Annotated in this window: 121 protein-coding genes and 4 pseudogenes (2 of these 125 running past the window's edge); 36 read left to right on the forward strand and 89 right to left on the reverse strand. The window is 35.0% G+C overall.

Annotation, left to right across the window (positions count from 1 at the left end):
• A protein-coding gene (locus ABNX05_RS03720) for a MazG nucleotide pyrophosphohydrolase domain-containing protein (protein ID WP_349658849.1) crosses the window boundary here: on the reverse strand, positions 1-30 show its 5' portion. The gene continues 288 nt to the left of window position 1, outside the view; 30 of the gene's 318 nt are visible here — the first part of the coding sequence; its start codon is at positions 28-30; its stop codon lies off the left edge, out of view.
• A gap of 123 nt (positions 31-153) precedes the next feature.
• On the opposite strand from ABNX05_RS03720, the pseudogene ABNX05_RS03725 reads away from it, so the two are divergent.
• Positions 154-728 (forward strand): annotated as a pseudogene (locus ABNX05_RS03725) (LOG family protein).
• A 78-nt stretch (positions 729-806) separates the two neighbouring features.
• On the opposite strand, the gene ABNX05_RS03730 reads toward ABNX05_RS03725, so the two are convergent.
• From ABNX05_RS03730 to ABNX05_RS03745, 4 genes and pseudogenes are all read right to left on the reverse strand, one after another.
• Positions 807-1,394: a hypothetical protein gene (locus ABNX05_RS03730; protein ID WP_349658481.1), complete on the reverse strand. Its 588-nt coding sequence runs from the start codon at positions 1,392-1,394 to the stop codon at positions 807-809.
• A gap of 280 nt (positions 1,395-1,674) precedes the next feature.
• Positions 1,675-2,415 carry an alpha/beta hydrolase gene (locus ABNX05_RS03735; protein ID WP_349658482.1) on the reverse strand — a complete coding sequence of 247 codons (741 nt, stop codon included), beginning with the start codon at positions 2,413-2,415 and terminating at the stop codon, positions 1,675-1,677.
• Between the two features lie 291 nt (positions 2,416-2,706).
• Positions 2,707-3,003 (reverse strand): annotated as a pseudogene (locus ABNX05_RS03740) (HAD family hydrolase); the annotation flags it as partial.
• A gap of 15 nt (positions 3,004-3,018) precedes the next feature.
• Positions 3,019-3,213: a transmembrane Fragile-X-F protein gene (locus ABNX05_RS03745; protein WP_349658483.1), complete on the reverse strand. Its 195-nt coding sequence runs from the start codon at positions 3,211-3,213 to the stop codon at positions 3,019-3,021.
• Positions 3,214-3,378: 165 nt separating this feature from the next.
• On the opposite strand from ABNX05_RS03745, the gene ABNX05_RS03750 reads away from it, so the two are divergent.
• The 7 genes from ABNX05_RS03750 to ABNX05_RS03780 all read left to right on the forward strand — a co-directional run bounded on the left by ABNX05_RS03750 (position 3,379) and on the right by ABNX05_RS03780 (position 11,910).
• A complete protein-coding gene (locus ABNX05_RS03750; RefSeq protein WP_349658484.1) occupies positions 3,379-4,590 on the forward strand; it encodes a hypothetical protein in 1,212 nt (403 codons plus the stop codon).
• 285 nt (positions 4,591-4,875) lie between these two features.
• On the forward strand, positions 4,876-6,021 hold the full coding sequence (locus tag ABNX05_RS03755; protein WP_349658485.1) for a hypothetical protein: 1,146 nt from the start codon (positions 4,876-4,878) through the stop codon (positions 6,019-6,021).
• Positions 6,022-6,434: 413 nt separating this feature from the next.
• Positions 6,435-7,586 (forward strand): hypothetical protein, encoded by a 1,152-nt coding sequence (locus tag ABNX05_RS03760; RefSeq protein ID WP_349658486.1) that lies wholly within the window; start codon positions 6,435-6,437, stop codon positions 7,584-7,586.
• Between the two features lie 359 nt (positions 7,587-7,945).
• Positions 7,946-9,094 (forward strand): hypothetical protein, encoded by a 1,149-nt coding sequence (locus ABNX05_RS03765; protein WP_349658487.1) that lies wholly within the window; start codon positions 7,946-7,948, stop codon positions 9,092-9,094.
• 353 nt (positions 9,095-9,447) lie between these two features.
• Positions 9,448-10,596, forward strand: coding sequence for a hypothetical protein (locus tag ABNX05_RS03770; RefSeq protein WP_349658488.1), 1,149 nt, complete (start codon positions 9,448-9,450; stop codon positions 10,594-10,596).
• Between the two features lie 423 nt (positions 10,597-11,019).
• Entirely contained in the window at positions 11,020-11,331 is a 312-nt protein-coding gene (locus ABNX05_RS03775) for an RNHCP domain-containing protein (protein WP_349658489.1), read from the forward strand.
• Between the two features lie 333 nt (positions 11,332-11,664).
• Positions 11,665-11,910, forward strand: coding sequence for a YkuS family protein (locus ABNX05_RS03780; protein ID WP_197143042.1), 246 nt, complete (start codon positions 11,665-11,667; stop codon positions 11,908-11,910).
• Between the two features lie 219 nt (positions 11,911-12,129).
• Here the strand turns inward: ABNX05_RS03780 and ABNX05_RS03785 are convergent, their stop codons facing one another.
• Positions 12,130-12,432 carry a YfzA family protein gene (locus ABNX05_RS03785; protein WP_349658490.1) on the reverse strand — a complete coding sequence of 101 codons (303 nt, stop codon included), beginning with the start codon at positions 12,430-12,432 and terminating at the stop codon, positions 12,130-12,132.
• 529 nt (positions 12,433-12,961) lie between these two features.
• Here ABNX05_RS03785 and ABNX05_RS03790 point away from each other — a divergent pair.
• A complete protein-coding gene (locus tag ABNX05_RS03790; RefSeq protein ID WP_349658491.1) occupies positions 12,962-13,885 on the forward strand; it encodes a VanZ family protein in 924 nt (307 codons plus the stop codon).
• Between the two features lie 492 nt (positions 13,886-14,377).
• On the opposite strand, the gene ABNX05_RS03795 is transcribed toward ABNX05_RS03790, so the two are convergent.
• A complete protein-coding gene (locus tag ABNX05_RS03795) occupies positions 14,378-14,605 on the reverse strand; it encodes a hypothetical protein (RefSeq protein ID WP_349658492.1) in 228 nt (75 codons plus the stop codon).
• A 184-nt stretch (positions 14,606-14,789) separates the two neighbouring features.
• Between ABNX05_RS03795 and ABNX05_RS03800 the strand changes: the two genes are divergently transcribed.
• The 4 genes from ABNX05_RS03800 to ABNX05_RS03815 all read left to right on the forward strand — a co-directional run bounded on the left by ABNX05_RS03800 (position 14,790) and on the right by ABNX05_RS03815 (position 16,637).
• A complete protein-coding gene (locus tag ABNX05_RS03800) occupies positions 14,790-14,915 on the forward strand; it encodes a hypothetical protein (RefSeq protein WP_349658493.1) in 126 nt (41 codons plus the stop codon).
• A gap of 6 nt (positions 14,916-14,921) precedes the next feature.
• On the forward strand, positions 14,922-15,065 hold the full coding sequence (locus ABNX05_RS03805) for a hypothetical protein (RefSeq protein WP_349658494.1): 144 nt from the start codon (positions 14,922-14,924) through the stop codon (positions 15,063-15,065).
• Between the two features lie 156 nt (positions 15,066-15,221).
• The gene (locus ABNX05_RS03810; protein WP_349658495.1) at positions 15,222-15,404 is read left to right on the forward strand and encodes an Ltp family lipoprotein; all 183 of its coding nucleotides are present in this window, start codon (positions 15,222-15,224) and stop codon (positions 15,402-15,404) included.
• Between the two features lie 189 nt (positions 15,405-15,593).
• Positions 15,594-16,637, forward strand: a complete 1,044-nt coding sequence (locus ABNX05_RS03815; protein ID WP_349658496.1) for an Ig-like domain-containing protein — start codon at positions 15,594-15,596, stop codon at positions 16,635-16,637.
• A gap of 40 nt (positions 16,638-16,677) precedes the next feature.
• On the opposite strand, the gene ABNX05_RS03820 is transcribed toward ABNX05_RS03815, so the two are convergent.
• Together ABNX05_RS03820 and ABNX05_RS03825 are read right to left on the reverse strand one after the other, a co-directional pair.
• On the reverse strand, positions 16,678-17,019 hold the full coding sequence (locus tag ABNX05_RS03820) for a YhjD family protein (protein ID WP_349658497.1): 342 nt from the start codon (positions 17,017-17,019) through the stop codon (positions 16,678-16,680).
• On the reverse strand, positions 17,016-17,186 hold the full coding sequence (locus ABNX05_RS03825) for a transcriptional regulator (RefSeq protein WP_349658850.1): 171 nt from the start codon (positions 17,184-17,186) through the stop codon (positions 17,016-17,018). The genes ABNX05_RS03820 and ABNX05_RS03825 overlap by 4 nt, the downstream gene beginning before the upstream one ends.
• A gap of 65 nt (positions 17,187-17,251) precedes the next feature.
• On the opposite strand from ABNX05_RS03825, the pseudogene ABNX05_RS26350 reads away from it, so the two are divergent.
• Positions 17,252-17,425: pseudogene (locus tag ABNX05_RS26350) on the forward strand (tyrosine-type recombinase/integrase); the annotation flags it as partial.
• Between the two features lie 25 nt (positions 17,426-17,450).
• Here ABNX05_RS26350 and ABNX05_RS03830 read toward each other — a convergent pair.
• Positions 17,451-18,389: a PD-(D/E)XK nuclease family protein gene (locus tag ABNX05_RS03830; protein WP_349658498.1), complete on the reverse strand. Its 939-nt coding sequence runs from the start codon at positions 18,387-18,389 to the stop codon at positions 17,451-17,453.
• A 259-nt stretch (positions 18,390-18,648) separates the two neighbouring features.
• A complete protein-coding gene (locus tag ABNX05_RS03835; RefSeq protein WP_349658499.1) occupies positions 18,649-19,389 on the reverse strand; it encodes a sulfite exporter TauE/SafE family protein in 741 nt (246 codons plus the stop codon).
• Between the two features lie 90 nt (positions 19,390-19,479).
• Between ABNX05_RS03835 and ABNX05_RS03840 the strand changes: the two genes are divergently transcribed.
• Both ABNX05_RS03840 and ABNX05_RS03845 read left to right on the forward strand, forming a co-directional pair.
• Positions 19,480-19,977, forward strand: a complete 498-nt coding sequence (locus ABNX05_RS03840; RefSeq protein WP_349658500.1) for a DUF1648 domain-containing protein — start codon at positions 19,480-19,482, stop codon at positions 19,975-19,977.
• Positions 19,978-20,080: 103 nt separating this feature from the next.
• Positions 20,081-20,263: a hypothetical protein gene (locus ABNX05_RS03845; RefSeq protein WP_349658501.1), complete on the forward strand. Its 183-nt coding sequence runs from the start codon at positions 20,081-20,083 to the stop codon at positions 20,261-20,263.
• Positions 20,264-20,349: 86 nt separating this feature from the next.
• On the opposite strand, the gene ABNX05_RS03850 is transcribed toward ABNX05_RS03845, so the two are convergent.
• The 8 genes from ABNX05_RS03850 to ABNX05_RS03885 all read right to left on the reverse strand — a co-directional run bounded on the left by ABNX05_RS03850 (position 20,350) and on the right by ABNX05_RS03885 (position 23,801).
• Complete coding sequence (locus tag ABNX05_RS03850; protein WP_349658502.1) at positions 20,350-20,673, reverse strand: hypothetical protein; 324 nt, start codon at positions 20,671-20,673, stop codon at positions 20,350-20,352.
• Positions 20,674-21,140: 467 nt separating this feature from the next.
• Positions 21,141-21,326, reverse strand: coding sequence for a helix-hairpin-helix domain-containing protein (locus tag ABNX05_RS03855; protein ID WP_349658503.1), 186 nt, complete (start codon positions 21,324-21,326; stop codon positions 21,141-21,143).
• The gene (locus ABNX05_RS03860; protein ID WP_349658504.1) at positions 21,327-21,536 is read right to left on the reverse strand and encodes a hypothetical protein; all 210 of its coding nucleotides are present in this window, start codon (positions 21,534-21,536) and stop codon (positions 21,327-21,329) included.
• Between the two features lie 63 nt (positions 21,537-21,599).
• Complete coding sequence (locus tag ABNX05_RS03865) at positions 21,600-22,208, reverse strand: CPBP family intramembrane glutamic endopeptidase (protein ID WP_349658505.1); 609 nt, start codon at positions 22,206-22,208, stop codon at positions 21,600-21,602.
• Between the two features lie 246 nt (positions 22,209-22,454).
• Positions 22,455-22,856, reverse strand: a complete 402-nt coding sequence (locus tag ABNX05_RS03870; RefSeq protein WP_349658506.1) for a hypothetical protein — start codon at positions 22,854-22,856, stop codon at positions 22,455-22,457.
• 60 nt (positions 22,857-22,916) lie between these two features.
• Positions 22,917-23,210 carry a GNAT family N-acetyltransferase gene (locus tag ABNX05_RS03875; protein ID WP_349658507.1) on the reverse strand — a complete coding sequence of 98 codons (294 nt, stop codon included), beginning with the start codon at positions 23,208-23,210 and terminating at the stop codon, positions 22,917-22,919.
• Entirely contained in the window at positions 23,211-23,345 is a 135-nt protein-coding gene (locus ABNX05_RS03880) for a hypothetical protein (RefSeq protein ID WP_349658508.1), read from the reverse strand. It abuts the gene before it with no gap.
• Between the two features lie 15 nt (positions 23,346-23,360).
• Entirely contained in the window at positions 23,361-23,801 is a 441-nt protein-coding gene (locus ABNX05_RS03885; protein ID WP_349658509.1) for a GNAT family N-acetyltransferase, read from the reverse strand.
• 113 nt (positions 23,802-23,914) lie between these two features.
• Between ABNX05_RS03885 and pdxR (ABNX05_RS03890) the strand changes: the two genes are divergently transcribed.
• The gene (gene pdxR / locus ABNX05_RS03890) at positions 23,915-25,300 is read left to right on the forward strand and encodes a MocR-like pyridoxine biosynthesis transcription factor PdxR (RefSeq protein ID WP_349658510.1); all 1,386 of its coding nucleotides are present in this window, start codon (positions 23,915-23,917) and stop codon (positions 25,298-25,300) included.
• Between the two features lie 25 nt (positions 25,301-25,325).
• Here the strand turns inward: pdxR (ABNX05_RS03890) and ABNX05_RS03895 are convergent, their stop codons facing one another.
• From ABNX05_RS03895 to ABNX05_RS03910, 4 genes are all read right to left on the reverse strand, one after another.
• Complete coding sequence (locus ABNX05_RS03895; RefSeq protein WP_349658511.1) at positions 25,326-25,724, reverse strand: DUF5412 domain-containing protein; 399 nt, start codon at positions 25,722-25,724, stop codon at positions 25,326-25,328.
• 744 nt (positions 25,725-26,468) lie between these two features.
• Positions 26,469-27,692, reverse strand: coding sequence for a GNAT family N-acetyltransferase (locus ABNX05_RS03900; RefSeq protein WP_349658512.1), 1,224 nt, complete (start codon positions 27,690-27,692; stop codon positions 26,469-26,471).
• Positions 27,689-28,417: an AAA family ATPase gene (locus ABNX05_RS03905; protein ID WP_349658513.1), complete on the reverse strand. Its 729-nt coding sequence runs from the start codon at positions 28,415-28,417 to the stop codon at positions 27,689-27,691. The genes ABNX05_RS03900 and ABNX05_RS03905 overlap by 4 nt, the downstream gene beginning before the upstream one ends.
• 673 nt (positions 28,418-29,090) lie before the next feature.
• Positions 29,091-30,059 carry a trypsin-like serine peptidase gene (locus ABNX05_RS03910; RefSeq protein WP_349658514.1) on the reverse strand — a complete coding sequence of 323 codons (969 nt, stop codon included), beginning with the start codon at positions 30,057-30,059 and terminating at the stop codon, positions 29,091-29,093.
• Positions 30,060-30,714: 655 nt separating this feature from the next.
• Here ABNX05_RS03910 and ABNX05_RS03915 point away from each other — a divergent pair.
• The 3 genes from ABNX05_RS03915 (at position 30,715) to ABNX05_RS03925 (ending at position 33,644) form a co-directional block, all read left to right on the forward strand.
• Positions 30,715-30,930: a hypothetical protein gene (locus ABNX05_RS03915; protein ID WP_349658515.1), complete on the forward strand. Its 216-nt coding sequence runs from the start codon at positions 30,715-30,717 to the stop codon at positions 30,928-30,930.
• A gap of 380 nt (positions 30,931-31,310) precedes the next feature.
• Entirely contained in the window at positions 31,311-32,702 is a 1,392-nt protein-coding gene (fumC, locus tag ABNX05_RS03920; protein WP_349658516.1) for a class II fumarate hydratase, read from the forward strand.
• A gap of 348 nt (positions 32,703-33,050) precedes the next feature.
• The gene (locus ABNX05_RS03925; RefSeq protein ID WP_349658517.1) at positions 33,051-33,644 is read left to right on the forward strand and encodes a YdeI/OmpD-associated family protein; all 594 of its coding nucleotides are present in this window, start codon (positions 33,051-33,053) and stop codon (positions 33,642-33,644) included.
• Positions 33,645-33,771: 127 nt separating this feature from the next.
• On the opposite strand, the gene ABNX05_RS03930 is transcribed toward ABNX05_RS03925, so the two are convergent.
• The 4 genes from ABNX05_RS03930 to ABNX05_RS03945 form a co-directional block, all read right to left on the reverse strand.
• Positions 33,772-34,389 (reverse strand): NUDIX hydrolase, encoded by a 618-nt coding sequence (locus tag ABNX05_RS03930; protein WP_349658518.1) that lies wholly within the window; start codon positions 34,387-34,389, stop codon positions 33,772-33,774.
• Positions 34,390-34,458: 69 nt separating this feature from the next.
• Entirely contained in the window at positions 34,459-35,115 is a 657-nt protein-coding gene (locus ABNX05_RS03935) for a GAP family protein (RefSeq protein WP_349658519.1), read from the reverse strand.
• A gap of 24 nt (positions 35,116-35,139) precedes the next feature.
• Positions 35,140-35,880: a MerR family transcriptional regulator gene (locus tag ABNX05_RS03940; protein WP_349658520.1), complete on the reverse strand. Its 741-nt coding sequence runs from the start codon at positions 35,878-35,880 to the stop codon at positions 35,140-35,142.
• 18 nt (positions 35,881-35,898) lie between these two features.
• On the reverse strand, positions 35,899-36,045 hold the full coding sequence (locus tag ABNX05_RS03945; RefSeq protein WP_349658521.1) for a hypothetical protein: 147 nt from the start codon (positions 36,043-36,045) through the stop codon (positions 35,899-35,901).
• A 158-nt stretch (positions 36,046-36,203) separates the two neighbouring features.
• On the opposite strand from ABNX05_RS03945, the gene ABNX05_RS03950 reads away from it, so the two are divergent.
• Both ABNX05_RS03950 and ABNX05_RS03955 read left to right on the forward strand, forming a co-directional pair.
• Positions 36,204-36,869 (forward strand): DUF4097 family beta strand repeat-containing protein, encoded by a 666-nt coding sequence (locus ABNX05_RS03950; RefSeq protein ID WP_349658522.1) that lies wholly within the window; start codon positions 36,204-36,206, stop codon positions 36,867-36,869.
• Between the two features lie 422 nt (positions 36,870-37,291).
• A complete protein-coding gene (locus tag ABNX05_RS03955) occupies positions 37,292-38,467 on the forward strand; it encodes a hypothetical protein (RefSeq protein WP_349658523.1) in 1,176 nt (391 codons plus the stop codon).
• 32 nt (positions 38,468-38,499) lie between these two features.
• Here the strand turns inward: ABNX05_RS03955 and ABNX05_RS03960 are convergent, their stop codons facing one another.
• Entirely contained in the window at positions 38,500-38,706 is a 207-nt protein-coding gene (locus ABNX05_RS03960) for a hypothetical protein (RefSeq protein ID WP_349658524.1), read from the reverse strand.
• A 639-nt stretch (positions 38,707-39,345) separates the two neighbouring features.
• Between ABNX05_RS03960 and ABNX05_RS03965 the strand changes: the two genes are divergently transcribed.
• The gene (locus ABNX05_RS03965) at positions 39,346-40,341 is read left to right on the forward strand and encodes a hypothetical protein (RefSeq protein WP_349658525.1); all 996 of its coding nucleotides are present in this window, start codon (positions 39,346-39,348) and stop codon (positions 40,339-40,341) included.
• A gap of 177 nt (positions 40,342-40,518) precedes the next feature.
• On the opposite strand, the gene lepB is transcribed toward ABNX05_RS03965, so the two are convergent.
• From lepB to ABNX05_RS04025, 12 genes are all read right to left on the reverse strand, one after another.
• Positions 40,519-41,112, reverse strand: coding sequence for a signal peptidase I (gene lepB / locus ABNX05_RS03970; protein WP_349658526.1), 594 nt, complete (start codon positions 41,110-41,112; stop codon positions 40,519-40,521).
• Between the two features lie 247 nt (positions 41,113-41,359).
• Positions 41,360-41,593: a hypothetical protein gene (locus tag ABNX05_RS03975; protein ID WP_349658527.1), complete on the reverse strand. Its 234-nt coding sequence runs from the start codon at positions 41,591-41,593 to the stop codon at positions 41,360-41,362.
• Between the two features lie 15 nt (positions 41,594-41,608).
• Positions 41,609-41,812: a hypothetical protein gene (locus ABNX05_RS03980; RefSeq protein WP_349658528.1), complete on the reverse strand. Its 204-nt coding sequence runs from the start codon at positions 41,810-41,812 to the stop codon at positions 41,609-41,611.
• Between the two features lie 52 nt (positions 41,813-41,864).
• Complete coding sequence (locus ABNX05_RS03985) at positions 41,865-42,503, reverse strand: TetR/AcrR family transcriptional regulator (protein WP_349658529.1); 639 nt, start codon at positions 42,501-42,503, stop codon at positions 41,865-41,867.
• 710 nt (positions 42,504-43,213) lie between these two features.
• Positions 43,214-44,026, reverse strand: coding sequence for an AraC family transcriptional regulator (locus ABNX05_RS03990; RefSeq protein ID WP_349658530.1), 813 nt, complete (start codon positions 44,024-44,026; stop codon positions 43,214-43,216).
• Positions 44,027-44,059: 33 nt separating this feature from the next.
• Positions 44,060-45,580: an aldehyde dehydrogenase family protein gene (locus ABNX05_RS03995; RefSeq protein WP_349658531.1), complete on the reverse strand. Its 1,521-nt coding sequence runs from the start codon at positions 45,578-45,580 to the stop codon at positions 44,060-44,062.
• 14 nt (positions 45,581-45,594) lie between these two features.
• Positions 45,595-46,140, reverse strand: a complete 546-nt coding sequence (locus tag ABNX05_RS04000) for a hypothetical protein (protein WP_349658532.1) — start codon at positions 46,138-46,140, stop codon at positions 45,595-45,597.
• 22 nt (positions 46,141-46,162) lie between these two features.
• A complete protein-coding gene (locus ABNX05_RS04005) occupies positions 46,163-48,109 on the reverse strand; it encodes a primary-amine oxidase (protein WP_349658533.1) in 1,947 nt (648 codons plus the stop codon).
• A 260-nt stretch (positions 48,110-48,369) separates the two neighbouring features.
• Positions 48,370-48,915 carry a GNAT family N-acetyltransferase gene (locus ABNX05_RS04010; protein ID WP_349658534.1) on the reverse strand — a complete coding sequence of 182 codons (546 nt, stop codon included), beginning with the start codon at positions 48,913-48,915 and terminating at the stop codon, positions 48,370-48,372.
• A gap of 14 nt (positions 48,916-48,929) precedes the next feature.
• Positions 48,930-49,463 carry a cysteine hydrolase family protein gene (locus tag ABNX05_RS04015; RefSeq protein WP_349658535.1) on the reverse strand — a complete coding sequence of 178 codons (534 nt, stop codon included), beginning with the start codon at positions 49,461-49,463 and terminating at the stop codon, positions 48,930-48,932.
• 240 nt (positions 49,464-49,703) lie between these two features.
• Entirely contained in the window at positions 49,704-50,636 is a 933-nt protein-coding gene (locus ABNX05_RS04020) for a stalk domain-containing protein (protein WP_349658536.1), read from the reverse strand.
• Between the two features lie 282 nt (positions 50,637-50,918).
• Positions 50,919-52,691: a glycerophosphoryl diester phosphodiesterase membrane domain-containing protein gene (locus tag ABNX05_RS04025; protein ID WP_349658537.1), complete on the reverse strand. Its 1,773-nt coding sequence runs from the start codon at positions 52,689-52,691 to the stop codon at positions 50,919-50,921.
• A 247-nt stretch (positions 52,692-52,938) separates the two neighbouring features.
• Here ABNX05_RS04025 and ABNX05_RS04030 point away from each other — a divergent pair, with 247 nt between their 5' ends.
• On the forward strand, positions 52,939-53,157 hold the full coding sequence (locus tag ABNX05_RS04030) for a hypothetical protein (RefSeq protein WP_349658538.1): 219 nt from the start codon (positions 52,939-52,941) through the stop codon (positions 53,155-53,157).
• A 495-nt stretch (positions 53,158-53,652) separates the two neighbouring features.
• Here ABNX05_RS04030 and ABNX05_RS04035 read toward each other — a convergent pair whose 3' ends face one another.
• Together ABNX05_RS04035 and ABNX05_RS04040 are read right to left on the reverse strand one after the other, a co-directional pair.
• The gene (locus tag ABNX05_RS04035) at positions 53,653-55,227 is read right to left on the reverse strand and encodes an amidohydrolase (protein WP_349658539.1); all 1,575 of its coding nucleotides are present in this window, start codon (positions 55,225-55,227) and stop codon (positions 53,653-53,655) included.
• An 11-nt stretch (positions 55,228-55,238) separates the two neighbouring features.
• A complete protein-coding gene (locus tag ABNX05_RS04040) occupies positions 55,239-55,790 on the reverse strand; it encodes a biotin transporter BioY (protein WP_349658540.1) in 552 nt (183 codons plus the stop codon).
• 514 nt (positions 55,791-56,304) lie between these two features.
• Here ABNX05_RS04040 and ABNX05_RS04045 point away from each other — a divergent pair.
• Together ABNX05_RS04045 and ABNX05_RS04050 are read left to right on the forward strand one after the other, a co-directional pair.
• Positions 56,305-56,514 (forward strand): hypothetical protein, encoded by a 210-nt coding sequence (locus ABNX05_RS04045; RefSeq protein WP_349658541.1) that lies wholly within the window; start codon positions 56,305-56,307, stop codon positions 56,512-56,514.
• A gap of 29 nt (positions 56,515-56,543) precedes the next feature.
• Positions 56,544-57,512, forward strand: coding sequence for a DUF2167 domain-containing protein (locus ABNX05_RS04050; RefSeq protein WP_349658542.1), 969 nt, complete (start codon positions 56,544-56,546; stop codon positions 57,510-57,512).
• Between the two features lie 220 nt (positions 57,513-57,732).
• On the opposite strand, the gene ABNX05_RS04055 is transcribed toward ABNX05_RS04050, so the two are convergent.
• The 3 genes from ABNX05_RS04055 to ABNX05_RS04065 all read right to left on the reverse strand — a co-directional run bounded on the left by ABNX05_RS04055 (position 57,733) and on the right by ABNX05_RS04065 (position 60,533).
• On the reverse strand, positions 57,733-58,395 hold the full coding sequence (locus tag ABNX05_RS04055; protein ID WP_349658543.1) for a TIGR04104 family putative zinc finger protein: 663 nt from the start codon (positions 58,393-58,395) through the stop codon (positions 57,733-57,735).
• Positions 58,382-58,897 carry a sigma-70 family RNA polymerase sigma factor gene (locus ABNX05_RS04060; RefSeq protein ID WP_079560250.1) on the reverse strand — a complete coding sequence of 172 codons (516 nt, stop codon included), beginning with the start codon at positions 58,895-58,897 and terminating at the stop codon, positions 58,382-58,384. The genes ABNX05_RS04055 and ABNX05_RS04060 overlap by 14 nt, the downstream gene beginning before the upstream one ends.
• 187 nt (positions 58,898-59,084) lie before the next feature.
• On the reverse strand, positions 59,085-60,533 hold the full coding sequence (locus ABNX05_RS04065) for a tetratricopeptide repeat-containing diguanylate cyclase (RefSeq protein ID WP_349658544.1): 1,449 nt from the start codon (positions 60,531-60,533) through the stop codon (positions 59,085-59,087).
• A gap of 686 nt (positions 60,534-61,219) precedes the next feature.
• On the opposite strand from ABNX05_RS04065, the gene ABNX05_RS04070 reads away from it, so the two are divergent.
• From ABNX05_RS04070 to ABNX05_RS04080, 3 genes are all read left to right on the forward strand, one after another.
• Complete coding sequence (locus ABNX05_RS04070) at positions 61,220-61,660, forward strand: MerR family transcriptional regulator (RefSeq protein ID WP_349658545.1); 441 nt, start codon at positions 61,220-61,222, stop codon at positions 61,658-61,660.
• Positions 61,647-62,000, forward strand: coding sequence for a DUF4260 family protein (locus ABNX05_RS04075; RefSeq protein ID WP_349658546.1), 354 nt, complete (start codon positions 61,647-61,649; stop codon positions 61,998-62,000). The genes ABNX05_RS04070 and ABNX05_RS04075 overlap by 14 nt, the downstream gene beginning before the upstream one ends.
• A gap of 125 nt (positions 62,001-62,125) precedes the next feature.
• Positions 62,126-62,455, forward strand: coding sequence for a YrdB family protein (locus tag ABNX05_RS04080; RefSeq protein WP_349658547.1), 330 nt, complete (start codon positions 62,126-62,128; stop codon positions 62,453-62,455).
• A gap of 27 nt (positions 62,456-62,482) precedes the next feature.
• On the opposite strand, the gene ABNX05_RS04085 is transcribed toward ABNX05_RS04080, so the two are convergent.
• From ABNX05_RS04085 to ABNX05_RS04115, 7 genes are all read right to left on the reverse strand, one after another.
• A complete protein-coding gene (locus ABNX05_RS04085) occupies positions 62,483-63,430 on the reverse strand; it encodes an MBL fold metallo-hydrolase (RefSeq protein WP_349658548.1) in 948 nt (315 codons plus the stop codon).
• Between the two features lie 99 nt (positions 63,431-63,529).
• On the reverse strand, positions 63,530-63,751 hold the full coding sequence (locus ABNX05_RS04090) for a hypothetical protein (RefSeq protein WP_349658549.1): 222 nt from the start codon (positions 63,749-63,751) through the stop codon (positions 63,530-63,532).
• A gap of 11 nt (positions 63,752-63,762) precedes the next feature.
• The gene (locus ABNX05_RS04095) at positions 63,763-64,833 is read right to left on the reverse strand and encodes a LolA family protein (protein WP_349658550.1); all 1,071 of its coding nucleotides are present in this window, start codon (positions 64,831-64,833) and stop codon (positions 63,763-63,765) included.
• On the reverse strand, positions 64,833-66,278 hold the full coding sequence (locus tag ABNX05_RS04100) for a HAMP domain-containing sensor histidine kinase (protein ID WP_349658551.1): 1,446 nt from the start codon (positions 66,276-66,278) through the stop codon (positions 64,833-64,835). Before ABNX05_RS04100 ends, ABNX05_RS04095 begins: the two co-directional genes overlap by 1 nt.
• Complete coding sequence (locus tag ABNX05_RS04105; protein ID WP_349658552.1) at positions 66,275-66,973, reverse strand: response regulator transcription factor; 699 nt, start codon at positions 66,971-66,973, stop codon at positions 66,275-66,277. The genes ABNX05_RS04100 and ABNX05_RS04105 overlap by 4 nt, the downstream gene beginning before the upstream one ends.
• A 445-nt stretch (positions 66,974-67,418) precedes the next feature.
• Positions 67,419-68,435: an inorganic phosphate transporter gene (locus tag ABNX05_RS04110; RefSeq protein WP_349658553.1), complete on the reverse strand. Its 1,017-nt coding sequence runs from the start codon at positions 68,433-68,435 to the stop codon at positions 67,419-67,421.
• A 15-nt stretch (positions 68,436-68,450) separates the two neighbouring features.
• Positions 68,451-69,071 carry a DUF47 domain-containing protein gene (locus tag ABNX05_RS04115; RefSeq protein ID WP_349658851.1) on the reverse strand — a complete coding sequence of 207 codons (621 nt, stop codon included), beginning with the start codon at positions 69,069-69,071 and terminating at the stop codon, positions 68,451-68,453.
• A gap of 412 nt (positions 69,072-69,483) precedes the next feature.
• Here ABNX05_RS04115 and ABNX05_RS04120 point away from each other — a divergent pair, with 412 nt between their 5' ends.
• The 3 genes from ABNX05_RS04120 (at position 69,484) to ABNX05_RS04130 (ending at position 72,899) form a co-directional block, all read left to right on the forward strand.
• Positions 69,484-70,251 carry a sulfite exporter TauE/SafE family protein gene (locus ABNX05_RS04120; RefSeq protein WP_349658554.1) on the forward strand — a complete coding sequence of 256 codons (768 nt, stop codon included), beginning with the start codon at positions 69,484-69,486 and terminating at the stop codon, positions 70,249-70,251.
• Between the two features lie 122 nt (positions 70,252-70,373).
• Positions 70,374-71,756 (forward strand): Na+/H+ antiporter NhaC, encoded by a 1,383-nt coding sequence (gene nhaC / locus ABNX05_RS04125; protein WP_349658555.1) that lies wholly within the window; start codon positions 70,374-70,376, stop codon positions 71,754-71,756.
• Positions 71,757-72,083: 327 nt separating this feature from the next.
• Positions 72,084-72,899 carry a stalk domain-containing protein gene (locus tag ABNX05_RS04130; RefSeq protein WP_349658556.1) on the forward strand — a complete coding sequence of 272 codons (816 nt, stop codon included), beginning with the start codon at positions 72,084-72,086 and terminating at the stop codon, positions 72,897-72,899.
• Between the two features lie 500 nt (positions 72,900-73,399).
• On the opposite strand, the gene ABNX05_RS04135 is transcribed toward ABNX05_RS04130, so the two are convergent.
• Positions 73,400-74,356: an LCP family protein gene (locus tag ABNX05_RS04135; RefSeq protein ID WP_349658557.1), complete on the reverse strand. Its 957-nt coding sequence runs from the start codon at positions 74,354-74,356 to the stop codon at positions 73,400-73,402.
• 27 nt (positions 74,357-74,383) lie between these two features.
• On the reverse strand, positions 74,384-75,028 hold the full coding sequence (locus tag ABNX05_RS04140) for a helix-turn-helix domain-containing protein (RefSeq protein ID WP_349658558.1): 645 nt from the start codon (positions 75,026-75,028) through the stop codon (positions 74,384-74,386).
• A 918-nt stretch (positions 75,029-75,946) separates the two neighbouring features.
• Here ABNX05_RS04140 and ABNX05_RS04145 point away from each other — a divergent pair.
• On the forward strand, positions 75,947-77,410 hold the full coding sequence (locus tag ABNX05_RS04145) for a copper amine oxidase N-terminal domain-containing protein (RefSeq protein WP_349658559.1): 1,464 nt from the start codon (positions 75,947-75,949) through the stop codon (positions 77,408-77,410).
• A gap of 166 nt (positions 77,411-77,576) precedes the next feature.
• Here the strand turns inward: ABNX05_RS04145 and ABNX05_RS04150 are convergent, their stop codons facing one another.
• The 27 genes and pseudogenes from ABNX05_RS04150 to ABNX05_RS04280 form a co-directional block, all read right to left on the reverse strand.
• The gene (locus ABNX05_RS04150) at positions 77,577-77,918 is read right to left on the reverse strand and encodes a nitrite reductase (RefSeq protein WP_349658560.1); all 342 of its coding nucleotides are present in this window, start codon (positions 77,916-77,918) and stop codon (positions 77,577-77,579) included.
• Positions 77,919-78,087: 169 nt separating this feature from the next.
• On the reverse strand, positions 78,088-79,653 hold the full coding sequence (locus ABNX05_RS04155; protein ID WP_349658561.1) for a leucine-rich repeat domain-containing protein: 1,566 nt from the start codon (positions 79,651-79,653) through the stop codon (positions 78,088-78,090).
• 378 nt (positions 79,654-80,031) lie between these two features.
• The gene (locus ABNX05_RS04160; protein WP_349658562.1) at positions 80,032-80,982 is read right to left on the reverse strand and encodes a sensor domain-containing diguanylate cyclase; all 951 of its coding nucleotides are present in this window, start codon (positions 80,980-80,982) and stop codon (positions 80,032-80,034) included.
• 524 nt (positions 80,983-81,506) lie between these two features.
• Complete coding sequence (locus ABNX05_RS04165; protein ID WP_349658563.1) at positions 81,507-81,791, reverse strand: hypothetical protein; 285 nt, start codon at positions 81,789-81,791, stop codon at positions 81,507-81,509.
• Positions 81,792-82,819: 1,028 nt separating this feature from the next.
• A complete protein-coding gene (locus ABNX05_RS04170; RefSeq protein ID WP_349658852.1) occupies positions 82,820-83,233 on the reverse strand; it encodes a GNAT family N-acetyltransferase in 414 nt (137 codons plus the stop codon).
• A gap of 213 nt (positions 83,234-83,446) precedes the next feature.
• Positions 83,447-83,770: a YnfA family protein gene (locus tag ABNX05_RS04175; RefSeq protein WP_349658853.1), complete on the reverse strand. Its 324-nt coding sequence runs from the start codon at positions 83,768-83,770 to the stop codon at positions 83,447-83,449.
• A 207-nt stretch (positions 83,771-83,977) separates the two neighbouring features.
• Positions 83,978-84,715, reverse strand: coding sequence for an urease accessory protein UreH domain-containing protein (locus tag ABNX05_RS04180; protein WP_349658564.1), 738 nt, complete (start codon positions 84,713-84,715; stop codon positions 83,978-83,980).
• 347 nt (positions 84,716-85,062) lie between these two features.
• On the reverse strand, positions 85,063-86,772 hold the full coding sequence (gene ptsP, locus ABNX05_RS04185; protein ID WP_349658565.1) for a phosphoenolpyruvate--protein phosphotransferase: 1,710 nt from the start codon (positions 86,770-86,772) through the stop codon (positions 85,063-85,065).
• The gene (locus ABNX05_RS04190; RefSeq protein ID WP_349658566.1) at positions 86,769-87,035 is read right to left on the reverse strand and encodes an HPr family phosphocarrier protein; all 267 of its coding nucleotides are present in this window, start codon (positions 87,033-87,035) and stop codon (positions 86,769-86,771) included. The genes ptsP and ABNX05_RS04190 overlap by 4 nt, the downstream gene beginning before the upstream one ends.
• Positions 87,032-87,736, reverse strand: a complete 705-nt coding sequence (locus ABNX05_RS04195) for a glucosamine-6-phosphate deaminase (RefSeq protein ID WP_349658567.1) — start codon at positions 87,734-87,736, stop codon at positions 87,032-87,034. The genes ABNX05_RS04190 and ABNX05_RS04195 overlap by 4 nt, the downstream gene beginning before the upstream one ends.
• A 45-nt stretch (positions 87,737-87,781) precedes the next feature.
• Positions 87,782-88,927, reverse strand: coding sequence for an N-acetylglucosamine-6-phosphate deacetylase (nagA, locus tag ABNX05_RS04200; RefSeq protein ID WP_349658568.1), 1,146 nt, complete (start codon positions 88,925-88,927; stop codon positions 87,782-87,784).
• A gap of 206 nt (positions 88,928-89,133) precedes the next feature.
• Positions 89,134-91,080 (reverse strand): N-acetylglucosamine-specific PTS transporter subunit IIBC, encoded by a 1,947-nt coding sequence (gene nagE, locus ABNX05_RS04205; RefSeq protein WP_349658569.1) that lies wholly within the window; start codon positions 91,078-91,080, stop codon positions 89,134-89,136.
• Between the two features lie 240 nt (positions 91,081-91,320).
• On the reverse strand, positions 91,321-92,244 hold the full coding sequence (locus ABNX05_RS04210; protein WP_349658570.1) for an ABC transporter permease: 924 nt from the start codon (positions 92,242-92,244) through the stop codon (positions 91,321-91,323).
• Positions 92,222-93,145: an ABC transporter ATP-binding protein gene (locus ABNX05_RS04215; RefSeq protein ID WP_349658571.1), complete on the reverse strand. Its 924-nt coding sequence runs from the start codon at positions 93,143-93,145 to the stop codon at positions 92,222-92,224. Before ABNX05_RS04215 ends, ABNX05_RS04210 begins: the two co-directional genes overlap by 23 nt.
• Before the next feature lie 5 nt (positions 93,146-93,150).
• A complete protein-coding gene (locus ABNX05_RS04220) occupies positions 93,151-93,846 on the reverse strand; it encodes an ABC transporter ATP-binding protein (protein ID WP_349658572.1) in 696 nt (231 codons plus the stop codon).
• Between the two features lie 10 nt (positions 93,847-93,856).
• Entirely contained in the window at positions 93,857-94,213 is a 357-nt protein-coding gene (locus tag ABNX05_RS04225; protein ID WP_349658573.1) for a GntR family transcriptional regulator, read from the reverse strand.
• A complete protein-coding gene (locus ABNX05_RS04230; protein ID WP_349658574.1) occupies positions 94,210-94,983 on the reverse strand; it encodes a hypothetical protein in 774 nt (257 codons plus the stop codon). The genes ABNX05_RS04225 and ABNX05_RS04230 overlap by 4 nt, the downstream gene beginning before the upstream one ends.
• A gap of 236 nt (positions 94,984-95,219) precedes the next feature.
• A pseudogene (locus ABNX05_RS04235) lies at positions 95,220-95,436 on the reverse strand (transposase); the annotation flags it as partial.
• A gap of 424 nt (positions 95,437-95,860) precedes the next feature.
• Positions 95,861-97,411: a hydantoinase/oxoprolinase N-terminal domain-containing protein gene (locus ABNX05_RS04240; protein ID WP_349658575.1), complete on the reverse strand. Its 1,551-nt coding sequence runs from the start codon at positions 97,409-97,411 to the stop codon at positions 95,861-95,863.
• Positions 97,404-98,507 carry an S-methyl thiohydantoin desulfurase family protein gene (locus tag ABNX05_RS04245; RefSeq protein WP_349658576.1) on the reverse strand — a complete coding sequence of 368 codons (1,104 nt, stop codon included), beginning with the start codon at positions 98,505-98,507 and terminating at the stop codon, positions 97,404-97,406. Before ABNX05_RS04245 ends, ABNX05_RS04240 begins: the two co-directional genes overlap by 8 nt.
• On the reverse strand, positions 98,504-99,772 hold the full coding sequence (locus tag ABNX05_RS04250; protein ID WP_349658577.1) for a cytosine permease: 1,269 nt from the start codon (positions 99,770-99,772) through the stop codon (positions 98,504-98,506). The genes ABNX05_RS04245 and ABNX05_RS04250 overlap by 4 nt, the downstream gene beginning before the upstream one ends.
• Positions 99,773-99,896: 124 nt before the next feature.
• On the reverse strand, positions 99,897-101,501 hold the full coding sequence (locus ABNX05_RS04255; protein WP_349658578.1) for a PucR family transcriptional regulator: 1,605 nt from the start codon (positions 101,499-101,501) through the stop codon (positions 99,897-99,899).
• 504 nt (positions 101,502-102,005) lie between these two features.
• Positions 102,006-102,875 carry a gluzincin family metallopeptidase gene (locus ABNX05_RS04260; RefSeq protein WP_349658579.1) on the reverse strand — a complete coding sequence of 290 codons (870 nt, stop codon included), beginning with the start codon at positions 102,873-102,875 and terminating at the stop codon, positions 102,006-102,008.
• A 240-nt stretch (positions 102,876-103,115) separates the two neighbouring features.
• On the reverse strand, positions 103,116-103,874 hold the full coding sequence (locus ABNX05_RS04265) for an ABC transporter ATP-binding protein (protein ID WP_349658580.1): 759 nt from the start codon (positions 103,872-103,874) through the stop codon (positions 103,116-103,118).
• A gap of 3 nt (positions 103,875-103,877) precedes the next feature.
• Complete coding sequence (locus ABNX05_RS04270; RefSeq protein WP_349658581.1) at positions 103,878-106,196, reverse strand: ABC transporter permease; 2,319 nt, start codon at positions 106,194-106,196, stop codon at positions 103,878-103,880.
• On the reverse strand, positions 106,181-106,342 hold the full coding sequence (locus tag ABNX05_RS04275) for a hypothetical protein (RefSeq protein WP_349658582.1): 162 nt from the start codon (positions 106,340-106,342) through the stop codon (positions 106,181-106,183). Before ABNX05_RS04275 ends, ABNX05_RS04270 begins: the two co-directional genes overlap by 16 nt.
• Positions 106,323-106,973: a TetR/AcrR family transcriptional regulator gene (locus tag ABNX05_RS04280; RefSeq protein ID WP_349658583.1), complete on the reverse strand. Its 651-nt coding sequence runs from the start codon at positions 106,971-106,973 to the stop codon at positions 106,323-106,325. The genes ABNX05_RS04275 and ABNX05_RS04280 overlap by 20 nt, the downstream gene beginning before the upstream one ends.
• 245 nt (positions 106,974-107,218) lie before the next feature.
• Between ABNX05_RS04280 and ABNX05_RS04285 the strand changes: the two genes are divergently transcribed.
• Positions 107,219-108,082: a pentapeptide repeat-containing protein gene (locus ABNX05_RS04285; protein WP_349658584.1), complete on the forward strand. Its 864-nt coding sequence runs from the start codon at positions 107,219-107,221 to the stop codon at positions 108,080-108,082.
• A gap of 194 nt (positions 108,083-108,276) precedes the next feature.
• On the opposite strand, the gene ABNX05_RS04290 is transcribed toward ABNX05_RS04285, so the two are convergent.
• Together ABNX05_RS04290 and ABNX05_RS04295 are read right to left on the reverse strand one after the other, a co-directional pair.
• Positions 108,277-108,792: a DUF4304 domain-containing protein gene (locus ABNX05_RS04290; protein WP_349658585.1), complete on the reverse strand. Its 516-nt coding sequence runs from the start codon at positions 108,790-108,792 to the stop codon at positions 108,277-108,279.
• 258 nt (positions 108,793-109,050) lie between these two features.
• Positions 109,051-109,437 (reverse strand): hypothetical protein, encoded by a 387-nt coding sequence (locus tag ABNX05_RS04295; protein WP_349658586.1) that lies wholly within the window; start codon positions 109,435-109,437, stop codon positions 109,051-109,053.
• A 263-nt stretch (positions 109,438-109,700) separates the two neighbouring features.
• Between ABNX05_RS04295 and ABNX05_RS04300 the strand changes: the two genes are divergently transcribed.
• Positions 109,701-110,234 (forward strand): sigma-70 family RNA polymerase sigma factor, encoded by a 534-nt coding sequence (locus tag ABNX05_RS04300; protein ID WP_349658587.1) that lies wholly within the window; start codon positions 109,701-109,703, stop codon positions 110,232-110,234.
• Positions 110,227-111,252 (forward strand): DUF4179 domain-containing protein, encoded by a 1,026-nt coding sequence (locus ABNX05_RS04305; protein WP_349658588.1) that lies wholly within the window; start codon positions 110,227-110,229, stop codon positions 111,250-111,252. The genes ABNX05_RS04300 and ABNX05_RS04305 overlap by 8 nt, the downstream gene beginning before the upstream one ends.
• A 388-nt stretch (positions 111,253-111,640) precedes the next feature.
• On the opposite strand, the gene ABNX05_RS04310 is transcribed toward ABNX05_RS04305, so the two are convergent.
• From ABNX05_RS04310 to pdxR (ABNX05_RS04335), 6 genes are all read right to left on the reverse strand, one after another.
• Positions 111,641-111,856, reverse strand: coding sequence for a hypothetical protein (locus tag ABNX05_RS04310; RefSeq protein WP_349658589.1), 216 nt, complete (start codon positions 111,854-111,856; stop codon positions 111,641-111,643).
• Positions 111,857-112,423: 567 nt separating this feature from the next.
• Positions 112,424-112,624, reverse strand: a complete 201-nt coding sequence (locus ABNX05_RS04315; protein ID WP_490390920.1) for a DUF3997 domain-containing protein — start codon at positions 112,622-112,624, stop codon at positions 112,424-112,426.
• A gap of 259 nt (positions 112,625-112,883) precedes the next feature.
• Positions 112,884-113,264 carry a hypothetical protein gene (locus ABNX05_RS04320; protein WP_349658591.1) on the reverse strand — a complete coding sequence of 127 codons (381 nt, stop codon included), beginning with the start codon at positions 113,262-113,264 and terminating at the stop codon, positions 112,884-112,886.
• 473 nt (positions 113,265-113,737) lie between these two features.
• Positions 113,738-113,911, reverse strand: a complete 174-nt coding sequence (locus ABNX05_RS04325) for a hypothetical protein (RefSeq protein WP_197141129.1) — start codon at positions 113,909-113,911, stop codon at positions 113,738-113,740.
• A gap of 342 nt (positions 113,912-114,253) precedes the next feature.
• Positions 114,254-115,174 carry an aminoglycoside phosphotransferase family protein gene (locus ABNX05_RS04330; RefSeq protein WP_349658592.1) on the reverse strand — a complete coding sequence of 307 codons (921 nt, stop codon included), beginning with the start codon at positions 115,172-115,174 and terminating at the stop codon, positions 114,254-114,256.
• A 96-nt stretch (positions 115,175-115,270) separates the two neighbouring features.
• Positions 115,271-115,343, reverse strand: the end of a protein-coding gene (gene pdxR / locus ABNX05_RS04335; protein ID WP_349658593.1) for a MocR-like pyridoxine biosynthesis transcription factor PdxR. It continues 1,319 nt past the right edge of the window; the window shows 73 of its 1,392 coding nt (coding positions 1,320-1,392); its start codon lies off the right edge, out of view — the gene reads right to left on this strand; its stop codon occupies positions 115,271-115,273.

Below are 115,343 nucleotides of genomic sequence, written 5' to 3' on the forward strand. Positions count from 1 at the left end.
CACGAATTTTTGAAACTGATTTAATCCCATTTCCATTTCCTCCATTTCATTCCTCTTATAATTAAATTATACTATAAAAGTGAATCGGTGAAGTTTTTAATCCCCACTTCACTAACCGTTATTGCGGAAAAACTCAGATATGGAGGAACCATTATGAATAGTATTGCAGTATTTTGCGGATCGAGCATCGGCGCTTCTGAAGCATATAAAGAAGGGGCTATTCTTCTAGGAAAAGAACTAGTAAAACGGAATATTACGTTAATTTATGGCGGAGCGAGTGTTGGTGTGATGGGTACAGTAGCTGACACGGTTCTTCGTGAAGGGGGCAAGGTCATTGGGGTTATTCCGACGTTGTTAGAGGAGCGTGAAATTTCTCATAAGCATTTAACAGAGCTAATTGTCGTCAATTCAATGCATGAACGTAAAAGCAAAATGATGGAACTAGCTGACGGCTTTATTGCTTTACCTGGAGGACCTGGTACGCTAGAAGAATTATTCGAAGTATTCACTTGGAATCAAATCGGTCTTCTGCAAAAGCCTTGTGGTATTTTAAATATCAATCATTATTATGATTTACTCATTGGGTTATTTGACCATATGCAAAACGAACAATTTTTCAAGCCCAATCTAGAAATGCCCTACTTGTAGATGAAGAAGTTGCGGCTCTACTAGATAAATGTGCAGCCTATGTTCCTCCTGCAGTCAAAACATATCAAACAAATAAATGAGCTAAGAGGATATTGTATGAATTCTATTAAAAATTCATTACTACCTTACATACTCAAAAAACAGCTGAACATATGCATTCAGCTGTTTTTCATGTTGTTGACTCTAAATTCAACTTGTGCTTTTAGTTTATATTCTTTCTTCTGTTTCGTTTCCTCGTTAGCGATAACATTAAAGTCAGCAATACCATTTACAACATATTGTCCCTCTGGAAATTCCTGATTCATAATTCGCTTCATAAATTCGATATATTCTTTTTTGTCCTGCGAACCGTAACCGCCACTCCCCCTATATTCTGTACGAAGTGGTTCTCCTTTAAAAATAACTGTACTTAATGCCGGTTCCTCCATACGGTAACTAATTTCATAATTTCGTGTCGTCTCCACCATCGGAAAATAAAATGGCGAAGCAGCATGAGATATTTTAACCTCTTCCTTATCACCTATATATTCTAGTTCTGCATATATTTTTAAAGGTTCATTCTCACCATACTCAGCTTTTTCTGTTACAAGTCGGTAAACAAAGTCTCCCTCAGTGACTTCCGCATTCATTCCCAAGTTTTCGGTATTAAGCGTTGCATTATCAACCTTTTTGTCATTGTTTTGTTGGCAGCCAAATAAACCCATTGAAAAAAACATTAAGGACAAAATCAAACTAATTTTTTTCATTTTCATCACTTTCCCTTATTGAATCAAGATGCGTTTTATTGCACATGTGTCCTTCTATCTTAAACTGCAACGTTAGTTTAAGTACATTTCTTAACAATCGTCAAATCAATTTTAACATACATATCCAACATAAAAATCACCTCTAAGAATAACTAGCGAGGTGATTTCAATCAAACTGTGATCAATCTTTTTTACAAAGCTTAATAGGCACATACATACACAAATATTAAAAAGGAACAGCGTTACTCCTTCTTAACTGTTAGTTAAAGTTTCATTAAAACTACCAAGTTAAATCATTTAAGAATGTAAGAATATCTTTGTTCACGTCGTTAATGTCCGTACCTATTGTCATTAAATGTTTAGAGTTCGGATACCCCTTTATTGTTTTATGATTCGTTGCAACGTTTTGAAAAATCACCTCTGCACTCTCTTTATACAACAGCTCATCTAATTCACCATATAATATACGAATTGGTGAGGTTACAAGTGCTAATTTATCCATCGTTGTACTAATTAGCTGTTGGAACTCAACTAATGAATCGATCGACATATTTTGAAGAAGTTTCATTTCTAAATTTATTTGCTCTTCATTTTTCCCTTCAAGTTGTTTGTATCCTTTTGCATAATGAAAGACACGCTTCTGTAGAAAAGCAGCTTCCCTGTTTGTTGGCACTGACATTGTCACAACACCATTAATCTCCAACTCTTGACCAACTTTTAATGCAAACACACCACCGAGAGAAAGACCAATCACAGCTATTTTTTCAAAACCTTCATTCTTCAACAACTGGTAACCGTTTAGGACATCTTGCCACCAATCTGATGGTCTAAATGTGAGAAGTTCTTCTGCTGTTAAACCATGCCCAGTATATAATGGTGCGTAGCAAGAATAATTGTTCTTTTGTAAATACTTCCCTAACTTTTTCATATCAATAGTATTGCTAGTAAAAGAATGTAAAAGTAAAACGGCCTTCTCTTCACCTTTATAGAAAAAAGGCTTAGGGGGTACTATTTTCATCATTATTTTAATACCTCACTAACTTATTCTTTGGCTTTAATTAAAAAGCTGAACATCGAATTTTTAAAATTCCATGAAAGTATAACATCCAATCGTTTTGTTTTTAGCACTTACTTTTCATGGCAGTAGCTCTTCTGTGAAATAATCTAATACTTTACAGCCAGCACCTTAAGCAACGATATTGTATGCTGTAGTTGATTTTATAATCTGGACATTACTAGTAGGATAGTGCATTAGTCGATTTCCATTCGTTATCATACCAAGTTTTAGGCCCTGCTTTTTCAAATTGCGCTACATACTATTCAAATGTTCAAATGGAACACAATGATTTTTAAATTCCTGTAAGTAATCCTCTAACATCTCTTCCGAAGACAACATGATAGAATATTCTTTGATTAATTGCTGATAGACTTTATCTTTCCATACATATCCATGATTATCGAACTCAATAAAGCGATGAACATAATTTTCTTTTAAAATATGAGATAGATGTGGTATTAAACGCTCGTATTGCTGATCTATAAATGAGCGAACAGAACTATCTCGATTTAGCAATGTTCCATCTAAATCAAAAATCACAGCTTTAATCATTAGTATCCATCTCCTTTATTTAATTCCTCGACTACGTTTTTTCACTGCCACTACGGCTATTAACACCATTACTAACTTCATCACCAAAATCAATGCATACACGCTAAAAGATATAATCGCTGGCAAAAGAACTAACCACCATGACCATGCAATCACACCCGAAAGTTTTAATACTACAAAGACAATTGTTAAAACTTCAGCAATTCCCAAGTTCGCACCACCTATCAAATTGGAATATAAAATAATAGATATCTAAATTTCGCCATTCAATTTAATTGTTATACAACCATTTAAGCACTTATATGGAACGTTTTAAACTTTTAAACTTCTTTCAAAACATGACGAAACTTTTTCATTTGGAAATTCGTCTAAATATTGGAAATTTCAATTTCCAAATTAAAAAAGGGAGATATAATCATGAAAAAACCAATTAAAAAATCTTGGATGATTGCTTCAGCACTAACAATAGGAATGGCTGTTCTAACGCCTCTACAAGCAGGAGCTACTTCAGTAAAACCAACAAATGGTGTTACTGTTCAAATCGAACAACAAATTACAGGAACGATTACAGGCTTTAACATTGACGGATCCGGGGTTTACTTAAAAGGTAGAGACGGTAAAAACTACTATATCAGTTTTTATAAATTCTCTAAAGAACAACGAGAAAAAATGAACTTAGTAGAAGGACAGGAAATTACAGTTGAAGGCGGTGTAGTAGAGAGTCATACAGACTTTTACACTTTCGAAGTGTATAAAAATGAGAAATTGCCTAAAGAAGTAACCAATGAAGATCTAACAAAATTAGAGAAAATGTTTAATGAAGTTGCAAAGTTGGAAAAAAATCTGGAGGCTGAAATGGGTGAATTAACACGAGAAGAGTTTGACAAAAAATTTGAAGAAATCACAAAAATTTATGAAGCTATGTATAAAATCGAAAGGCCATATACGATAGCTAGTTGGCAGCCTCAACCATTTGAAGAGTATCTAGAAATTTACGGACTTAGTAAAAAAAATATAATTATTGCAGAAAATGATAAAAAAGAGCTCAAAGCTATTTATGAAGAGTGGGTAGAACTTGAAAAAGATGTTCAAATAGATGAGGCTAATAAAAAAATGGAAAAATTCCACAAAATCCTCAAACCATATTATGACCAACTATATCCACTTCCAACATTTGAAGAATACATTGGAGGCATTAAATTAGATATCTCTGCTGAAGATTTAGCGAAACTAAAAACTATTTATGAGGATATCCGAAAAGCAAAAGGAGATGACAATGACAATTACAAATTAACTAGAAAACTTTGGGATGAATTCTATAACATCATTGATCAGTTTAGTATACTTCCAACGTTTGAAAAATACATGGCTGTTTATCAATTCAAAGTTAATAAAGCGGATAGAAAGCATTTAAAACAGCTTTATGAAGAAATCTTAAAGCTTGATAAAAAAGAAGAACAAGCGAAAATAAAAGAGAAATGGGAAGCATTCAATACTATTTTAGAGCCATATATTAAAGCAAATAAAGATATTCTAATCTCAGCTTCTAAACTAACAATTAATGGCCAAGAATTCCTACCACATTAAGCAAAAGAATCGGGAGTCCCAGCAATCATTAACATGACTGTTGGGATCCCCTTTTTTGTTGATGCCACAATGAAAGAACTTCCTTTAAACCTTCCTTCCATAAATATGATAGATTCCCCCTTCTCCTTCGATGCATCCATAGGCAGGTGGTGAAAATTATTAACACACTCATTATTTATATGGAATTTTTAAAACTTTTTCAAAAAACGACGAACCTTTCTATTTGGTAATTCGTCTAAATATTGTAAACTTTATTTTATAGAGTAAAAAAAGGGAGATATAATCATGAAAAAACCGATTAAAAAATCTTGGATGATTGCTTCAGCACTCACAATAGGAATGGCTGTTCTAACGCCCCTTCAAGCAGGAGCTACTTCAGTAGAACCAGTAAATGGTGTTACTGTTCAAATCGAACAACAAATAACAGGAACGATTACAAGCATTAACTATGACGAGATTCATCTAGAAGGTAGAGATGGTAAAAACTATCATATCAGTTTATTTAAATTTGATGAACAACTAGAACAAATGAAATTAGTAGAAGGACAGGAAATCACAGTTGAAGGTGGCGTAGTAGAAGAATATTCAGACTTTTACACTTTCGAAGTATATAAAAAGGCCTTGCCTAAAGGTGTTACAACTGAAGATTTAACAAAATTAGAAAAAATGTTTAATGAAATGAAAAAGCTGATAAAAGAATTGTCGGGTGAAATGACAGAAGAAGAGCTTGACAAGAAATCTGAAGAACTCGGAAGAATTTATGAAGATATGGATAAAATTAGAAGACCATATGTATTAGCTAATTGGCAACCTCAAACGTTTGAAGAATATATAGAAGATTTTGAATTTATCGAAAAAAATATAATTATTGCAGAAAATGATAAAAAAGAGCTTAAAGCTATTTATGAAGAATGGGTAAAACTTGAAAAAGATGGTCAAGAGGAAAAAGCTAACGAAAAAATGGAGAAATTTGATAAAATCCTCAAACCATATTTTGCTGAACTTAACCCACCACTGACATTTGAAGAATATATGGAAGACTTCGACTTAGTAGATATCCCTGCTGAAGCTTTAGCAAAACTAAAAACTATTTATGAGGATATCCGAAAAGCAGATAAAGATGATAATTATGACTTACAAGAAAAACTATACGGGGAATTCTATGACATCATTGATCAGTTCATAAAGCCTCTAACATTTGAAGAATATATGGAGGAATTGGAATTCAAAGTTAATGAAGCGGAAAGCAAGCAATTAAAACAGCTTTATGAAGAAATCTTAAAGCTAGATAAAAAAGAAGAACAAGCAAAAATTGAAGAGAAATGGGAAGCATTTTACTCTATTTTAGAGCCATATTTTGAAGCATCTAAAGAAATCCTAATCTCTGCTTCTAAACTAATACTTAACGGTCAAAAATACCTACCACAATAAATAAAAGAATTGGGGTGTCTCAACAATCATTAAAATGATTATTGGGATTCCCCTTTTGTTGATTCCACAATATTTTTGGGGATTTATTCAAAGCCCATCCCACAGTGTACTCATTTAACTTCTATAATAAAAGTTAAGAAAAACTTCCTTTAGCCTACCTTCCATACTTATGATAAATATAAATCCCCTTCTCTTTTGGCTTGAAAAAACACTACCTTCCATTTTTTATTGGTTCAATCGCACCTCCATTATCTACCTTGTCCAATTGTTACTGCTCAAACTTTAATGTCAAACACTATCATGAAATGTTTAAAACTTTTCAACTTTTTCAAAAAATGACGAACTTTTCCATTTGGTAATTCGTCTAAATATTGGAAATAGTAATTTCCAAATTAAAAAAGGGAGATATGATCATGAAAAAACCGATTAAAAAATCTTGGATGATTGCTTCAGCACTAACAATAGGAATGGCTGTTCTAACGCCCCTTCAAGCAGGAGCTACTTCAGTAGAACCAGCAAATGGTGTTACTGTTCAAATCGAACAACAAATTACAGGAACGATTAAAAGCATTGGCGAATCCGGGGTTGACTTAAAAGGTAGAGACGGTAAAAACTACTATATCAGTTTCTATAAATTTTCTGAAGAACAACTAGAACAAATGAAGTTAGTAGAGGGACAGGAAATCACAGTTGAAGGCGGTGTAGTCGAGAGTTATACAGACTTCTACACTTTCGAGATTTATAAAAAGTCATTGCCTAAAGAAGTAACAAATGAAGAGCTAACAAAATTAGAAAAAATGTTTAATGAAGTGAAGAAGTTGCAAAAAGAATTTTCAGATGACATGACAGAAGAAGAGTTTGACAAGAAATTTGAGGAAATCGGAAAAGTTTATGAAGAGATGTATAAAATTACAAGACCTTATACAGTAGCTAATTGGCAGCCTCCAACGTTTGAAGAATATATGGATGAATTTGGATTCGCAGAAAAAAATATAATTATTGCAGAGGATGATAAAAAAGAGCTTAAAGCTATTTATGATGAATGGTTAAAACTTGAAAAAGATGACCAAGAAGAAAAGGCTAATGAAAAAATGGAAAAATTTTACGAAATCCTAAATCCATATCTTGAAGAGCTTCATCCACCTCAAACATTTGAAGAATATCTAGAAAACATCGAGTTAGTAGAAATCCCTGCTGAAACTTTAGCAAAACTAAAAAGTATTTATGAGGATATACCAAAAGCAGAAAAAGATTACAATACTGACTTAGTAGATAAACTATACGAGGAATTTTATGACATCATTAGTCAGTTCATAAAACCTCAAACATTTGATGAATACATGGCTGACAACTATGAATTCAAAGTTAGCGAAGCGGATAACAAGCAATTAAAACAGCTTTATGAAGAAATCTTAAAGCTAGATTACAAAGAAGAACAAGCGAAAATTGAAGAAAAATGGGAAGCATTCGATACTATTTTAGAGCCATATTTTAAGGCAAATAAAGAAATTCTAATCTCTGCTTCTAAACTAATCATTAACGGCCAAGAATACCTACCACAATAAATAAAAGAATCGGGTGTCTCAACAATCATTAAAATGATTGTTGGGATTCCCCTTTTTGTTGATTCCACAACAATTTTTGGGGATTTATTCAAAGTCTATCGGCATTGTAAGTATAAGAAGAACCTTCTTTAGCCAGTGTGGAAAAAACACTACTTTCAATTTTTATGGGAAATCTCATCTCCATTTATCTCCACTGACCAATAGTTACTGCTCAAACTTTAATGTTAACTATTTAAACACTTAACATGGAATGTTTGAAACTTTTCAACTTTTTCAAAAAACGACGAACCTTTTCATTTGGTAATTCGTCTAAATATTGGAAACAACAAGTTCCAAAGTAAATTAAGGGAGATATGATCATGAAAAAACCAATTAAAAAATCTTGGATGATTGCTTCAGCACTAACAATAGGAATGGCTGTTCTAACGCCCCTTCAAGCAGGAGCTACTTCAGTAGAGCCAGCAAATGGTGTTACTGTTCAAATCGAACAACAAATTACAGGAACGATTAAAAGCGTCAACGGAGACGGGATTAACTTAAAAGGTAGAGATGGTAAAAATTACTATATTAGTTTCTATAAATTTTCTGAACAACAACTAGAACAAATGAACTTAGTAGAAGGACAGGAAATCACGGTTGAAGGCGGTGTAGTAGAGAATTATTCAGACTTCTTCACTTTCGACGTTTATAAAAAGTACTTGCCTAAAGAAGTAACAAAAGAAGATCTAACAAAATTAGAAAAAATGTTTAATGAAGTGAAGAAGTTGGAAAAAGAATTGTCGGGTGAAATGACAGAAGAAGAGTTTGACAAGAAATTTGAAGAAATCAATAAAGTTCATGAAGCTATGTATAAAATTACAAAGCCGTATATGTTAGCTAATTGGCAGCCTCAACCATTTGAAGAATATATAGAAGAATTTCCGTTTAGTGAAAAAAATATAGTTATTGCAGAAAATGATAAAAAACAGCTTAAAGCTATTTATGAAGAATGGGTAAAACTTCAAAAAGACGGTCAAGACGAAAAGGCTACAGAAAAAATGAATGAATTTTACGAAATTCTCGATCCATATTTTGAACAACTTAATCCACCTCAAACATTTGAAGAATATATGAAAGAATTCAATTTAGTAGATATCCCTGCTGAAACTTTAGCAAAACTAAAAACTATTTATGAGGATATCCAAAAAGCAGATAAAGATCACAATTATGACTTACAAGATAAACTTTACGGGGAATTCTATGACATCATTGAACAGTTTATAAAGCCTCAAACATTTGAAGAATACATGGCAGACTATGAATTCAAAGTTAATGAAGCGGATAGCAAGCAATTAAAACAGATTTATGAAGAAATCTTAAAGCTAGATAAAAAAGCAGAACAAGCAAAAATTGAAGAGAAATGGGATGCATTTCACACTATTTTAGAGCCATATTTTGAAGCAAATAGAGAAATTTTAATCTCTGCTTCTAAACTAACAATTAACGGTCAAGAATACCTACCACAATAAATAAAACAATCGGGGTGTCTCAACAATCATGAATAAGACTGTTGGGATTCCCCTTTTTGCTGGTTCTACAATAATTTAGCCCCCCTTCCTGAAATACGATAAATATACCTCCCCTTTCTACTCCGATGTCATTCATAAGCTGGTGGTGGAATTGATTAACACCTTCATTTCCAACAATATGTACCTTGTACTATTGCTACTGCTCAAGCTTTATTGTTATACCCCATTTAAACATTCAACATGAAATCTTGGAAAATTGTATCTTTCCCAAAAAATAACGAACCTTTATATTTGGTAATTCGTCTAAATATTGGAAACAATGTGTTCCAAAGTAAAAAAAGGGAGATACGTTCATGAAAAAACCGATTAAAAAAACTTGGATGATTGCATCAGCACTAACAATAGGAATGGCTGTTCTGACGCCACTTCAAGCAGGGGCCACTGCAGTAGAACCAACAAATGGTGTTACTGTTCAAATCGAACAACAAGTTACTGGAACGATTAAAAGCGTCCACGGAGACGGGATTAACTTAAAAGCCAGAGATGGTAAAAACTACTTCATCAGTTTCTTTAAATTTTCTGACGAGCAACTAGAACAAATGAACTTAGTAGAAGGACAGGAAATCACAGTTGAAGGCGGAGTAGTAGAGGATTATTTAGACTTCTACACTTTCGAAGTTTATAAAAAAGACTTGCCTAAAAATGTACCTAATGATGAGCTAACAAAATTAGAAAAAATGTTTAGTGAAGTGAAGAAGCTAGAAAAAGAAGCTTCAAATGCGAAAAATATGGATGAGGCTGAAAAGAAATATGAAGAAATGAATAAAATTTATGAAGAAATGAATAAAATCACGAAGCCATATTATTTAGCTAGTTGGCAGCCCCAACCTTTTGAAGAGTTTCTAGAAGACTACGGATTTAATGAGAACAATATAGTTATTGCAGAAAATGATAAAAAAGAACTTAAAGCTATTTATGAAGAATGGGTAAAGCTTGAAAAAGATGGTCAAGATGAAAAGGCTAAGGAAAAAATGAAAGGATTCAATAAAATACTCCACCCATATCTTGATGAGCTTTATCCAACTCCAACGTTTGAAGAATATATCGGACGCTTGGACTTAATAGATATCCCTGCTGAAACTATAACAAAACTTAAAAATATTTATGCAGATGTACGTAAAGCCGAAAGAGAAGAGAACTATGATTTATTTGGTGAAATCTGGGCTGAATTCCACGACATCCTTGGTGAATTCATAATACCTCAAACGTTTGAAGAATATATGTCTAGCTTTGAATTCAAAGTTAATAAAGCAGATAGCAAACAATTAAAACAACTTTATGAAGAAATCTTAAAGCTAGATAGAAAAGAAGATTCAGCAAAGATTGAAGAAAAATGGGAAGCATTTTACAATATATTAGAGCCATATTTTGAAGCAATTAAAGCTATTCTAATCTCTGCTTCTAAAATAACAATTAACGGCCAAGATTACCTTCCTCAATAAATAAAAGAATCGGGGACTCAAAAGTTTGCTCCGTCCACCAAGTACAGACTATTTAAATATTTCAATATATTTGTTATCCTTTAAATAAATGCCATATTTTAAGGGGTGATAGATTGACGTTTGATTTATTCAAAACAATTGCTCGTTAGGGGACGAATGCCGAAGTCAGTGATTATAGGTGAACACCTACTAGTGGAAGATGGAGCAGTCCGTCTTACAGTGGTTGACACAAAAGCATAAAATCAATCGTGGTCCGGATCAAAGGATGAAAAAAATCTTTGTGAAGCAGGAACTAGAAGTAATCGTTTTGAAGAGCAAGACGGTGAATTCGTACATTCCCTATAAAAGCCTGTTACTGCTATTGCAGAAAAACAAAACGGAACCCTTCCTTCAATGTTGAAATAACATTTGGAGGAAGAGCAATTGAGTAGAAAAAATGAGAATACAGCATTTCAATGTGAAAATTGTAGTACGATGGTTGAACCATTAAGCAACGGCAGCTTCAGAAATCATTGTCCAAATTGTTTATTTTCGAAACATATGGATAATGTTCCTGGTGACAGAGCGAGTACTTGTAAAGGTTTGATGAGACCAATTGCAGTAGATTATACTGGCAAAAAAGGCTTTCAACTTATCCATCAATGTACAAAGTGTCAAAAAAAGAGTCGAAATAAAGTTACTGTTGATTCCATTCAAGAGGATCAAATTATTCACTTTATGCAATCGATTATTTAGTTAAGTATTTATAAAAGACACATTGGAAATAAACTTCAATGTGTCTTTTTCATAATAATCCAATGTTTATCGTATTCATTTTACTTCTATAGCAAAAATATAAGAGGAACTACCATTATCCCATCTTCCGAAAACACTATAAAAATAAGTCCCCTTTTCTTTTGGTACAGAGAAAACATTATCTTGTACTTTCCCTCCTAACATTAAATTTTATTCTTTGATTTAGATTCAATTCAAATTAGACGTTTTTTTTATTATGTATAACAAAAAAATGAATGTAATGAATAATTAGCAATCCTATATGACACATTACATATAGGAGGTGGAAGAATAATGACTAGAATAATTGGTGTAGAACAATCATTAACAAACGTTGAAGACGCTTTAAAAGCAAAAGGTTATGAAGTTATTCAGCTTCGTACTGAAGAGGATGCAAAAAAATGTGATGCTTGTGTAATCACTGGGCAAGATCGAGATATCATGGGAATTAGCGATCCTGTCATGGCGGGACCTGTTATTGACGCTGATGGTCTTTCTGCTGACGAAGTACTTCAACGTGTCGACAAATATTTCCACTAATAAATAACTAGGTGCTGTCTCTATAGCTTTGTTGACTATAGCGCAGCACCTTTTAATATTTATGTCAATTATAGAATGGACATTAATATATTTGCCCATTAAAAGCACATCAATTATGCCTCGGCATATTGCATCCGTAATTGGCTTTGTGAATAGAAGCCCATCATCTAGCCAGTAGCAATTTTTACAAATTCCATATGTATTTGGCATGAACAAGTATTACTTTTGTAGGCTTGGCGAAAAGACGTTTTTGAGCGCACCGATTATTCCGGGCACTAGAAAGACAATGCCAAAAAAGATAGTAAGTAAATTGAAATTTTTTGTTTCATAAAAGGTAAACCACTCTTTGAAAATTGGCGATTCAGTAATTCGTCCAAATAGCGTTCCACTTATATCTCGATAATTAGGAACCCACCCTGTTGCTTCCAATGTAATAAAGATTATTTGTGACAATACAAATACACCAATAGAAGATACCCAAGGTTTTTTCAAAAATGGAGTATGATGTTGTTTATTAGCCAAGTAATTTCCCTCCCTCTATTTAATTCTATTTATACATATACGTAAAATCAAGGGTTAAATACCAATATTAAACAAATTCACTTAACACCGTTTGCCTTTTCCATTCCATCCAACATGTTTTGTTGTGTGAAACAAAATCCTTGTAATGAATCACCAATAATGACCTAGATACATACAACATATTTACACCCTTTCATCATTCCACTTATGATTTTAGCAAGAAATTTTAATGAAAAAAGACGTGCTTGCTAACCCTCATTTCACTTATTTTTTTGTTGAATTACAATACTTCCCCCTATTAACCAATCCTTTTCGTTGCTTCACAACAAATAAAGAAAGTTTTCTATTGCAATTTCTTAAGAAATCTTCATAAATACCCTCATTAATTATTAATTATTTCCATTTACAATAATGATACTGCCACAGGATTCTATAGGAGTGCTTTATGTACTATAGGCAATCTCAAAGTTAAGGACCAAAGGTAGTTCGTACAATGACAAGCGGTATCGTATGAAAAGGAGATAAAAATATGAAAAAACGAAATTTAATTATGGTGATTACTTTTCTTTACACAGGTCTGACCTTATACTTCATGTTCTTAGGCTTTAATCGTCTTGACGGTTATGAAGAATACAAAAGCGCCGGCTACGAATTTCTGCTCGTCCCATCAGGCGTTCCTTTGAATTTCCCTAGATTTACATTTTCTTGGTTATACGATTTCGGAAATATAGCAGCATTTATCCCCTTTGGTATCTTATTTCCTTTACTCAATCAAATTAATTATAAAAAATTTATAGGATGGTTCATTATTGTGATTCTTGGATTGGAAACGATTCAATCTTTAGCGTATCTCGGGACTTTTGATGTAAATGATGTTATTTCAAATAGTATAGGTGCAACAATTGGATATGTTGTATACAAAGTTGGGTTCACTTCAAACCTGACTATAAAAAAGCTCATTGCTTCATCCATAACTGCCATTATACTGTTAGTTGGCGTGATAATTGTCTCTGAAGTTTTAGATAAACGAGTTAGTCCGGTACAACCATTGCATGTTATTAAAGAAGTCACAGGAACTAAACCACTAACGAACGAAGTACCGACTTTCACTGTAGCTGGACATAAAATAGAACCTCAATTCAATTTATATAGTAATAATGAAAATACTACCAAAACCTATACTTATACTATTGAAGATAAAGAGGAGCTACTATTTTTTCTAAACATTGGCATTCCTGATCAAGAGGATTTCAAAGGTGAAGTGACCATAATTACGGACGGAAAAGTAATATTCAAAAAAAATGAAGTGAATTTGAAAGAAGAATCCGAAACAATTGAAATGCCATTAGAAATTCCGTTATATTACGAAGCTAAAGAAATGACCATTATGATCACAGGTAATATATTGCTATGGGATGTAGGCTTCACAGAACTGAAGCATTGGTGGGAATAGAGTGATTCATTTCGTTATTGGAGTAATTGCATCTTTCTTAACAGTGTAGAAGAATGTTCTTATTTATACCATTCTGGACGTTCTCTTACGTTTCATAAATAAAGTGAAGCTTAGGCGCAAAATTTTATTGAGTACTTGGGTTTCACTTTGTTTATTGTATATTTTTTATTTCAACGTTGTTGAATCGAAAAAAACTTCGTGACAACTAACTTTAGAAATTTAGATAGTACAAATACAAATTTAACGAATCGAATCCACATTGAAGCTATCAATGATGACATCGCCTCTCTAATTTCTATCATGTATGAAACATTTGTATATTAAAATTTTTTTTGATTGAAACAGTTATTTTTCTTGCGCTTTAATGGCAAAATTGATTCTATATAAATTTTGAAATTAACCTACCTTTATAACAGCGCACTTAAAAATTATTTCATCCTTTCAAAGAAAAAAAGCCACATCTTTTTAGAAGATGTGACTCCATACATTTGATTAATCAAATTCTAAAATGTTTTTTTCTACTACAACTTTGTAAACATCTATAGTACTAATTAAAATCGTTTTATAATGTTCTGTTTCAGTAAATGAATACCAAGGCTTCTCATTGAACCCATTAGAAATTTCTTCCGTAAATGTTTCTTGTTCAATATTATTTTTGATTTTATACTCTTCTTCATGACCTTCGTTATAGTAAAACTTCACTTTATACTCATACTCCATAAGTCAACACCTCCCATCTATCTATAGAATGGATTGTAATGACAAGAAATATGAGCATAATAAAAAGCAACACCTAGTTAGGTATGACATTTGCCTCTGCTTTGTTAAATAGTTCTTACTGCAGGTATTGCTGGTGGCATAATGGTTGTATCTTTTATTAGATTCGGCATGACTTCAGACCCAAGTGGTACATCTGAAAATTACAAAAAAGGTAAAAACTGTAGCGAAATCACTTGATGATAAACCTACTATAGTTACACCAGATGAATTTAACAAATTAAAAAATGGAATGAATTTGGATGAAGTATAAAAAATCGTGGGTGCCACACCAAAAAATCCAGATGAAAAAGAAAATGATAATCTAACATTAATTTTGGAGTATGACGGGGAAAATGGAATAGAAAAAGATTCTTCTGTATCACTTATCTTTACAGAAGGAAAATTAAACACTATTCAGTAATATGGTTTAATAATAGAAAAAGAAACAGAGGAAGAAAAAGCATTAGCTGAACAATAAGCTAAAGAGGAAGCAGAGGCTAAGGCTAAAATAGAAAATGCGTTATGTGAACATAAATTAGCATTTCAAAAAGCTGAACGGTATGCTTCGACTATGCAAATGTCAAAAGCAGGTATTTATGACCAATTGACTTCTGAATATGGAGAAAAATTCCCTGCGGATGCTGCACAATTCGCAATAGATAACATTGTATTCGATCGGAAAGGTAATGCATTGAAAAAAGCTCAATTAACGGAGAAAAATTTACTCCAGAAGAAGCTCAATAGGCGATTGATAACTTAAAATAAATAATGTCTTCCACACTAAATATTCTTAAAGGCACACCAAAGGTCGCTCAAATGAGTGACTTTTTGTCAAAAATAAACGATTTTTATTATGGTAAATAAGATTACAAATGGTTAAAGTTGTTATTTAAGGAGGTTACATAAAAATAGATGTTACAAGTTTGATTTGAAAAGGGAGGATACATAAGTGATTAATTTATTTAAGAAAAGTTTTATTTATCTAACATTAATTCTTTTAGCAATAGTAAGTTTTAGCGTTGAAGATGCCCAAGCTGAAGATGGGTATTCAGAAAATTTAATACCTAAAATGTCATCGGATGAATCAGAGTTTGGTAAAGCATCATCTTCAAGTAACCATGTTGAAACACCTAGTTGGAAAGCATTTGATGGTATAGAATATTATAATAGTGGCAATGCGAATTATGCTTGGGGAACGCCCGAAAAAACTGGGTGGTTAGCCTATGAATTCTCAAGTCCAAAAGCAATTAGTAAATATGTAATGAATAATCAAGGAAGTTGGCCAGAACTTTTTCCAAATACATGGACATTTGAGGCGTGGGACGGTTCAAATTGGATAGTATTAGATTCTCATAGCGACGTTACAGTAGACGATTGGAGAAAGAATCCAAAACAAAGCTTCACTTTTGAAAATTCTAGTTATTATAACAAGTACAGGGTTAACATTACACTTACTAATAGCACATATCATGCCGTAAATACAGCAATATCAGAACTACAAATGATGGAAAAAATTTCAACATCACCAAAACCTGAATCAATCTCATTAAATAATAATGTATTAGAACTTCTAGAAGCTAGTCAAGATAAGTTAATAGCAACGGTTACACCTGATACAGCAAAAGTAATTTGGTCATCTAGTGATGAATCAATTGCAACTGTAGATCAAAATGGTAATGTAACTGCCATTCGTGAAGGTGAAGCAATTATTACTGCTAAGGTCGAAAACACTGAACTAGTTGCGACTGCTACAATTATCGTTAAAAAATTTAACAATGAATCATCGAATGCTATTCTAAGTATCACATTGGTGAACGGCATAACAAAAGAATATGATGTTACAAATACCGTTTTAAACAATTACTTAAATTGGTTTGAAAGTGCACAAGGTACTTCGACATTCAAATTTTCAAAAACAATTTCACCTTATAAAAAAGTAACAGAATATATCGTACATGATAAGATTACTTCATTTGAAGTAAGAGAATATTAAACGTAAAAAGACCAGGTACTCAATTGCAATGAGCGCCTGGTTATTTATTTTGGTGACTCAATAATAAATTTTCAACCTTCGTTTTTAGTGCCATATTAGCATATCGAAGAACTACATCATTTCCTGCTGTAGCTACATGCACATCTGTAAAATGTTCGTCTATCTTTTCTAGCTTTATTAATCTTATTTTTTCTTTTGCCAGCGACCTTTTTGAATCGTAATATTCTTGGGTTATGTCTTTTAGTAACCTTTCAAGAATCGGTAAATAAACTTTACTCATTTTCAGATTTTCAATTACAGAGAAATCGCGTTGTAAGGATTGAACAGCCATATCTAGTAACAAGAATTTATGAAATAATTGCCTCTGTTCAGGATTCATCATACAACTTCTCGCTCCTTGTGGAAGACTGGAACAACTGCCAATACACTATCAATCATAACTGTACGTTTTGCCTGTCTATTGAAACAGTAAGCTTGAAATGAATCACCCACAATTTTAATGACTTTTACACGCCTTTTTGTTATGGAACAATCTTTTGCTACATACATAATGTTCACTAATTGATTACGTTGTATAGCTTTAATTTGAGAAATACAATCTTCCTAAATTAAATTTTCATGCTTTACGCCCTTCCTATGCTTCTTATATGGTTAGTAAAAATGTCAACTTTAAGATTATTCAAGAACAATTAGGTCACTCTGATATAAAAATGACGATTAACATTTATAGTCATTTAACTAGTAAAGATAAAAATAAAGCTAGTGACTATTTTGATGATTTAATTTAGTTGTTCACTAGCTCCATTTTCAAAATCAATTCTGCACACATAATTCTTTAAAATTACATCCTTTGCAGTGCCATTTTTCAGTGGTTTGCTCAAATTCCTCAAAGTCCACGGGTTCATTCGAGAAAATATCCGCCTGATATTTTTTCATTTCTAACACACTTCGCTGAAACGTATGTAAAATATTGTCCATATCAAATGCTGTAAAGGCGTATTTTTTTCGTTTGCCTGTTAATAAATATTCATTATAAACATCAATCTGGTCAAGAGATACTCGATATTTCTGCTGAATATAGTAAGCATAGAGTGCTAATTGTTGGCGATCATCATCGGACTCTCCCCCTGTTTTCCAGTCGATAATAATCCACTTGTCTGCTATCTCATCATAATAATGAAAATCCATTACGACAAAAACTTGTACACCCTCGATTTTCATGGAACGAAATTGTTCAGGCTCACCGATTCGTAGAGAGCCTTTTTGTGCGGTAATTTGCTGGAACGTTGCACTATTAAGAAAGTTGTCAAACACAGCCGTCATGCGCTCCTTATAGTCCTGTACCAGTTCAGGATTCAACTTCCCTTCGTAATAAATTTCTTGCATCATATGAAATTTATTAGGCTTATGTCTCCATAAATCTACATGTCGTGTAGAATCGATAAAAGCGGCATTAAGTTGGCCACGTGCACGATTTACAAGTTCAGCAACAGTCGGAATCTCGCGGGTTTGCAAATAATCATTGATCGATTGTTCTATTAAATGATGGACGATTTGTCCAAATAAAATCGGCATCGATTGAAGCTTTTTTAAGCGATAGACATGTTGATGATATGGCTCCACATTGTAACTGAGCCAGCCATTATGAGAAAAATAATATTCATAGCCATATTTCCGTGCACAGCTTGTTAACGTTTTATGACGTGATAGTGACCACGAAAAAGATGGATAAGGTGTGATTTCAAACATCATATCGCCTCCTTAAATCTGTTTTATCAATTTCGCCTTGGCGTAATTGCGTCTGGATTTTGAATTGTGTTCGCACAATTCGTTCCTCTCAAAATACGTGACATCCGCCGGAGGCTTTGGGCCAGCATGATGTTGGTCACTCAGTCGTTGCCACAGGACGTGGCGTTCTTAGACTGAGTTCCTCTATTTCAGTAGATGTTTGGATACTTACTGAAAAGAAATTACATCTCTATTTATCTCATCACCTTCGTAGGTAAATCTTCTACTGAATAAAGATAAAATCATAGACGAGCTGTACGATCAGCACAATGGTTACAATTCGCAGCAATAGCTTTACTTGATTTGCCTTAACCTTTCTGGCAAGGAAAATGCCTATTTGTGCACCGATTACAGAACCAATCATTAATACGATTGTCAACGGCCAATCAATTTTTCCTGTGGAAATATACGTAATCGAAGCTCCTGAGCACATCGCAAAAACACCTACACGCGACAAACCTACTGCTTTCATATAAGAGATTTTCTCATGTGCATATGTATAAAGTGCCAACGTACTGCTACCAGGGCCGAACATGCCATCATAAAAACCAACCCCTAAAAGGATTGGACCGTTTTTATGATTCATTGTAAAGCTTTCTTTTTCTCCAAATTCAGCCCCACCTAAAAAGGACATAACAAGGGCAAAGCCTAATAAAATGATGGCGATAAACGTTAATGTGTGACTGCTCATAAATGATGCAAACAGACCTCCAAGTGTACCACCTATTAAGGAAACAAGTAATACTGAACGCATTTCTGACCATAAAATTTCTTTTCTTTTATAAATTGTGTAAAAGCTTGAAAAGGCACTGACCATATTAGAAACCTTATTCGCACCGATCGCTGAATGGACTGGTACCCCTACTAGCATCATTGTCGGTAATGTTATTAACCCGCCACCTCCAACTAAGGTGCCAATGATGTTGCCGATGATTCCAATTAGTAAAAACAACAAGTATTCCATCTAACCCTTCTTTCTATGTCACACATGGTGGTATTCTTATGATACAGTATAACAGACTGCACTTTTTTAATTAAACTATGAGGTGAACAAATGCTAGAACAACAAAAAACACCTACACCACGCTTTTGTAAATCGCTAACGCTTATTGTTGCGACTATTTTTTTAGCTGGCATTACGGCAACACTAATCCAATACAATAAGCTCCCCGCTTCTATACCGGTTTTGCAAAGCTTTAAGAGTGAACATGCACAATTTGGCCCGAAAATCACCATTTTTTATTTACCTTTCATTGCCTTAATGCTATTTTTGCTTTTACAATACTTAGAGATGAAAGCAGCTTATCCTACTCTACGTAAAAATAAGCCTACCTTATCTCATATCCAGCGACAAAATGGAATCATTACCTTTTGTCTCATCAAAAATAGTATACTCTTATACTTTACATACTCACTATTCAATGATTTAACAGTTGCATTAGGACATGATCGCATTTTACAGCAGTGGCATGCTTATGTATTTTTATTTGTACTAAGTACAATATTTATAATGGGGATTGTGCGTGGGGTTTTATTGAATAAAGAGAAATAGAGCATACGATCCGCTGTACTAATGGGTGATAAATAACAGAAAATGTAGAATTAAAATATCTGTTTATCAAAAAGTTGCATCGTTTTGCCCCTTTAGATATGTTTTGTCTAAAGGGGTTTCTTTGCTCTTTCATTATGAACGACACGATGCCATTCAATTTATTAGAGTTGACTATGACAGGCAGGCTGAGCTTATGATTGCAGAAAAATTGGGTATGCCCCAATTTGATAAGATTATGATGATATTATGTTTGCAAATTATCGAAATGCTTAGAGGCATTTTTTAATCGGGCGCATTGAACATACTTTATTTCAAATCTACAAAAAAAAATAAGCTACTTGATGTCAAATAGCATCAAGTAGCCTATATTTTTTACAGATCCATTTTCATCTGTTCGTAGGTATGTATTAATACATATTTTTGTACGCCGCGCGCAAAGGCAATGCTTTCTTTCTGATACTGATCAAACGCGGTTTCATTTTTCACCTTGTGCGCATAAACCACTTCAATTGCTGGCTGCATCCACGGCTTTGTGAGCTGATCGCTTCGCATGTCTGTTGTTCGTTCTTCAAGTGCAGCAATATAACATTTTGCATAGCCAGTTAATGGCTCTTTATTTATTTTATTTGCCGCATCCTTTGCTTCCTCTAAATTCTCTTCCATGATCGCCTTAATAAATTTACAGTTATATTTCATTGCTGGCTGCTTATACTTTACAATTGCTGTTTCTAATGAGTGTATCTGGTCTTCCTTTGTACCATAAGCAACTGCATATAGGTAGGCAAAAAAAGATGGTTCTTGCGATCTTTTACTAACTTATCTACCAATTTCATATTATTAGTCCACAATACAATATGTATATATCTATAAATCATTGCAATCGCGATTAGGATAATAATGCCAAGTGAAATAGATGGGCGAACCCCAGCTAGTGATAGTAATAGTGCCAACATAAATATGACCAAATAAAATATGGCTAGTTATGTAATTTTCATAATTCTACCTATTGTAATTTCCTTCGCATTTTTCGAGAAAAAATAAAGCCTGCTCCAAGGAAGAATATAAGCGCCATAAATTTCATGAGGGGAATAATAAATAACTTGCTAATTACGAGAACAACAAGGATATAATAAACAACCATTGCCAGTAATAATAATGTTAGTTTATTCACAGTTCTCCCTACTTTCATTTAGTGCTACTTCAATGGCCGCTAATGCTTTCGGTCCCATCCCGTGTAATTTTTTTAACGTCCATAAATCAACCTTTTCCAATTGCTCTAATCGTGTATATCCTGCCGCATTTAATGCACGTATAGCAGGCTTCGCTACACCCTTTGGCCATTCCGTCATTTATGCTCGTCCCTTCCTTTTTCGTCTATTAAGGATCTCTGTTCCTATAATACCTATTATTAGTATAGCGAGTGAGGCGACATGATAATCAACGAAAAAGGTCGTAAATGCTATATTATAATAATGGCATATGGCAGTGATAATACGCCCTCCCATTAATATTAAACCGATAATCAAGCATCCTTTTACAACTTGCTCGATAAATTGCATTTCTTTCACTCCTCTGCTTTATTATGCAATCGAACATGATGAAATGCAAATCGGCAATGCATTTTAGAGTACATTAAACATGGCCATAAAGGAGGCCAACAGATTGCCAATGCCATGTATGCCCCAGCTTGTTATGATGGAGCCATTAGATTTTCTTTCATTGATCCACCCCATTAAATATCCTGCAAAACCAGTTGCTAAAACAACTAACATGACAACTCCAAAAGGAATATAAGAGTAAAACATCCAACCATGTAAAATACCAAATAATAAACTTTGCACGATATTTCCTATTTGAAAACCAAACTTATGCATGAATCTTTTCAGTAAAAAGCCTCGGAAGAACAATTCCTCTGACAATCCAGTTTGAACAATACTATATAAAAGTGCAGGAATGAGTGCTGAAAAACCAAGCCCTGTAAAACGATTTGACGCTAAAATTGAACTATCTAGGTAAAAGTAAGTAATTGTAAAAAGTGGCCCGAAAAATAAAACAATAATGACTAAAAGCCATAAAAAATAATTTCCTTTGTTTTCAATGACAGGCTTTCGAAGTCCGAGCCATGCAAAAAATGATTGCTCCTTTTTGGCTGAGTTCAACCACCAAATAAACAGTATAACTGAAAATAAAATGACCTGAAAAACTGCATCTATTACACTTTGCAAAACCATATTTTTTCCCCCTGTTCATAATGTTTTACATGAAGTATGACAAGCGATGGTGAAAGGTTCTTCTCGGATGGAGAAATCCGCCGTTATTCTAGATGCCCTTCTTCAATGTTAAGCATATTAAATAGCCGAGTTAAAATCAAGGATTATTTAATGATAATCATTAAATATTTAACTTTTATAACTAAATACTCAATGTTAATCATTATTTATCCATAAAAAATACGACTAGAAAAACACTAGTCGTTTTCATTCTTTATTCGGATTTAGCTCAATAAAATCTGTAATTTCATCTTTTAATTCATAAACTAAATCAAAATAATGATGTTCGTTCAGCGCCCCCTTCTTTCGCCATTTTTGCATTTCTTGATAGTGAAATGTCACAAAATAATTTATTATTTCACGTTGGTCAATACCTTCCCTTTTTGCCATATCGACAATCGAAAGTCCTTCTTTCCAATATTGATCATACACTTCTTGCGTAATCCCAAGAACTTTACAAATAGCAGCATAATCGTACTTTACATGGTAAACAACCTGTCCTTCCTCACCATTTGCATGTTGTTGAATTACATTATTTGCATAACCAATTGGTGTAAAACTCATCATAACTATGCTTATTAGAAAAAGCTTTTTGAACGTTACTTTCATATAAACCTCCTTCATGTTTACATTAGTGTGTGAGGTTTAAAAAATCATATTCCTTCTTAATCACAATGCTTTTCGAAAAGAATAGCACCATTTTTCATATCCTAATCGATCCTCATAAAAGCGATGTGCATTATTCCTTTGGATACCTGACTCTAAAGCAATATAGTGCGCCCGATTTTCTTTGCCCCATTGATGAAGATAATGCAAAAGTTTCTCACCATAACCTCCTGAACGATACTGCTCATCCGTTACTAAATCATAGACAAAGATATGGCGTTCGCTGTAAAAATTGACTCTCCAACTTAATCCGGTGACAACAATCATTTTCTTATTTTCAAATAATGCAAATACCATTTAGCCATCTTGAGTCATTTCCTTTAACAATTGGAGATACTTTTCTACTGTTAATTCCGTACGGAGCTGCACGATAACTGCATATGCATCCAACCACTCCTGCTCCGTTGTTAATTGTTTGATGGTTACAGTCATTATTCGAACCTCTATTTACCAATATTTAATATAATGAAATACGCCATTATCAATTCTCATCCCGAGCTTTTCATATAGTTTTTGAGCACGCACGTTGTCTGTCGCTGTTTCTAAACCTAGATAACGCCCATCGTTTCGTACACAATACGAATAGCACTGTTCAATTAGGGCATGTGCTACACCATGTTTCCTAGCATGCTCGGCCACAAATAGATCGTTTAAAATAAATGCCTTTTTCATTGCAACAGATGAAAAAGTAGGATAGAGCTGAACAAAACCAACTGGCTGCGCATTTATATAAGCTAGAAAAATGACCGACTCTTCCTTATTTAAGCGCTCTAATAGAAACTGTTTAGCCCGCTCTAAATCAGATTGTTGACCGTAAAATTCCCGATAGGCATTAAATAATGGCAGCACGTCTCCAACAGTTGCTATAGTTACTGTACAAATCTCCATTCACTTATCTCCCCATTCCTTTTTTATATGTCATTCTTGTATAATGATAAATAGTAAACTGACATTTAAAAAGAAACAGTTCTAGACATTTCACCATGTCAAGGAGGAGCTTTATGGAGGATTTTATTTTTTTATTCACTGATGAAGAGGCAAAGTATAAACAAATTTATCAGCAGGTCAAATTGTTAATCGAACAAGGGACATTGAAAACAGATGATTCTCTTCCTTCTATTCGGAGGCTAGCCGAAACTTTACATGTCAGTCGGAATACAACGTTAACTGCCTATGAGCAGCTCGTAGCGGAAGGATACATACGTGGTAAAGGACGCAAAGGCTATTTCGTCAATGATTTTGAGCAAGTGTTTCTTCAAGAGGAACGACCAAGCTTTACTCAAAGTACGAAAAGTAAGCGTGAAGATATCAACATTGATTTTCGTGCTGGCTCTGTCGATCAGCAGCATTTCCCTTTAAAAATATGGCGTCAAATGGCTAATCAAGTGTTACCTTTAAACGAGTGCTATCAATATGGCGACCCTTTCGGCGAGCCACTTTTAAAGGAGCAGCTTGTACATTATTTACTTCAAGCTCGTGGGGTTCATGTAAACAAAGAAGACATTATTATCGGTAGTAGTACGCAACAAATGTTAATTTATTTAGGCTTTCTATTAAAGCAAGATTTCCAAAGTGTAATTTTAGAAGACCCTGGCTACAACGGTGCACGAGAAGCGTTCAAGCTACATGACTTTCGTATAGAGACATTACCTGTGTTGCAAAGCGGTGCGCAGCTTGAGCATTTAGCGCATTTACATTCGCGTTTACTCTATGTCACCCCTTCTCACCATTTCCCATATGGGGTTTCCATGAGCATTCAGCAGCGACAAGCATTAATTCAGTGGGCCAAAAACGTCGATGGATATATACTTGAGGATGATTATGATGGTGAATTCCGTTATACACAACAGCCATTTCCTGCTCTCGCCTCCATCGACAAGTCACGTGTTATTTACATGGGAACATTTTCAAAATCATTTTTACCAGCGATTCGTTTAAGTTATATGGTGCTACCAAAAGCACTTGTTCAGCCATATAAAAAACGATTTGCTCATTTTGAACATAACGCCTCGTCCTTACATCAATTAACAATGGCGAAATTCATGGAACAAGGTGAATGGACGCGACATATTAAAAGAATGCGTATCACCTATAAACATAAAATAAATACACTTGTAGAGGAAATTAACAAACAATTTGGAGAAAAAATTATGATTCTTGGAGAGCAATCTGGACTTTATATTTTGGTCAAGGTGCATACCCAATTTTCAGAAGAACAGCTCATTCAAAATGCACAACAATACGGAGTAAAGGTCTACCCAACGAGCCCCTATTTTCTACGACAGACAAGTTCAGCTCCAATTATTCAATTAGGCTTTAGTAAGTTAAAAATGGAAGAACTTATCCTCGGTGTGCAACTACTAAAAAAAGCTTGGATTACAAAATAAATAGCCATATCTGCAATTGTAATGGCTACTTATTTTCTCGATAATCATATGTTTCTTCAGGCACATTCAATGTCACACCGTTAATACTGACCGTATCATCGTCGCTCCATTTAATATAAGCTTCATTTTTTCGATATTGCCAATATATTTTTTTAGACTTTCTTTTTTCATGATTGAAAATTAATTCTCCCAATACCGTATAAGAAGTCGTCGCACCAGCATCTGAAACATAAGCTTTCACCGTATAAGTTCCTTGTGGCGATGTAGATTCAGCAATCAAATCTTGTTTAAATCTAGACCAATCGAAAAATAACCAGTAAATACCGTACCCTATATTACTAGCAAAAAACAAAATCCAAATAAGTAGCACTAGAAGAGTTTGTTTATATACTTTCTTGCGTTGCAGCTTCTCGGTTTCGTTCATCGGTATACCCCAATCTGTTTATATAAGGAACGATTTTAGCGAAGTAGATGTTTCCTTAATAAGGAAGTGGAAATTATTAATTTTCCAAAGCAGTTGTTTCACTGACAGGATCAGTTCTTTCGATTACCCGAGCAGTTTTTTCTTGGACGTGATCAGTTCTCTCACTTACCCGAGCAGGTTTTACTCGGACCTGATCAGTTCTTTCGCTTACCCGAGCAGGTTTTACTCGGACCTGATCAGTTCTTTCGCTTACCCGAGCAGGTTTTACTCAGACCTGATCAGTTCTTTCGCTTACCCGAGCAGATTTTACTTGGACCTGATCAGTTCTCTCACTTACCCGAGCAGTTTTTACTTGGACCTGATCAGTTCTCTCACTTACCCGATCAATTTCCACTCGGACCTGATCAGTTCTTTCGCTTACCCGAGCAGGTTTCACTTGGAGCTGATCAGTTCTCTCACTTACCCGAGCAGGTTTCACTCGAACCTGATCAGTTCTTTCGCTCCCGAGCAGTTTTCACTCAGACCTGATCAGTTCTCTCACTGACCCGATCAATTTCCACTCGGACCTGATCAGTTCTTTCGCTTACCCGAGCAGTTTTCACTCAGACCTGATCAGTTCTCTCACTGACCGGAGCAGGTTTTACTTGGACCTGATCAGTTCTCTCACTGTCCCGATCAATTTCCCCCCTGAATCCATACAAAAGGGATCTGCACAGCATCTCACTGCACAAATCCCGTTTTTTCTTAAAAATAATCAATAAACGTTGGAATGCCAATTGGTAGTACTGTCTCTAGTAATGCAATTTCAATGGCATTGCCTTGTAAACGCTCAATTTTTTCTAAATAGCTCGGTCGTTTATAACCTAGTAACATCGTGGCAAGAGTTTGGACCGTTAGCTGAACAGCATTTTCAGACTGCACCTCACTCACCATTTCTACCGTGACTTTTCCATCTTGCTTTGTGATGACAAATGTGCCATTATTCCATGCCACAATGCGATCAGTTACAGCTAGTCGAAGCTGAAAATCATTTCCCGTGAATGGATAGCGAAGTAGAAATTCTTTCACATCGACAATTCGTGCCATAAAATAAGGGGACACTTTTTGAATAATTTCACTATCTTCTAATAAAAAGGCAACGGCTTCATTGCCAGTTGTTTTACCATAGACATTATAAATCATCGAGCTATGTGCTGAGACAAAATTCCATAAGCCTTTCCGCGCCTCTTCCTGCAAATAGACAATCTCATCGATGTAGTAATTTTCCTCCATAATACGGTAAAACATATACCCCTGTGGCAGATCATCCTCATCATAATATACGGCTGCCTGAAGGTTCACATCACTATCAATAAATTTTTCTTCCCAGAAATCTTCTTGAAACTTTTCATTCCAAGCAATGCTATTTCGCACCATGACACCATGTGTCTTTTTGGCATAACGTGCATAGATGTTTACAACATCTTCATGCTTCGGATCGACACGGCGGATTTTACCGTTTAAGCCTTTATGGTGAGGAAGCTGCGTATCCTTAATCTGAAATTCCACAATATCACTCATAATTTCCCAGCCCTTTTTCCGGTAATACGGGATTGAATATGGAAATAAATAGGATATACTTTGTCCTTCATTGCGCATTCGTTCCAGGCTCTCAATAATAAGGCTCTCCATCAATCCATGCCCAGAATATTCGGGGTACGTTCCGACCGCAGTAATGCCTCCCATTTCATAGATCTTACCATGGACATTTACCTCAAAAGGTAGGCTTAAAATTTGAGATACAAGATGCGAACCATCGAACCAACCAATGGCATGCCCCTCATTAAATTGCTTACTTTTGGCATTTACAAAGCGACGATCCTTATGAATGGACATGGACATTTGAAAAACATAATTAAGCAAATCGATAGACTGTGCCATTTCATCTAATCGTATTTCTCGCATGACTAAGCCTTTACGTTGATTCATGATTCTCTCTCCTCATCAAATAACTCTGAAAAAATGGATTCCGGTGCATTTAAAAAGCGCTTCGTAACGATGTAATGAATGGTATCCTCATAGCGAATAGACTCAATGTCCCCATTATCAAAACTATAGATTGTCGCATTTGGATAGCCAAGTAAAATAGGTGAATGAGTGGCGATAATAAATTGGGCCTCATGCTCCAAATCCTTCATAATTTTAAGAAGACTAAGCTGCCTAGTCGGTGACAATGCCGCTTCAGGCTCATCCAATAAATAAATAGCTTTCCCCTTAAAGCGATGCATAAATAGCGATAGAAAGGACTCACCATGTGATTGATGATGTAAAGACTTACCACCAAAAGCGGTATATTTTCTTGGATCTTCTATCAAATCAATATGACTTGCAAATTGATAAAATGTTTCCGATCGTAGAAAAAAACCATTCGTCACTTTCGGCATCCATGACAAACGGATATATTCCCCTAGTGAAGACTCCGCCTTATGTACTTCATATATATTTTGACGACCACCACCCGCTGTATTAAAATCACAGCGATCCGCAATTGCCTCCAACAGTGTTGATTTCCCGGAGCCATTTTCCCCAACAAAGAAGGTCACATTCGTAGGAAACTCTAGCTCTTGTAAATCCTGCAAACTTGGTATATTAAAGGGATACTGGTCATTATCTTCAATATCACCCTGTAATACCTTACATGATTTTAAATACATTTTGTTTCCTCCCTTACTACTATTATACCGCGATTATGCTTTTTTCCAAATATAAGCTACGATATCAAGGACTTAAAAAAAGTTCATAGGTCACAAAAAAGTCGAGTTAGAACAAGTCATAAACTCATCATTTCACTCACCCTACAACCGTACCTAATCCAAAGCTATAAAAACTAAATGATGTTCATTAAAACATTTCCGCAGCTACAATTTCATATGAAATATTTCCTGAGAAATAAATAAAAAATATGTCGAAAGTCGCAATAAAAAATAATAAAATTATGCCATAAAATAGCGATTTACAAAAATCATTGTAGTAGCATAAACTGTTTATCTCATCTTAAAACATACAAAGAACAACCCACTTTGAACTGCTATTTCCCGCTATAGCTAATATTAATTTTGTACTTACAATAAATATACCTATAGCAATCACTTGTTGATTTAGGAAATAGCTTCCCATAGGTTCGTTTTTTTGTTTACGGATCTTTATTACAATTCCTAATTCCTCGGAGTAAAACAATATATTTATACAGGTGTATACTAACTATAGGTATCAGAGTTTTCCTTGAAAAAGCTGAAATAATGACCAGTTTATTGAAGGCTTTCTATTTCAATTTCCCGAAAAAATAGACAAACCGAAATTCTCAGTTTGTCTACAATATTAGTAATTTTACTCTAAAGCTTTGGAAACAAATTTAAACATATAAGAGTTCATCTTAGGTCCTCCATTCATAGGGTTCCCATTAATAACGAATGAACCTCTATGAACACCTACAATTTGATTGTCAGTATTTAACAATGCCAAACCGGATTGTCCTGGTGCAGTATCAATTGTATAAAAGGCTACAGATGCATCCTCTCTAGTAATATTTCCTCTCGTACCAAATTGAGAAATTTCACCACTTGCCTCCATTAAGTCTCCCGGATAACCATAAATACCGATATTTTGATTAAGAAGATTATTCACCTGTTTGATTCCAAAAGTACCTGCAACATCTCCCGCCTGTTTATTGTCTTTTGATACATCTAAAACAAGAATAGCGAAGTCTTCAGAGCTCGAACCAGTTGAAGCCCAATTAGCAGCTACATAATAATCATTAACATTATAAGAACCAAATAATCCAACACTATTACTTACACCAGGGTAAACCTTTGCACTAGTTATAGTCTCTTTTGTTTCTGGATTTATAACACAATGTCCATTTGTTAGGACTTTGTTTTTCCCGATTAAAGAACCTGTACAAGAACCACCTTTTCCATCAGGCCAATTTATTTCAATATACGTAATTGCACTATATGGCATTTCTTTAGTATTCTCTACTTTTTTTCTACTATCGTCACCGATGACAATCCGTGGTGATATTTGTAATGGTCCTCTAGCAGTAGAATCATTAATAACAACTGGTGGTGGTGTGATATCGATAAACGAGTGACCTTCCAATATGGAATCAATCTGAACGGGAGAAATTTCACCTGTTCCTTGAACGCTTGGTATTTCATTGATTAATTGTGAAATACCGTCATTAAACTCTTCATACTTAATGATTTCTCCTTTCGAGTTGATCATGTCATAAGGATGAGATACCTTACTTGGATCAAATGAAAATTCACCTAAAGACTCCTCAGCAAAAACATTCATAGGAACTAACAAAAGATAAGCATAAAGAACAACTTAAAAGTAATTTTTTTCATTTTATTCCTCCTTTGGATTTAATCTATTTGTAGTTTAATAGAAATATCAGGAAAAACAAATGTAAAATATAGAAAATAAAAAATATTATTAATATGACGACAATTCAGAATATGTTAGAAACTATTATTAATTGCTTTTACTCGCCATTTACGATTGAAATAAAATCAAATTTTTTTCGAGTAAAAATATCTTCGCTTAATTTCTAATTTAGATTTTTCGATGTTCTTAACACAATTGTTTGTTTCGTTAATGACTACATAGCCAATTTCACTTGTGGCTTTTTCTTACTTGCTACCAGTTTACTCATACCTCAACAATCAAAAAACAACAAAACAAGCATCCAAACACCGTCCATAAATTTCTTTTCTTCTGCCAAGATTCTTATGGTATCTTGGCAGAACACTTAAAAGCATTGCTACCATTTTGAAATGTTCTATATTTTAAGCTCTTCTCATACATTGTGTAAAACCTTCTACCTTGCAAATACCTCCGAAAAAAATCTCCCCCTCTTCATTCTATAAGTACAATTAATGTCATGTTTAAATGGAAGGTACAGCTCACGTTTTTTTCGTTAAATAACATGTTATAAGGAGAAGAAAATATGTATGTAACTCATTTTTACGAAAACAAGACGTCCGTTTTAAGCCAACTACTAGTAAGTCTTCCTATTGTCGAAGAAAACATTAAAATTAAAGGACGTAAAGCAAAAATTGTTCAGATTACTCAGATGGACGATCACAACTATCACGTAAGTATCATTTTTGAAAAAGTACCTAAAAAACAACCATTAAAAGAAATTGGGAAGAAAAAGAGATAGCTCTTCCCTTTTATTGTGCTGACGCTATCATTTCATGGTAGCGTTTTAACTTATTAAAAGCAGGAATCGAACTCTACAAAACTCCCATTGCAAATTGTTCTCAATGAGAATAATTATTTCAAAACGAAATATTTGACTTTTCAATTGATAACGATTATCATTATCGGTAGATTATTTCTTTTCTCCTAAATGCTTAATTCAGAATCCCCCCTATTTTTTTGAAATAAGCATGTATCAAACGGATATTCTTACATCAGACTAAGAATATCCGTTTTTCAACTCCTTTGTGCAAGCACAAAGCCGAATCGGAAACAATTATGCCAATGCATAATTAATTATTATTAATGGACAGATTTACATAAATAAAGGAGCTGTTTTACATGGATTATCGTATTGAAAAAGACACTATGGGTGAAATTAAAGTACCTGCAGATAAAATTTGGGGTGCTCAAACACAGCGCAGTAAAGAAAATTTCCAAATCGGTACAGAAAAAATGCCAATTGAGCTAATTCAAGCAATGGCCATTTTAAAGAAAAGTGCTGCAATCGCCAATAATAAACTAGGTAAACTTTCAGATATTAAAGCAAATGCGATTGTGCAAGCAGCTGACGAAATTTTAAATGGTCAATGGGACGATCAATTCCCTCTTGTAGTTTGGCAGACTGGTAGTGGTACTCAGTCTAATATGAACGTAAACGAAGTAATTGCGCACCGAGCAAACCAAATTTTACAAAATGCTGGTGAAGCTGATCGTATTCATCCTAATGATGATGTCAACAAATCTCAAAGCTCTAACGATACTTTCCCAACAGCTTTGCATATTGCAGCAGTGCTAAAGGTAGAAGATTATTTACTACCACGTCTACGTTTACTAAAAGCAACACTGGATGACAAAGCAGAGAAATTCAAAGACATTATTAAAATTGGTCGTACTCATTTACAAGACGCAACACCGCTTACTTTAGGTCAAGAAATTAGTGGCTGGGCAGCAATGCTTGCTAAGTCTGAGCATATGATCGTCCAAAATATTGAATATATGAAGGAACTAGCGATTGGTGGAACAGCAGTTGGTACTGGTATTAACGCACACCCTGAATTTGGTGAGCGTGTAGCAGCTGAAATTAGTGACATCACTGATAAACATTTCACTTCAGCCGCAAACAAATTCCATGCACTAACAAGTCATGATGAAGCCGTTGTCGCACATGGCGCATTGAAGGCACTTGCAGCTGACTTGATGAAAATTGCCAATGATGTTCGCTGGTTAGCAAGTGGTCCTCGTTCAGGTATCGGTGAAATTACGATTCCAGAAAACGAGCCAGGCTCTTCCATTATGCCTGGTAAAGTAAACCCAACACAAAGTGAAGCAATGACAATGGTTGTTACACAAGTCGTTGGCAATGATGCAACAATTGCCTTTGCCGCTTCCCAAGGTAATTTCGAGCTAAATGTCTTCAAGCCAGTAATTATTTATAACTTCTTACAATCGACTCGCCTACTAGCAGACACAATGAAATCATTTAATAATCATTGCGCTGTTGGAATTGAACCAAACAAAGAAGTGCTTGACCATAACTTACAAAACTCATTAATGCTTGTAACTGCCTTAAACCCTTACATCGGTTATGAAAATGCGGCTAAAATCGCGAAGAAAGCCCATAAAGAAGGCACAACATTAAAAGCAGCAGCAATTGCATCAGGGTTACTAACAGACGAGCAGTTCGATGAATATGTAGACCCTGCGACAATGATTTATCCGAATGTAAAGTGATAGGCGTTTAAGTTAAACGCAAAACGTTGGTATATCAACGTTTTTAGATAACAAGCTCCATTTTGTAACTTGTATATTACGGTTATTGCTGAGCTACATTAGAGCAAATAATAATCAGCGAGCGTGCTGTACAAAAAATATATGTAAATGAGCAGGATTGGGGTTAATGCCCCAATCCTTTTTATTTTCCATCCGTATGCCCTCATGAAACTATTTTATCTATTTAGTGCATTATTTTAGTAGCCCCCTATTCGTAGCTCACTATTTTTAGCTAGACATGACACTAAATATTGTTTTATGATAAATCGATTAAACGATTAATTACTGATAGTAGAGGGGTTTTTTTGGATGACAAATAACAAAATGAATCCGAAGGTTGATGAATTTTTAAACAAAGCTAAAAAGTGGCAGGAAGAATATTCGGTGTTGAGAAATATCGTTCTTGACTGTGAGCTGACCGAAGAATTTAAATGGATGCATCCTTGTTACACGCTTGAGAACAAAAATGTCGTGTTAATCCATGGATTTAAAGATTATTGTGCGCTTCTTTTTCACAAAGGTGCCTTGTTAAAGGATTCCCATGGGATTTTAATTCAGCAAACGAAAAATGTACAGGCTGCGCGCCAAATTCGTTTCACTAGCGCTCAAGAAATAGTTGGAATGGAAACCATTATAAAAGATTATATACTTGAAGCCATTGAAGTTGAAAAAGCAGGTTTAGAAGTGCCGATGAAAGAGCATAAGGAATACATCATTCCTGAAGAACTTGACAATAAATTTAATGAAATGCCTGCCTTAAAAACGGCGTTTGAAAGCTTAACACCAGGGCGACAAAGAGCATATATTTTACATTTTTCTCAACCTAAACAATCCAAAACTAGAGTATCAAGAATCGAAAAATACACGCCGCACATTCTCGAAGGTAAAGGATTCAATGATTAAATTTTTATAAACGTAAAAGTCCAATTTCTTATACATTATCATTAAGAAATTGGACTTTCACCATTATATTGAAATACCGCCGATTGTTTATCATAGTAAATTCAACGCTTCCATTAACTTATCACTATTAATCAAATATTGTATCTTTAGAAGGGTCCCTTAAAAATTCAAAAAGCATGTTAATTTGTGTATTTGTATTTCTCCCTAAAGAAAGCTTCGGTAAATGATCTTCATGATAAAATTTTACTCCTTTTGTTTCCAAACCATTTCTTGCATGCCCGCCAATAATCTCACATTGAACAAATAATTTATAATAATGATAAGGTTGAGGTGGATGCGGGTGCTTATTCATATCCAATAAAGCAAGTAATTTCGTAGGGACTACATCGTAACCCGCTTCTTCTTTAATTTCTTTGACAATGTTTTCACTAGGCGACAAACCTATATCACAGAAACCACCTGGCAAAGACCATTTATCATCATTTTTTTCTCTGACCATTAGTATTTTATTGTTCTGAAAGACTACTCCTCGAACATCCACTTTAGGTGTTTGATAACCCGTTTCATTCGTAAATAAATCCCTGATTTTTTTCATTTCTAACCCGGTGTATTCTCTCATAATCTCGGCACTTAAACTTCTTAATTGTTCATATCGTTCAATATCGTAGACATCTTTTGAAAAAGTTAATCCTGCTTGGGAAATTGATTGGATCTTCTTTGCCCATTCTAACCATTTATCACTCATGACGAATACCTCCCCCTACCATTTTAAGTTCCACAAAGTGATTAACGGTGTTAAAACCCGTTTCATTCATTATAGATAATCTTTAGTGTAAAATATTAATATTACCCCAACTATACACATTATCCAGGATAAGGTAGAACTTGAACTGCTCGATATTTTATTCCGAAGATTTACTAAGGTAGGGTTTATCCACTTTCCAAACAATTTATATCCTAAAAATAGTAGCAGAGCTGGTAAAACCATAATAATATTGTATACCGCTATAATTGGAAGCCACTGATAAAAAGGCATATTCGTTGTCGTTAGTAAGCCAATAGCAGCAAAATACGGTAAAGCCATGCCTGCCTCTATCATAAAAGTCGTAATACCAATAATAATAATCGAGAATATACTTTGAGTTTTAGGCTTCGGAATATTACTTTGTTTATTAGCAGGGATAAAAAAGCTAGCAGTAAATAATATCACCCCTACTATAAAGATGACCCAGCTAACTATTTTATTTTGAAAAATGTTAGAAAATGTTTCTATAATAAAATTTAAGCCTAACATCATGATGATACCTAATGAAAAATAGAGTAGTGCAACCGTAAATAGATATGCAAATAATCTTGATGTTAAATTTTTTTTGTCTGTTAAAATGAGAAATAAAGTAACACCAATAATTGTAGGGCTTAATGTATCTAAAAGAGCTAAGCCACCCAAATAAATTAATATATCTGTTCCCATCTTTCCCCTCCACATTTCAAAAAACTATGATTTATGTCCGAGATAATATATATAAGCCTTTTCCATAAAGTTAAGGATTTCCTGATCCATTGGATATAAATTATATTTTTCGGATTCCTCAGGTGACTTTCTAATGTCCCAAAGCTTATCTAAAAAAGCATCTTCGTCATTAAAGTCTTCACCTTTTTTCACTTCCATTCTCTTAATTATATTTTGTATTCGTGTATTACTATAACCAAGGTGCATATGTTTTTTTAATTGCCCTACTAAAGCAATCCACTCTAAAGAGTCTGGATCGCTACTACCCATTTTTGGAAGTTTTTCTAGTGCTTCTGTGTTTTTAAAATTTAATGTATCTCGATTATTTTTTAATACTTCTTTAGAATCCTGATTATTATATAAATCCATAATTTTTTTAATCCTAAATTCTTCTCCATCAATCGCTATACCGTTTATGAGTTCCCTTAAACTAGTTTCTATCTTTGAAAGACGGTCCTGTTCACTAATAACATAAGATAGTTGTTTCATTAGACTGTTCGACCAATCCCATTCTTCGGACTCTAGCATCATTTTGATCTCACTTAATTGAAATCCTATAGTTTTTAAGAATTGTATTTGCTGAAGTTTCTTTAACTCAGTGTATGAGTATAATCGATGACCTCCTTCCGTTTTTGAGACAGGTTTCAGAAGTCCAATTTTGTCATAATATCTAAAGGTTCTAACTGATACACCACTCAGTTTTTTAAATTCGTTAATATGAAACAAGTTAATACCCCTACTTTCTTATTCATTTATTTTAAAAAACATAGTTTTTAACAGATAACCAATTCCTAAGCCAATTAGTACCCCCGGAAAAGCACTATCAATCAATAAACCGACTCCTGCTCCAATAATAACGCAAGCATAAATAATAATATCGTCTTTCTTCATAACAGAATTCTCCTTTTAAGTTAGTTTAAAACAAAAGCTCTACTAACAGTATAAATGATGACGCAAGGTCACTTTCAAGGAATTTAAGCATCCTGTTGGATAAAATTTGAAACTGACCTTACGTCATTTAATATAATCAAGTTTAAGGAGGGCGGAAAATGATTAAACAAACAACTATTCGTTTTTTTATAGTACTAATTATGCTTGCAGGATGTTCGTCAAGGGAGGAAAACGTCGTCGTCAATAAAGAATCTGTAGAAAATATTGAGGAGATTATGATAAATTTTGCAAGTACTGATGTTGTATTTTCTCCAAGTGAAACAAATGAAATAGAAGCAAATTTAACGGTTAATGATGACGGACCGGGTGCAATAGTAGAAAAATCTTCAAAACAGCTATCGATTAAATTGGATACTGATATTACACGATTATTTAATCTTAGTAAAAAACCGACTTTAGAAGTTAAAGTACCTAAGCAATTCAAAGGTAAATTAATTCTTGATGGATCTTCTGGAAATGTTACCGGAAAGGAATTAATTCAAAATAACATTGAAATACGCTCAAGCAGCGGTAATGTTAAACTCCATTTTATAGAATTGAACAATGATGTAAAGATAACAACCACAAGTGGTAAAGTATCCGTGGATTTTGATGAAGAACAGCCTAATTTACAATTAGATATCAATACAAACAGCGGTAGACAATCAATTGACTTAGCTTTAAACAGCAGTTCAAAGACAAAAAAGGGGTTACAAGGTATTTCAGGTAATGGTGATCATAAGATGCAAATTGTAACGAAGTCTGGAAATATAGTTTTGAATTAGATAATTTAAAGGGCATAGCATATTGAAAGTTCAATTTGCTATGCCCTTTCTTTTCAATGAAGAGACACTTTCTAAACAATCCCTGCTCTATAAGTTGACACAGTTTTACTTCTCCCAGAACAAATCATCTAAGATTTATTTAACGTTTTACATTTTATGTGTCTGTTTTCCACAGATGTTGATTTAGCAAATGACAATAACCACTCATTGTGAACTGCGCCGCAATTGTATCCAATATCGAACTCATGCCCAAACCGCTGCCTAATGAAATAACTATGTCTAACTTTTAAGTGTCACTTCATCAGGAGTGGTCTTTTCACCTATTCTTCATTATAAATTTTATAAATCAATGAACTTTTATATATGGAAATTCGTCTAGTTATTGGTAATACCTAATTTTTTAAATAAAAGGAGAAATACATATGAAAAAACCGATTAAAAAAACTTTGATGATTGCTTCAGCACTTACTATTGGAATAGCTGTTCTGACACCACTTCAAGCTGGGGCTGCGTCAGTAGAAACAACAGATAATAGTAGTATTACTGTTCAACTTGAACAAAAAATTACAGGAAACATTAAACACATCTATGATGATGGAATGAACATCAAAGGAAGAGATGGTCAAAATTACTTTATAAGTTTCCACAAATTTTCTGATGAACAAATAAGAAAAATGAAACTAGTAGAAGGACAGGAAATCTCTGTAGAAGGTAACACTGTAGAGAGTTTTTCAGACTTCTTCACGTTTGAAGTATTTAAAAAAGACTTTCCTAAGGAGATGACAAAAGAAGATTTAACAATATTAGAAAAATTGTTCAATGAAATGAAACAGCTGCAAAAAGAATTTTCAAAAGAGATAAACTTAACAGATGAAGAGATAGAAAAGAAACATGAGGAACTAGAAAAAATTTACGAAGAAATACATAAAATCACAAAGCCGTATACATTAGCTAATTGGCAACCTTTATCATTTGAAGAGTATATGGAGAATTACGGATTTAATGAGAAAAATATCATTATTAAAGAAACCGATAACGTACAACTTAAAGCTATTTATAAAGAATGGATAAAGCTTGAAAAAAGTGGTGATGAGGAAAAAGCTAACAAAAAATATGAAGAGTTTGATAAAATCCTTGAACCATATTTAGTTGCGCTATATGCACCTCCAACATTTGAAGAATATTTGGATGACTATATGGGAGACACTAAATTAAATATCCCTGTTGAAACTTTAGCCAAACTAAAAACTATTTATGAAGATTCTCAAAAAGCATTAGAAGAGGGAGATGACGAACTGAATGATAAGCTTTGGGAAGAATTTTATGAAATCCTTAATCATCAGTCCATAAAACCTCAAACATTTGAAGAATACATGGCTGAATTTGAATTCGAAGTTAGTGAAACAGATAGTAAGAAATTAAAACAGCTTTATGAAGAAATCTTCGCTCTTAATGAAAAAGAAGAACAAGAAAAAATCGAAGCAAAATGGGAAACATTTTACAAAATTTTAAACCCATATTTTGAAGCAAATAAAGAAATTCTTATATCAGCTTCTAAAGTAACGATAAACAGCCATGACTATCTTCCACTACACTAACCAGTAAAAATTCGGGGTTATCCTAAAAGTCATTAAACAATGATTTGAGGTTTAACCCCTTTCTTACCTCCGCACAATATACCTTCATATGCGATGCCATATCGTTTTCTTCTTTTCAACAGTTTTATTAGTTTGTAAGCTTTTAGGTCCGCTAACAGATCATTGTCCGATTCCTGGTCCGCAAGAAAATCATATATAGTCATTTGACCGTGTTGTTCCATGTATTCAAAATGAGTCATTACTTATCCTCCTCACTACCATTCAAGCCAGTTTTTAAAACCCGGTCTACTACCCACAGTTTGTGGGTACTTGTCACGCTTATTAAACCGACTTTTGTTAATTTGTGTTGTATTTATAAACGTTGAAATAAATATGTACAAAATTGCTTGTTTAACCAAGTACATTTTTGATTTCCTTTGTATATTACAACTTTACAGGGAGTGGCGAGCATGATAGCCTTGAGCGGATAGCCAGACCTTGATATAGCTGGGTTCTAGGCTATCGAATCATGCGAGTAGAGGCTCCTTGTCAAGTTGTAATTATTCACGCACTTGTATAGAAAAGTAGTTAATCAGCGAAAGTGTACATGCTTAGACTAGCAAAAATGTACATTGTGATTTTGACATTTACAGTATTGTTACATGTTCATTATTCCAAGATGAATTGAGTTAAATGTTTCATATGTTGGCAGTGAATTCGGTAATCTTCCTTAAAATCTTCATTATGCTTAAATTTCGAAATTTCAATTTCACCTCTTCTTTTTTAGTAATAACAGGAATTTAAGATAATATATCTAAAAAAGGAAATATCCTTGTTGTTCAACTACTGACAGGTTAATATAATAACAATAGGTTTCAAGGTATTTAGGAGGAATGTTTATGAAGGTAATTGGTACAAAAAGTGGTAAATTCAAATTAAAAAAGAAAGATATACATATAAACGATCATAAAAGATTATCAGATGTAACTTTAACAAATTTAAAGGAGTTACATTTAGAAAAGTTCCCTGTTGTAAATGACTTTGAAGTACTAATTAATAATAAAGATTACAAAGGTAGAGGGAAACTAATTTCATTATATAGCGCAAGCAGAAATGAACAGTTAACTACATTTCCTCGGTGGCATTGTGCTGAAGCCTTCTTAAAAGACTGGAGTAGTAGTACTATACCAACTGGAACTATTGACGATCCGTTTTATGATATGAGGAAAGGTTGGCAAATTATTATTTTTGAATATAAAGGGTATATTTATATTTTACAAGGTAATGAATTTAAAAAGAAAATTAATACGATTCACACCTGGTATCGAACGCCTAAAGAGGGATATTTCAAAGAGTGGAATAAATTAGTTAAGCAATATAAAGGAAAGGATATTAAGGTAATAGGTACAAAAAGTGGTGAATTCTATTTTAAAGAGATTGATACAAAAATACATATTAACAATAATGAAAAACTAACAAATATTTGTACAAATAATACAATTAATTTAAAAGAATTGAACTTCGAAAAGTTTCCTATTGTATATGACTTTGAAATCCTTATCACTAAGAAACGTTTGTCTAAAGGCTTTGGTAAACATATATATTTTTATAGTGCGAGCAGAAATGAAAAATTAGGTTCGTTTCCATATTTGGACCATGCTGAAACCTACCTAAAAGAATGGTGTAAACGGGATATACCATCCGGAACTATTAAACATCCTTTTCGGGATTTGGAACAAGGTTGGCAAATTTTTATTTTTGAACATAAAGATTATATGTATATCCTAGAAGGCGGTGAATATCATCTCAAAAAAAATAAGATAGAAAAATGGTATCGAACGCCTAAAAAAGATTATTTTAAACAGTGGAAAAAATTACTTAAAGCATTTAAATAAAACCGTATAATAAAAAGGTAATATCCCCTGTTTATTCAAATGGTAAACCTCCATTTACAACTAAAAAATGGAGGTTTGCCACTGAATATTCAGGTTAACTAATCTTCAATTTACCTACTCGTTCTACCACAGAATTATTGCTGCAGTAAGTTTGTTTTTTTCAACCAACTCCTAGGTTCAGTTAAAATTCAAGTCAATATGCTCCATTGGCCAACAGACGATACTTGTTGTACCCATTATTTTATCTTTAGGGATGAATCCTACCTCAGGATTTCTACTATCATTACTTACAGGACGATTATCACCTAATACAAAGTAATGTCCTTCAGGTACCGTAGTTTCACCTAAAAGTTGGTCTAGCGTAAAATCATAAGTGAGTGATCTAGAACCTTTTAATTCCTTCTTGAATTGGTCTAAATAAGGTTCACTGAACTTCTCACCGTTTATGTATAATTGATCATCCTTATACTCGATTTTATCTCCTGGTAGACCTATAATACGTTTAATAATATTTTTTTCTTCATTTTTATTAAGAAGAACATGTTCAACAACAACAACGTCAAATCGATCAATCGACTTAAATTTCGGACCGATTTTATTAACAATTACACGGTCTTTGTCTTCCAATGTCGGCATCATTGAAGCACCTTTTACGAGTACTGGCGTAAATAAAAACGATTTGATGACAAACGCCACCAATATAGCGAATGCAATCGCCTTTATCCATTCGATTAACTCATTTTTTAGTTTTCCCTGTACTTTTTCTTCCAAATTCTCACCTCCCACTAATTCTCTTAAATAATACGTTAAACAATGGAAAAAGTTTCAATTCCCTATTCATATAATTATTAAATATGTATTCTCAAACTAACGTCAAAAAATCATTTTATGCGATTGACATCATATCCATTAATACGCTAGCAGAATCGATTAAACGACCTGAGCCTTTAAAATTTTCCTGGCTCAAGCCGCTTTATACATGGTTATTATTCCCCTTGACCTAGCACAGTTCAGCATACTAAATTTTTCTTATTTCATTGGTTGTTGCAATAGAACTCAAAATACCTATTGTCCCGAGAACTAACAACGATTTCGAAGGACCAATAATTCCTAATGTTAATCCTCCTACTCCTACGACAGTTGTAAAATACCTACTATATTTCAGTTTTGATTTTGTTACTTTTGGCATTTTCATATTTACCCCAAACCCCTTATTTACCTTACTCAAAGCAGCATCTAATTGTTTAATCATTTTAGTTTTCCTCCGTTAGAATAAATTGAATAAAAAATCAATAGCTGGATTTACTAATAGCAAGAAACTGGAAGCCAATACATATACACCGTATTTTTTCTTTTTTAAAATACAAAACAACCCAATCATAAACACAACCAGTGCAAGCCCAATTGATATGTAGCTGAATATTCCTATAGAACTATTTTGTTGCAAGATATCTACTATTAAATCTCTCAAAGCAAATTCCCCCAATCTTAATGTTTGTTTCTGTTAGTTTACACAATGGTCATTAGTAGGATTTTTGGTTTGCTAAAGAAAACGAATTTGCAAAAATTTGATATATTGAACTATCAAGTAGAAAATTGAATATTTCGCATTTGTTATAAACTAAATCTTTTTTCATCGCTGCAGTATATAATAATGTACTAAAGATTCCATATGCTTTTTCTTTTGGTATTCTCATTTTTAAATTTGAACGCTCTAAAACTTCATCAAAAAACTGCATATCATTTTCTCTTAGATGTTCAATTTTTTCTTTAGGTAGCTTTTTTAAAAACAAATGATAATCTGGATTGTTGAAATTATATAATGTAGGATGCTTTACATACTCTTCAAAAAGCCAGTTCATAGCTTTTTTAAACCCTTCAATACCCGAGTTAGTCTGTATCATAAAATGCCATTGTTCTTTCAATTGATTTTGAATCATTGACAGTACTTCTAGAAAGAGCTCTTCTTTTGTTTTATATAGCCTGTAAAATAATTCGGTTGATATGCCGACTTCATTAGTAAGTGTATCGATGCTAGTTAATTTGTATCCTTTCGATTTCCAACTCTGAGCACAACTTTCACGTAACCTTTGTTTAAGTAATGGAATATCTTCCTCAGTAAAATTTTTTGCCATTAAATCGGTTCCTCTAATTAGTATCATTTGGATCAGCCCCTTTCATTTCGTACTTTAATTGTACGAATCGATTGTCTCTTTTTTCTTACTCATTCCTTACAAGTTTATTAATTATATAAAACTAAAGATGAACCAAATGAAAAATAGAAAGGACTTAATCCAGCTAAAAAAAGCCCTCCACATATATTGTGAAAGGCAATAGAAATATTTTCATTCGAAACTTGTCCTTATAAATATTTAAAGGGAGACAAGTTTGTCTCCCTCTCCATTTAATATGTTTCACGTCCTCGAACTCGTTCCAAGACTTCTACCGCCGTCATTCTCCCAACGATCAATGTCCCAAACAACATCAACATCTTCCAAGCCGTCTTGTATTTCTCCGCTAGGAAGGGTACCAGTTCTAGCTATAGAAATAATACATCCTCCTTTTCTTATCAATTTCGCCTTGACGTAATTGAGTCCAGATTTTGAAATGGCCAGCACAATTCATTCCTTTCAAAATCCATGACATCCGCCGGAGGCTTTATCTTCATTTAGTAGGTGTTTGACTGAATGAAGATAAATATTTCTTATTTCTATATTATGAAATGTTATTTGTTTTGTTCATCACCCGAATAAGGGGTGTTTTGGAGGTGAAAATTCAACTGCCACAGAACATAGAACCATTTCTGCTCATGAACTAAAAAAACATACTAATATAGTATGTTTTTTTAAGACAGAGTGAAAGCTCTGAGGGGCTAATAAGATAGAAACTTTCGTTTTATATTTTTCCAACCTAAAAATTCTTTTATATATTCAGCAGGTGTTATGACAAGTAAGCTTTTAAATTCTTTGTAATAATGTGAAGGATCATAGTAACCATATTGGTCAATGCTTACAGGTGTCTCTTCAAAAGAAAAATGTTGAAGTAAGAGTTGAATACGAATGAATTTGCTTAATTTTTTCGGTCCAAAACCTGTTTTTTTGTAGAAAAGTTCTCGGATATATCGCTCAGAATAACCTGTTTTATGTTGAATTACATCTGGTATGAACAGACCATAATTTTCAATAATAGAATCAAAACAAGTAGCGAATATTTCATCACCCAAGCTTTTTTCCATTTTTCGAGAACAAAAATATTCATTACAAATCTGCACTCTTTGTTCGAAATCTCCTGCTTCAAAAACAGCTTTTATAAATTTTGAGTCTAGTGTGCAGCCTAATTCAACATTAACAAACGGTTGTTGAATAATTTGTTTTAATGCGCAATTGTATTGAATAACTGTTTGTTTTGGATTTAGACGAACACCAAAATATTTACCTTTTGGGGTAAATGAATAAATTTCACGTGTAGTCGGCGTATTCCCTAAGACAACCTTTTGATCTTTGCCCATGTAAAACATTAAATCTTGGCAAGCATCAGGAATGACATGAATATCACTATTAATGCCTATTGGTTCAAACTCATAATAAAATAGTATATCCTCGTTTAACTCGCTGTTTGGAGTCCGTTCTCTATAAGAATACGTTTTTTGGACCAATTCAGGTTGGATTGGATAATAGCTACTCAATAAGCCGCCCCCTCACTTCACTCTTAGGTAAAATTAAAAGAATCCTTGCGCCTGTTCATTGTAACTAGCTAAAACACATTTAGTCGATTGATACGATTCTAAAGCTTTTAAATGATTTTCTCGACCGAAGCCTGACTTTTTGTAGCCGCCAAATGCTGCACCCGCAGGGTATTGATGATACGTATTTATAAAAACACGTCCTGCTTGGATCTCTCGACTTGCTTTATAGGTAACATTTGTATTACGTGACCATACAGCTGCCCCTAATCCATACATAGTATCATTTGCAATTTCAATTGCTTCCTCGAAGGTTTTAAACGTGGTCACTGCCAATACAGGACCGAAAATTTCCTCTTGGAAAATACGCATTTTGTTATTGCCTTTAAAAATAGTTGGTTGAATAAAATAACCATCTAAATTATCAAGGTGATTTTCGGCGCCACCGATTAAACATTCTGCACCATCTTGTTTAGCAATTTCAAAATAAGAAAGAATTTTTTTATGTTGTTCTTCTGAAGCCTGTGCACCCATCATTGTTTCAACATCGAATGGATCACCAACTTTAATTTGCTTTACTCGTTCAATAGCTTTTTCCATGAAACGATCATAAATAGACTCATGGATCAAGGCTCTAGATGGACAAGTGCAAACTTCACCTTGATTTAAAGCAAACATAACTAATCCTTCAATCGCCTTATCTAGATATCCGTCATCAGCATCCATGACATCTTCAAAGAAAATATTAGGAGATTTGCCACCTAACTCTAGTGTAACAGGAACTAGATTCTCAGATGCATATTTCATAATCAGTTTACCGACAGCTGTTGAACCCGTAAAGGCCACTTTGGCAATACGTGGGCTTGAAGCTAACTCTTTCCCTGCCTCTACACCAAAACCATTAATGACGTTTAATACACCTTTTGGTAATAGGTCTTGAATAAGCTCAACTACGAATAAAAATGATACCGGCGTTTGTTCTGCTAATTTTAAAACAACACTATTTCCAGCTGCAAGTGCTGGCGCCAATTTCCAAGCTGCCATTAAAACAGGAAAGTTCCATGGGATGATTTGGCCGACTACACCAATAGGTTCTTGGTAATGATAAGCTACTGTATCCTCATCAAAAGGTGTCACTTGACCTTGTTGTGCGCGAATGGCACTTGCAAAATAGCGGAAATTATCAATTGCCAATGGAATATCAGCATACATAGTTTCACGAATCGCTTTCCCATTATCCCAAGTTTCTACATTTGCAATTTTTTCAAGGTTTTCTTCCATACGATCAGCAATGGCTAGTAAAATACGTGCCCGTTCTGCTAAGGGTGTTTTCCCCCAGGTTTTTTGGGCTTCATGAGCGGCATCTAATGCTAGCTCTACATCTTCTTTTGTTGAACGAGCTACACGTGTAAATACTTCTTTCGTGATAGGCGTACTATTATCGAAATACTCTCCATTTACAGGTGCTACCCATTCACCACCGATAAAATTGTCATATTTCTTTTTGAATTGAATGCCAGATTCTTCAATATTCGGTTTAACATTTACCTTTACCATAATTATCGACCCCTTTAATGATGATTATGATGCTGTTGTTCTTCTTTTACAGGTACCTCTTTTTGAATCTCAAAACTACTTACTACTAGTACACAAATCATTAAACCAGCCACAATGTAAATATGCTTTGGAATGGCTTTTATAAAGATAGGAAACATTTCTCGATTCCATACACCGATAGAAATGATTGCACTTACTATAAACATCATTGTAAAAAAGATAATGCTTAACGTTGAATATTGGGTAGTCATTAATGTTAGCATCACACCCATCATTGCTCCCATAAAACTAGATCCTATACTTTCCATGAATAGGTGCATTGGTAAGCCCGTTGACAATAAATAGCCTAAAGCAATAGAAATAATAATAGATGTTATTGCACCTAGTACCATATCAGGAAGCCAGGTAGCCATATTCATCCCAACAGCAGTACTCATTGTCATAGAAATCAGCATTATACAGCACTTAGCCATGCCATGATTAGCAAAACGCTGTTTTAGTAAACGGTTCGTGATTACCGTAAAAGTAACAATCACCAACATGCTTAGGAATGGTAGCATATAAACACTCCTTTAAGAGTTTTTATTGTATATGACAAGACGAAGTTGTGTGACACTTCTTGTCCGGTCTAGGAACGTCTATTGCTGGGTTTCGATCAAAGAATCCAACTGGTTTCAATTGGAAATTGATGTATGCAGTTGGCATTACAGGCCAATCTTCAGGGCGCGGGATATGATGATGGCCCATTGTGTACCACACGACGATATCTTCATCATCAATTGAACGATTTTTCTCAACGTATTTTGGAAGTCCATCTCCTCCTGCATGTTGATTTGGATACATACCTGTTGCATATTTTTCATTTTCATCAAACTGCGTAACGTGTAAATGGTGCTTAAGGAAACCAGCACGTTTCATAACACTTGATTCTTCATGAGCAAATGGGAAGCAATTTTCGCCAGGCAAAATTTTATATCCAACGGGTTGATTCACTCGGTTAAGTGAGTTTTTATTAATAATTTTCCAAGTACGCTGCGTTTTTAAATCTAAATTACGTAACGCTTCCTTCTCCGTTTTAAAGATACGTGAAAGAGGATAGAAACCATTACTATTCGGATTGTGTTCTCCCAATGTTTCTGAAACTGTTTCTGTTTCAACTACTGAGTTATTTTCACCGTCTAACATCGTATCAAGTCGGAAATTAAAGAAGTGTTGATGATGTGATGCGTTTAATCCTGGAGAAATCTCAGATCCATATTTTGTTTGGATGCCATCTTCACATGTACCAGTGCTTAAAATACCAGTTAGCTTGACTTCAGCTTCAATCGTACCGTCTTGGTAGAAACTCCAATAGAAGCCGTAATCATAATTTCCAACTGTACAGAAGAATGAAATTACTAGTCGACGTGAGCGCCTTACTTCTACATGGCCTGTACGCCAATCTGTATGTTTCCAACCAATCCCGTAATCTTCTTCGTGTAAGCAAATCGCATTTTTGATCGTACGCGCATTTCCTTTAACATCAGCTACAACACCATCAAAGTATTGAATTTCACCTAAGCAGTCGCAACCAAGTTCTAACGAATTGGCTAATTGACCCATTCCATATTCGCCAGCATCAAAGGCATTTTGTGTGTTATGCGAAAATGTTGGTTCACCATAAGGGACAACCATTTCCGATAATGCTGCACGATAAAGAACCGGACGATCTTTGCCTTTGTCATGGTAATTAATTGTGTATAATACAAGGCCCTCACGTGGTGTAAAACCATAGCGAAAACTCCACTTTTGCCATTTGATCAAATTACCTTCAATTGTAAAGCTTGGCCCTTCAGGTTGAATGATTTCCAATGGTTTTAAGTCATTTCTAAACACTATTGATTCATCAACTTCAGGATGGTAATTACCTGATGTTGTTGGGATTGGTCGTACCCCGTGATCTTCTACTTTGTAAACTTCCATTTTGTTTAAGTCTACATACGTTACAATACCTGTTAAAGGGTAAGCATATCCGTTATCTTCTAGTGATTTTTTTTGCCAGCAAATCGCACGAAGTAAGCGTTTACCTTCATGTTCCTGAATACCAAAATTCCCTGCTGACCAAGGATCCACCATAATTAAATCAGGATTGTCAATGCCACGTTTCTGTAAAGCTGCTACAAAATCAGGGTGGCTCTTTACTAATTCCTCACATTGCTCAAATTCCTCTAAGGCTACATTAGGTTGTACGCCAGGAATATATTCGTAGGAATCAACTTTTTCTGAAGTTAAATTTACAACTGCTTCAAATGTTTTCAATTCTTTATCATCTAAAATCACTAAAAATACTTGGCGATCTACAGTATTACCTGGCTTGTAATTTAGTACTTCTGATTTTTTAGGTTCATGTAACATCACCGACATAAATCGTACATGTTCAGACAACTGTTGCTGTTCCTTGACTATTTGAACAGCTTTTTCAATTTCTACTTCAGATAATGGTGATAATGGGTGGCTTAGCTCAACGTTTGGATTAACCTTTACTGACATAGTATCAACCCCTTATAATTTGTTCCTCTTAATTATAATCAGAAAATTCAGTAAAAGTTATTGTAAATAACGGCATTTTTTTATTGATAAGTTATTTTTAGCTAAAAATATATAATATTTTATTCTTTATGTATTATTTATGCTAAATAAGCTATTTGTAGTTCTCTCATTGAAACTTTCTTCCATATTGCCATAACAATGTTTTTTGTTGTAAAAAAAACAGCTAAGCACCTATTTGCTTAGCTGAGTTTATATTAAAATTATGGCTTAATTCTTCCCATGACAATTGTATTATAATAATTGCCATCTGAAAGGAGTTTATCATTTTTTAAAACGCCTTCAACTTCAAAGCCAAGCTTTTTATAGAGCAAAATTGCTTTGTCATTTGTCTCTACAACATTCAAGGCCATCTTTTTAATGTCATTAGCGTCAGCCCACTCTATCGAAGCATTTAAAAAATTTTTGCCTATTCCATAGCGCCAAAACTCCTTCAATACACCTACACCAAATTCTACTTTATGAGCAATTCTTTTAAATGGTGATCCCGCACATCTTGAGAATCCGACAATGCGATTATCGACTACTGCCACTAAACACAAATTTCTTGGACTTTCTGTGTCTTCTTTAATAATCGCTTCAAAACCTTTCGTATCGATAAATCCTTCCCCTTGTTCTCTATCGAAGTTTTCCGTTTCTCCATCAAGTTGTAGCCTTAAAGCTGATAATGCTTGGGCATCTTCGAGATTAACAGATCTAATTGTATAATGAAGTTCGTTGACAATAAATTTTTGACTGTTTATGAGCATTATTGAAACCTCTTTTACTTAGTTTTATAAAAAGTAGTCGGCTGAATTTTTACGAATCGATTGTGCCAAACGGACTCGTGGTGCTTAATAATTTGCTCTGCCTTTAATACAAGACTATGTAGTGTGGTATGGGCACCTTCAACTAAAATATTATGATGGAATCCATGGCTGTAAGCATTTCGGATGGTCGTATCAAGGCAAAATTCTGTTTGAGCACCAGCGAAAATAAGCTGCTCAATTTGTTGTTCTTGTAAATATTGCGCTAATTCCGTTTGATAGAATGCATCCCAAGTTGTTTTTTGAATCACTTTATCTTCTGGTTGTCGCAGAAGCCCGTGATATAGATCCCAACCTGGCTTACCAAATGCAAAATCGTTGTCCTTATTTGAATCCGTATGTTGGATGAAAATAATAGGAACCTCACTATTACGAGCCCCAGTTATTAACATATTAATATTATCTAACACTTTTTCATAATCAAATAAATAATTTTCACTATCCAAAAAGAATGCTTCCTGCATATCCACGATAATTAATGCCTGCTTCATATAGTGCTCCTTTAAAATTTGACTTTAATTATCTAATTGTACATAAATTTATTTTCCATTTGAAGAGAATTATGAGGGGTGAATATCGTATTATCATAGCGTGTGGTTGATTTCCGTTCCGGCTATATACTTTCTTGAGAGCGTCATATGAGCTGCACCCTTTCTAAAGCATATACGAAGTTAAGATAAAACCCCCTCCATAGCAACGATGCCATGAAGGGGGTAAAACTACATTTTATTTTATTTCATTAATTCTTCAATAAATTCAACTGGTACATATGTTTTTGATGGTTCTAATAAAACTGGTGCTACTTTAAAATAACGAAGTGCTTTATTATAGCCGTATTCTTTTTGACCACGTGTAATTGTATAAGATACTGCGCCTTTAGAGATAATAGCGCCTTTTCCTGTAGATTCTACTTTAAAGCCTAACTCTTCGGCAATTAAACGTAATGGCACCATCTTAGTACCTTCAACGTCATAAAAGTCATTGTTAATAATTTCTTGTACAGCAGCTTTAGACGGATCTACTTCACCTTGTTCTTGTGCAAACGTATCTAAAACGACAACTTTTGAAGGTGGAGTTTGTGCTGGAATGCTCATTGTTGTAATTGTGTAGAACACTAGTAAATGTTGCTCTGCTAAATCTTTAGCTTTTACTTTTTCACCAGATAGGCTGAGTAATTCCGTTTCTTTCCCAACATTTAGCTTTAACGTATTATCAGTATTCACTAATTCTTTATTGAAAAAGTCTACTCCAACAATTCCCATTTCTTTTGTTTCAACAATAATTACTTCTGGGTTATATTGTGGTGGATAGATCATAAGCATTGGTTTATTTGCATACGTGTAAGCTGTTACTTGATCACCCTTTTGTAGTTTAACTTCTTTACCTGTATTATCGAAAACTAGTGTCTCGTCATTTACGACAAAAACATTTATATTTTCGTTCTCCTTCACAGTGAAATAGGTTGCATCCTCACGTTTTTCAACATTCTCAATTGTTCCAGCTATTTTAATAAACGTTGGTTGAACTTCTGGATTTTGCTCCTTATTATCAGTAGCATTCGTCACAACTGTTTCTCCTTCGTTTGCTGATGCGGTTGGAGCTACTACAGCGCCCCCGATTAATAATGCTGACATGGCAAATGGTACGACTTTCGTCATTTTCATAAAAAAGCATCTCCTTCATTTCACGAATTCATAGAAGTAGTCGATGATAAAAGAAAAAGGTTACAGCATTGCCAACTTTTTTAGCATTCCCCAAAAAAGCCGCGATTCTTTTACAACGAAGAATCGCGGCTTTTACTTATACTGTTTGTATTGATTTACGGATATTTCCTTGCTTCGCGTGGGTGTTCGCCTTCCGCGGGTATTCGGTCACCTTCCGCGGGTATTCGCCTTCCTTCCGCGGGTATTTCATTGCAACTAGTATTACAAGCATTCCATACAGATTTAATACATGAATTGAAGTAGGTTTAGTATACGCTGTAAAAAGTATTCACGTTCATTTTGCTTTGTTCGTATATCCAAAGCCATATCGGGGAGATCAGTTATGACTCCATTGACATTTTTCCGAATAAAATCATGTAATGACCGATTATTATTCAATGTCCATACGAACAAGTCGATCTTTTGCTGCTTCATCTCTGAGATTAGCTGGTCTGTTACCCACGCTTCCTCTAGAGAAATAAAATCAACAGTTTCATCCATTGGCCCTATATTTAATGCATAGACAATTCCAACGCGTAAGTTCGGTGCCAATTTTTTTATTTGTGACATCATTTGTGGGTCTGAAGATTGCACATAATACTTGTCAAGAACCTTGTAAGCTTTTAGTTTTTTTACTAATTTGGGCAATACATCTTCCGTTTCTTTACCGTGTACTTTTAGTTCAATTAATAAGGAAACATTTAGGGCTTTTGCTATTTCAATAAAATCATCTAATGATGAAATTTTGTCGTTAAAGCCATTAGCATGAATTGTTAACGTCTTTAATTCACCAAGCGTCATATTGGCGATAACACCATTTTTACCTGTGAGTCTTCTTAATGTTTGATCATGAAATACTACGAATTGTCCATCAACAGTTTGTTGAATATCGATCTCGATTAAATCTGCACCAGAACTTGCTGCACTAACAAGGCCGCTAATCGTATTTTCCACATTCCCCTTCGTGTAACCACGATGTGCAATAATTTTTGTATCTGGTGCATAGACACTTTTCTCTAATGAAATACCATTCATCACACTTAATGCGATGAAAACAACCAAAATGATGAAAGTTAACGGCTTATAGTTTCTTTTTCTAAATTTCGTTGTAAGTCGTGATCTGCCTAAAATAGGCGTATTATACGTAATCGCCACCATTACTTGTGAAATCATTGCTTGCAGTAAACTAAATAACACCCCAAAAACTATTTCTAAAAAAGCAAGAGTAATCGCTGCTGTGACAAGTGCTGTGCTCGGAATCAAACGCTCCAACAAATATAATGGAAAAGTACTTATTAGCGTAATGCCAAGCATCACAAGTAAATGAATTATAATAAGCATGAATATTAATCCAAGTAGGCCCAACAAGCCGCGCTTTGGAAAACGCCAGCTTCGTATGAATGAACGAAGCAATGATATTTTTGGTTGGATTGTAAAAATCGGCATTGCCAAAATACTACGTATCCCTACTATAACTAAAACTAATGTAATAGCCGCATAGAGTAAATGACCAGAACGAGTGCTCATGATTTCATCTGTCAAAAAATGCGGAAGAGAAATAGCTTGGGTAACTGTTAGTGGAAATATAATTGAAGCTAATGGTAATAAAAGTGCACTATACATTATAAAAAAAATGACTTGAATACTAAAAAAGGAAAGCGCCTTACGATGGAGTTGCTGCCATATGTGTAGAAATCGATAGCGAGTACCTTTTTGTTGATGAAAGGCCATTATAAAAAGAAAGCCCATTTCATAATAAATAAATAGCAAAATGAGCATTATCAAAAGAATGATCATCAAGATGACAAAGGGATGCCCCACAAAACTTTGAATATTTTGCTCAGTTATTTGCGTGTACCCAGTAACTCGTAGCATTAGCTTAAATACGATAGCTGTTACTGGAACTATTAATAAAAACTGAAATAATTTAATCATTGCCAAACCTTGTATATAATCAAAGCGATACTTATAAATATTGTAGACGGCTTGGCGCATCAATTGTCCAGTTTTGTGCATTTACTCACCACAGTCATACCTATCGTATCCCCTATCTTAAGCATTTTTACGATTTTTAAAAGCTCTTCCTTAAAGCCATTTATGTTAAATTACTTGAGCTCTTGAAATACAATTTGTCCCATATAATATGCGAGTAAAAATGATAAGATTTCAGTATTTATAGTAGTGCCTAAAAATTTTTTTGAAACTTTTTTGTATGTCACTCAGTAAATAATAAAATCGATACAATTTAAGGGGGCTAATAATTATGATACATACGATTTTTAACTTTAGAGATCTTATTAGTACAATTGTACTTCTTGTAAGTTTCCTCGCCATATTTTTCGTGATGATTAATATGATTAAAAAAATGAAATCGACCTCTCCTCTACCTCCTGAAGAAACACTTCAACAAAAAGTAGACGATTTAACAACACGGGTGAAAGCGTTAGAGCATCGTGTGGAAAATTTATCAGAAAGACAATAACTCTTAAAAAAATATTTGTTAAATGAAAAAACGCTGTAAAGTTATTCTTTACAGCGTCTTTCACGGTGTTATAAAAATATTAATATCATGCAGCGCCGTACTTTTAGAAGTATTAATTCCGAAACCAATTATTGCTTGTGTAAATAACGATATAGTTTTCATTATGGATAGTATTTCAGATAATTTTCAATGGAACATTATCAAAAGAAAATTTTATTGAAAACAATAAAGAACTCCTAAATAGTAAAGTAGCAGAGCTGTATATTTGCAAAATTATTACCCAAGGTTATGATGGTTCCATAAATGGTACTTTAACATTAGAAAATAATATGATTTATTCCTTCTGTAATGTTTACAAATTTACTAGTTCCCGTAATAATTCAAAGATTAAGGAATGTACTTCTTAAATAATCAAATTGCCATAATCCAATTCTTATAGAAATGAAAATGGCTTTGAACAAACTTATTTTATTGCAAGCAAAAACGCTGTAAAGTTTATTCTTTACAGCGTTTCTCATAAACAATACGGCCATCCACAACCGTATATGCCGCTTTTACTTGTGGAATATTTTCAATATCTATCGTAAAAAGATCCTCTTCTAAAATAGTGAAGTCTGCTGTATAGCCTTTTTCAATCTTACCTCGAATATCGTCTTGGCCTATTATTTGTGCAGCTCCTACAGTATAGAGCCGTACTGCCTCAAAACGTGATATTTTCTCCTCTGGTCCGTAGCCGTTATGAGATTCTCCCAAATTCCGTCTTGTGACTGCAGCGTATATACCATATAAGGGATTTGGCACTTCAATCGGGGCATCACTACCACCTGCAACGACTAATCCGCGATCTAGTAGCGATTTTAGTGGGTGCAAGCCTTTTGCTCGTTCCTCTCCTAGCCTAGCTAGTTCTGCTGCATACTCGCCCTGCACAAATTGCGGCTGCATATCCACGGCGACTGGCAACCCCGCAAGTTTTTCTAATATCCCTTCATCCACTAAACTACAATGAATAACACGATCTAATTGACCTTTCTGGGGCGGATTGGTAGCAAATACGTTTAAAATTGTTTCAATAGCTAAATCCCCAATGGCATGCACTGCCACTGTTTGTCCATACTGTCGTGCAAGTTGAACATATTGCTCTAATTGTTCTGTTGAATGGACAAGCATACCGCAATTGCCTGGCTCATCACAGTATGGTTCTCGTAAGGCTGCAGTACGTCCTCCAAAGGCACCATCGATAAAAATCTTCATTGCACCAAACTCTAAATACGGAGAAGATGTTTCTTCCATCTTAGTTACTTCTTTAAATACTGTATGGTGTTGTAATAAATGAACTTTAAAAGATTGCTTTGCCTCGACGATTTTGCGAAAAGCATTTATTGGTTGAATCGGTGGCCCGTAATAGCTTAAATCTTCAGAATGACCGCCCACTAAGCCATATGATTGCAAGGATATTACCGCCTTCTCAAGTGCGTCCTCTATATATTCGAGCGTAATATGGGGCATATGGTTAACAATCATATACAAAGCTGCATCCTTTAAGACGCCTGTTAGCTGATCATCTATTTTTTCAATGACACCACCTTCTGGTGATGGTGTGTCGTTTGTTATTCCTGCAAATGCCATTGCCTTGGAATTAGCCAAAATTAAATGATGGCAAGTACGCTTAATTATTAAATGTGCTTCCCCTAGAGCATCGAGTTCCGCTAATGTTGGGAAAATAGGAACTTCAAGCTGTGTCTCATTAAGCCCTATCGCAATCACCCATTGATCTGCAGGAACTTCCAGCATCCTTTCACGAATAATGGCCAGTAGCTGCTCCTTACTTCTGACATTCGATACATCAATATGCTTTAATTTCTCCCCGTAGCCAATAATATGTAAATGACTATCGACAAAGCCTGGATACATCACATTTCCTTGTAAATATTGAATAGAAGTAGCTTGTGGCGACAAGCTATCTACTGAGCCTGTCGCCACAATTTTTCCATCTTCTACAAGGACTGCTTCAACTGTTTCGCCAACTTTTGCCATCGTGTAAATTTTTCCACCTGTCCATAACGTTGCCAAAACATTTCCTCCTATGCAATCGCTTCAATTAAATGTGCTCGCTCTAGGCGACGACGAACAATTACGCCAAACCAACCTGCCATAACGGCTTTCACAATACCTACTATAATAAACGGTGCCGCACCACCCATAAATGCAGCTGTCCAAGTTAAATCTCCAACAATTTTTAACCAAGTCGTTCCAAATGCCAATGTCACAACCATCCCAATGATGTTCGAAGTAATAGCTTGGAAAATTGTAATACCAAATTTATCTAAATATAAGCCCATAATGATTGCTGAGACAAGGAACCCGACAATATAGCCACCTGTAGGCCCAACTAAAATCCCAAATCCTCCAGACATACCACTAAATACTGGAAGACCTGCCGCTCCAAGCAAAATATAAATCAATACTGACAACGTTCCAAGTTTTGTTCCTAAAATCGTTACGACTAAGCCTACTGCTAATGTTTGCCCTGTTATCGGAATAAGTGGTAACGGTATCGTTACTTGCGCAAGAACAGCAATAATCGCTGCACCAAATGCCGCTAACACATAATTATATGTACTACTCTTTTTCAAACTAAATTTCCTCCCCTTGTGCGTTAACTATAGATGAAAATAAGTTAACACAAACATAAAGCAAATGAAAACTGTTGTCAATCTATTTCGAAAAATTGCTATAAAAAAAGAAATTACTATAGTAAACTAGCAATTTTTAATCATACGTAAGCTTGTAATTTAAATAAATCTGCAACTATTTGATAAGAAAATCTCACCAAATATAATCTAATTCCAAAATGGTTATTAAAAAATGTGTAAATTTAATTAGTTACATATTTATATGGAATGTACGATTCGTTAATATTCTACAATTAATGTTGATTTTTTGACTATAATTAGTCCATTTGGATAAAAATAGTTCTAAAAAAGACCCGTATTTTGAAAATGAAGAATAGGTATCTCAGTCTCCAAACGTGTGCGAGTAAATGGTAGAAATTGTGCCAGCATATATAGTTGGAAGAATGCACATTGTAACATTTTGGTTTATATGGTAACATACTTAAGTATTTTTCCATTATTAAGGAGGTAAGTTATGTTACGCACTGGAATCATTTTTTTAATTTTAGGTTTAGGGGCATTTATACTGCCGCAATTCGGTCTACAATTCAAACTATTTACCGTTTTTAACGACATTTTTGGCGGAGGCGAAACCTATGTCGAAATTGCTCTTGCAGGTATAGGCGCCGTCCTAGTATGCATCCATTTATTTAAAGGAAAGAAGGACAAGTCGTCCGCAGCATAAGAACATGTGATTTTTGGGAGGAAAGTATTTTGAAATCGTTAATTGCAAGACTATTTAAATCAGTAACTGTTATGACTTTAATTATGATGGTGTGTGCGGTTCCCGCATTCGCTGAAGAAGAGCTAAATTGGGTCGAAGGTGGACAGAAAGTTGACGTGGGGACCAATTTAGCGGAACTGGAGTTAGACAGTGATTTTATTTTTCTTAATGCCGAAGATACGAAAAAGTACCTAACGCAGAGCGGAATGGAACCGAGCGGGTCAGAAATCGGCGTGGTTTTTCCAAAGGATGAAAATCAGACTTGGGCCGTTTATTTCGAATATGACGAATCTGGATATATAGAAGACGACGAAAAAGCGGAAATCGATGCTGATGCCTTGTTGGAAAGCTACAAAGAAGGTACGGAAGAAATGAATAAGGAGTTAAGCCCTGAAAATCAATTATTCGTTGACAAATGGGATGTTGCTCCATTCTACGACAACCAATTACATAGTTTGTCCTGGTCTTTATTAGCGCATGATAATCAGAACAACGGTGTTATTAACTACAATGTGCGAATTCTATCTCGCGAAGGCTATATCTCGGCGATACTAGTCTCAGATCCGGCAAAATTGCAGGCCGATCGTATTGTATTTAACAACAAGATCCTGTCCAAGTTTAACTTAAAGCAGGGTCAGCGCTATGAGGATTTTGACAAAAAAACTGATAAGGTAGCTGAATTCGGCTTGACAGGATTAATTCTTGGAGGTGCGGGTCTAGCAGTTGCCAAAAAAGCGGGCTTTTTTGCTATACTCCTCCCTCTATTGAAGAAGTTCGGGATCATAATTGTGCTGGCTGTCGGTGCGATTTGGGGCTTTATTCGTAAAAGAATGGGCTTGAAGAAAGAGCAATCGGAACAACCTGAACATTCGGAGGAACTACCGACACAAGCGGAGCAATCGGAGCAACCTGCACAAGACCAGGACAAGGACCAAGAGATTGACAAGCAGAAAGTTTAATTTGCATAAGAAATAACCGCTAAATGTATCACGAATGTGGTTAAAAAAATAGGAATAATCAAAGCCCCTCCATATCCTCGTTAGCCGAGTGATTAGGAGGGGCTTTTCATAGAAGTGCCTTATGGCCGAAACCGTAGCGAATATTGCATCCTCTCAACTGTTGGCAATCTAATCTAAAAAAAGAAATTGCTATAGTGAACTAGCAATTTCTCTATACAAATTACCAAAGCGGATCGTTGATAGGATCATCTTCTTGTAAATCAAAGACATATGGTGCTAGTAGTCGATAATAAATAAGAACACCAGCCATAAAGAAAATAGTCCCGATAGCAATATTATAAAAAGTCAAATGCATAAATACCATAAGTGGAATCGGGAACGTTAAAATACCACCCATTTTCATTGATTTTTTTGAGCGATATTGTTTTTTTCCACAATAAGGACATTCAAGTTGTCCATTTTTTCGGTACATTTTTCGAGCATGCTTCTCTGACCAAGTTTCCCCACACTCAATGCACACCGGTAGGCCATAGCCTTTCTTGATTAGAACACGTTTAATAATAAAGGCAATACCTACCAAAAAACTAAAAAGCAATATACCTTTTACGAAATCGTTTTGTAAAATTGTCCATAGGCTCCATGTATCTGCTTCTTGCTGTACACTGGCTGCCTGATGACTACCTGAATGTTTATTCTGTGATAATAAATAACTAAAACCAATGGCCAACATCGTAAACGTCGCAAGCACCACACGATATTGCCACGGACTACTTCTTCTTTGTTTCGTTTTACTACGTGCTTTATGAGCAATTGCCTGTTTTTTCTCATCTGAAAGCTTTATATCTCGAAGTTCTTGTAGCACATCTTCTTTAAATTGATTCATGGCGTAACACCTCCCAATCATAATCACCGATTGCTGTTGCAAGTTGCTTTCTAGCACGCTGTAATCTTGTACGTATTGTTGCTTCTGGACAACATACGAGCTGTGCAATTTCAACTGTCGTCATATCCTCAAAATAATAGAGAATCAGTACTTCCCTATAGGCAACTGATAATGTAAACAAAGCCTCTACTAGCTCTCGTTTTGTGGACTTAGCAAGATATTCTTTTTCAGGCGTGACTGCTGTCGTACGTCCTGTTATTTTTTCAAAGAGTGTCAGTCGTTTACTTTTCCAGCTGCGCAAATAATCATGGCTTCGATTGACCGTCATTTTCACTAAATATGTACGTAATGATGCTTCTTGACGAAATTGCTCCTGCTTTTGATAAAAGGCGATAAACACATCCTGCACAATGTCCTCAGCTGTTGCTTCATTTTTCACATATAAATAAGCAACCTTTAATAAATAATCACCGTGCTCTGCAATAATATTTTCAATATCCATCGCTGTCCTCACCTTCTTTCTAAACTACTGACGGACGCCACTTCATTTCCGATTCATTTTTTTAAAAATTTTTTCAAAAGAAAAGAATCTGCGAAACTCCAACGACTAGACGTTGAAATGAAGCAGATCCTTTTTGATCGATATTAAATATTTGCACTTACACGCCAGTACCAGTCATCTGACTTATTTAATTACGATTCCCCGCACCACTATATTGATTAAAAACAGTGATTTGGTTACGACCATTGCGCTTTGACGTATATAGCGCTGTGTCCGCATTATGGATCAGCGCCTCAACAGTGGCAATCTGACCTTGTTTATTCGTACTTACGCCAATACTAAATTCCAAATGAACGGTCTCATCATTAATTGTTAAGGACAGAGAGTTTAATGTTTGATAGAGATTTTCAGTTATCGTTTGAATAGATTCACCATCCGGTAATTGACTAAGAACAATAAACTCATCTCCGCCAAAACGAGCAACGATCGACTCAAATGATTGAAAATAATCCTTTAATGTAGTTGCTGTAATCGTTAAAGCATCATCACCAAATAAATGACCATTAGCATCATTAATTTCTTTAAAATGGTCTAAATCAATCATCATTAATGCTAATTGCTGATTTTCTATCGAAGCTTTCTTCAGCATTTTTTCTGCATTCTCATCAAAATAACGTCGATTATAAATATTCGTTAATGGATCAATGTAAGAAGTTTTTTCAAAATGTTTTTTCTGGTCATTATACTCCATCTCAAATAATAAATGAGTATAATTTTCCCTTTGTATTTCCAATAGAATGTTAATATATTCCTTTTGTATCGAGCACAATACAAGCTTATTCCCTTGTTCTTCTATTAACTTCACTAAAGAATTATATATAGTTTGAAGCATAGACAAATCATTATTTTGTAAGGCATAGTGTTTCGACTTTTGATACAAATCAATGGCCTCGCCAATGCGCCCCTGTTTTTCACAAAGCAATGCATAGGCATTTATTACCTCCAATTGTAACTTGGAGTAAGGTGGTTTCTTAATCGTCACTAGCAATTCTTGCAATAATTCATCTGCTTCATCAAATTCCTCCAAGCAAATTTGTGCAACAGCTAAGTTTATTTTTGAATAAATAATCCCTGAATAAGGATTTTCATGCTTTGTCTCAAAATAATTGGCATAGTATAAGCTCTTTAATGCAAAATCCTTCGCTTTTTGATAGTTCCCTAAAGAGTTTTCTAAGTCGCTTAAATTATTATAAATTTTCCCTATGCTATCTGTATGTTGAATACGCTCAGCAATCTCTAGCCCCTTGATCATAAACTCTTTTGATTTCTTTATATGGCCGAATGTCCCCCAATAAATGGATGCTAAAATATAATGATGGATCAAATCGATATCATCGCCATATTGGAAGGTTAATTCTCGATATTGCTCTAGCACACTAATGGATACTTGCAAATCACCTGTTTGAAAATAGCTTGCACAGCTATAACGTAATAACAGAATTGCTTTTTTATACATACCAAGCTCAATAGCGCTTTCAATTGCGACACTACTTAATTCTATATATTCTATAAAGCGATTCGCTTCATACAATTCATTGAGCGTAATCCATAATTCTTCAAACTCCTGTGTGTTCATACCGCCCCTCCTTAAAGTAACCCCTACTTCTTTAATACTATCTTTACGAGCCTAATATTACAATTCCTCAGACTCATTTATTTTCAAATTTATGAGTAAAATTAACCTCAAAATTCCATTCAGTGATTCGTTTATCCTAAAAAGTTGTGATTACACCTGTAAAATGACTCTTTTTAGGGGGAATATTTAAGATACCATAAAAAACCATAATTTTCCGATAAATTAAAAAACGGCCTCTTCTCGAAAGAGACTTGAAGAGGGTGGGGATCATCATCATAATGTGAGATTGATTTCCGTTCCGGCTAGCTACTCTTCTAGAAGCTTCGGGGCAACAGATTTTTGTGCGAATGTGTAGCGCCAAGGTAGCGGGAGCAACAACAACAGGACGTGATGGTTTTGCTAAAATCAACTATTCTTAATCACTAAATGAATTTATTTAAAGAAATCAAACCTCGTCATAAAGAAAGCGTTCCCACAAAAGATCAAATGCTGAGATTCGCTGATTATATTATCATAACGCTTATTGTAAAGATTCTCCAATACCTAAAAGCTTTTTTGACTAAGACATACCATAGCGTAACCTACTTTACACAAAATGACTGTTTCACTTAATTTTTAAAAATTTCAATTATCGTATTGACCTTGGAGCATACTCCAATGTTAGGATAAATTTAGGAGGTGCTCACATGCATATAAAACAGTTTGCAGCAAAGTATAATTTATCTACTGATACCGTACGTTACTATGAAAAAGAAGGATTACTACATCCGAATAAACAGGACAATGGTTATCGCGTGTATGACGTCACGTGTGAACATACAATCAAATTTATTTTAGTATTAAGGCAGCTTGGCTTCACATTACAAGAAATCAATCAGCTCCTTACACTAGAGCAAAAGCCCACTTCAGATTCCTGCAATCAAGAGACTGTACAGCTTTTCTCTGCAAAGATCACTCATATTGAGCAGCAGTTATATTTTTATGAGCAGGCACTACAATCCTTACAGCTCACTCAAACATTAATGGCTGAAGGAAAATACGCTGAAAATAAGTTAATCATCGGTTCACTTATTAAGGATATGTATAATAAATTACAAGAAGGAAGTGTTCATCGTGAAACTACGTAAAATTATCTCATCGGAATATTTAATAGCACTTTTAGTAACTGTATTTTTCTACTGGCATTTTGAATTTTCGTTCCTATATTTTGTACTACTTTTATTACTACCTGATATAACGATGTTAGGCTATATAGTAAACACTAAAGTTGGCGCGTTATTTTACAATATTGGCCACAGTTTAGTCCTGCCAGGGATTCTCTTGATTATAGGCATTGTCATTGCATCATCACCGCTACTAATGGCTTCTATAATTTGGTTAGCTCATATATTTTTAGATCGTGCACTAGGCTATGGTTTAAAATATGATGAAGCCTTTACAAAAACTCATTTACAACAAATAGCATAAGTGAGAAGTTGAGACTCTAACAGTTACGATATTTTATCAGCGATGAGCGTTCTCTTACATAGTTCTGTTCACTTTATTAGCATTTAAGTTTACCCTTTTAAAAAACAATTTTTCGGAGCGATTATATGGTGTTGAACTTAGTTCTTCGCTTTCTATTAGAAATTTGCGTGTTAATGGCTTATGGATATTTGGGTATACAAACTGGGAAAGGTATGTTCTTCAAGCTCCTACTAGGGGTTGGAGCACCCGCTTTGTTTGTAGTTCTTTGGAGTATGTTTGGTTCACCCAAAGCAACATGTCCATTGAGTGGGATTTCGCATTTTATGTTTGAATTTGTGATATTTTCGCTAGCTGTCATAGCACTATGTGCTATTGGTCAATCAAAATTAGCTAATGTATTTGCTATACTAATCATCATTAATCAGATTTTATTGTCCGTATTTAATCAACGCTAAAAAATCCACTGTTTTAAAAGTGGATTTTCAGCTTTTTTGAAAGTATGTGTATACCGTTGTAAGATTAGCTTTAATACCGTTTACTCCCTTCCACTCCCTATACATTTTAGGTACATCAAATTCAGAAATGAAATCTTCCAGTGACAACTTATGTTGAAGGGCCTCTTCTGCTCGTTGAGTCATATAAGATAAATAATCAATTAACGTATCGCATGCAGTCAAATCTGCGACATTACCATGACCAGGAACAATTATATTTATATCGATTTGTTTAACTCGCTTTAATATGTTCAAAAATTCTTCAGGGTCATAAATCGGGACATGTAAATCTTCTGTCACTATATCCCCCATAAAAGCTATTTTTTCTTTAGGTAAGTACATAAATGTATCACTCGGTGAATGTCCCCCACCTAAACAGTATAATTCCACAGTTTTATCGGAACCTGTGATAGTCAATTTTTCTTCAAACAACATGGATGGCAACACAATTTGTAATTGAGATAAATCATCCAACACCTTCGACATTTCTTGATATTGGTTGATTAAACTCGTTTTTATAATGATGTCCTCTGTTGAATCAATTTTACTTTTTAGCTGAAGCAGGTATTGATTCATATCCTGCTTTTCCTTCTCGTAGTCTTCCATCTTATTCTTTTCTTTGCACAATTTCTCCGTTGCATATGTAGAAATAATTGTTGTATCCGAAAATACTTGATTCCCAAAAACGTGATCCCCGTGATAGTGACTGTTAATCAAATACTTTACTTTCTTACCGGTTAAACTTTCAGCTTGGCGTCTCAACTCTTCTCCCGCTGAAGGAGTACTTAGCGAATCAAAAACTAGAAGTTCTTCACCTAAATCAATGATTCCCGCATTACTCCAAGCACCTTGACCTGGTTTAGCAACCGCAGCATATACACCGTCACATAAATTATGCAAAGTAAAATAGTTTGTTTCTATAATCTCCCGTCCCATTCATAGTTCCCCCTAAAGTTTTTACATATTATAGCATTTATACCTATAGATTAATCCAGAAAAAAATCCACTCTTTTTCTAGAGTGGATTTTCCTCATATTAGATGAGTCGCTTAATCTTCGTTTCATATAGTGCAACTATTAGTATGCCGCCAAGTATAGGCGTTAAAGAGCTAAAACTGAAATAATAACCTTCATCACTGTATTGTCCTAAGAAATGAAATTGCAGCCATGGAACACCGTATGTTTCACCTACACCGTATAAAAAAACTGTGCTAAATAAAAACAATGCAAGACATTTGATAAATTCATTTCTTTTCATTTCAATTCACCTCATTTAACGATGATCATTTGTTCTGCATAGGCTTTAAGGTCTTCAATTGCTCGCTCAGGGTTTTCATTCATAATGCCATATTGATAGCCATTTTCCTGCCAACCAATATAACGGAATTTTTTCTCGTCCATGGCAGACCCTTTTTGACCTCGGATGTCTATTTCTTTTTCACCAAAAGTGGGATCAACCTCAGGTGCACTACCACTTGCTTTAAAAACTGTTACTGAAATTTCTTTCTGACTGTTCTTTGTATAATTAAAGGTATACTCTGAACGACCTTCTATCCCTTTATCTAATGAAATATCCTCCAAAATCAATCCATTTTCTTCTGGCACCATTAAAAATTCACCAAGCTCTCCCTTCACTGTATCAAGTGTTACTGACTCAGATTCTTGCGTGCTAATTTCCTCCACTTTTGCATCCTTTGGAATATCAATTGTAAATTGTACATCATCAATTTTTGCACTGTCATCTAGTTTCGTATATTCTGATGTCATTTTATTTCCAGCACTATTCGTTATTGTTTTTAACGTCACCCAAGTTTTTTTATCAATCCATACTTCAATATCACCTACTAAAGTATCGTCTTTTTTAGCTTTCGCTACAATTTTATACGTATCTCTTCCAGCAATCTTCTCTTCCCCTGCAATTTTCACATCATGTGTATCCTTTACAATATTGAAAAGTGATTCTGCCTGATCTCTTGGTGATTGAAATAAATCCGGACTACTTTCATCCATATCCATTTTATGAACAGTGTTTTTTACAACATCATATAAAGTGACTTGTGAGCCATTGTTGACTGTGATAATATGCTCACCGTTTTCAGCTGTTATCTCAACACGTCGTTTACCATCTTTAGTCCACTCCTTAACTTGAGCTTTTCCACCAATTTCCCCCATATCCATTTTGTATTCAGCGTAATAAGTAAGTGGCTCTTTCGTTTCCTGTAACGCTTGGTCAATAATTTCCTGAGGTGAAAATGATCCCTCCGTATTACAACCAACTAAGCTAAATGTTAAGGCAGCAACTAAACCTGCTGCACGTAATGATTTTTTCCAATTCATCATCAATTCTCTCCTTTTAATGGTGGCAACCAGCAAAGTACAGCTGTTCCATAGCCTTCTTTTGATACAAGTTCTACTGTCCCACCATGCTTTTCTATTATTTGTTTTGCTATATTTAATCCTAGTCCAGTTCCGCGTTCCCCAGCCTTTGTTCTTGCTGAATCTGCTTGGTACATGGGCTCGAATAATTTCTCAATATCCTCTTTTTTTACACCTTGCCCGCTATTTTGCAAGATGATATACATACCATCTTGTTTTTTTAGAGATGGCCGTACAAAATCAAAGCTCCAAACCGGACATTCTCCAGCATTCATGGCAGCTAAGCCTATCGTTGTACCTAGTGCTCCATAGCGCCAAGCATTACTCATTAAATTGTCAATCACCCGTTGAAGCTGCTTTGGATGCACTGCATACATACCTACTATGTCACAAGTGACTTCAAGCATAAATCCTCGATCCTTACATAGTTGCTCATAATCAGATAGTGCCATTTCAAAAAACTCGGCCCCATCTACTACAACAAGGTCTAAATGATAGCTTGTGGATCGCAGTAAAGTGAACATTAGTAAATCCTCTAGCATCTGCTTCATCGTTTCAGACTTTGTTAAAATAATTTGTCGGTATTCGTCTTGCTGTTCTTCTGATAACGCCTTGCTTTGTAAAGACTCGGCATACGCTTGAATAGCTGTAAGAGGGGTTTTCAAATCATGGGAAATACTTGCAATCATTAGCTCCTTTTGCTGTTGTTCAACTTTTAAATGAGCTCGTGTAGTTTCAATTTCGTCCTGCATGGCAAGGAAGGTTTGAGCAAGGTCTCCAATTTCATCTTTTCTTGCTACTAAATTCGATTCCACATGTTCCCCCTTTGCAAAAGCACGCATTTGCCACATCAGTTCATGTAACGGCCGATTTAATTTACGGTTAAGCAGCATCATAACTGCGAAATAAATAAGGAGGAATAATAGTATAGAGCTAGCTATTACAAGCCACGAACGGCTTTCTACACCTTTTACCCAATCCGTCCGAACTAATTGAATTTCATATACCCCAAGTAATTCCGCATCTTGATATACAGGTTCTTTATACGTAAAGGCATTGTAATTTTGCTTTAGTTCATATAAACCTTTTAAAATAGTATTCATAGATTCATAATCTGGTTTCAATGGATTTGAGGAATACAAAAGAATGCCTGATTTCGAGTAAAGTGTAATGGCGAGTTGATCATTCGATAGTGCTTTAATATCTTGTATATCCGCGTTTTTTTTATAATGCTCAGGATTTTCAAGAACAGATTTCACCTGATTAAGCTCGGTCATTTTTTCGAAATATTCAACAACGCTTTTATCTTGATAATAGGCATTAATCCACACATAAAGGCTATAAGCACCTGTTATCGGTAACACCATCACGATGAAAAAAGTGATGAGTAACCAAGTTTTTATTTTCATAGCGGTTCACCTATAAAACGGTAGCCCTTGCCCCAAACTGTTTGTATATAATACGGTGTTTTAACTGGGTCCTTTATCTTTTCTCGTAGCGCCTTTATATGTACTGTGACAGTATGTGTTTCATCTACGCTCGCCTGTTGCCAAATATGCTGATATAACTCTTCTTTTGAAAAAGTTTGGTTTGGATTTTTCGCAAGTAGTTTTAACAGCGCAAATTCCTTCTGTGTTAAAGTAAGCTCTTCATCATGAAGGCGCGCTGTTTCCTTTTGCCAATCAATTTTTAAGCCTTGTGTAAAGGATGTAACATCTTCTGTTATTTCTTTTTTCGTATAACGTTTCCAACGACGTAAGTGTGAGGCAACACGTGCCTTTAACTCCTCTAAGCTAAACGGTTTCGCAATATAATCATCAGCGCCCTGCAAGCCCTCAACCTTATCAGCCTCTTCCTTACGTGCACTCATCATTAAAATAGGTACATCACTTTCCCAACGAATATTTTGACAAACCGTCAGACCGTCCATCTCCGGTAACATCCAATCGACTAACACTAAATCGAAAGTATCCGCTTGAAAATCAGCTAACCCTTCAAGTCCTGTTGTTGCCCAAGTAATTTGGTAACCTTCTTGCTCAAGCGTTTCCTTCACAATACGTCCAATCGCCGTATCATCCTCAATCACTAATAGCTTTTCTTTCATCTGATTTCCTCCTGCACTAACCTTACTATGTAAAAAGACATTTTTTTTGAACTTTATACTTTCTTTATAATTACCATAGATCTGCCTTTCCGTCACTTTTCATTTTTTCATCCGTCGCTCTGGGTGGGGCTTCCGTCACTTCGCCTTTTCTTTCCGTCGCTCTGCCCATTCTATCCGTCGCCTGCATTTCTTTCCGTCGCTTCGGGCGGGGCTTCCGTCACTTCGCCCGTTCTTTCCGTCGCTCTGCCCGGTCTATCCGTCGACTGCATTTCTTTCCGTCGCTCTGGGCTGCCTTTCCGTCACTTCGCCTTTTCTTTCCGTCGCTTAGCCCTGCCTTTCCGCCACTGTAGCTGGACTATCCCTCGCTTCGCCTTTCAATCCATCAATCCTACCAATAAATCAAATAAAAAAGGAATGCACGCAATATGTGCATTCCCTCATTATGTTAGAAAAATAAACTTAATATATAGTAAATAGCTGCAGCCATGACTGCGGAAATTGGCATTGTGATTACCCATGTTGTTACAATTTTCCGTGCCATGCCCCATTTAACACCTTTTACACGATGTGCTGTACCTACACCCATAATAGATGAAGAAATAACATGTGTTGTAGATACTGGCAAGTGAATCAATGTCGCACCGAAAATGATGGATGCAGAAGCAAGGTCTGCTGCAACTCCATTTACTGGACGGATTTTCATGATCTTACCACCGACTGTTTTGATGATTTTATAACCACCTACAGAAGTACCAAGACCCATTGCCAATGCTGCTGCAAAACGTACCCAGAAAGGAATATCATCTGTATGATGTAAGCCTCCTGCAATTAAAGCAAGCGTAATAATACCCATTGCTTTTTGCGCATCGTTAGTACCGTGAGTAAATGATTGTAAAGCTGCTGTACCAATTTGCATTGTCCGGAAGCCTTTATTCGTTCGATATAAATTCATATCTTTAAATATTACTTTCAATAAAGTCATCATTAAAAAACCAGCTGCAAACGCAAGTAATGGCGAGAAGATAAGTGCCTGAAGGATTTTTATAAAGCCGCTATAGTTCAATACATTGAAGCCTGCCGCTGCAATAGCAGCACCTGCCACAGAACCAATCAAAGTATGCGATGAACTAGACGGAATTCCAAAGTACCACGTGACTAAGTTCCATGTGATTGCTGATAATAATGCCGCTAAAATAACGACAGAACCTGTAGTATCTCCAATATAAGAATTTAAGCTGAACGGGTCAACAATATCCTTTGTTAAAGCTTTCGCTACCCCAACGAATGTAATAGCTCCAATGAAGTTCATAACCGCAGCCATATATACTGCTGTACGTGGCTTCAATGCCCTTGTTGATACAGAAGTTGCGATCGCGTTGGCTGTATCATGGAAGCCGTTAATAAAGTCGAACACAAGTGCAAATATAACGACTAATATTGTTATCAGTAGTATCGTATCCATTTCGTACTCTCCATCTTACGCGTTACGCATAATTATTGTTTCAATTGTATTTGCTACTGTTTGACAGCTGTCTGCTATATCTTCAAATTGTTCGTAAATACTTTTAAACACCATGATGCGCATTGGATCCTTTTCTTGAATAAATAATTGCTTCATTGAAGAACGGAAAATTTCATCACATTCACGCTCATAGTCCTTAATTTGAATAGCATGTTTACGCATTTCAACAAGCTTTTTACTATTTAATAGCTCCATTGCTTGGACCATTTCATCTGTGCTTTTCGCAATATATGTTAAGAATTGGCGCATCGGCTCTGTCACTTCTGTTAAATTATACATATCAAAATGAGCAATACAGCCTTCCATGCCATCAATAACATCATCTAATTTATTGGCAAGTGCTAAAATATCCTCACGCTCAATTGGTGTCATAAATGACTTATTTAACATTACAATAAGTTCGTGAATTAATTTATCTCCACTTGTTTCATAGTCCTTCATTGTGTCTGCGATTTCTTTTAGTCCATCTATATTTTGAATACGTGCATTATGCGCATAATAAATACCTTCTTTGACGTTTTTAGAAATATTTAATAATGCTTTAAAAAATGGATCTTGCTTGTTTGAGTTGAACATCATGTTCCTCCTGTTGAATGAATATTGTCGATTTCTGCAATCATCATAACAAAACTTTCACATACTTCTACAGATTTTTAAACATAAACGAGTTGAATTTACAAAAATGTAATATAAAATTCGCCACAATTATTTCTAGGTACTTTTCCAAGTTGAAAACGTTGGAAACTCGATAACAAAAATGAACGATTTTTCTTTAAATATACCCATTTTTTCTTTTATTTTTATAAAAATACTTGAAAAACTTTTTTCCCTTCTATTTTTTTCATCTTTATAAATGTTAAGGAATTGTAAACGAAATTTACATTAGAAATGAAAAACTCCATTGTCATTTATTACAATTCGCAGTACTGTTATAAGAAAAGTGTAACTTACACAATATGCGTTAAAGAAGGTTGTGAGTATCATACATATGGACATCGATTTACTATCACTTGTAATACTTTTAGTACTCGGCTTTATCGCATCCTTTTTAAATGCGATTGTCGGTGGCGGAGGGTTAATTTCATTACCTGCGCTTATGGCGGTTGGTTTACCGCCAAGTACAGCGATTGCCACAAACAAACTCGCCAATACAATTAGCAACGGGACTAGCATGTTAACTTTTTTACGAGCTGGCAAGGTCGATGTAAAAAAGAATCGAAAAATAATACCTTTTATTTTTATTGGTTCGTTCATTGGTGCCTATACTGTGCATCTTGTATCACCGGCTATTTTAAAGCCTCTAATGCTTGTTATGCTCGTCCTTGTTACCACTTATACGGTTTTTAAAAAAGATTGGGGACAGCAATCTGAAGAGCGGATATTAAGTACTAGAAAGAAAATCATCTTTGTTGGCGTTTTTGCAGCTGTTGGCTTTTACGATGGTTTCTTCGGACCTGGCACTGGTTCTTTTTTTATTTTCATTTTATTAATGATGGGCAATGATTTCTTGCAGGCCTCCGGTAATGCTAAAGCCTTTAATTTCACATCGAACTTAGCTGCACTGGCTATGTTTTTACTATTAGGAAAAGTTAATTTTTTATACGGTCTTCCTATGGGCTTTGTCATGATCTTTGGTGCTATATTGGGTTCAAAATTTGCACTGAAGCGTGGGACAAAAATGATGCGTATTATTTTTATCATCATGACTTGTACATTAATTGTCAAAAATGCATGGGATTATTTCATCACCCACTAAGTAAAATACTACCAATTTCATTAATGAAAATTATCAGCCAATTGACAAAAATTATTAGCGTGCTATAATTCTTTTAGGCTTCACCGCGTTGAAGCGAAGAAGTAACTAGTAGGAGGATTAGCATGTTTCGAATTGAAGCAAAGAGTAACCCTCGATTTATCGAGGCAAGCTTTATTATACTTTTAATTATTGCCGTGATGGCATACAGTATTGGGTATTTAAAGGCGACACCCCATATACCTATTTTTCTTGTCATTTCACTTTTAATTGCCTATGGATTACTAAAGAAAGTTCCGTTCCGTGAGCTTGAAACTGGTATGGTTGCTGGTGCAAGTGCTGGACTTGGGGCAGTTTTTATTTTCTTCTTTATCGGTATTTTAATTTCTAGTTGGATTATGGGTGGCACAATTCCAACACTTATCTACTATGGCTTTTTAACTGTTTCACCAAGCTTTTTCTTTGCCATCGTATTTTTAATTTGTAGTATCGTCGGTGTATCAGTTGGGAGTTCTTTAACGACTGTTGCGACAGTGGGCGTTGCTTTTATGGGGATTGCTGGTGCAATGGACATCTCTTTAGCTATAACGGCTGGTGCGATTGTTTCCGGTGCTTTCTTTGGGGATAAAATGTCTCCCCTATCGGATACAACAAATCTTGCATCTGGTACAGTTGGTGTTGATCTTTTCGAGCATATTAAAAATATGGGTTGGACAACGATTCCAGCTTTCGTGATCTCATTCGTCCTTTATGCAATCATATCGCCAACAGGAGGAAATACTTCATTTGAAACAGTTGAGCTATTTAAAGAAGGCTTACTGTCAACTGGACTTATTCATTGGTATACATTATTACCAATTGCCGTTCTCGTTATTATGACTTTTTATAAAGCACCTGCACTTATCACACTCGCAGTTGTCTCCATTCTTGGTGTCGGACTTGCCTACATACAAGAACCGATTGCTTTATCGAATGTCTTTAAAATCCTTTTTGAAGGCTATGTATCTACTACGGGATATAAAGATGTTGATGCACTACTGTCTCGTGGAGGTATGAACAGTATGCTATTTACAATTGCCTTAGTCTTATTAGCATTAACAATGGGCGGTCTACTATTTACGCTCGGCATTATTCAAAGTATTTTAGCGAAGGTCGAAAGCTTCTTTAAAAGCGCTGGCTCTGTTATTACGGGTGCTGCCATTACTGGGATCGGTGTGAACACATTAATTGGTGAGCAATATTTATCTATCCTACTAACGGGTGAAGCTTTTAAAGCACAGTTTGCAAAGGTTGGACTTGCCCCTAAAAACCTTTCCCGAGTTATGGAGGACGCAGGGACTGTAGTCAATCCTCTTATTCCGTGGAGTGTTTGTGGTATTTTTATTGCTAGTGTACTAGATATACCAACAACATCTTACCTGCCATTTACCTTCTTCTGTCTACTCGGACCAATTTTGACGATCCTCTTTGGTTGGAGCGGTAAAACATTAACAAAGCTTGAAAAATAACTTTGGTAGCTGATGATTCATTCATCAGCTACCTTTTTTCAAATTGATATCGTTGATTACTAGATTGATAGACATAAAATAATGATAATTCATTCCATAATCCACAATAGTGTCCAACATAAACCTTTACTCCTAATACGCATGTTATAAAACCAGTAAAAATCTATTAAAAAAATGGGTTAATTTCCTTTACATTCGTTTTATACTAGTATAATATGTTTATTTAAGGGTAAATTTGGAAAACCGAGAAGTCACAAAAATTAGATCAAAAAAATTAACTAGCAATCAAATTATTCAATCAGTTAGTCATTAGAAGGAGAGAATACTATGAATAAGATTTTTAAATCTTTTATAATTGCTATGATATGCATCGTTACATTTAGTTTACAAGGACATAATGCTTCTGCCTACTCTGGCATCGATGTATACGTAGCAAACGGACAAACACAAAGCTATCACAGTGATGCAATTATTCAAGATGGCGTAACGCTAGTACCACTGCGAGGCGTATTTGAAACATTAGGCGCAACAGTAAACTGGAATGCGAAAGATAAAACGATTACAGCGAAAAATAGTACGAAAACGGTTTTGCTAATGGTCGGTTCGAAAAAAGCAAAAATTAACGGCACCCCATTAGCTGTGTCAGTAGCACCGATTATAAAATCAGGGACAACATTAGTGCCATTACGCTTTATTAGCGAAGCATTAGGTGCGACAGTTTCTTGGGATCAAGATTCACATGATGTATCAATTTATGCAAAAGGATCTTTGCAAGTAGAACGCTCACATTGGTTAGGCTATTACGGTAATTCAGGCTTTTCAGGATCAGGTGTAATAACATCACTTCGTATTGATAAAGTAACACCGACAAAAATTAAATTTACATCTGTTAATGGCATTCGCTATGACCCTACAAATGGAAAATTATTTGGCTACCAAATGCCATGGCATTTTAAGTATACAACACGTGACGCACAGCTAATTACTGATGATGTGGCATCATATGAGGTAAATGGCTGCTCATTTGATTTAGTTAAATATGATGATGCTATCCATATCGAAAATATGTACGGCTCTTGCAATCATTTAGGCCTTGCCGAATATGAAGGCGAATATACAGAATATCGAAAGGTAGAAATGTAAAAGTTTAGCACTTACAAAAAGCCAACGGAGGCATCCTAACATTAAATTTAGGAATGCCTCCTTTTATTATGTTTTTATACCAATCAATAAAATTCTTCTTTTTGAAATAAATTCTCTCTGTATCTTAATTTAAAATCCACAAACGTAGGCGCAAACTAACTTCCCCTTCTATGTGAATAAACCGCGCTTACTTATGATACGGTTCATCGAAACTAATATTAAATTGATGTTTTCACTATCTAAATGATTAAAATATGACTTTATTTCAAAATTTGGAGGACGCTTATTAAATTTGCTTGAACAAAAAATGAAAGAATTTTAGATATGTAGCATTAGTGGTTTAACTCATCCGTTAATATGAGAATTTTCACGAAAAATGTTAAGTAATTTGCAGATAAAAAAATCTCCATAACCTATAAAACAACAAAAAGAGTATGCTTTGAAAAACTGTTCAAAACATACTCTAATTTTATTGTGTTGCTAACTTGATACCTTTTCACTTAAGATGAAATTCCGTCTGTCTTAGCTATTTTTTCACTGTCCTTCGATGATAAAAACTCCTCTAACGCCTGTTTGTTCTTATCTAAGTTAATATCTAAAACATCTCCTACATTCGTACGTTTATCTTCAAAAGAATTTGCAACTGGAATTCGTAAAGTGTCCATACTAGATTTTCCATTTACGATCCCTTTTCCAATGGTAAGGATTGTTTTATTATCAACATTTGTATCAAAGTATGAATCTGCAACACCAAGTAATTTTGGCAAATTCATTAAGCTTGAAACACCGATTTGTTCTTTAACCTTTGTCAAAACCTCTTGTTGGCGTTCCACTCGCCCAAAATCACTTAAACGGTCGTGGCGGAATCGTACATAGCCTAATAACCCGGCACCATGTAAAGTTTGTTTTCCAGGATGTAAGGTCATACCAATTCCATAGGACATTTCATATGGAATATCAACTTCAATTCCATCCGGTGCTAAAAGGTCAATAATTTTAGGGAATCCTTTAAAATCCGCGATAGCGTAGTAATTAACATCAATATCAAAATTTTGCTTAATTGTTTTCCTTACAAGTTCAGGACCTCCAAAGGCAAAAGCAGAATTTATTTTATTCTTTCCGTGCCCTGGGATGTCAACATACGTATCTCTCATGATAGAAATTAGTTTTACATCATTCGTCGTTTGGTCATAGTGTGCAATCATTAACGAATCCGATCTACCATCCTCGTCCCTAGCGTCACTTCCCAGTAATAGCACATTAATCTGACCAAATTGCACATCTGCACCTTCAAATGGGTCATACGCCTTTTGGTCATCTTTATAAAGACCATCGTCTGCCATAGCCAAACCGCTCCTGTATTGATAAACCCCATAAATAATCCCTGCTACGATAACCAATGCGAATGTTAAGAACACATTCCTTAACCATTTACGGCTCTTTTTGCTTTTTTTCATCCATATCCACCTATCATTAACGCTAAATTATATTTTTAGTAATGCCTTTGAAGTTAGTTGTACAGCTATTGCATCGTCTAAATAACCAACAGCAAATAGATAATCAGGTATAACATCTACTGGAATAATAAAATACAATAATGTACTTCCAATTACAGTTAGTTCAAAAATTGTGCCCTTTCCTAATGAGAATTTCTCATATAACTCTTTTAATTTGCTTATAAACGGACCTATGCTACCTACACTCTTAATTTTTTCATCAAAATCCTTATGAATCGAACTTTTACCTTCTTCTGTTTGCGCATATAATCCATAGCTTTCTAGTTTCTGTTCAACATGTGCTACCGAAAATTCATCATCATAAACATTTGAAGATTTAAGTAGAGCCTGTATTGCGTCAACAGACGTATGCATATCTGAATCTGACTCTTCTTGTCTCTGTTCTATAGCATAACCTGCTGCTTCAAAAAGATTGATTAACGGAACGCCAAGGCAGTCAGCAAATTTTTCTAAATGTTGTGGGGTCGCTTTTCTCTTTCCATTTATTATCCGTGAAATCGTAGCTGTATCGATTCCAGTGAGTTCACTAAACTTCCGCATAGATAATGAACGTTCTTTTAATAATTCTCTCAGCAATACACCAAGAGTAATACTGTTTCTCTCCTCAGCCATCTTTGATTCCTCCTTCTTACTGTGACTAACATACATTAAACAGTTGTATATAAAATTATCATTATCAAGAAGTTTATTATCATGTTGACATTTTGTCAACATTCAAGATAAATTCTACCCATTTGCGTCCAGTTTCGACCTTATGATTGCACAAAGATCTCCTGCTGAAAGAAGTTAAAAGAACGCTGCAAAAGCAATTATTAACAAAATTACTCTACTAACAATTGTTCCAAATTACCCTACAGTGAATGTACTATTCGAACACCCGCTACTTTACTTCATAACCTGACCCCTAACCAAACTGTAATAAAACTACCGATTGCAGCAGTTATTGAGATGGCAAGCGGTAATTGAGCCAGTCACTGTACCACATCCCTTATTTTATATTTATCCAAAAAACGTTGACAAAAAAACAATAAGAACTTAGTTACACAATACAAAGTACTAAAAAAACTTTGAAAAATATTGGATCATCACCATAACATGAGGGTGAATTTTTTTGTGTGAACAATGGAATTTGTTTAGCCGGGACTGGTACTGGTACCACTCCAAAGCAAACAAAATTAAGGACGCCGAAAATACCTAACGAAATAATCATCTATTCGCAAGGTTGGGTTGGATATAACCAATTTTGATCCACCATATATTTAGGGTATAAAGTCGCTAGAGTTGTCCATCTATAATAAACTGCCGCAAAAAATTTACTATACTACTACATAGTTCATGAATATTCACCAATAATTACCTAAAAATAATATTTATAGCAATTCCATAAAGTTGAAATTTAATTCCCATCAGCTATTTAATATTTTTACTTTAAGATATAATTCTTTAATACTAGGTTAATTTATCCTTTTGTTGATATTATAGTTATTTATTTGTATAATAATACAATATTATTTTAAAGGAGTGTCATTATTGAAAAAACATATTTTAAGTTTATTTCTTGTGATGTTTGCTATGGTTGGATTCGCTTCAACAAGTTATGCATCAGATACGATTTATTTAGAATCTGGCAACACACATTCAAACACACTAACATCTTCAAAAGAATCACAGTGGTATCAAATTAATACTACGCAAGATAATAGCGATGTTAATATTTATTTAGAAAATACAACTGCTCCAATCAATTTCTCTCTATATGATAGTAATAAAAATTTTATTGGTATAATTGCTTGGAATGTCTCATCTTCTTTCAAAACTTTAAAAGCTGGTACATACTATATTGAAGTTTATGCTTCCAATTGGGGTGATAGCTATTCTAGCGGTTCTTATGAAATTAAAGCGGTGTATAGTAGTGGAAATGTAACGCATGATTCGACTACATTTGAACCTAATGATACGCGTGAAAATGCTTTCCCTATTCAGTCAGGAAAAAAGATTTCTTCTTTAATTTCAAATAAAAATGATTATGACTTTTATAAATTTACTACGACTGTAGACAATGGTGATGTTAATATTTATTTAGCAAATACATCTGCACCAATCCAATTTGATTTATATGATAGTAATAAAAAATTAATTGCTAGCAATAACTCATCTCTATTTAAATCTTTAAAAGCTGGTACGTATTATATTGAAGTTTATGATTTCAATTGGGATAATCAATACTCTTCTGGTACGTATGATTTAATGGCGACTTATTCTACAAATTCTAAAGAGCACAATCCATCAACATTTGAACCTAATGATACGCGTGAAAATGCTTTCCCTATCAAATCAAATGTTCCAATCAAATCTCAAATTTCAAATAGCGATGATATTGATTTTTATTCAATTACGTTAAATAAAGAAGGAAATGTTAACGTCTCGTTATCCGATACTTCAGCGCCAGCACGAATTACAATTTATGATGCAAATAAGAAATTGTTAGAATATAGCTCACAGTCTTTTTCAAGATATTTAGCAGCCGGCACATACTATATCGAAGTTTACAGTGATTATTGGGCTAATCAATACTCTTCTGGTACGTATACTTTAACTGCTGGTTATCCAAATGCAACAACAAAAAGCAACGAGATTTTATTATATTTAAATAGCAAAACAGCCTATATCAATGGTAAAAGTAAAACACTTGCTGTTGCACCTTTCACTAAAAAAGAAACAACATTAGTTCCTTTACGCTTTGTCAGTGAAGAACTTGGTGCAAAAGTTGACTGGAATTCTAAAACTAATGATATTACAGTACAGTTAAACGGTTCAAAAATCGTATTAAATACGAATAGCTATCTTGTAACTGTTAACGGCAGTTATAAGACACTTCAAGTAAAACCTGAAGTCATTAATGGCACAACATTTGTTCCACTCCGCTTTGTAAGTGAAGCACTTGGTAAAACTGTACTATGGGACGCTAAAAACAAGAGCATTTTAATTAAATAATTACAATAAAAATCTCTAGTAAACAAGGAGCTTACTTTGTTTACTAGAGATTTATTTGATTAGGCATCCGTTAAAAAACCTTGTGTATATTTTTTATAAGCTTCATTTTATCCTTCCTAAACATAAATAAGAATTGTTTAATTACCGTAAAATTCTCCTCACCATATTAACTGGCAGTTTTTTCAACTTTATTTTTCTCTCGCTCTTGAGCAACTTTCTCTAATAGTTGAATAAATTTTTTCTGTTCTTTTTCGCTACTCTTTAGTAGAAAAACATGAATAGAGCTTTCTAAATATTTTCTAACATGCAAATTGATAAAGAAACTGCTATGATGCCTGTCATCTTCATATAACTCATTAAACCATGAAAATAACTTTAGTTTATTAATATTACGGTCGATCTTTCGGGAGTCTAAGCCTTTGTCAGGCGTAAAAACATTTGTTGAAGTTACTATACCTATTAAGCAAATAGCTGCTAATCCTAACCATCTTAGTAGGAACCTTTTCATTATGTGTGAATCTCCATCTATTTATATTTGATATTATGATTAAAGAAAACAGTCTAAAACATTATTAAATCAACGTTTTAGATGGTGCTTTTAAAAACCTTGCCTATCCTTGCTGTCTGTAATGGCAAATTTAAGGGCATCCTCTTGACGGATGCCCTTAAATCAAAACTTATTTTGCTTCATTCTCGAAAATGATGACCATTTTTTTACTACCTAAGTATTCAACGGAAGTATTTAACTGTTCTGAAACGAAGCGTATAGGAACAAAAGTAGTGTTACCTCTTAGAAGTAAAGGAGAGTCAAACATCATCGTTTGCTGGTTAACCTGTACTTGCTTGTTCCCCACTGTCCAACGTATCGATTTTCCGTTTTTTTGGATCGTTACTTCTTTCTTACTTTGGTTCCACCCTACGTTTGCCCCCAACTGCTCTGAAACGAAACGAATTGGCACATAAGTACGATCCATATAAATAAATGGGGCCATCGTATTACGGTAAGCACTGTCGCCCACATATGCTGTAGTGCTTCCAATTATCAGGCGCTGAGTCTTTCTCTGAGACGCTTTAACTTTTTCATAATCACTAATACTGTTCACTTTTAAGAATATTTTGTATGCTTTTGTACCTGGGCTCATGTCCAAGTTGTTGTTATACAGCTCAACCCCACTCTCGTACTCGTAAGAAGTCGAAAATTTAATATCCTGAATGGGTTCTAAATTCCAAATCCGATTGTTGTTCAAATCGAGGGTAACCAGTCTTTTCATATTCCTTAATGATTCCAAATCATAAATCTGATTCGATGATAAGCCCAACCCTATCAAGTCGACTAATTTTGATAAAGGCGCAATATCCTTAATGTTATTATCACTTGCATTGAGTGTACCAAGGTTAACTAATCCTGCTAACGGCTTAATATCAGTAATATTATTGCTGCCAATTATAAGCGATGTTAGGTCGACCAATTTTTCTAGCGGTTTAATATCCGTAATCTTGTTATTGCTAAGTGACAGTGCTTTTAGGTTGAACAACGTCTCTAGCGGTTTAATATCCGTAATCCTGTTATTATTAACTGACAGTGACTTTAAATTGGTAGTCAGCACCCGAAGTGGCGTAAGATCATGAATCTGGTTATAACCAACATACAAATCTGTTAGCTTCCATAAGTTGCTGAGAGGCGCTATATTCTCAATTTTATTATAACTCAAATCTAAAAGATTCAATTCTATGGCATTCGATAGACCTTGGACATTCGAAATGTGATTTCTATCAGCAAAAAGCTGTAGTAGACAGGGAAGTTGTTTCACCGCATCCAAAGATGAGATTTGATTATTTGAAATGTGAAGAGTTTCCAGCTCCTTCATAGCTGACAAATCTTGAATCGAAGAGATTTGGTTATCCGTAAGGTTGAGAATTCGGATCTTTGTAAGCCCCTTCAAAGGTGAGATATCAGCAATGTGATTATAGGATAATTTTAATTGCGTAATATTTGTGGCGTACTCCAATCCTTGCAAATTCTTAATTTCCTTATCTGATAAATTAACGTCCGTAAGGGTCTCTAAATCTGATTTGGTAACCGCTTCTTCGCTAGTTTTTTTCAATAATGATTTAATAGCTGTTTCAAGATTTGGGTCAGCAAAGACCACTTCTTTGCTAGGAGCCTCCTCAGCATAGATTTGTTTTGAAAAGCTCGTACATAACACGATAATAAGTAAAAAAACTGTAAAACGTTTCATCATTCTAACTTCCTCTCTTATAACTTTACTAGGTTGCATTGCTTCGAACTATTGAATATGTACTGGCGGCTTGAAAGTCCGCTATGGAATTATAGCATAAAAATCTTACTTTTCTTTCCCTTCTTGGAACTTTTTTTATAAAAATTTGATAGTCATTAAATTAACAGGTGTGCAGGGATACTCCTAGCGAAGCGGCGATACTGTTGATACTATAAGAGCATCCTACCCCCTTAAAGCATACCTCGAACGTAAATCAATTCCTTCAATAGCAAAAAGCCACCATTTCTCTCTTCAAGAAATGATGACTTTTTATTATGTTCCATACTCTCTTTTCATAAGCGCACTTAGTTATGATGCGGTTTAACTGATCAAAATAAAAAACTAAACCTTTTGCTTTAATAATTTTCTTTCCTTCTTATTTTTATACATCTTCGCATCTGCTTGGCTAAACAACTGCTCCATAACGCCGTAAGAGGAGTTACTATATTCATATCCGATAGATATTTTAATCGATGAGAACGGCAAATCTTTATAGTCTCTTTGCATTTTCATCTCAACATTTTTTAAATATTGCTCGACTTGTAAAACGCTTTTATTTGGAATAAGAATAGAGAATTCATCACCACCGATTCTTGCTATAAACATGTCATTATCTGCATAAGCTTCCAAACAAGCTGCTGTTTCACAAACTAATTTATCTCCCATTTGATGACCGTATTCGTCATTAACCCATTTCAGCTCATCTAAATCTGCTAGGACTACTGTAATCGGCTCGTTGCGTTCGTTAAAATGAGCCATCCTTACTTGAAAAAAATCACGATTATACAAATTTGTTAAGGCGTCATGAGTAGATTTGTACTCTAATTGCTGTTGTAATACGATTTTATCATTAATATTTCTAAATAAACCTTGTATAGCTACAAACTTGCCGTCCTTATAAACAGGTGTAGCATATTCTTCAGACCAAATGTATTCCCCTAGATGATTTCTTAAGCGTACCGTAATAGGCTGGTTAAAATTAAGTGTCCCTACTATTTTCTTTACTAAGATCTCATAATCATCAGGATGGATTATTTCAAAAATTTTATCAGGATCCTGTGTATGATCGTTTAATGCATTTGGACCAAGGAGATTATTGACAGTAGGACTTAAATATAGATATTTCAACTTAGGAACTGTCTCACAGTAATATAAAATATCACGTATATTTTCAACCGATTCCACTAGTGGTTCTAATAACTCTACTTTTTGTTGTAGCTTAGATTTTTGATAATGTAGGCGTATACATATTAGTAAAAGTCCTATTATTATGCCCCCCAAAAAAATCCACATAAAAAAACCACCCTCATATAAATTGTGCAATTTCATTTTCCCGAAAATTACAACTGAATCTATTTCCCAAATTTTTTCAACATAAAGTAAATTATACCTTCATTTTACCTATAACAAAATGCTTATATATTATTTATACAATTCTTCCATATAATATAATAAAAAAATGACTTAATTGAGTAGCTGAACAGGTAAATCAATACTTTAGGTCTTTCATTTTTACTGCACTTAATTATGATACGGTTCTCCGCAATGTGACTAAATGCGGTTTATACACATTAAATAAACTAAAGAAAACCATAAATATTAAGACGAAATTATTCCTAAAAGTACATAATAAAATTCACTTAATGGTTCAAAATAACAAATCTGATTCGATGAAAAGCCAGCTATGTCAAGTGGGCTAATCTCGATAATAGAGCAAGATCCTTAATGTAATTATTACTTGGATTGAGGTCTCCAAGTATAATTAATCATTAATCCTGCTAATCAATCATAATAACCAACGACTTCCTTAGTAAAAACTATTGTAAAATGATAATACCTATGCACCAAAATGGAATTGGTAATAGCAATTGTATAACCATACATATCGCACATATTTTTAAACTTTTCTTAGACATGAATTTATCTCTAACTAAATAATAGATATAGACAACAATATTTGATAAGGTTGCTATAATTGCAGCTCTCATATAAATATTTAGATCATCACTGTAACCAAATAATGACCCAATGACTAATACGGATAAATAAACAATTGTAAATAGTATACCTATAGTATTATTAAATATTGTATATACTTTCATAACATCCCTCCTCAAAATCTAATATTCAAATTCATGAAGATTCCAAACTACTTTCGTTGCTTTTAATAAAATATTTGGAGGAAAAACCACCCCACTTATTTCATGTACGGTTGTTCGTGATAGAACTAAATACAATTTAATGACTGATTTCCATTTTTCATATCCACTGATATATTGAAAATTATTATCACTATCTCTGATCAATCAATCTTCTAAGTCTCTCCTACATATTTATACGCCGTGTATGGTTTTTCTTTGGTAAATTAAGGATAACCTAGATTACCTCTTGTCGCTGTAAAAAATTCAACACCCATCTATAAACTTTAAAAATCAATCGAGTAGGAGGGAGTGATTAACTCCCGACCTCTCACACCACCGTACGTACGGTTCCGTATACGGCGGTTCCACGAAGTCTGACGGACAGCGATTTTGTATCTCCCTGTCCGTTTTGCTTTTCTGTATCTCCTTGCCACTTGTATTCTCAGCCCTCCTAGTGTCTCCTATGGGATTCACCATTTCTTCCACTAAGTAAGTCCTTCTTTGGGTTGTCTGCTTCATCGAACAAGTGAAATTCGAGTTTATTCCACATTCCTTCATGGTTCGGTCCTTCCCCTTCACTCTAAATGTGAAGGGTACTATGACCTCTGCTGACTTCTCATGGTTCTGCTACCTATCGCTAAGTAGGTTACAAAGTGTACTTTGCGGTTCCATCAGACCTCCCCGGGTAAGCGTATGCACTTTCACACCATCTATCCGCCTCATTTACTCGATATGACCTTCGACAGAAAGAACTTTGTGTTGTTATGCACACTCATCCAATCATACCTAGCCTTCTATGAGATTCGTGTTCCTCGGACCGGTGTTTTGCCTCCAGCTTCCTTCAGATTCCGCGTCGCCACGGACACCCTTGCTCTTGGCTAACCTCTACTTCTGTCTTCGGGGTTCGGGACTTACACCCTATAGTTCATATGCATGCCGGGCGCACATAAAAAAACGCTTGGAAAATATCCAAGCGTTTTTCTAACTATTTATTTGTTTGAAATTCCCGACTGCATTTCGTAATTCCTAACGAGCATACCGTTTGATTTGATCATGCCAAACTCTTCATAATAAGGAACTAAGTCATCGTCACAACACAAATCAACCATATAAATATGATCAAGTTCCTTTAACATTTGATTGACTAATTCCTTGCCAATACCTTTTCCTTTATAATCCGGCAAAACTTCAAGAAACGGAATATAAGCAGATAGAATCCCATCGCTAATCGCTGTAATAAATCCAACTACTCGGTTTGTATGATCGTCTAAAGCAATAACTACTTTACTACTGTTTTTTAGTAATTTTAAGTGAGTTTGGGGATTTGGTGGATTCGGCCAATCCACAAAAAAGCCATTCAACATCTCAGAAGAAATTCCATCAAGAGAATTTTTGTATATCATCATATATCAGCTCCTAAATTTTTTTGAAATTTTTAGGTAGATGATACATATCAAAAATAAAGTAGCAAAATTGCGACCTCCAAACTTTTTCGGTATTACTACAAATATTCGATTCAAACTTGAAAAATCCTCTAATATGTTATTTTAAAAAACATTAATGGTATATAGCCTTTTTCAGCTTTAACGTTCTACTTTAATCGCTTCAACAACCTATCATGATCGAGGTAATAAAATCACCATCACACCAATCAAACAAATACCAGCTCCAACCCAATCTAAAGTGTCTGGTTTTTCTCCGTCTATTCCCCAGCCCCACAAAATGGAAAGGACAATAAAGACACCTCTATAGGCAGCATAGACCCTCCCAAATGTTGGGAAGGTCTGAAAAGTAGCGACAACTCCATATAAAGCTAACGCAATTCCGCCTAAAACGCCCCAGTAAAATGGTTTACCTTCTCTTAGCCAAAGCCATATTAAATAGCCGCCTCCAATTTCCCCAATACCCGCGAGGATAAATAATAATGTTGCACCTATCATTTTTTTCACACTTTCTATTCATATTTAAAAAGAAAATTTCTATTTTCTGCTCTATTATACATAAAAGCTCGTTCCCATTAACGAAATCAAAAAAATTCGCTTTTCTCCTGTGCAACCAAAAGCTAAAGGCTGTTTGGAGAAATGCGAAATATTATATATCACTATTTTATTTTTACTATACTTCTCTTCCTTTTACTTTCTTCCACTTTAATACAATCCCCAGTAAGTAATTGTATCCGTTACGCCGATTAGAATAAGAATAACCCCCGCTACGATTTGAATCACTCTTCCCATTTTCATACTTGTACGCATAATAAACCTTTTTGCGTCAAATAAATGAATAAGCCCCAGCATCATTAGAAGTGGCACAGAGGTTGCAATTCCAAAAACGGCCGGTAAAACTACCCCATATGAAGAGGTTATGACAGTAGGCATTAACCATACGAAAAATAGCACAAACATCGTAGGGCAAAATGCAATGGAAAAACTAGCCCCCATCAGAAATGAGCCCAATTTCCCCTCTTTTAAAACAGCAGGAATATTATTAGGGATTCGATTTAAAAATTTTAATTTTAAAACTCCAATTAGAACGAGTCCTGTTATTAGCATGATTGGACCAATCGCTTGACGGAAAATAGGAAAATACTTTGTCATCTCCGTTTCAAAGGACTGACCGAATAGCCAGGCGAATAAACCTATTAAACTAAATACAACGACTTTCCCTAATATGAAGAAGACAATTTCCTGCCAATTGTTTTTCATTTGCAAAGATCGATTTCCATAAAAAGTGATAGCACTCATATTCCCCGTTAATTGACAAGGTGCTAAAGCGCCTACTAATCCAAGAAGAATTGCTATAATGAATGGGGAATGTTCATAGGCGTTTAAAAATACTATAATAGGTTCACTAATAGTTTGACTTATTTTCGACATTAAACTATACATACATACACCTTCTATTTTATAACTTAGCCGCAGAGGTGATTTTATTCCACTTTGTTCCTTCATCTTTCGTTATTTTCCCTGCTTTCATTTTTCCACTCCTCTTAAATTAGTTATGAATTCTGATATTCCCCTAGTATAGAAGGTAAATATGAATAAATGATGCAGATTAACGTAAAAGTTCAATATAATTAATTCTAATTTGCTTACCAGTTTTTCATTCATTATATCGAAATCAATCTTTGTCTTAAATCCATTTCTCATCATTGTACAAAATAAAAAAGCAGTTGAAGATCACCCATTTTCTTAATCTTCAACTACTTATTATCTTGTCTTATGTTTGCAAACAATTAATGAACAGCTTGCTTCACTCTATCTAATATTTCATCAGATGTTGTTAATTGTAATGCTTCTGTTGCTAATGTTCGCATATCCGCTACGGATAAATGTTTAATTAAGGAACGTGTTTTTAAAATGGATGTTGCACTCATTGAAAATTCATCTAGACCTAAACCAAGTAATAGTGGTACAGCATATTCATCCCCTGCCATTTCACCACACATACCAGCCCATTTCTTTTCTTTGTGAGCCGCATCAATGACCATTTTAATCAAACGTAAAATCGCAGGGTTATATGGTTGATATAAATAAGATACTTTTTCATTCATTCGATCCGCTGCCATCGTATATTGAATTAAATCATTTGTACCAATCGAGAAGAAGTCTACTTCTTTCGCAAAAATATCTGCCATCACTGCTGTTGATGGAATTTCAACCATAATGCCAATTTCAATCTCACTTACCTCGACGCCTTTTGCAAGTAGGTTTTCCTTTTCTTCCGAAAGAATCGCTTTCGCGTCACGGAATTCTTGCAATGTCGCAATCATAGGGAACATAATTTTTAAGTTACCGTAATTGGATGCACGTAGTAATGCACGCAATTGTGTACGGAAAATGTCTTGATACTCTAAACATAGACGAATCGCGCGATGACCGAGAAACGGATTCATTTCTTCTTGGAGCGGTAAATATGGTAAGTTTTTATCGCCACCAATATCGAGTGTTCGGATGACAACCGCTTTACCTTCCATTCCTTCTAATACCGTTTTATAGGCCGTAAATTGTTCTTCCTCAGAAGGTAAGTTGTCTCGTCCCATATATAAAAATTCTGTACGATATAAACCGATTCCTTCACCACCGTGACGTAGAACACCTTCTAAATCATTTGGTGACCCAATGTTGGCAGCTAGTTCAACTTGAACACCGTCTTTGGAAATCGTTTTTTCGTTTAGTAATGTTGCCCACTCTGCTTGTTGAGCAGTAAAGTCTTCCGCTTTTTTTCTATAGGTTGCAACCACTTCTTCTGTTGGATTCACAAGTACAACACCTGTTAAACCATCCACGATTAATAAATCACCATCTTGAATAGACTCAACTGCTGTACCTGTCCCTACAACGGCTGGAATTTCTAGTGAACGTGCCATAATGGCAGAGTGTGATGTACGACCACCAATATCCGTTGTAAAGCCAAGTACAAAATTACGGTCCAATTGTGCTGTCTCAGAAGGAGTTAAATCAGTTGCTACAACAATCACCTGTTCATTAATATTGCTTGGATTTGGAATATGTACACCGAGTAGATGCGCTAAAACGCGGTTTGACACGTCTTTAATATCTGCAGCACGCTCACTCATATATTCATTATCCATACCTTCAAATAATGATACAAACATCGTCGAAACTTCATTCAATGCATATTCAGCATTGACAGCTTCTTCGGCAATTTTTTGTTTGATCGGTCCAATTAATTCTGGATCTTTTACGACAAGTAGATGTGCACCGAAAATAGCAGCTTCTTCCGCCCCTAATTTTTCATGCGTTAGCTGTTGAATAGCGGCTAACTCTTCTGCTGATTTGTCAAGCGCGGCCACTAAGCGTTGCTGCTCTGCATCAATATCCTGAATAGTTGTTTTGGCAAACGATAAATCCGGTTGTACTAAACAATATGCTTTTGCAATGGCAATGCCGTCAGACGCGGCAATACCTTTGAGTTGGATCATTGTGCTAGCCCCGTTTCTGAAATTAATTTTGTTAATGCAGTAAACGCTTGTTCTTCATCCTCCCCCTCTACTTGTAATGTAAACATTGAACCTTGTTTTAGGGCTAATCCCATAACTCCTAAAATAGATTTTAAATTGGCTGTTCTTTGTTCTGTCTGTAACTCAATTGAAGAAGCAAATGGTGTTGCTGCTGCTACTAATTGGCTAGCTGGACGTGCGTGAATCCCTAGTGGGTCTATTACTGTAAATTGTTTTGTTTTCATTGTTCATTCTCCTCTTTTTGTAAATCTGTTAATATAATGATATTAGGGTGTTTTGTTAATACACTTGCTGGAACATCTTCTGTATATTCAGATGCAAGAACGCGTTCTAATACATCGCGTTTTGCTTCTCCTACAGCTATTAACAAAATGCACTTAGCGCGCATGATTGATTGAATTCCCATGGTAAATGCTTGGGTTGGAACGTCATCAATTGAATCAAAGAAACGTGCATTCGCTTGACGTGTTGATTCTTCAAGCGTTACAAGATGTGTCAACGAATCAAATGATGTGCCTGGTTCATTAAAGCCGATATGACCGTTTTGTCCGATCCCAAGCAATTGAAAATCTAATGGATGCTGCTGTAATAATGATTCATAGCTTGCCATTTCCTCAGCAGGATTATGAGCTAAACCATTCGGTAAATAAGATTCTTTAAATGGTTTGTTGTGAAATAAATGTTTGTACATATAATATGCGTAACTTTGTTCATGTTTAGCACTAAGTCCAACGTATTCATCCAGGTTGAAGCTAATACAATTCGTAAAATCGATATCAGTTTCACAAATTTTACTATACAACGGCTCCATTGTACCACCTGTAGCTAGACCAAACGTAGTAGCACCTTCATTTTTAGTACTCACAATAATGTCTACTGCACGAGCGTATAAATCTTCTTTTGAAGCAAAGCGTTCCAGTCTCAATTTCCTATTCCCCCTTATTTACTTATTAAACAGGCATACGAAATCTTATGCTTCGTAGATTACTTTTCCAGCCTTTATTGTTTGTTGCAACATTAACTGTTTATCCACAATTACAACATCTGCATCAAATCCTTCTTCGATTTGTCCTTTGTTCGTCAGTTTTAGTTGTTTTGCTGCATTGTAGCTCGACATTTTTACTAGTTCTTCTAACGTGCAGTTCGTGATGAGTTGCATATTCCGTACAGCTTGGTCCATTTTTAATACACTACCAGCAAGGGCTCCATTTGATAAATGCGCTCCACTTTCGGAGACATGAACCATTTGACCACCTAAGTCATAATCTCCATAGGGCATTCCTTTTGCTCGCATTGCATCGGTTATTAAAATAATACCATCTGCTCCTTTTAAACGATATGCCATGTTCACGGCATCCTTGTGCATATGGATAAAATCAACAATGATTTCTGCCTTCATTTCCTCTAATAATAATACGCCACCGACAACACCTGGATCTCGATGATGGAATGGGCGCATTTGGTTGTATAAATGTGTGCCTTGTGTTGCACCATGACGAACCGCTTCTTTCATTTGTTCAAATGTTGCATCAGAATGACCAATTGAAACGACCACTCCGCTATCTGCAATTGCTTGAACGACCTCAAATCCATTTGGTTCTTCTGGCGCCATTGTAATTTGTTTAATTTTATGGGCACTTATGTTTTGCCACTTTGTAAAAACAGCAAAATCAGGTGGTACAACATATTCAAGCGGCTGTGCACCTACACGCTTTTTTGATATAAAAGGGCCTTCTACATGAATACCTAGAAGTTCTGCCTCATCTGGATTTGAAGTAAACTGCGCAATATTTTCAAGAGCACGTTCAATATTTTGATAGCTTTGTGTCATAGTCGTTGCTAAAAAGCCTATTGTACCTTCTTTTGCAAGTGATTTCGCCATTGTATGAAGACCTTCATTCGATGCATCCATCGTGTCCATTTGAGCAGAGCCATGAATATGCATATCTATATAACCAGGGAATAAAAATTTCCCTGTACCATCTATAATTTGCACGTGATCTGCGTCAATTTGCTGCGCAATTTGTGCAATTTTCCCATCCTTCATGAAAACGTCGACACATTCCAGTCGTCCTGTTGCATTAACAACTGTGATGTTACGGATTAATAAATTCATTAAAAACATCTCCTAGGATTGATAGAAGATACTGGCCTAAAAATAGTATGTTTAAAGCGATCCTATCAATGCTCATATTTTGATAAAGCGCTACGAACCGCATAGATTTCTGTGGGACTATGCTTTCCCACAGAAAATTAAGCGGATTTACGATTAGTGCATGCTCATTTTGTTAGATGGACCTTTTTAGACAGCATCCTTTTTTGTTACTTCTTCATCGAAATAATGTTACGTGAACCCGATCGTTGGAAACCAGTTTTTTCAAGTGCAATTTCCTGTCCCATTAAACTTGTGAAAACAACTGGTGTAACGATAGACGGTACTTTGTCTTTAATACTCTCAAAATCAACTTTTAATAATGTATCGCCACGTTTAATTACTTGACCTTCTGTAACCATCGCTTCAAAACCTTCACCATTTAGAGTGACCGTATCTAAACCGACATGAATTAATAGTTCAACACCTGAATCAGATTTTAAGCCAATCGCATGCTTCGTTGGGAAAACCATTACTACTTGACCATCAAATGGCGCATGAACTGTACCATCCTTTGGATGAATACCAAAACCTGGCCCCATTATGCCTGACGAGAATGCATCATCTGGCACGTCAGATAACGGTATTAAATCTCCTGTAATCGGCATTTCAAAATCATTGGAAGGATTTGTTCCTTCTGCTGCTGTTGCCTCTTCACCAGGCGCTTCTTTTTGTACATCTACATTTGAAGGAGCTGGATTCCCTTTTTTCAGGCGATCCTTCATGGCTTCTGCCAAAAACTCTACAGATGTACCGATAATTACTTGTACATTTGTCTTACTTATACGCATAACACCACGTGCGCCCGTTTGTTTTAATGTTTTTTCATCCACCTGATCCGCATCATCAACAGTCATACGAAGACGTGTTGTACAGTAATCAACTTGCTTAATATTTTCTTGTCCACCTAACGCTTCGATTGTACGGAAAGCACGTACATCTAAATCATCAGAAACAGCCGAAGTAACATCTGCCCCTTCTTCATCTTCGTCTTCACGACCAGGTGTTTTTAAATCTAACTTCTTGATTAAGAAATAGAAAACGACAAAGTAAATTGCCCCGAAACCTAATCCCAATGGCAGTAATAGCCATGGACTATCAGCTAAACCAAAGTTTAAAAGATAGTCAATTAAACCTGCAGAAAAGGCAAAACCGTCACGGAATCCAATAATATAGGCAACGGCAAGCGAAATACCTGTTAAAACTGCATGGATCCCATAAAGAACTGGCGATAAAAACATAAATGTAAATTCAATAGGTTCTGTTACACCTGTTAAAAATGCTGTCAATGCGATGGATACGAACATACCACCGACTACTGCACGATTTTTCTTTTTCGCTGCAAAGTACATCGCAAGACACGCTGCTGGTAATCCAAACATCATAATTGGGAAGAAACCTGCTTGGAAATGTCCTGCTGATGGGTCTCCAGCTAAAAATCGATGAATATCTCCTTTAACAAGTTCGCCTGCAGCATTCGTAAATTCACCAAAGTCAAACCAGATGATCGTATTAATAACATGATGTAGACCGACTGGAATTAATAGACGATTTAAGAAGCCATATAACCCAACTCCAAGTGATCCAGCACCGATTAACCAGTTCCCTACTGAATCAATACCACCTTGAATTGGTCCCCATATAACAGCTAAAATACCACCTAAAATCGCCATCGTGATGGACGTTATAATTGGTACAAAACGCCGTCCTCCGAAGAATGACAGCCATTCTGGGAATTTTACATTATAGAATTTGTTATAAAGTAAGCCTGCAGTAATACCTGCAATAATACCACCGAATACACCCATATTCAGGTCTTCATTTACAGATCCTAATACTGCGACTAACACTAGATGTGCAATGGCGCCCGCTAATGCTGCACCACCACTATTATCATGTGCTAGGCCCATCGCGATACCGATCGCAAATATGATAGATAAATTACCTAAAATCGCATCACCAGATGCTGCCATAATACTTGCAATATGCTTAATAACGTCATTTGACACTGCACCAAGCATGTCATCAGAGCCTAAGCGTAACAATATTGCTGCTGCTGGTAATGTAGCGATTGGAAACATTAACGACTTACCGATTTTTTGTAAGAAAGCTAACATTAAATATCCCCCTTTGGTATAGTTGTCTAGACCACTTAATAGAAAAAGCGTTTTCATTAAGTTTGTTATCAATTATATTACCACTCAAATAAAAAATAAACATTATTTTTGAACTGAAGAAAGGAATTCAAAAATTTTAAATCCTATTACACATAAGCATGATTTTTATAGGAACAAAATATAGCCCAATTGGAAGCTTTTCTTCAAGCCAATTGGACTACAGTTCATTAATTCTTTTATTTATGCTGTGACGTCACGTTTCATAAAGGAGATATAGCTGATCAAAAGGAAAAGTACAGCATAAATCGCAAGAATCGTGAGTGAGAATGGCATTGTAATGCCGTCTAGTATTGAACTACTATGTTCATATTGTGTTAAATCTGAATGAGTTAACCAAACATATTTAACGATTTTATATTTGCTTAAGAACATCACAATCATACCGCCAGTAAACGATAAGAACATTGTTAAGCCAATCGCCAAAGAGCTTGAACGGAAAACAGAGCCTACTAAGAAAGCAAACAACATTGACATAACAAAGTTTCCACCAGTAAGTAAATAGTGATATGCTAAATCATTCCATATTGCTTTTTCAACAACCTGACCGTTGACTATTTCTAACTCAGCACCAGTTGTACCACCAAATAGTATAAGCCCAACTAGAGCGCTAACTCCAACATTGACAATATATAATAAGAGTCCAAATATGAAAGTCGTTAGTAATTTTGAAGTTAATATTTTTGCCCGTGAAACAGGACGTGTTAATAACATTTTAATCGTACCAGTAGAGAATTCACTAGACACAATACTTGCGGCAACAATAACTGTAAATAATGTGACTAAATTCAGCATACTACCTGTAAATGACATAAAGCCTGCTAAGTCTTGAGACGGCACATCATTTGCTAATCGATACTCAGAAATAGCTATTTTCTCTTCATAGATATTTTTATCCTCTGCCGATAAATTGTCATCATTCAGTATTTCTTTATAATTCTCAATGGCCTGCTGTTCACTTTCCTGCCATGTGCTACCCTCTTTTGTTTCATAGTATTTCATCATAATACCAGGACCAATAATAAAGAGGATTACTAGCGCGACCATTGCCCAAGTTCCTTTTTTATGCCATAACTTCATCCATTCATTTTGCATTAGCTTCAACAATTTGGCCACCTCCTGTCATTTCTAAGAATTGATCCTCTAACGTTTTTTGATGCGGTTGTACGGCAAATAATTGAATTTCTTCGTTAACAAATTGGGTAATGAGTTTCGGTATGTCCTCTTTTTTAATTTCCACTACATAACCGTTATTTTCCGCCACAAAGTTGTAATCGAGCTTTTGTAGAAGAGCTGCAACCTGATCATTTGGTGTAGCTTCAATATAATAAAACGAAGATGTTTCAACGTTAATATCACGAATATCGATGAGTTTGCCGTTTTGTATGACAGCTACTCGATCACACATTAATTCAATTTCGGATAATAAATGGCTGGAAACAAATACAGATACGCCTTCCTCCGTCGCAATTTTACGCAAGTACATACGAAACTCGCGGATACCTGCTGGGTCTAAACCATTTGTTGGTTCATCTAAAATTAAAAATTTTGGTCGATGAAGTAGTGCTTGAGCAAGCCCTAAACGCTGACGCATCCCTAGCGAATACGTCGAAACCTTTTCATGAATACGATTTTCAAGACCGACCTGTCTCACTACCTCTTGAATACGCTCTTTTGTAACATTTTTATGCATACGCGCAAAGTGCAATAGGTTTTTATAGCCCGTCATAAATTTATACATTTCCGGATTTTCTACAATTACACCGACTTTACCGATCGCTTCCTCATAATTGTCCTGTAAAGAAAGACCATCAATAATGACTTTCCCTTCTGTTGGATTCATAAGACCTGTCATCATACGAATTGTCGTTGTTTTCCCTGCACCATTCGGTCCTAAAAAACCAGTGATTTGCCCTGGATATAAATCGATATTCAATTGCTGAATCAATTGCTTGCCACCAATAGTTTTTGATAAATTTTGCAATTGAACAATTGGTTGTGTTGTCATAAATTTCACCCTTTCTTATAATACGCCTTCATCCATTGCACAGCATCCTTATTCGAAACATCTCGAATCGTCTCTACATCCTCTTGTGCAATAATCGATCCATTTTGCAATAAAATGATTTGATCTAGAATAGGCTCTACCTCATATAACTCATGCGTTGATAATAAAATTGTTTGATGTTCAATGTCAGTAAATTGAATTAACCCTTTAATTAACTGTTCTCGAACGATTGGATCCAGACCAGAGAAAGGCTCATCCATTAAATAAAAAGGTACTTCTCGCCCAAGAGTTGCGGCCATTTTCATCCGGCCACGGTTCCCCTTCGATAATTGCCGTAACTTTACATTTTTATCAACCTGTAAAAATTCTGCAACGATACAAGCTTTATCATACGAAAAATCTTCGAATTGAGAGGCATAGTGCTGAAAAAGCTGCTCACCTGTGTAAAAATCAAAAAACAAATCAATATCTGGTAAATAAGCAATTTCATCAGCACTTCTACGTGTAACAGGCGTTCCATTTAGCAAAACCTCACCACTTGATGGACGTAATAGGCCGGCCAACACTTTTAATAGTGTCGACTTGCCACTACCATTTTCTCCAACAAGCCCAATGATTTGTCCAACAGGTATGGAAAAAGACACATCTTGTAAAATAGGCTTTTTCATATAACGAAAAGAAACATTTGATAGCTGTAGCATTTATTTCACCTCATGATTTATTTTGTAAAACAACGAGCATCTCATCCTTTGAAAACCCAAGTGCTTCAATAGAAGTTAAAAAATGATCTGCCAGTTGATTTTTCATATCTTCCCGTAATAGAGTAATCCGCTCATCATCGGTTGTAATAAATGTACCTTGCCCTCGTTTGGTTTCCGTTATATTCATTGCTTCTAACTCCTTATACACTCGTTGCACAGTATTTACATTGACACCTGTTTCCACTGCATATTCTCGAACCGAAGGAAGTCGATCCCCAAGCACTAGCTTCCCTTTCAAAATATCCCCACATATCCGATCTACGAGCTGGCTATATATGGGCTTATCACGAGAAAAGTCGATTGTCATCGTAAAACCACCTTTTCAAGCCACTTTGTCGCTATGATAAATAAGATCGCTAGCCAAATGATCGATGCCACTTCTTCTACGACATAAAATGAGCCTAAAAGTAGCTCCGTCGTTTGTATTTTCGGGAAATATTGATCCAACCACGTTAACGGAATCTCTACATGATGGAAAATATTATCATATAATTTACTTTCTGTAAATTTAAACCACAAATCCATACTGAAGAAGAAGGTAACCATAGTAATAACAATAGAAAATCTACCAACTAAATGTTTCATTTGCAGATTAAATGCTAAAAATAATACCATTATTACAAACATCATCAATTGAAGAATTACAATAATTGCTACAATAAACAACAGCAATAAAAGTACTTGGGCGAAGTTACCAACAATTTCATCTCTGATTTTGTAAATAGCTAAACTCACAAAGATAAAATTGAAGATAGCGTATCCTATTAAGGAAAATACGATTTTCACACCTACAAGCTGTGCGATAGAACTAGTTGAATGCAGCCATATCTCTTTGCTCTTTAAATCATGACGCATACTAGCTAGGAATTGTAATATCGAAAAAAATCCCCCTATTATAAGTACTAGTATTGAGAAAGCAAATGACAGCTGATTTTCCATCGTAAATCCATCACTTAACCGCCTTATTAAATATGGAACTACCATTGACAGCATAATCCCTATAAAAACCCCTACAAATAGCCATGTCCGATAAAGCACCCATTCCTTTTTTAAAAGCCCTGCGAATTTTTTCAACATAAACACCTCGTGTCATAGTGTACTAGTCAGATATTACACTATGACTTTTAAATTTGCAAGTATTAATTCAAAAAAAAGGAAGAACCCTTTGATAAAGTGCTCTTCTTTCATGAAATGGGAAAGCTGTATCTTCGTCTTCGGTCTAAATTCATAATGCTAAGGTTTCTCCTATTCCTAATAAATTAGAATACTATGCTAAAACTCAACCTTTGTGAATAGGGGTGATTGGAGTGGAGATCAGAGTAAGCTGCGTCACCAATAACTGTATTAATTTTCATACCTGCTTGTGTGCTTTTTTCAATTAACTCTTGAAGATATTTTCCATCGCTTTTTTCACCTGTTGTAATGACAGCCGCTATAATAATACGTTCATCACTCAACGCGATATGTCTTATACCCGAAGAAAGAAGATTCCGACGTCTTATACCCTTTTCGCGCATCCGCATCAGAAGACTAAAATGAATGAAAAATCAACAAGTTCATTGATTTGGCGAAGTATATTATCTTTTGGCACAACAATATCGTAGATCGCCATATATGGACTTAATTAAGGGTTTCTTGATTTTGAAATCATCGGGGGTACCACCTGCACATTGATTCTTTTATTATAAAGGAAAGCGAGACAGACGAGACCCCGCACGAAGCGAAGCGTAGGAGGAGGCTCGGCGCTCGCCCGCGGAAAGCGAGCGGAATGCTTCGGAAAACAACAGTAGAGTCACAGTGTCAAATGAAAAAAGCGAGGTATTCAACGATTTAATTGTTGAATACTTCGCAATGTGAGAAGTTATAGACTTTTTCAGTGCCCTCTAAAAAATATGGCTCTTCCTTGATTTTATTCTATTTAGTTTATTTTCATTAATTTAGCTGAAAGCTATTGCTAGCCCATTTTCCCAACTACTTTAACTTTTAATCTCGTTGCATTTTCCGGGTGGTAGGCAAGGGGTGTTTCTTCTACTTCTACTAACTCAATCGTCTCAGCAAGAGCTCCTGCTAAAACTGCTTGTTTCACTGCTTTTTCTTGAGCGTCGTTCAAAGAAATCTCACGTGGCTCCCTAGAGTAAATATAAATTTGTTCATATTGACCACTTATTTGAGCAATAGACGCACCAATTGCATTTGCTACAGTCCCATTTTCAAATTTAACAATATTGGAGACTCCTCGAAGAGTTTCTGGAACAATAACACTCCCCCCACCAACTAAGACAAGCTGAACATCTTCTGATGAAGTTTTCATTTTATCAATGGCTTGCTCAATTAAAAATGATATTTCTAATTGAGCTTCTTTTGCGAACGCTTCATCAATATGCGCTACTAAAGAACAATCACCCACTTCAGCTAATCCAAGACGAACTGCAATGTCTGTTGTCGTAAGAGTATTCCCTCCGAAAACAAGTGCTTCTTCAGAAATTTTGTACCCAACGCTATCAGGTCCAACCGTAATTTTCCCATTGTGTACTCGGACAATACTGCCTCCACCTAGTCCAACCGAAATGATATCTGGCATTCTAAAATTTGTGCGAATATCCCCTACTTCTACTGCTACAGAAGATTCGCGCGGAAATCCATCCTGTAAAACACCGATATCGGAAGTTGTTCCACCAACATCCAAAACCATCGTATCTTTGATTTTGGCTAAATAAGATGCGCCACGTATGCTGTTTGTCGGTCCACATGCAATCGTTAAAATCGGGAATTGTTTAGCATAGTCAATTGACATCAAAGTTCCATCATTTTGGCATAAATACACTTTGGCATTGAAAATCCCCTCACCTTCTAACGCATGAACAAAGCCTGTCGTTGTCGTTTCAATTACTTTGCATAAAGCCGCATTTAAAATGCTAGCATTTTCACGTTCAATTAAACCTACTGATCCAATTAACGACGAGCAGGAGATTGGGAATTCTTCTCCATAAACTTCTTGTATTAGACAGCGAACCCGCAACTCTTGATCATTTTTAATGGAGGAAAAGACGCCAACTATCGCTATAGAGTCCACTTTATCACGCCAGTCCTCTAAAAGCGTTTGAATCTCGCCTTCATCAAGCTCGCCTAAAAGTTGACCATCGTATTCATAACCCCCATGGACTAAAGCATAATTTCCCGATATTTTTTCAATCATATCTTTAGGCCATGCAGTATATGGAAGTACAGAGGCAGTTGCTGGATAGCCTAGTCGAATCACACCGACTTTCACTAATTTTTTACGCTCTACAATGGCATTTGTACATTGCGTTGTTCCTAACATTGCATGCGTAATTTTCGTTTTATCAATATTCGATTCTTGTAATAAGTTTCGTAATGCTGTTTCAATACCTGTTTTAATATCTACACTTGTTGGCGATTTAACACTATGAACGAGATTGCTATGTTCATCTAAAATAATGGCATCCGTATTCGTCCCACCTACATCAATTCCAATCTTATACATGTTCAGCTACCACCTTTTTAACCAATTCCTCAATTGGAGCATAGTCGTAATCATAACCAAAATAGTTTGGTCCTACTGTTTCTATTCCTTTATCAGTTCGCCATTTTTCATTGGCTGGCAATCCAATTACTCGGACACGCTTACCGTATTTTAAACTTTCCGTTGTTACTGGCAATAAAGTTTCATAATCTACTAAACAAATTAAATCTGGGGTCATTGCTATAACTTGATCATTTATCTCAGCGATAAGATTTTCATTTTGGAAATGAACTTTCATTTTTTCGTTTTTATTGACTTCCATTCCTTCCAGATTCATTTTTCCAAGATTAAATCCACCCTTCGTTTCTCGTATCACATCGACAATTTTACCTTGGAATAATTCATAGCCAGAAACTAGCTGTAACAATTCATGAAGTTTATCTTTTACATTTCTATTTTTGGAAGCAATTATTTCTCCGATTTTTTCTGAAAGTGTAATGATATGATGGACGCCGCTCTTTTTAATCTGAGCTCCAGTCGTTGGGTACAAACTAACTAAAGAGCTAGCGCCCATTTCAACGGTTGCTGAACGTGCTATCCGTTCTGTCCATTTATTATTAATCGTTTCAAAAATTCCGATATTTCCTTTTTCATCAGTAATGGCCATTGGTGTTGCAGAAATACCGTCCAAATTAAACGTCACCATTTGTAATTCAGGGAATGCACGCCCCATGCCATCACAGTCAATGAGTGGGATATCCAGTTGTGCCGCTACGACAATCGGGATCATCGAATTCACTCCGCCTGCTTCCATTGGATATGTTCCTGTAATCTTTTCTTGTCCAATATACTTCGCTAGTTTTTGAAAAACTTTAACAAACTCATCTCCTCGCGGAAATTTCTCGACTAGAACAGAAGGTGCCCCCATCATAGCAGCTGGAATGAAAAAATCTTCATCTTCAATTTCATCCACTGAATACAATTTAACTGGACCATTTTTTTCAATTGCAGAAAGAGCCATCATCTTCCCGATATAAGGGTCCCCTCCTCCGCCTGTTCCTAAAAAGGCTGCTCCAATCGCAATATGTTCAATAGCTTCTTTATCTAAATATCTCATCTATTTTCCTCCAATATGACAGTCTTTTGCATTGATAGACGATAACCGAAATAATAAATGACAAATGAAATAACAATTCCAATTAAGGGCTTATTAGGTAATTGCGGCAAGCTAGGGAATAACGATAAAACAACTGGGATACTAGCAACAACTGCCCCTACTAGCCATGAGAAAACACCTAAACGATTGACACCGTCAACTTCCTTCCAGCTTGTTTGATCCCCTTTATTTATCACCCAATAAGAGGCAATCATAACGCCTGCAACTGGAGGAATCATCGCAGATAATATCGACATAATCGGTGTAAAGTAATTTAAAATACCAATCACAGCAAGTATAGTCCCTACCGTTCCAGCTAGACCAATCGCCATTTTTTCTTTGTCCTTGGAAATATTAAATACATTAATTAAGGCGATTCCTCCAGAGATTGCATTTACCAAATTGGTTTTCCATGTAGCTAAAATCAAAGCAATCTCACCGATTAATGGCGTGACAATATTCAGAAAGACTGCAGTAATATCACTTGTTTGATAAGCGATTGTTAAAACAGCTCCAACACCAATCATCAATACTCCAGCTGGAATAATGCCAAATGTTGCTGCTTTAAAAACATCAGAACGTTTTTTGGAATATTGGGAATAATCACCCGCGATTACTGCCCCAAGTGCAAATGAACCGATTGTTATAGCTAGTCCATCCGAAAAACTCATGTTATTTTTAGGTTTGTAGTCCAAGATAAGCTGTAGCGTGTCACCAGATAAAGCTTGCGTTAAACCTAGTAGACAAATGACAATTAAGAAAGGAACTGCAATATAGCTTAAGACACGTAGCACTTTGATGCCATAAACAGCTGAAATTACCATCACCAAACCACTAAGTAAAGAAGCTACGGGAATAGGTACATTCATATCATACTCTGCAAATAAATTAGCTAACGCAACTCCGCAAACATTGGCTTGAATCCCAAACCAACCTAAGCAAGCAATCGCCAAAATAATTGAAAGAATCGTCCGGGATCCCTTTTTACCAAACACTTGTCCAGCGACATGAACGGTTGGCTTTCCTAAATCACTACTTTGCATTCCTTGAAAAATCATGATAATTACTACAATTGCATATCCAACAAAAGACACGGCTAATGCCTTCGTTAAACCCATACCAGAAATCAATGTATTCCCAACTAATAAGCTTGGTATACAAATCATTGCGCCTGCCCAAATAATCCCTAAACTATACCAAGACTGACTTTGCCCATCTTTCTCCATATTGTCCCCTCCTTTTGAATTAGTTAATGTTTGTTATTATAAAAGAAGGAAGAGACCTGCGTCTTTTTCAAAAAAGAAAATAAAGTCTGAATTTTTGTCTTCCTGGACAAAAATTCAGACTTTTCTAACCATTTATTAGGCGATAGATCATGCATGCCATATATACATCGTAAAATTCCGAATAAGCCGTTACATCGTTTCCGATTAGTTCACTAATTTTTTTGATACGATACTTTACTGTATTTTTGTGAATGAATAAATTTTTCCCACATTCATCAAAACTACCATTTGCATCTAAAAGAAAAGCCATTAATGTATTGAGGGACTCTTTTTCATCTAAAATCGGCTCAATAACGGAAAGGGATTCTTCAATCACTTCTTCTCCCTGTTTACTTAAATCAATGGCTCGTTGCATCGATCGAAATTCAGCGGCAGTAAACAATTTGCGCATTGGATAGATGATATGAGCTTTCTCTCCTACTTGATTCACCAATTGATACATTTGACGGACAGCTTTCGTATTTTTCATTTTCGGTGAGTAAACAATTTCTGATATTTGGGAGTAGTAATTAGTTGTTTCAATAAACTCAGTAGCAATCTCATATTCATGAAGTTTATACAAGCCATTTCCTAAAAGAACAATAATACAGCGATCAATGCATTGAATCACTGTCGTTTGATAATATTTTGAAAGTTGCTCTCCAAGTTCATCCCTTATTTTTTTCTCTTCTGATATATCGTTAATATAAATTAACCACAACATTTGAATAGTTGAAACATCGATATTTAGCATGTTAGCTAGTCTTCGCTTTTTGTCACTTTCATCATTAATAATAGCTTTTACTAATGCATATTCACTAACTTCATCGTGCTTGTCCCCCCAAAGATTAATGGCCACTTGGACAACTTCACTTATTTTTTCAATGGTCTTTACTGGTAATGGTGTGTTCTCTTTTATAACAAACAGAAAAAGCTGTTCTCCATTTTTTTGCTGAATACTTTTGTATTCAACGACACACGTTAAATTGCTTCTTTGTAATTCTAGTTTTCCTTTTTCCTTATGCAAATGACCGCGTGAAAATTTCTGTATGACTTGCCAAACATCTAAAGAAGAATTTCTAGGCCACATCACTTGGTTGACAATATCAAAACTACTATTAGTCAGTACAATATTAGCTTTCAGACGATCAGATAGCATTTTCAGTGTGATTTCTACACTTTGTAAATGCTCTGGCAATAAGGAGACTTTTTCTAAAGTTTCCTTCACAAACTGATCATTAACAGCCTGATTACTAACAATCGCTTCCATCACTTCATAAATGACTTCATTATAACGTAGAGAGTAATCATTTTTAGGCATACAAATAATGATAAAACCTTGAGAATCTGCTAATTGCAGTACCTCCTCTGGAATTTCAGGCAAAACAATTCCTACATAATATAAAATAAGTCCCAATTCTCCAAGATCATGTAAGTGTTGAATGGTTTTACATTGTTGCTCAACACTGTCTCTAATTGAATAAAAAGAGCTAATAACTAGCTCTTCTGCATACCACTCTTCCTGAACCGATTGGATGATCGTAGATAAAAAATCTACATTCGAAACTTCTAACACAGATAAAGAGGAGACCGTATGATTAAGATTAATTTTACCCGTTAATACTTCTGCCCCTCTAAATGATGGCAATTGTAGTAAATCTTTTACCGTTACCCCATTATTCTTCACCACTTCTTCTTGTTATATTTTTTATGTACTACCATGTGTGTTTTTTAAAGAAGTCAATAAGAAACTTTATTTACCCAATCAACACACCACATTTTCAAATAATTGCCAAAAAATCACTTTGAATCCATCTTACCGTTTTTTCTTTTTTATTTCTTCAATTCTATCAATTAAAATACCCATTCCCAACAGTATGAAACCTATAGAAAATAAATATTTAAAGTATATAGAACTGTTATATCCTAATGCGTAGACTAATCCAATTAAAATACAGATTATACTTAAAATAATAATGCTATTTCTAGCTTTCATAAAAGGTACTTCTCCTATAATTTTATTTTAAATATACTCTAACCTGTCAAAATGAGAATAGTTGTTTCACCCAATCATCGTACTATAATGTTTCTGAAATGGACTCAACATCTGAATCAATTTTCTTTTATAAAGTTCCTGATTTGCTGAATTTTTCTTTACGATAATATATTGCTTCATGTAAACTTCTATAATAAATTATTCCTTAGCGAAAAATTTGGGGCCAATTTGATCAATAACTGAAATAAAAGTATAAAATAATCCTATTTTCCTTTTGTCTTCAAATGTTAATTCCGTTTGACTATTTTTAATAAAAACTAACCAATCATTTTCTATCTCACCTATGTTTTTTCCGTAAATTTCTTCTATTTTTTTAGCCAAGTCCTCTTCATTGTATAGTTGTTCAAACTTTTCTAATCCATAAGTGTCAATTAAATAAGTAATAAAAGAAGCAGAATGAATATAGCTCATCCATTGAAGGGTGTATTCTTTTTGGTTTGTAAGGGCTGGGCGAAAATAGGCATCGTCTTGATTCAGATCTACCAATTTACTAATTGGTATGATTTTGTTTGAATCGAGAAAGTACTTCATAAGCTTATGGGAATATGACTCATTTTCCCCATACATATCTTCCATATATGTAGCAAAACCCTCTTGCGTAAAATAGCCCCTGCTTGTATCAAAATTGTTGCCATAACCAAGTAAGGAATGTGTCAGTTCATGGACAAGTGGATATTGGTTTTCTTTAATATCATATAGTTGAAGTTCTGATTTCAAACCCCATGATAGTTCATTTCCTTCATTGAGAAATACATTTATTCTCTCGGAAGGAACATATTTAGAGTGAATTGAATTCTGAATTTCATCATAGGCATTAAGGAGTTCCTCTTTTATTGAGTCTACTTTTTCTTGTGGAACCTTTATTTTATTAATAATTTCAAAGGTAATTTTTCCATCCGGTGTAATAACAATATTTTCATCATCTTTTCCTTTAGGAACAACTGAATCCTGAGTACAGGCTGTTAATAAGAATATAAATACAAGGAAGAATCTTCCGATATTAAACATATTACCTCCTAAAAAATCAGTATTTTCCTGTTAATACGGATTCCACATCCAAAAGTTTCATTTTTTTCAGAAAATAATGAACACTACTAATTTATTCGAATAAATAAAAGCAGAGGTTGGTGGTGAACCAATACCCCTGCTTTTCTCTAAGACCAATCATTTATTGCTAACTCGGTACGTAACTACTCTAGAAATCTTTCATTTTCCACTGTGAGATTCAGTGTTAGTTATTACAGCAACTTATATTCCTATTTCCCACATTTTTTCTGTTACTTTCTCAACTCTGCTATCAATATCCGTACCGTCAAACTTCGGAAGCTTTAGTTCACTGACGATTTTTCCGTCGAGCATAAACATTATGCGTTCCGTACGGGCCGCAACCTTTGCGTCGTGAGTGACAAGCATAATCGCAGTACCGCCCGCGTTAATTTCTGAAAAAATGTCCATGATCTCCTGGGCTGATTTTGAATTTAGTGCGCCTGTAGGTTCATCGCCGAAGATGATTTTCGGGCTGTTCAAAAGTGCTCGACATATTCCCGCTCGTTGAAGCTGCCCTCCCGAAACTTGTGTAATGTCGCGCATTTCAAGCTCTGCAATGCCTACCCTCTTCATAAGTACTCTTGCTTTCTCTGAAATCTTTGCAACGTTTTTTCTATTATCGCGAATTGATGGAAGAATAATATTATCGAGAATATTTAGATTTTTAAGCATAGTTGACTGCTGAAAAACAAAGCCCATTTTAGATCTACGTAAATCTGAAAGTTCAGCCTCACCTACTGACGATATATCACTTCCATCAAAAGTAATCCTTCCGCTATCAATACTGTCCATGCCGCTCAATGCAAACATGAGCGTTGATTTTCCCGAGCCCGAGGGTCCCATGATCGCAATAAACTCACCTTCGTTTATGTCAACGGACACACCGTCGAGAACATTGTGTTTTTCGTCGCCCTCACCGAAAGATTTTACAATATGTTCACCGATTACAAGATTCTTCATAAGCTACTCCTTTATATTTTCGGATATTTTTATTTTCCCAGCGCCCGATGTGCCAATGATTGTTGTCATAAGTACCGAGCAAATCATCAATAACGGACAAAGCACGTACGCCGAAAGTGGATTAATTGAAAAACTAAACGATGAAGCCCCGAACGAGGTAATTACTGCACCTGCAAGTACCTCTCCAAGAGTGTTTGCCAGAATGGTGCCAACAATTATTCCGATAATTGATACAAATACTGCTCGCGAACCAAACTGCACCGTAATATCCAACTTTGTAAAACCTAGTGCTTTCATTATCGCAATCGAATATCTATCCTTTGCGACAAGCATTTTCATAAACAACAATGTAACTAGAATCGTTATTACAAGTGCTATGGCAATTGCGGCAATGGAGGCCTTTCCGACTGATTTTATAGTCGAACCGAAAGTTTGTTTGACAAACTCATCAATATTGGAAATCTTAGCAAAAGTAAATCGGTCCGTATAGTTAGAGATTTTTTCATCGACCAGGGTTTTATCTGAAAGCTTCGCACAAATAACGCTCCACATTATATTTTCTGAATGATCGGTAAATACAGCCTTTGCCGTTTTACCACCGTTCGTAATGTCAGAATAAATGCCACTTACCTTGAGCTTGCTCTCCTTCCCCTTCATGATGACCGTAATTGTATCGCCGACTTTTTTCTTCATTTCATCAGCGTTTAAAGCCGAAAGTGCAATTTCGTTTTCTACAGTGGGTGCTCTGCCCTCGGTATATTCGATAGGAAATATCGAATGGTCGCCAAGTTCGATTTTTATATTTTCTTCCGAACCGTCTTCCATTTTTGTTTTGAATGTCTTTGTTGTAAGGATGGTGTACTTTGAAATAGAAGTGTCGCTGTTCATATATTCTAAAACTTCTGCAGTTTTTTTAGAGATTTGATCAGTTTGTGGAATATCTAGGCGAATATCGTAGTTTCCAATACCCATATATTTAATGAAGCTTGTTGAGGAAATCGTGTTGTATAGGTTTTGTGGAACAATAATGATAAATGCTGAAATGACAAGTACTGCAAGCATTGTGGCATAAAGTCTTTTCCTTGCGAGAACATCTTTGACCCCGAGGAAAATATTAGTATTTAACAGTTTGTTTTTGTTCAGGCAAACACGTTTTGCGCCTGCGCTTTTATCCTGCGAAATGCCAAAGCGTATTGCTTCTGCCGCGGATATTTTCCGAAAGCGTCTAAGCACGCCGCTTACATAGCCTAAAATTGCAAAGGTTACAAGTAGAATGCCGAGGATCCCTAAAGACGTGGCAAAAGAAGAGTTTTCACTTTCCCCCATATAAAGCCGGATGTTTTCTAGCAGCATGTTTTTGAACATCAATGAAAGTGCATAACCGAGAATACTACCCACTGCCGCAATTGCTGCGTACTTCGCAAGATAAATTTTCTTAATGTCGGAAATGCGTAGCCCTATTGCCTTCATAACACCAATTTCACGGTAATCGTCTTCGATTTTCGCAAGGAGTGTAAAGCGTATGCACATAAATGCGATAGCAACGACGAGAACACTTATAAGAAGAATAACTGCTATCATAATCCCGTCAGAAAATGCGTTAATTGTTTTGAAAAGTGGATATGTGATCGTTGGTCCGTTCGCTTCAAGTCCCGCGGAAGCATAAGCAGTTTCAAATTCACCGAGCGCCGATAAATCCTTTAATCTAAACTCAATTAAATACTCCACACTTCCATGGCTTTTAATTGCAGAGTAATCATTTGCACTTACGAGAAATCTTTTTGAAGAGGACAGCATAGAATTCATCTGCGAATCCCGGAGGAATCCTGCTACAGTAAATTCCTTTCCGCCTATTATAGCTTTATCACCGACCATTGTAGTGGCGTCCTTCATATAGTTTATTGGGACATACAGCTCGCCATCGGATACGTTAATTATGTTTCCATCAAGATCAAGAAGATAATCAAACTTTTCACTCTGTATGCTAAAACCATTGTCTTGAACATTATTCGCAAGTGAACGATCACCTAAAATAATTTGACTGTTATCCAAGTTTAGAAACTCAAGCACTTGAAATTCATTGACATTGCTGTTTTGCTCCGCGAAGTTTGTAAGTCCGACAGTATCGATATCCCCAGAGTGCATTTGCAAAAAATGCGGCGTCTTCGCCTGATTCATAAGTGAATCAATAGCACCTGAAAGATTTACCATAAGTATCGCTGATAAGGAAACGAGCATAGCCGCAACAGCAACAAATAACGTTGTTGTCAGCGTTATCAGTTTGCTTTTTAAAAAGTCATTTCGGATTATTCTGTAATACATAAGTCACCTCTGTTTTCAAGTTGAAGAAAATTAATGAAGTAACACAAAATCCAAAGCCCGCTTCCTATTGCTGAAATTAGCTGCTCTGACCAAAGCAGAAGAAATTTTTTGAAATGACGCTCGGAATCAACCATCGTTGTTTCCATTTTCTTCACCCCCATTGCCAAACATCTTCATCATGTACATAAGGCTTCCACTTTCGACACCGAGCAGTCTTTCTACGTTGAAGACAAAAGCTGGTATACGTGAAGCACGCTCTTCATCGGTCATATCAACCATATCATCATCAAAAACGGTATTCGTATAAGCCACAATCATTTCCATACATTCATAGGGATACGGTGTACTAAATAATCCTTGCTCAATACCCTCATGGATTATTTCCGTCAGTATCGGTGGAAGACCGTTCATGATGACCTTTTGTATTTTCTGATGCATAAGCGCGTTCTGGGGCTTATGTATATGGTCAATAATTTCCTTACCGTTTCCGCTACTTATGTTTAATGCCATTACAACACGGACAATTCGCTCGTGAACGGGGATGCTCTTATTTGCAGCAATTTCTTTTGCTGCACCTAGAATTTGAGCATTATACCGCTCAATTAACGCGTCCATAATATCCTCCTTCGACTTGAAGTGATAATACAGCGTTCCCCGTGCAATACCAACCTTTTCAAGAATATCGTTAGTACTTGTGCCATCAAAGCCCTTCTGACCGAAAAGCTCATCAGCTACATCAAGTATTTCGTTTCTACGCTCCATTGCTTCTTTTCTCATTATTACGCCCCCTCATTAGACCGACTGTCTGTCTATAAAAAATTATAACTTTTTTCTATAAATTGTCAATAGGCTGTTTCCATTTTGTAAAAAACTATCAATTCATTTTCCTGATCATCTAGAGTTAAACGATGAATATTGCCTCCTCGATATGTAGAAAACTTCCACACAAAAATATCCTTTTAATCATAATAAATGATAGAATTAAATGTAAGAAGTTTATGCGTTAAGAGAGGAAAACAACAATGTCTGAAGTAAAAAAAATGGATTTTACAATTGGAAAAAAGATTCGTGAAAGCTTACAGGCTGATTGCCAAAGCTGTTTTGGTCTATGCTGCACGGCTTTAAATATTGCTGCTTCTAGTGACTTTGCCATTCATAAAGCAGCCGGAACACCTTGCCCTAATCTACAATCAGATTTTAGCTGCCAAATTCATCATAAACTTAGAGATCAAGGGTTTAAAGGGTGTACAGTTTTTGATTGTTTAGGAGCTGGACAAAAGGTTTCACAAACAACTTTTCATGGACAAGACTGGCGACAATTCCCTGAAGTTTCCGAGAAAATGTTTCGTGTCTTTCCGATTATGGACCAACTTTATGAAATGATTGCTTACGTAGCGGAGGCTTTATCGTATAAGGTTGATTCATCTCTATATAACAAACTACATTTACAATTAGAACAGCTACAGCGTGCAACAGAGCTGGAAGCTGATGCATTGCTTGCAATAGATATTCCTACTTTCCGACTGCCAGTGAATGGTTTACTGTTAGAAACAAGTGAGCAAATTCGCCAAAGTCATATCGTAAAGATTGGAAAAAACACTCGAAAGTATGACAATCGAGGGGTTGATTGGATGGGGAAAAATTTAAAAGGCAAAGATTTAAGAGCAACCGATCTTAGAGGTTCTTATTTAATTGCTGCCAATCTACAAAATGCAGATTTAAGAGGGGTTGATTTTATTGGTGCAGATTTACGTGATGCCAATTTACGCGGCGCAGACCTTTCAACAAGTATGTTTTTAACCCAAATGCAAATTAATTCAGCACAAGGCAATCTTCAAACAAAATTACCCTCCCACCTGAAACGTCCGTCTCATTGGGTTGTATAACTTGAAAAAAGGCAGATGAGAGTAATTCATCTGCCTTTTAGAATGTAAAAAAACATATTTTGTTTGGGTAAAGCTGTATGGTAATTAATCGGTAACTCCACTTGTAGTGAAATCATTTTATTATTTGCCCTAAATATTCAGCGAATTCTTTGATAAATTCTTTTTGTGAATCCAGCTCGGATTCAGCATATACTTTATTTATTCGCTTCATTATTATAACCATATGAATTACATAGTATTGTAAGGAAGTGAGGGCATTCGTACCAGCCCTGTTCTTCTTTTCTTTTCATTTCCTGGATTACATCTTCTATTGTTTGGAATTTCTCAAAGTATGGAAAAACCACATTTTGCAAGTCGCTTTGGACTTCCCTTTTAATTGCATCTAAATTACTCGAAAGACCAATTTTATACCAAGTCTCTGGCTCATTTTTCAACTCAGATATGCGAATTTTAAGAACGGAATTATCTTCTGTTGGAAATTTTGGTGGATCCTCTTTATAAAATGGCCCATACAATTTATCAGTAAAAATTCCAGTATTAAACGTAAACTCAACATCTTCTTTCGAATTCCACTTAGAAATTTGGATATTTACAACCCATGCAAAATCGGGGAATATCTTTGCGAAATGATTTCCTTTCTTTTTAAATCCTTTAGCCTTAAATAAAGGAGGAATATCATCTTTAATAATCTGCTTTAATACATCCTCCATAATTATCGTCTAACTCTCCTTTGCTATTTTCGCCATGAGTGATATTCTCCCTTGATAATTGTATTCCCCCCTTATTGAATCAACCCGCTTATGTTTGTTCAATAGTATTCGAATTTCTATTATATTTAGCACTGTCAAATAGTAGTTAGAAGATAACAAAAGGAATTGCAGTTAACTGCAATTCCTAACTTGCTGGCTATGTAAGAATTTGTTATTGTTTAGAAAATTGAACCTTTGAAAATTACGCCCGCTTCTAAATTATATGTCATAAACAAACTTTGAACAAATACCCCAATAAGAGTTCTCATAGTATTCTGGATATTCGATAAGAAGTTGAGAACGTTCATTCCACAATTGAAGTTCTTTTGATTCAGCTGTTTTTTCCATCGTATCTAGTAATTGAGATAGCTTTTGAATTTCTTCATTGTCCCCTACTCGAACCGTATCTCCTGTGAATACATATAAAGTATTAAGGAAATAAGAAGTATGTTCACATTGCTCATCCTCAACAAATGTACAAATCATCGGTATATTTTCAAATTTATAAATGGCGAGTTCCCAATCTTGCACAGGTTCCATTTCATCACTATATGCCCATTTTTTTATTTCTTTTTGTGTAGGATTCCAAGGGTCTTTAAATTTCATTTTATGCTCCTTTAAAATTAAAGTAATATTAATTTTCTTCAAAATTATAACACGGAACATTGTAAAATGGTATAAAATATGTAAATTTACAACAAACGAGATGACTATTATAAAAACTGAATAACAAGGGGAGGAGACATTCTTTTTAACGGGAATGGTAGCCTTTAGAGTACTAGTTCGAGAAATGTTTTGCTTAATTAATAATTTTGCAACCGATTTACTAGTTCATTCGACTTTATTGTGTAACGGATAGGAGGACCAAAATGGATTTAGGAAAAATAGTGAAAAAAGCAAAAAAGGGTGATGATGAAGCATTTGAACAACTGATTGATTCTGTTCGACAAAAGCTGTACCGAACTGCCTATGCATACGTTAGAAACGAACAAGATGCTTTAGATGTCTATCAAGAAACAATTTATACAGCCTATATTTCAATAAAAACATTAAAGAAGCCTGAAAGTTTTTCTAGTTGGATTACAAAAATTCTAGTTTTTAAATCGATTGATTTTATTCGAAAAGAGTCCCGCCATTTTACTGCAGATAATGAGGAAATCTTTAATGAATTAATCACTTCAGAAAATAGCGATTTTATCATGCATTCAATGGATTTGTCAGAAGCCTTTAAATTCTTAAACCCTACTGTAAAAACCATTATTTTGTTGAGGTACTATCACGATCTGTCTATAAAGGAAATTGCTGCGATCATGAATTACCCGGAAGGAACCGTTAAATCACACTTAAATAGAGCAAAAAAAGAGTTAAGACCCATTTTAAAGGAGGGTTATCTGTATGAATAAAGACAATTTCAATCGATCTATCGACAACATAAATGTACCTGTTGAAAAGCTAAAGGCAAGGGAGAAAACGGCTATCTTTCAAGCCAAGAAAAAAAGAAAAGTAGGAAGAACAACTAAACAGTCAATCTTAGTTGCATGTGGGCTATGTATATCTTTGCTTGGTTCTGGATTTGTTTCAACAGGCATGGCAGAAGCATTATCAAATATTCCCCTGATTGGTCCAATTTATAAGGACTTTAGAGACATTGCCTCAGATAAAATCGAACACGATCAACTTACGACTGTAATTGATAAACAAGATAGTAAAAATGGCTTAACAATGACTGTAAAAGAAGCAGCTTATGATGGGAGCCGGTTAATCGTAACAGTCGTTTACACAGGAGAAAAGGAACTTTCGATGGAAGAAGAAATTGTCGGCTTTAATTATATAACAATTAATGGACAACCAGTTAAACCAGCGATTGGTTCAACTGGGCAAGATGACATAAACTCAAAAACAATAATTGAACATCATCAATTTACCTTTTCTAATTATAATGAATATGGAGAAGAAATTGAGATTGCCGTCCATGGAGAAGATTTATTTGGCTATGAGGGCAAGTTGAAGGTGTCTTTCCCACTAAAAAAAATAAAAGGTGATGTTTTTGAATATTATCCAGAAGTTACAACTAAAACGGTGGATGAAGTTTACACGTTAACAGCCGACAAAGTAACATTTTCACCTCTATCAACAAGAATAGACCTAACGATTGATTACCCTACTGAAATGGATGAAAACGATAGTTGGCCATGGTTTGATTTCTCTGTAGTCGATGATAATGTTCATGTATATGATAAACTGAAACTACAAGCAGGCATGGCTGTTGGGAACTATGGTCATCATATGGTACTGACTTTGCCTCCAATGGATACGATACCAAAATCATTTACACTCAAGCCAAGTCATACAAACAATGAGGGCTTTAGTGAAGAGATAAAGGAATTGGAATTGGTCGTTCCTATAAATAAAAGTAAATAATGACCTCGTTTGTTTCGTTTACTCATATTGTGGAAGTATCTAAATTGAACATCGAATTTTATTAAAAGCCACTTGAAAAGCCGAATTCCATAGACATTGAATTCGGCTTTTTATATTAAATATTCATAACGTTGAAAATCCGCATTTTCCTGATGCTCCCCCTATTTGAAGTCATATTCCTTCTTCCACTAACCTGTCTCCGTAAGTTCAATAAAAAAAGAGCTGCATATGCAACTCAATGATCATCAAGAAAAAAACCTCATTAGTTGAAGAAGGTCCTAATGATTTTCATCTAATTAGATAACGCGGTCTTCAATACCTTGGTTATAAATGTTCAATATTGTAGCAAGATCAATAGTTGTGCTCTCTATCCTTTCAACTATTTTTTCTACTGCTTTGTAACTTGCATACTGCCGATGATAAGCATGATAATACCAATTACCGCCAGAATTATCTGAACTAAGAATGGACTCAATGAAAACACTGTTTCACCTTGCAAGTGCAATCTGAATAACCTTTCATTCAACCCTACAATCGCCAATATTGGCTTAAGAAACAAACTTAGCGCTAATAATACTATCCCCCAAATAATATTGCTATTCATTTATTCAAAACCTCTTTTCCAATTAAGATAAATGAAAATTAGTTCGCAATAAAACGATTTATCATTGTCATTCTATAATATTCTAAATCGTCAATGTTTGCTTGATAATATCCACAACAAGTCAAAAATTCGCTGTAATAAAAAATTGTCCACCATCTACCGTAAAAAGTTACTCCTCCACCTGCATAATCGCTCCACTCGCACATGTCATACATTATAGCACTGTGGTCGTTGCGACCATTAATGATTGTAATATCATACGCGATCTTCTAATGCCTAATTTAGGCTATAGCTTAAATTATTGTTTTCTGAGCCTCTCCGCAAATTCTATGCAAATTACCTACTATTCCTTAAATAAAATAGCTATCTTCTTAACTCATTTATGGCAGAAATACTTTTAAAGTCTGCTCTTCTCATCTCTTGCCACCCATATTTTATCGTTTTCAACTATTCTGCTGGTTTAGTTTAAGGAGAAAATGGCTCCACTCCTTATTGACGTAAAGCCTCTGGTAGTTGAATAAGACAATACAAAATTCGATTATCCTTTAAGATTGAAATCCACTCTAATCATTCTATTTGTGACCAAAGACCATGTACTTCTTGTTTCTGCATTTCAATTGTCCAATAAGAAAAGTCATCTTCAGTAGGATTTTTTGGTGGCTCTTCAATACCTCGCTCATTAGCCTTCAAATGCAATTGTTTAGCATTAATATATTGATCATCCCACCATACATCAGTCACATTTCGGGTACATATAAGTAATTTAATATATTTTCCTTTTCAGTGTTTACTGGTTTCTCCCCTAAATTGCAATTTGATGGGCAGAGAGTCAATTAATTCGATAACCATTATCTATTGTAATTGTATAACAAGTTAAGCCAACACATTCAACTTATGTAATAATTTACTAAAAATAAATATAGGTGCTGCCCTGTTAGCACAAGAAGCGACTGTTCTAATTGAACAATCGCTCCCCGTTAGTTTAAGTAGAATACTTCACAAACTCTAGCTGTTCTCACGCAACATATCATTTCCTTTTGATTTTCTGCGTTTTAGCAAATACATAACCTGATAATCCTAGTGACGCACTAATAACATAGCATTTATAATTATTTTTTTGTAAGAATTGTTCGAGTTCATTCGTATCATCGTACCAAATCGGCCAAGCATATAATTTATGTGATTCAAATTGTTCTTTGTTCTCTTCGAAAAATGTATTCAAATCTATTTCTTCAATATCAAATAAAATACTTCCCGCCATTACATGATCGAAATAATGTGCTAAGTAATTCTCGAATGTAACAGTTACAATTTCATCTGCCACCGTTTCGATATCTAATAGCAATTCATTTTCTAGAAAATTTGCTGAGTATCCTACTAACACACCATCGTGAATAGATATTGTCATTCACTTCCTCCTCAAAATTGTTGCGTTGTTTGAAAATGAAATAGTTGAAGAAGAAAAGTGAAGCTTATTAAACAATCGCGCCCGATTGCTGAATATCGGTTTTCAATTAAAGGCCCTGTACTTGAAGTATAGGAATGATGAATGATAAAAAATGCAGTTTGTTTTAATGCGCCAAATATACAGATTTTTATTCAGATAATACACTCTACATAATCTTGAAAAGTACTATCGTAGCCCTGTTTATATATTTGCATAAAAAGCTGTATAAACAATATTTAAAGGAAAATCCAAGAAATGTTGGTTTAACAGTATTTCTTGGATTTCGTTCTCTCTCCAAACTTTCATTTGGGAACGTTTATTATGATTGTTTTGTATAGCTTATAAGTCCTTGTTGCACTAAAACGCCCGATTGCTTAAGAGAGTATTGGTACAAATAGAACGTCAAGAAAAATGTCTACCGATATTAATGTGTATTAATGACCTATATTATCGTTGTTACCACTAAGTGGTTCTACTACTTCTCCATCTTTATCTATTACAATACTGTCGGTTTCCTTATTAGCCTCGGTCAAAGACCCATAATAAATAAAAACACCAAAAGTAATGATAGCTATCATTGTTAATACTATAGAAATTCTCTTTTTCATAAAGTAGTCATCTCCCTACATATAAATTAATTTTTTCTAATTTTAATATACACTTTTTTCCAATCCAATCCAATTAAAGCACAGCCCTTATTCAATAACTACACCCGTTAGTGGAAGTATAACCTTCCCAAAGCGTCGTTCGGGGACATTTCATAAAAGAATGTTATTCAATAATATGGCCCGATTGTTGAACACAAGTTAAACAACACTCTTCAACTAAACTGCTCCGTTAGTCGAAGAAGAGGTGATTAGATTTTGCTCATAAATAAAAACTGAACTAAATTTTATAAATATAGTTCAATTTGAAAATATACTATGGCCGTTTATAAACCTGTAACTTTATCAAATTGGTATGGACTTATACCATAATGGTTGATCCAAATTAAAATAGTCATGATCTTCTAAAATGAGATGGATTCTTTCCAATGCATCATCAAAAGATTGTTCATCATATTTTTTCGTCCACACAATCGTAGAGACGATATTCATCGCTGCATAAAGGGCATATATTCGCCAAAATGTATCGTTTGGAGATTCTGTAATATAGCCATTTATTTGTCCAATACAAAATGGGATACTATGTCTTCTGCTAAACAATGAAAGATTATAAAAATCATGATATGGGTCACCAAAATCATAGCCATTAAAATCAATTACGCCATTGTACGTGTTATTTTGTACAATAATATGGCCAAGATGAAAATCATCATGGAGTAATGTTATAGGTCGATCTTTAAGAAGATAGAAATTGTTTTCAATAAAGTTTAATATTTTATGCTCTTTTGGCAGTTGATAGCTATCTTTTTTATATTCATTTAAATAAAAACTGAATTTCTTTTTTTGAGCTTCTTCCCATTGTATCGTTTGTGGGGCATGGGCATGTAGCTGATGAATTTTTCTTAATTCTTTCCCAGCAGCAAGACCTATATTAAATTGCGCCACATCAGAAAGATTCCAAATGAATTCATCCGCAGGGTATCCTTCAATATAGCTTAATACCATGACAGAAAGATTAGCCTCATTCAATAAAGTACATTCTATGGCTTTATTCGTTTGTACACCTTGTTTTTCTAATGCTTGAAGCAATGAAAATTCGACGGTTCGTTTTTCATGATATTGTATGTCTGATAATCGAATAAAGTATTGATTTTGGCCGACAGTAACTATGTATTTTTCATCTGGTGAGTATCCTTTTTCGATTTTTTTTATAGATGAATATCCTTTAAGGCTCGATATGTGGTCTATTACACTTTCAATTAGCAAAGTCAATTCCCCTTTCCATACAATGAAGCTCAGATATTTGATAGTGACACCTTAAAATCTTAACTTGATATCGATGTGGTGCTACCCCTCATATGATTACAACCATATTTTTGCTAATTGTGAGACTCCTTTTATGATCTCATCCTCACTTAAATTACCCAATCCAAGT

It is taken from the genome of Lysinibacillus zambalensis (assembly GCF_040183165.1).
Taxonomy (GTDB): Bacteria; Bacillota; Bacilli; order Bacillales_A; family Planococcaceae; genus Lysinibacillus; species Lysinibacillus zambalensis.

What these genes read in the sequence shown, in the direction of transcription:
- ABNX05_RS03730 (WP_349658481.1), bottom strand. Translation starts at nt 1,394, where the DNA reads ATGAAAAAAATTAGTTTGATTTTGTCCTTAATGTTTTTTTCAATGGGT.
- ABNX05_RS03735 (WP_349658482.1), bottom strand. Translation starts at nt 2,415, where the DNA reads ATGATGAAAATAGTACCCCCTAAGCCTTTTTTCTATAAAGGTGAAGAG.
- ABNX05_RS03755 (WP_349658485.1), top strand. Translation starts at nt 4,876, where the DNA reads ATGAAAAAACCGATTAAAAAATCTTGGATGATTGCTTCAGCACTCACA.
- ABNX05_RS03760 (WP_349658486.1), top strand. Translation starts at nt 6,435, where the DNA reads ATGAAAAAACCGATTAAAAAATCTTGGATGATTGCTTCAGCACTAACA.
- ABNX05_RS03765 (WP_349658487.1), top strand. Translation starts at nt 7,946, where the DNA reads ATGAAAAAACCAATTAAAAAATCTTGGATGATTGCTTCAGCACTAACA.
- ABNX05_RS03770 (WP_349658488.1), top strand. Translation starts at nt 9,448, where the DNA reads ATGAAAAAACCGATTAAAAAAACTTGGATGATTGCATCAGCACTAACA.
- ABNX05_RS03780 (WP_197143042.1), top strand. Translation starts at nt 11,665, where the DNA reads ATGACTAGAATAATTGGTGTAGAACAATCATTAACAAACGTTGAAGAC.
- ABNX05_RS03790 (WP_349658491.1), top strand. Translation starts at nt 12,962, where the DNA reads ATGAAAAAACGAAATTTAATTATGGTGATTACTTTTCTTTACACAGGT.
- ABNX05_RS03795 (WP_349658492.1), bottom strand. Translation starts at nt 14,605, where the DNA reads ATGGAGTATGAGTATAAAGTGAAGTTTTACTATAACGAAGGTCATGAA.
- ABNX05_RS03810 (WP_349658495.1), top strand. Translation starts at nt 15,222, where the DNA reads ATGTCAAAAGCAGGTATTTATGACCAATTGACTTCTGAATATGGAGAA.
- ABNX05_RS03820 (WP_349658497.1), bottom strand. Translation starts at nt 17,019, where the DNA reads ATGATGAATCCTGAACAGAGGCAATTATTTCATAAATTCTTGTTACTA.
- ABNX05_RS03825 (WP_349658850.1), bottom strand. Translation starts at nt 17,186, where the DNA reads ATGTATGTAGCAAAAGATTGTTCCATAACAAAAAGGCGTGTAAAAGTC.
- ABNX05_RS03830 (WP_349658498.1), bottom strand. Translation starts at nt 18,389, where the DNA reads ATGATGTTTGAAATCACACCTTATCCATCTTTTTCGTGGTCACTATCA.
- ABNX05_RS03835 (WP_349658499.1), bottom strand. Translation starts at nt 19,389, where the DNA reads ATGGAATACTTGTTGTTTTTACTAATTGGAATCATCGGCAACATCATT.
- ABNX05_RS03840 (WP_349658500.1), top strand. Translation starts at nt 19,480, where the DNA reads ATGCTAGAACAACAAAAAACACCTACACCACGCTTTTGTAAATCGCTA.
- ABNX05_RS03850 (WP_349658502.1), bottom strand. Translation starts at nt 20,673, where the DNA reads ATGAAATATAACTGTAAATTTATTAAGGCGATCATGGAAGAGAATTTA.
- ABNX05_RS03855 (WP_349658503.1), bottom strand. Translation starts at nt 21,326, where the DNA reads ATGACGGAATGGCCAAAGGGTGTAGCGAAGCCTGCTATACGTGCATTA.
- ABNX05_RS03860 (WP_349658504.1), bottom strand. Translation starts at nt 21,536, where the DNA reads ATGCAATTTATCGAGCAAGTTGTAAAAGGATGCTTGATTATCGGTTTA.
- ABNX05_RS03865 (WP_349658505.1), bottom strand. Translation starts at nt 22,208, where the DNA reads ATGGTTTTGCAAAGTGTAATAGATGCAGTTTTTCAGGTCATTTTATTT.
- ABNX05_RS03870 (WP_349658506.1), bottom strand. Translation starts at nt 22,856, where the DNA reads ATGAAAGTAACGTTCAAAAAGCTTTTTCTAATAAGCATAGTTATGATG.
- ABNX05_RS03875 (WP_349658507.1), bottom strand. Translation starts at nt 23,210, where the DNA reads ATGGTATTTGCATTATTTGAAAATAAGAAAATGATTGTTGTCACCGGA.
- ABNX05_RS03880 (WP_349658508.1), bottom strand. Translation starts at nt 23,345, where the DNA reads ATGACTGTAACCATCAAACAATTAACAACGGAGCAGGAGTGGTTGGAT.
- ABNX05_RS03885 (WP_349658509.1), bottom strand. Translation starts at nt 23,801, where the DNA reads ATGGAGATTTGTACAGTAACTATAGCAACTGTTGGAGACGTGCTGCCA.
- pdxR (WP_349658510.1), top strand. Translation starts at nt 23,915, where the DNA reads ATGGAGGATTTTATTTTTTTATTCACTGATGAAGAGGCAAAGTATAAA.
- ABNX05_RS03895 (WP_349658511.1), bottom strand. Translation starts at nt 25,724, where the DNA reads ATGAACGAAACCGAGAAGCTGCAACGCAAGAAAGTATATAAACAAACT.
- ABNX05_RS03900 (WP_349658512.1), bottom strand. Translation starts at nt 27,692, where the DNA reads ATGAATCAACGTAAAGGCTTAGTCATGCGAGAAATACGATTAGATGAA.
- ABNX05_RS03905 (WP_349658513.1), bottom strand. Translation starts at nt 28,417, where the DNA reads ATGTATTTAAAATCATGTAAGGTATTACAGGGTGATATTGAAGATAAT.
- ABNX05_RS03910 (WP_349658514.1), bottom strand. Translation starts at nt 30,059, where the DNA reads ATGAATGTTTTTGCTGAGGAGTCTTTAGGTGAATTTTCATTTGATCCA.
- ABNX05_RS03915 (WP_349658515.1), top strand. Translation starts at nt 30,715, where the DNA reads ATGTATGTAACTCATTTTTACGAAAACAAGACGTCCGTTTTAAGCCAA.
- fumC (WP_349658516.1), top strand. Translation starts at nt 31,311, where the DNA reads ATGGATTATCGTATTGAAAAAGACACTATGGGTGAAATTAAAGTACCT.
- ABNX05_RS03925 (WP_349658517.1), top strand. Translation starts at nt 33,051, where the DNA reads ATGACAAATAACAAAATGAATCCGAAGGTTGATGAATTTTTAAACAAA.
- ABNX05_RS03930 (WP_349658518.1), bottom strand. Translation starts at nt 34,389, where the DNA reads ATGAGTGATAAATGGTTAGAATGGGCAAAGAAGATCCAATCAATTTCC.
- ABNX05_RS03935 (WP_349658519.1), bottom strand. Translation starts at nt 35,115, where the DNA reads ATGGGAACAGATATATTAATTTATTTGGGTGGCTTAGCTCTTTTAGAT.
- ABNX05_RS03945 (WP_349658521.1), bottom strand. Translation starts at nt 36,045, where the DNA reads ATGAAGAAAGACGATATTATTATTTATGCTTGCGTTATTATTGGAGCA.
- ABNX05_RS03950 (WP_349658522.1), top strand. Translation starts at nt 36,204, where the DNA reads ATGATTAAACAAACAACTATTCGTTTTTTTATAGTACTAATTATGCTT.
- ABNX05_RS03955 (WP_349658523.1), top strand. Translation starts at nt 37,292, where the DNA reads ATGAAAAAACCGATTAAAAAAACTTTGATGATTGCTTCAGCACTTACT.
- ABNX05_RS03960 (WP_349658524.1), bottom strand. Translation starts at nt 38,706, where the DNA reads ATGACTCATTTTGAATACATGGAACAACACGGTCAAATGACTATATAT.
- ABNX05_RS03965 (WP_349658525.1), top strand. Translation starts at nt 39,346, where the DNA reads ATGAAGGTAATTGGTACAAAAAGTGGTAAATTCAAATTAAAAAAGAAA.
- ABNX05_RS03975 (WP_349658527.1), bottom strand. Translation starts at nt 41,593, where the DNA reads ATGATTAAACAATTAGATGCTGCTTTGAGTAAGGTAAATAAGGGGTTT.
- ABNX05_RS03985 (WP_349658529.1), bottom strand. Translation starts at nt 42,503, where the DNA reads ATGATACTAATTAGAGGAACCGATTTAATGGCAAAAAATTTTACTGAG.
- ABNX05_RS03995 (WP_349658531.1), bottom strand. Translation starts at nt 45,580, where the DNA reads ATGGTAAAGGTAAATGTTAAACCGAATATTGAAGAATCTGGCATTCAA.
- ABNX05_RS04000 (WP_349658532.1), bottom strand. Translation starts at nt 46,140, where the DNA reads ATGCTACCATTCCTAAGCATGTTGGTGATTGTTACTTTTACGGTAATC.
- ABNX05_RS04005 (WP_349658533.1), bottom strand. Translation starts at nt 48,109, where the DNA reads ATGTCAGTAAAGGTTAATCCAAACGTTGAGCTAAGCCACCCATTATCA.
- ABNX05_RS04010 (WP_349658534.1), bottom strand. Translation starts at nt 48,915, where the DNA reads ATGCTCATAAACAGTCAAAAATTTATTGTCAACGAACTTCATTATACA.
- ABNX05_RS04015 (WP_349658535.1), bottom strand. Translation starts at nt 49,463, where the DNA reads ATGAAGCAGGCATTAATTATCGTGGATATGCAGGAAGCATTCTTTTTG.
- ABNX05_RS04020 (WP_349658536.1), bottom strand. Translation starts at nt 50,636, where the DNA reads ATGAAAATGACGAAAGTCGTACCATTTGCCATGTCAGCATTATTAATC.
- ABNX05_RS04025 (WP_349658537.1), bottom strand. Translation starts at nt 52,691, where the DNA reads ATGCACAAAACTGGACAATTGATGCGCCAAGCCGTCTACAATATTTAT.
- ABNX05_RS04030 (WP_349658538.1), top strand. Translation starts at nt 52,939, where the DNA reads ATGATACATACGATTTTTAACTTTAGAGATCTTATTAGTACAATTGTA.
- ABNX05_RS04045 (WP_349658541.1), top strand. Translation starts at nt 56,305, where the DNA reads ATGTTACGCACTGGAATCATTTTTTTAATTTTAGGTTTAGGGGCATTT.
- ABNX05_RS04055 (WP_349658543.1), bottom strand. Translation starts at nt 58,395, where the DNA reads ATGAATCAATTTAAAGAAGATGTGCTACAAGAACTTCGAGATATAAAG.
- ABNX05_RS04060 (WP_079560250.1), bottom strand. Translation starts at nt 58,897, where the DNA reads ATGGATATTGAAAATATTATTGCAGAGCACGGTGATTATTTATTAAAG.
- ABNX05_RS04065 (WP_349658544.1), bottom strand. Translation starts at nt 60,533, where the DNA reads ATGAACACACAGGAGTTTGAAGAATTATGGATTACGCTCAATGAATTG.
- ABNX05_RS04070 (WP_349658545.1), top strand. Translation starts at nt 61,220, where the DNA reads ATGCATATAAAACAGTTTGCAGCAAAGTATAATTTATCTACTGATACC.
- ABNX05_RS04080 (WP_349658547.1), top strand. Translation starts at nt 62,126, where the DNA reads ATGGTGTTGAACTTAGTTCTTCGCTTTCTATTAGAAATTTGCGTGTTA.
- ABNX05_RS04085 (WP_349658548.1), bottom strand. Translation starts at nt 63,430, where the DNA reads ATGGGACGGGAGATTATAGAAACAAACTATTTTACTTTGCATAATTTA.
- ABNX05_RS04090 (WP_349658549.1), bottom strand. Translation starts at nt 63,751, where the DNA reads ATGAAAAGAAATGAATTTATCAAATGTCTTGCATTGTTTTTATTTAGC.
- ABNX05_RS04095 (WP_349658550.1), bottom strand. Translation starts at nt 64,833, where the DNA reads ATGATGAATTGGAAAAAATCATTACGTGCAGCAGGTTTAGTTGCTGCC.
- ABNX05_RS04100 (WP_349658551.1), bottom strand. Translation starts at nt 66,278, where the DNA reads ATGAAAATAAAAACTTGGTTACTCATCACTTTTTTCATCGTGATGGTG.
- ABNX05_RS04105 (WP_349658552.1), bottom strand. Translation starts at nt 66,973, where the DNA reads ATGAAAGAAAAGCTATTAGTGATTGAGGATGATACGGCGATTGGACGT.
- ABNX05_RS04110 (WP_349658553.1), bottom strand. Translation starts at nt 68,435, where the DNA reads ATGGATACGATACTACTGATAACAATATTAGTCGTTATATTTGCACTT.
- ABNX05_RS04115 (WP_349658851.1), bottom strand. Translation starts at nt 69,071, where the DNA reads ATGTTCAACTCAAACAAGCAAGATCCATTTTTTAAAGCATTATTAAAT.
- ABNX05_RS04120 (WP_349658554.1), top strand. Translation starts at nt 69,484, where the DNA reads ATGGACATCGATTTACTATCACTTGTAATACTTTTAGTACTCGGCTTT.
- nhaC (WP_349658555.1), top strand. Translation starts at nt 70,374, where the DNA reads ATGTTTCGAATTGAAGCAAAGAGTAACCCTCGATTTATCGAGGCAAGC.
- ABNX05_RS04130 (WP_349658556.1), top strand. Translation starts at nt 72,084, where the DNA reads ATGAATAAGATTTTTAAATCTTTTATAATTGCTATGATATGCATCGTT.
- ABNX05_RS04135 (WP_349658557.1), bottom strand. Translation starts at nt 74,356, where the DNA reads ATGAAAAAAAGCAAAAAGAGCCGTAAATGGTTAAGGAATGTGTTCTTA.
- ABNX05_RS04140 (WP_349658558.1), bottom strand. Translation starts at nt 75,028, where the DNA reads ATGGCTGAGGAGAGAAACAGTATTACTCTTGGTGTATTGCTGAGAGAA.
- ABNX05_RS04150 (WP_349658560.1), bottom strand. Translation starts at nt 77,918, where the DNA reads ATGAAAAGGTTCCTACTAAGATGGTTAGGATTAGCAGCTATTTGCTTA.
- ABNX05_RS04155 (WP_349658561.1), bottom strand. Translation starts at nt 79,653, where the DNA reads ATGATGAAACGTTTTACAGTTTTTTTACTTATTATCGTGTTATGTACG.
- ABNX05_RS04160 (WP_349658562.1), bottom strand. Translation starts at nt 80,982, where the DNA reads ATGTGGATTTTTTTGGGGGGCATAATAATAGGACTTTTACTAATATGT.
- ABNX05_RS04165 (WP_349658563.1), bottom strand. Translation starts at nt 81,791, where the DNA reads ATGAAAGTATATACAATATTTAATAATACTATAGGTATACTATTTACA.
- ABNX05_RS04170 (WP_349658852.1), bottom strand. Translation starts at nt 83,233, where the DNA reads ATGATATACAAAAATTCTCTTGATGGAATTTCTTCTGAGATGTTGAAT.
- ABNX05_RS04175 (WP_349658853.1), bottom strand. Translation starts at nt 83,770, where the DNA reads ATGATAGGTGCAACATTATTATTTATCCTCGCGGGTATTGGGGAAATT.
- ABNX05_RS04180 (WP_349658564.1), bottom strand. Translation starts at nt 84,715, where the DNA reads ATGTATAGTTTAATGTCGAAAATAAGTCAAACTATTAGTGAACCTATT.
- ptsP (WP_349658565.1), bottom strand. Translation starts at nt 86,772, where the DNA reads ATGATCCAACTCAAAGGTATTGCCGCGTCTGACGGCATTGCCATTGCA.
- ABNX05_RS04190 (WP_349658566.1), bottom strand. Translation starts at nt 87,035, where the DNA reads ATGAAAACAAAACAATTTACAGTAATAGACCCACTAGGGATTCACGCA.
- nagA (WP_349658568.1), bottom strand. Translation starts at nt 88,927, where the DNA reads ATGAATTTATTAATCCGTAACATCACAGTTGTTAATGCAACAGGACGA.
- nagE (WP_349658569.1), bottom strand. Translation starts at nt 91,080, where the DNA reads ATGTTAGCTTTCTTACAAAAAATCGGTAAGTCGTTAATGTTTCCAATC.
- ABNX05_RS04215 (WP_349658571.1), bottom strand. Translation starts at nt 93,145, where the DNA reads ATGACAACACAACCAATTGTTCAATTGCAAAATTTATCAAAAACTATT.
- ABNX05_RS04220 (WP_349658572.1), bottom strand. Translation starts at nt 93,846, where the DNA reads ATGCTACAGCTATCAAATGTTTCTTTTCGTTATATGAAAAAGCCTATT.
- ABNX05_RS04225 (WP_349658573.1), bottom strand. Translation starts at nt 94,213, where the DNA reads ATGACAATCGACTTTTCTCGTGATAAGCCCATATATAGCCAGCTCGTA.
- ABNX05_RS04230 (WP_349658574.1), bottom strand. Translation starts at nt 94,983, where the DNA reads ATGTTGAAAAAATTCGCAGGGCTTTTAAAAAAGGAATGGGTGCTTTAT.
- ABNX05_RS04240 (WP_349658575.1), bottom strand. Translation starts at nt 97,411, where the DNA reads ATGTATAAGATTGGAATTGATGTAGGTGGGACGAATACGGATGCCATT.
- ABNX05_RS04245 (WP_349658576.1), bottom strand. Translation starts at nt 98,507, where the DNA reads ATGAGATATTTAGATAAAGAAGCTATTGAACATATTGCGATTGGAGCA.
- ABNX05_RS04250 (WP_349658577.1), bottom strand. Translation starts at nt 99,772, where the DNA reads ATGGAGAAAGATGGGCAAAGTCAGTCTTGGTATAGTTTAGGGATTATT.
- ABNX05_RS04260 (WP_349658579.1), bottom strand. Translation starts at nt 102,875, where the DNA reads ATGTTTAATATCGGAAGATTCTTCCTTGTATTTATATTCTTATTAACA.
- ABNX05_RS04265 (WP_349658580.1), bottom strand. Translation starts at nt 103,874, where the DNA reads ATGAAGAATCTTGTAATCGGTGAACATATTGTAAAATCTTTCGGTGAG.
- ABNX05_RS04270 (WP_349658581.1), bottom strand. Translation starts at nt 106,196, where the DNA reads ATGTATTACAGAATAATCCGAAATGACTTTTTAAAAAGCAAACTGATA.
- ABNX05_RS04275 (WP_349658582.1), bottom strand. Translation starts at nt 106,342, where the DNA reads ATGGAAACAACGATGGTTGATTCCGAGCGTCATTTCAAAAAATTTCTT.
- ABNX05_RS04280 (WP_349658583.1), bottom strand. Translation starts at nt 106,973, where the DNA reads ATGAGAAAAGAAGCAATGGAGCGTAGAAACGAAATACTTGATGTAGCT.
- ABNX05_RS04285 (WP_349658584.1), top strand. Translation starts at nt 107,219, where the DNA reads ATGTCTGAAGTAAAAAAAATGGATTTTACAATTGGAAAAAAGATTCGT.
- ABNX05_RS04290 (WP_349658585.1), bottom strand. Translation starts at nt 108,792, where the DNA reads ATGGAGGATGTATTAAAGCAGATTATTAAAGATGATATTCCTCCTTTA.
- ABNX05_RS04295 (WP_349658586.1), bottom strand. Translation starts at nt 109,437, where the DNA reads ATGAAATTTAAAGACCCTTGGAATCCTACACAAAAAGAAATAAAAAAA.
- ABNX05_RS04300 (WP_349658587.1), top strand. Translation starts at nt 109,701, where the DNA reads ATGGATTTAGGAAAAATAGTGAAAAAAGCAAAAAAGGGTGATGATGAA.
- ABNX05_RS04305 (WP_349658588.1), top strand. Translation starts at nt 110,227, where the DNA reads ATGAATAAAGACAATTTCAATCGATCTATCGACAACATAAATGTACCT.
- ABNX05_RS04310 (WP_349658589.1), bottom strand. Translation starts at nt 111,856, where the DNA reads ATGAATAGCAATATTATTTGGGGGATAGTATTATTAGCGCTAAGTTTG.
- ABNX05_RS04320 (WP_349658591.1), bottom strand. Translation starts at nt 113,264, where the DNA reads ATGACAATATCTATTCACGATGGTGTGTTAGTAGGATACTCAGCAAAT.
- ABNX05_RS04325 (WP_197141129.1), bottom strand. Translation starts at nt 113,911, where the DNA reads ATGAAAAAGAGAATTTCTATAGTATTAACAATGATAGCTATCATTACT.